Annotated in this window: 87 protein-coding genes, 2 tRNA genes and 2 pseudogenes (1 of these 91 cut by a window edge); 27 read left to right on the top strand and 64 right to left on the bottom strand. The window is 66.7% G+C overall.

All coding sequences use genetic code 11. From position 1 onward, the window contains the following. Nucleotides 1-87 precede the first annotated feature (87 nt). The 3 genes from ACLQ3J_RS20875 to ACLQ3J_RS20865 form a co-directional block, all read right to left on the bottom strand. Nucleotides 88-285 carry a hypothetical protein gene (locus tag ACLQ3J_RS20875; protein ID WP_425904291.1) on the bottom strand — a complete coding sequence of 66 codons (198 nt, stop codon included), beginning with the start codon at nt 283-285 and terminating at the stop codon, nt 88-90. 243 nt (nt 286-528) lie between these two features. Then, nucleotides 529-604: transfer RNA gene (locus tag ACLQ3J_RS20870), tRNA-Thr, on the bottom strand. A 62-nt stretch (nt 605-666) separates the two neighbouring features. After that, entirely contained in the window at nt 667-1,854 is a 1,188-nt protein-coding gene (locus tag ACLQ3J_RS20865; RefSeq protein ID WP_425904290.1) for a DNA polymerase III subunit delta', read from the bottom strand. Nucleotides 1,855-1,946: 92 nt separating this feature from the next. Between ACLQ3J_RS20865 and ACLQ3J_RS20860 the strand changes: the two genes are divergently transcribed. Continuing rightward, entirely contained in the window at nt 1,947-2,336 is a 390-nt protein-coding gene (locus ACLQ3J_RS20860) for a VOC family protein (RefSeq protein WP_425904289.1), read from the top strand. Here the strand turns inward: ACLQ3J_RS20860 and ACLQ3J_RS20855 are convergent, their stop codons facing one another. The 4 genes and pseudogenes from ACLQ3J_RS20855 to ACLQ3J_RS20840 all read right to left on the bottom strand — a co-directional run bounded on the left by ACLQ3J_RS20855 (nt 2,337) and on the right by ACLQ3J_RS20840 (nt 7,032). Beyond that, nucleotides 2,337-3,029: a helix-turn-helix domain-containing protein gene (locus tag ACLQ3J_RS20855; protein ID WP_425904288.1), complete on the bottom strand. Its 693-nt coding sequence runs from the start codon at nt 3,027-3,029 to the stop codon at nt 2,337-2,339. A gap of 28 nt (nt 3,030-3,057) precedes the next feature. After that, nucleotides 3,058-5,997, bottom strand: a complete 2,940-nt coding sequence (gene topA / locus ACLQ3J_RS20850; protein ID WP_425904287.1) for a type I DNA topoisomerase — start codon at nt 5,995-5,997, stop codon at nt 3,058-3,060. Between the two features lie 116 nt (nt 5,998-6,113). Continuing rightward, nucleotides 6,114-6,712: pseudogene (locus tag ACLQ3J_RS20845) on the bottom strand (hypothetical protein). A gap of 116 nt (nt 6,713-6,828) precedes the next feature. Next, nucleotides 6,829-7,032, bottom strand: coding sequence for a cold-shock protein (locus ACLQ3J_RS20840; RefSeq protein WP_054720028.1), 204 nt, complete (start codon nt 7,030-7,032; stop codon nt 6,829-6,831). Between the two features lie 353 nt (nt 7,033-7,385). Here ACLQ3J_RS20840 and ACLQ3J_RS20835 point away from each other — a divergent pair, with 353 nt between their 5' ends. After that, complete coding sequence (locus tag ACLQ3J_RS20835; protein WP_425904286.1) at nt 7,386-9,740, top strand: DEAD/DEAH box helicase; 2,355 nt, start codon at nt 7,386-7,388, stop codon at nt 9,738-9,740. A 16-nt stretch (nt 9,741-9,756) separates the two neighbouring features. Here ACLQ3J_RS20835 and ACLQ3J_RS20830 read toward each other — a convergent pair whose 3' ends face one another. The 11 genes from ACLQ3J_RS20830 to ssd all read right to left on the bottom strand — a co-directional run bounded on the left by ACLQ3J_RS20830 (nt 9,757) and on the right by ssd (nt 20,037). Next, nucleotides 9,757-11,469, bottom strand: a complete 1,713-nt coding sequence (locus tag ACLQ3J_RS20830; protein ID WP_422423149.1) for an ABC transporter ATP-binding protein — start codon at nt 11,467-11,469, stop codon at nt 9,757-9,759. 4 nt (nt 11,470-11,473) lie between these two features. Then, nucleotides 11,474-12,349 (bottom strand): ABC transporter permease, encoded by an 876-nt coding sequence (locus tag ACLQ3J_RS20825; RefSeq protein WP_169653049.1) that lies wholly within the window; start codon nt 12,347-12,349, stop codon nt 11,474-11,476. A 70-nt stretch (nt 12,350-12,419) separates the two neighbouring features. Beyond that, entirely contained in the window at nt 12,420-13,343 is a 924-nt protein-coding gene (locus ACLQ3J_RS20820; protein ID WP_169653034.1) for an ABC transporter permease subunit, read from the bottom strand. A gap of 80 nt (nt 13,344-13,423) precedes the next feature. Continuing rightward, nucleotides 13,424-15,040, bottom strand: a complete 1,617-nt coding sequence (locus ACLQ3J_RS20815; protein WP_206038894.1) for a peptide ABC transporter substrate-binding protein — start codon at nt 15,038-15,040, stop codon at nt 13,424-13,426. Nucleotides 15,041-15,438: 398 nt separating this feature from the next. After that, nucleotides 15,439-15,810 (bottom strand): Rv3654c family TadE-like protein, encoded by a 372-nt coding sequence (locus tag ACLQ3J_RS20810; RefSeq protein ID WP_296549843.1) that lies wholly within the window; start codon nt 15,808-15,810, stop codon nt 15,439-15,441. Next, nucleotides 15,810-16,157 (bottom strand): TadE family type IV pilus minor pilin, encoded by a 348-nt coding sequence (locus tag ACLQ3J_RS20805; protein ID WP_169623065.1) that lies wholly within the window; start codon nt 16,155-16,157, stop codon nt 15,810-15,812. The genes ACLQ3J_RS20810 and ACLQ3J_RS20805 overlap by 1 nt, the downstream gene beginning before the upstream one ends. A 35-nt stretch (nt 16,158-16,192) precedes the next feature. Then, complete coding sequence (locus ACLQ3J_RS20800) at nt 16,193-16,396, bottom strand: DUF4244 domain-containing protein (protein WP_296549842.1); 204 nt, start codon at nt 16,394-16,396, stop codon at nt 16,193-16,195. Between the two features lie 41 nt (nt 16,397-16,437). Continuing rightward, nucleotides 16,438-17,007, bottom strand: a complete 570-nt coding sequence (locus ACLQ3J_RS20795) for a type II secretion system F family protein (protein WP_169653033.1) — start codon at nt 17,005-17,007, stop codon at nt 16,438-16,440. Continuing rightward, the gene (locus ACLQ3J_RS20790; RefSeq protein ID WP_425904285.1) at nt 17,004-17,798 is read right to left on the bottom strand and encodes a type II secretion system F family protein; all 795 of its coding nucleotides are present in this window, start codon (nt 17,796-17,798) and stop codon (nt 17,004-17,006) included. The genes ACLQ3J_RS20795 and ACLQ3J_RS20790 overlap by 4 nt, the downstream gene beginning before the upstream one ends. Next, entirely contained in the window at nt 17,795-18,967 is a 1,173-nt protein-coding gene (locus tag ACLQ3J_RS20785) for a TadA family conjugal transfer-associated ATPase (protein ID WP_425904284.1), read from the bottom strand. Before ACLQ3J_RS20785 ends, ACLQ3J_RS20790 begins: the two co-directional genes overlap by 4 nt. Next, complete coding sequence (ssd, locus tag ACLQ3J_RS20780) at nt 18,964-20,037, bottom strand: septum site-determining protein Ssd (RefSeq protein WP_425904283.1); 1,074 nt, start codon at nt 20,035-20,037, stop codon at nt 18,964-18,966. The genes ACLQ3J_RS20785 and ssd overlap by 4 nt, the downstream gene beginning before the upstream one ends. 347 nt (nt 20,038-20,384) lie before the next feature. On the opposite strand from ssd, the gene ACLQ3J_RS20775 reads away from it, so the two are divergent. Continuing rightward, entirely contained in the window at nt 20,385-21,254 is an 870-nt protein-coding gene (locus tag ACLQ3J_RS20775; RefSeq protein ID WP_378528922.1) for an HAD family hydrolase, read from the top strand. A 526-nt stretch (nt 21,255-21,780) separates the two neighbouring features. Here the strand turns inward: ACLQ3J_RS20775 and ACLQ3J_RS20770 are convergent. Further along, nucleotides 21,781-22,530 (bottom strand): oxidoreductase, encoded by a 750-nt coding sequence (locus tag ACLQ3J_RS20770; RefSeq protein ID WP_169623046.1) that lies wholly within the window; start codon nt 22,528-22,530, stop codon nt 21,781-21,783. 221 nt (nt 22,531-22,751) lie between these two features. Between ACLQ3J_RS20770 and acs the strand changes: the two genes are divergently transcribed. The 4 genes from acs to ACLQ3J_RS20750 all read left to right on the top strand — a co-directional run bounded on the left by acs (nt 22,752) and on the right by ACLQ3J_RS20750 (nt 27,557). Continuing rightward, nucleotides 22,752-24,683 carry an acetate--CoA ligase gene (gene acs / locus ACLQ3J_RS20765; RefSeq protein ID WP_169623047.1) on the top strand — a complete coding sequence of 644 codons (1,932 nt, stop codon included), beginning with the start codon at nt 22,752-22,754 and terminating at the stop codon, nt 24,681-24,683. Nucleotides 24,684-24,887: 204 nt separating this feature from the next. Then, nucleotides 24,888-26,105 carry a Na+/H+ antiporter NhaA gene (gene nhaA, locus ACLQ3J_RS20760; protein ID WP_169653032.1) on the top strand — a complete coding sequence of 406 codons (1,218 nt, stop codon included), beginning with the start codon at nt 24,888-24,890 and terminating at the stop codon, nt 26,103-26,105. After that, the gene (locus ACLQ3J_RS20755) at nt 26,105-26,605 is read left to right on the top strand and encodes a phage holin family protein (RefSeq protein ID WP_169623049.1); all 501 of its coding nucleotides are present in this window, start codon (nt 26,105-26,107) and stop codon (nt 26,603-26,605) included. Before nhaA ends, ACLQ3J_RS20755 begins: the two co-directional genes overlap by 1 nt. Before the next feature lie 19 nt (nt 26,606-26,624). Beyond that, nucleotides 26,625-27,557 carry an alpha/beta fold hydrolase gene (locus ACLQ3J_RS20750; RefSeq protein WP_169623050.1) on the top strand — a complete coding sequence of 311 codons (933 nt, stop codon included), beginning with the start codon at nt 26,625-26,627 and terminating at the stop codon, nt 27,555-27,557. 35 nt (nt 27,558-27,592) lie between these two features. Here ACLQ3J_RS20750 and ACLQ3J_RS20745 read toward each other — a convergent pair whose 3' ends face one another. The 4 genes from ACLQ3J_RS20745 to nth are packed head-to-tail and all read right to left on the bottom strand — an operon-like array spanning nt 27,593 to nt 30,973. Continuing rightward, complete coding sequence (locus ACLQ3J_RS20745) at nt 27,593-28,783, bottom strand: MarP family serine protease (protein WP_169623051.1); 1,191 nt, start codon at nt 28,781-28,783, stop codon at nt 27,593-27,595. Continuing rightward, nucleotides 28,780-29,478: an NUDIX hydrolase gene (locus ACLQ3J_RS20740; RefSeq protein WP_169623052.1), complete on the bottom strand. Its 699-nt coding sequence runs from the start codon at nt 29,476-29,478 to the stop codon at nt 28,780-28,782. The genes ACLQ3J_RS20745 and ACLQ3J_RS20740 overlap by 4 nt, the downstream gene beginning before the upstream one ends. Then, the gene (locus ACLQ3J_RS20735; RefSeq protein ID WP_422423141.1) at nt 29,475-30,152 is read right to left on the bottom strand and encodes a TlpA family protein disulfide reductase; all 678 of its coding nucleotides are present in this window, start codon (nt 30,150-30,152) and stop codon (nt 29,475-29,477) included. Before ACLQ3J_RS20735 ends, ACLQ3J_RS20740 begins: the two co-directional genes overlap by 4 nt. Nucleotides 30,153-30,157: 5 nt before the next feature. Then, nucleotides 30,158-30,973 (bottom strand): endonuclease III, encoded by an 816-nt coding sequence (gene nth, locus ACLQ3J_RS20730; protein ID WP_206037440.1) that lies wholly within the window; start codon nt 30,971-30,973, stop codon nt 30,158-30,160. Nucleotides 30,974-31,024: 51 nt separating this feature from the next. Between nth and ACLQ3J_RS20725 the strand changes: the two genes are divergently transcribed. Both ACLQ3J_RS20725 and ACLQ3J_RS20720 read left to right on the top strand, forming a co-directional pair. Further along, nucleotides 31,025-31,297, top strand: a complete 273-nt coding sequence (locus ACLQ3J_RS20725) for a hypothetical protein (RefSeq protein WP_169623055.1) — start codon at nt 31,025-31,027, stop codon at nt 31,295-31,297. A 196-nt stretch (nt 31,298-31,493) separates the two neighbouring features. Continuing rightward, nucleotides 31,494-32,168 carry a Crp/Fnr family transcriptional regulator gene (locus ACLQ3J_RS20720; RefSeq protein WP_111731607.1) on the top strand — a complete coding sequence of 225 codons (675 nt, stop codon included), beginning with the start codon at nt 31,494-31,496 and terminating at the stop codon, nt 32,166-32,168. Between the two features lie 84 nt (nt 32,169-32,252). Here the strand turns inward: ACLQ3J_RS20720 and ACLQ3J_RS20715 are convergent, their stop codons facing one another. From ACLQ3J_RS20715 to ACLQ3J_RS20705, 3 genes are all read right to left on the bottom strand, one after another. Beyond that, complete coding sequence (locus tag ACLQ3J_RS20715) at nt 32,253-33,041, bottom strand: MBL fold metallo-hydrolase (protein WP_296549826.1); 789 nt, start codon at nt 33,039-33,041, stop codon at nt 32,253-32,255. A gap of 104 nt (nt 33,042-33,145) precedes the next feature. After that, the gene (locus ACLQ3J_RS20710) at nt 33,146-33,607 is read right to left on the bottom strand and encodes a RidA family protein (RefSeq protein ID WP_378528347.1); all 462 of its coding nucleotides are present in this window, start codon (nt 33,605-33,607) and stop codon (nt 33,146-33,148) included. 4 nt (nt 33,608-33,611) lie between these two features. Beyond that, nucleotides 33,612-33,776 (bottom strand): hypothetical protein, encoded by a 165-nt coding sequence (locus tag ACLQ3J_RS20705; protein ID WP_169623058.1) that lies wholly within the window; start codon nt 33,774-33,776, stop codon nt 33,612-33,614. A gap of 47 nt (nt 33,777-33,823) precedes the next feature. Between ACLQ3J_RS20705 and ACLQ3J_RS20700 the strand changes: the two genes are divergently transcribed. Then, nucleotides 33,824-34,843 carry an ArsA-related P-loop ATPase gene (locus tag ACLQ3J_RS20700; RefSeq protein ID WP_422423140.1) on the top strand — a complete coding sequence of 340 codons (1,020 nt, stop codon included), beginning with the start codon at nt 33,824-33,826 and terminating at the stop codon, nt 34,841-34,843. Beyond that, nucleotides 34,840-35,976, top strand: coding sequence for an ArsA family ATPase (locus tag ACLQ3J_RS20695; protein WP_169623060.1), 1,137 nt, complete (start codon nt 34,840-34,842; stop codon nt 35,974-35,976). The genes ACLQ3J_RS20700 and ACLQ3J_RS20695 overlap by 4 nt, the downstream gene beginning before the upstream one ends. A gap of 20 nt (nt 35,977-35,996) precedes the next feature. Here the strand turns inward: ACLQ3J_RS20695 and ACLQ3J_RS20690 are convergent, their stop codons facing one another. After that, nucleotides 35,997-36,314 (bottom strand): WhiB family transcriptional regulator, encoded by a 318-nt coding sequence (locus tag ACLQ3J_RS20690; RefSeq protein ID WP_425904282.1) that lies wholly within the window; start codon nt 36,312-36,314, stop codon nt 35,997-35,999. Between the two features lie 289 nt (nt 36,315-36,603). Between ACLQ3J_RS20690 and ACLQ3J_RS20685 the strand changes: the two genes are divergently transcribed. Beyond that, nucleotides 36,604-39,030: a transglycosylase domain-containing protein gene (locus ACLQ3J_RS20685; RefSeq protein ID WP_169622648.1), complete on the top strand. Its 2,427-nt coding sequence runs from the start codon at nt 36,604-36,606 to the stop codon at nt 39,028-39,030. 72 nt (nt 39,031-39,102) lie between these two features. Here ACLQ3J_RS20685 and ACLQ3J_RS20680 read toward each other — a convergent pair whose 3' ends face one another. Then, nucleotides 39,103-39,579, bottom strand: a complete 477-nt coding sequence (locus tag ACLQ3J_RS20680) for a GatB/YqeY domain-containing protein (protein ID WP_169622629.1) — start codon at nt 39,577-39,579, stop codon at nt 39,103-39,105. 67 nt (nt 39,580-39,646) lie between these two features. Between ACLQ3J_RS20680 and ACLQ3J_RS20675 the strand changes: the two genes are divergently transcribed. The 3 genes from ACLQ3J_RS20675 to ACLQ3J_RS20665 all read left to right on the top strand — a co-directional run bounded on the left by ACLQ3J_RS20675 (nt 39,647) and on the right by ACLQ3J_RS20665 (nt 42,940). Further along, nucleotides 39,647-40,600 carry a metallophosphoesterase gene (locus ACLQ3J_RS20675; RefSeq protein WP_296549819.1) on the top strand — a complete coding sequence of 318 codons (954 nt, stop codon included), beginning with the start codon at nt 39,647-39,649 and terminating at the stop codon, nt 40,598-40,600. A gap of 54 nt (nt 40,601-40,654) precedes the next feature. After that, nucleotides 40,655-40,728: transfer RNA gene (locus ACLQ3J_RS20670), tRNA-Pro, on the top strand. 187 nt (nt 40,729-40,915) lie between these two features. Then, entirely contained in the window at nt 40,916-42,940 is a 2,025-nt protein-coding gene (locus ACLQ3J_RS20665; RefSeq protein WP_422423138.1) for a TerD family protein, read from the top strand. 421 nt (nt 42,941-43,361) lie between these two features. Here ACLQ3J_RS20665 and ACLQ3J_RS20660 read toward each other — a convergent pair whose 3' ends face one another. The 13 genes and pseudogenes from ACLQ3J_RS20660 to ACLQ3J_RS20600 form a co-directional block, all read right to left on the bottom strand. After that, nucleotides 43,362-45,035, bottom strand: coding sequence for a cholesterol oxidase substrate-binding domain-containing protein (locus tag ACLQ3J_RS20660; RefSeq protein WP_425904296.1), 1,674 nt, complete (start codon nt 45,033-45,035; stop codon nt 43,362-43,364). Between the two features lie 225 nt (nt 45,036-45,260). After that, complete coding sequence (locus ACLQ3J_RS20655) at nt 45,261-46,070, bottom strand: metal-dependent hydrolase (protein ID WP_169653026.1); 810 nt, start codon at nt 46,068-46,070, stop codon at nt 45,261-45,263. 142 nt (nt 46,071-46,212) lie between these two features. Next, complete coding sequence (locus ACLQ3J_RS20650; protein WP_425904281.1) at nt 46,213-47,670, bottom strand: catalase; 1,458 nt, start codon at nt 47,668-47,670, stop codon at nt 46,213-46,215. A gap of 116 nt (nt 47,671-47,786) precedes the next feature. Then, nucleotides 47,787-48,206 (bottom strand): Fur family transcriptional regulator, encoded by a 420-nt coding sequence (locus tag ACLQ3J_RS20645; RefSeq protein WP_206037334.1) that lies wholly within the window; start codon nt 48,204-48,206, stop codon nt 47,787-47,789. A gap of 62 nt (nt 48,207-48,268) precedes the next feature. Next, nucleotides 48,269-48,886, bottom strand: coding sequence for a hypothetical protein (locus ACLQ3J_RS20640; protein WP_425904280.1), 618 nt, complete (start codon nt 48,884-48,886; stop codon nt 48,269-48,271). Then, nucleotides 48,879-50,594, bottom strand: coding sequence for a GMC oxidoreductase (locus tag ACLQ3J_RS20635; protein WP_425904279.1), 1,716 nt, complete (start codon nt 50,592-50,594; stop codon nt 48,879-48,881). Before ACLQ3J_RS20635 ends, ACLQ3J_RS20640 begins: the two co-directional genes overlap by 8 nt. Beyond that, complete coding sequence (locus ACLQ3J_RS20630; RefSeq protein WP_425904278.1) at nt 50,591-52,096, bottom strand: flavin-containing monooxygenase; 1,506 nt, start codon at nt 52,094-52,096, stop codon at nt 50,591-50,593. The genes ACLQ3J_RS20635 and ACLQ3J_RS20630 overlap by 4 nt, the downstream gene beginning before the upstream one ends. Next, a complete protein-coding gene (locus tag ACLQ3J_RS20625) occupies nt 52,093-52,671 on the bottom strand; it encodes a TetR/AcrR family transcriptional regulator (RefSeq protein WP_422423132.1) in 579 nt (192 codons plus the stop codon). Before ACLQ3J_RS20625 ends, ACLQ3J_RS20630 begins: the two co-directional genes overlap by 4 nt. A 65-nt stretch (nt 52,672-52,736) precedes the next feature. After that, a complete protein-coding gene (locus tag ACLQ3J_RS20620; protein ID WP_422423131.1) occupies nt 52,737-53,174 on the bottom strand; it encodes a GNAT family N-acetyltransferase in 438 nt (145 codons plus the stop codon). A 106-nt stretch (nt 53,175-53,280) separates the two neighbouring features. Continuing rightward, nucleotides 53,281-54,312, bottom strand: a complete 1,032-nt coding sequence (locus tag ACLQ3J_RS20615) for an aspartate-semialdehyde dehydrogenase (RefSeq protein ID WP_422423130.1) — start codon at nt 54,310-54,312, stop codon at nt 53,281-53,283. A gap of 2 nt (nt 54,313-54,314) precedes the next feature. Beyond that, nucleotides 54,315-55,580 carry an aspartate kinase gene (locus ACLQ3J_RS20610; RefSeq protein ID WP_422423129.1) on the bottom strand — a complete coding sequence of 422 codons (1,266 nt, stop codon included), beginning with the start codon at nt 55,578-55,580 and terminating at the stop codon, nt 54,315-54,317. A 121-nt stretch (nt 55,581-55,701) separates the two neighbouring features. Then, nucleotides 55,702-56,926 (bottom strand): annotated as a pseudogene (locus ACLQ3J_RS20605) (RNA polymerase sigma factor). A gap of 12 nt (nt 56,927-56,938) precedes the next feature. Next, the gene (locus ACLQ3J_RS20600; protein ID WP_422423128.1) at nt 56,939-57,595 is read right to left on the bottom strand and encodes a YciI family protein; all 657 of its coding nucleotides are present in this window, start codon (nt 57,593-57,595) and stop codon (nt 56,939-56,941) included. Between the two features lie 197 nt (nt 57,596-57,792). On the opposite strand from ACLQ3J_RS20600, the gene leuA reads away from it, so the two are divergent. The 4 genes from leuA to ACLQ3J_RS20580 all read left to right on the top strand — a co-directional run bounded on the left by leuA (nt 57,793) and on the right by ACLQ3J_RS20580 (nt 62,150). After that, complete coding sequence (gene leuA, locus ACLQ3J_RS20595; protein WP_422423127.1) at nt 57,793-59,601, top strand: 2-isopropylmalate synthase; 1,809 nt, start codon at nt 57,793-57,795, stop codon at nt 59,599-59,601. A 152-nt stretch (nt 59,602-59,753) separates the two neighbouring features. Further along, entirely contained in the window at nt 59,754-60,137 is a 384-nt protein-coding gene (locus ACLQ3J_RS20590) for an SHOCT domain-containing protein (protein WP_425904295.1), read from the top strand. 56 nt (nt 60,138-60,193) lie between these two features. Beyond that, on the top strand, nt 60,194-61,447 hold the full coding sequence (locus ACLQ3J_RS20585) for a MurT ligase domain-containing protein (protein WP_169622609.1): 1,254 nt from the start codon (nt 60,194-60,196) through the stop codon (nt 61,445-61,447). Further along, a complete protein-coding gene (locus tag ACLQ3J_RS20580) occupies nt 61,440-62,150 on the top strand; it encodes a type 1 glutamine amidotransferase (RefSeq protein ID WP_378528317.1) in 711 nt (236 codons plus the stop codon). The genes ACLQ3J_RS20585 and ACLQ3J_RS20580 overlap by 8 nt, the downstream gene beginning before the upstream one ends. A 75-nt stretch (nt 62,151-62,225) precedes the next feature. Here the strand turns inward: ACLQ3J_RS20580 and ACLQ3J_RS20575 are convergent, their stop codons facing one another. Then, nucleotides 62,226-63,071, bottom strand: a complete 846-nt coding sequence (locus ACLQ3J_RS20575; protein ID WP_378528316.1) for an alpha/beta fold hydrolase — start codon at nt 63,069-63,071, stop codon at nt 62,226-62,228. A 141-nt stretch (nt 63,072-63,212) separates the two neighbouring features. Beyond that, a complete protein-coding gene (locus tag ACLQ3J_RS20570) occupies nt 63,213-63,845 on the bottom strand; it encodes a TetR/AcrR family transcriptional regulator (RefSeq protein WP_378528315.1) in 633 nt (210 codons plus the stop codon). A 228-nt stretch (nt 63,846-64,073) separates the two neighbouring features. On the opposite strand from ACLQ3J_RS20570, the gene ACLQ3J_RS20565 reads away from it, so the two are divergent. Both ACLQ3J_RS20565 and ACLQ3J_RS20560 read left to right on the top strand, forming a co-directional pair. Continuing rightward, complete coding sequence (locus ACLQ3J_RS20565) at nt 64,074-65,012, top strand: metal-dependent hydrolase (protein ID WP_378528314.1); 939 nt, start codon at nt 64,074-64,076, stop codon at nt 65,010-65,012. Beyond that, nucleotides 65,012-66,178, top strand: a complete 1,167-nt coding sequence (locus ACLQ3J_RS20560; RefSeq protein ID WP_422423122.1) for a hypothetical protein — start codon at nt 65,012-65,014, stop codon at nt 66,176-66,178. The genes ACLQ3J_RS20565 and ACLQ3J_RS20560 overlap by 1 nt, the downstream gene beginning before the upstream one ends. Here the strand turns inward: ACLQ3J_RS20560 and ACLQ3J_RS20555 are convergent. The 14 genes from ACLQ3J_RS20555 to ACLQ3J_RS20490 all read right to left on the bottom strand — a co-directional run bounded on the left by ACLQ3J_RS20555 (nt 66,127) and on the right by ACLQ3J_RS20490 (nt 80,789). Next, nucleotides 66,127-67,026, bottom strand: coding sequence for an SDR family NAD(P)-dependent oxidoreductase (locus ACLQ3J_RS20555; RefSeq protein WP_425904277.1), 900 nt, complete (start codon nt 67,024-67,026; stop codon nt 66,127-66,129). The two genes, ACLQ3J_RS20560 and ACLQ3J_RS20555, sit on opposite strands and share 52 nt — an antisense overlap. A gap of 14 nt (nt 67,027-67,040) precedes the next feature. Then, on the bottom strand, nt 67,041-67,940 hold the full coding sequence (locus tag ACLQ3J_RS20550; RefSeq protein WP_169622644.1) for an LLM class F420-dependent oxidoreductase: 900 nt from the start codon (nt 67,938-67,940) through the stop codon (nt 67,041-67,043). A 152-nt stretch (nt 67,941-68,092) separates the two neighbouring features. After that, nucleotides 68,093-68,668 (bottom strand): hypothetical protein, encoded by a 576-nt coding sequence (locus tag ACLQ3J_RS20545; protein WP_425904276.1) that lies wholly within the window; start codon nt 68,666-68,668, stop codon nt 68,093-68,095. Between the two features lies 1 nt (nt 68,669). Next, nucleotides 68,670-69,881, bottom strand: coding sequence for an MCE family protein (locus ACLQ3J_RS20540; RefSeq protein WP_169653010.1), 1,212 nt, complete (start codon nt 69,879-69,881; stop codon nt 68,670-68,672). Then, nucleotides 69,878-70,933, bottom strand: a complete 1,056-nt coding sequence (locus ACLQ3J_RS20535) for an MCE family protein (RefSeq protein WP_425904275.1) — start codon at nt 70,931-70,933, stop codon at nt 69,878-69,880. The genes ACLQ3J_RS20540 and ACLQ3J_RS20535 overlap by 4 nt, the downstream gene beginning before the upstream one ends. Next, nucleotides 70,930-72,000 (bottom strand): MCE family protein, encoded by a 1,071-nt coding sequence (locus ACLQ3J_RS20530; RefSeq protein ID WP_425904274.1) that lies wholly within the window; start codon nt 71,998-72,000, stop codon nt 70,930-70,932. Before ACLQ3J_RS20530 ends, ACLQ3J_RS20535 begins: the two co-directional genes overlap by 4 nt. Before the next feature lie 41 nt (nt 72,001-72,041). Then, the gene (locus ACLQ3J_RS20525) at nt 72,042-73,079 is read right to left on the bottom strand and encodes an MCE family protein (RefSeq protein ID WP_425904273.1); all 1,038 of its coding nucleotides are present in this window, start codon (nt 73,077-73,079) and stop codon (nt 72,042-72,044) included. Continuing rightward, on the bottom strand, nt 73,076-74,098 hold the full coding sequence (locus tag ACLQ3J_RS20520; RefSeq protein ID WP_169653006.1) for an MCE family protein: 1,023 nt from the start codon (nt 74,096-74,098) through the stop codon (nt 73,076-73,078). Before ACLQ3J_RS20520 ends, ACLQ3J_RS20525 begins: the two co-directional genes overlap by 4 nt. Continuing rightward, on the bottom strand, nt 74,095-75,315 hold the full coding sequence (locus ACLQ3J_RS20515) for an MCE family protein (protein WP_425904272.1): 1,221 nt from the start codon (nt 75,313-75,315) through the stop codon (nt 74,095-74,097). The genes ACLQ3J_RS20520 and ACLQ3J_RS20515 overlap by 4 nt, the downstream gene beginning before the upstream one ends. 62 nt (nt 75,316-75,377) lie before the next feature. Continuing rightward, nucleotides 75,378-76,241, bottom strand: coding sequence for an MlaE family ABC transporter permease (locus tag ACLQ3J_RS20510; protein WP_169622596.1), 864 nt, complete (start codon nt 76,239-76,241; stop codon nt 75,378-75,380). Next, nucleotides 76,241-77,050, bottom strand: coding sequence for an MlaE family ABC transporter permease (locus tag ACLQ3J_RS20505; protein ID WP_169622595.1), 810 nt, complete (start codon nt 77,048-77,050; stop codon nt 76,241-76,243). Before ACLQ3J_RS20505 ends, ACLQ3J_RS20510 begins: the two co-directional genes overlap by 1 nt. Before the next feature lie 68 nt (nt 77,051-77,118). Further along, a complete protein-coding gene (fadD5, locus tag ACLQ3J_RS20500) occupies nt 77,119-78,672 on the bottom strand; it encodes a fatty-acid--CoA ligase FadD5 (RefSeq protein ID WP_425904294.1) in 1,554 nt (517 codons plus the stop codon). 348 nt (nt 78,673-79,020) lie between these two features. Beyond that, nucleotides 79,021-79,803, bottom strand: coding sequence for an enoyl-CoA hydratase (locus tag ACLQ3J_RS20495; RefSeq protein WP_425904271.1), 783 nt, complete (start codon nt 79,801-79,803; stop codon nt 79,021-79,023). Next, on the bottom strand, nt 79,800-80,789 hold the full coding sequence (locus ACLQ3J_RS20490; protein WP_425904270.1) for an NAD(P)H-dependent flavin oxidoreductase: 990 nt from the start codon (nt 80,787-80,789) through the stop codon (nt 79,800-79,802). Before ACLQ3J_RS20490 ends, ACLQ3J_RS20495 begins: the two co-directional genes overlap by 4 nt. 254 nt (nt 80,790-81,043) lie before the next feature. Here ACLQ3J_RS20490 and ACLQ3J_RS20485 point away from each other — a divergent pair, with 254 nt between their 5' ends. From ACLQ3J_RS20485 to ACLQ3J_RS20475, 3 genes are read left to right on the top strand one after another with little or no spacing between them, the layout of a single operon-like run. Next, nucleotides 81,044-82,306 carry a TetR/AcrR family transcriptional regulator gene (locus tag ACLQ3J_RS20485; protein WP_425904269.1) on the top strand — a complete coding sequence of 421 codons (1,263 nt, stop codon included), beginning with the start codon at nt 81,044-81,046 and terminating at the stop codon, nt 82,304-82,306. Next, nucleotides 82,303-83,415, top strand: coding sequence for an NAD(P)-dependent alcohol dehydrogenase (locus tag ACLQ3J_RS20480; protein ID WP_425904268.1), 1,113 nt, complete (start codon nt 82,303-82,305; stop codon nt 83,413-83,415). The genes ACLQ3J_RS20485 and ACLQ3J_RS20480 overlap by 4 nt, the downstream gene beginning before the upstream one ends. Nucleotides 83,416-83,425: 10 nt before the next feature. After that, on the top strand, nt 83,426-83,902 hold the full coding sequence (locus ACLQ3J_RS20475) for a DUF4334 domain-containing protein (protein ID WP_425904267.1): 477 nt from the start codon (nt 83,426-83,428) through the stop codon (nt 83,900-83,902). 8 nt (nt 83,903-83,910) lie between these two features. Here the strand turns inward: ACLQ3J_RS20475 and ACLQ3J_RS20470 are convergent, their stop codons facing one another. Both ACLQ3J_RS20470 and ACLQ3J_RS20465 read right to left on the bottom strand, forming a co-directional pair. Beyond that, on the bottom strand, nt 83,911-84,753 hold the full coding sequence (locus ACLQ3J_RS20470; protein WP_425904266.1) for an oxygenase MpaB family protein: 843 nt from the start codon (nt 84,751-84,753) through the stop codon (nt 83,911-83,913). 80 nt (nt 84,754-84,833) lie between these two features. Further along, nucleotides 84,834-85,583, bottom strand: coding sequence for a GntR family transcriptional regulator (locus ACLQ3J_RS20465; RefSeq protein ID WP_425904265.1), 750 nt, complete (start codon nt 85,581-85,583; stop codon nt 84,834-84,836). A gap of 129 nt (nt 85,584-85,712) precedes the next feature. Here ACLQ3J_RS20465 and ACLQ3J_RS20460 point away from each other — a divergent pair, with 129 nt between their 5' ends. Together ACLQ3J_RS20460 and ACLQ3J_RS20455 are read left to right on the top strand one after the other, a co-directional pair. Further along, complete coding sequence (locus tag ACLQ3J_RS20460; RefSeq protein ID WP_425904264.1) at nt 85,713-87,251, top strand: aldehyde dehydrogenase family protein; 1,539 nt, start codon at nt 85,713-85,715, stop codon at nt 87,249-87,251. 4 nt (nt 87,252-87,255) lie between these two features. Continuing rightward, the gene (locus ACLQ3J_RS20455; RefSeq protein WP_425904263.1) at nt 87,256-88,224 is read left to right on the top strand and encodes an oxygenase MpaB family protein; all 969 of its coding nucleotides are present in this window, start codon (nt 87,256-87,258) and stop codon (nt 88,222-88,224) included. 48 nt (nt 88,225-88,272) lie between these two features. On the opposite strand, the gene ACLQ3J_RS20450 is transcribed toward ACLQ3J_RS20455, so the two are convergent. From ACLQ3J_RS20450 to ACLQ3J_RS20430, 5 genes are all read right to left on the bottom strand, one after another. After that, complete coding sequence (locus tag ACLQ3J_RS20450) at nt 88,273-89,682, bottom strand: MFS transporter (RefSeq protein WP_378528582.1); 1,410 nt, start codon at nt 89,680-89,682, stop codon at nt 88,273-88,275. A 146-nt stretch (nt 89,683-89,828) separates the two neighbouring features. Next, complete coding sequence (locus ACLQ3J_RS20445; protein ID WP_422423154.1) at nt 89,829-90,404, bottom strand: TetR family transcriptional regulator; 576 nt, start codon at nt 90,402-90,404, stop codon at nt 89,829-89,831. Nucleotides 90,405-90,424: 20 nt separating this feature from the next. Beyond that, on the bottom strand, nt 90,425-91,033 hold the full coding sequence (gene recR, locus ACLQ3J_RS20440; RefSeq protein WP_425904262.1) for a recombination mediator RecR: 609 nt from the start codon (nt 91,031-91,033) through the stop codon (nt 90,425-90,427). A gap of 9 nt (nt 91,034-91,042) precedes the next feature. Further along, nucleotides 91,043-91,366 (bottom strand): YbaB/EbfC family nucleoid-associated protein, encoded by a 324-nt coding sequence (locus tag ACLQ3J_RS20435; protein ID WP_378528584.1) that lies wholly within the window; start codon nt 91,364-91,366, stop codon nt 91,043-91,045. A gap of 86 nt (nt 91,367-91,452) precedes the next feature. Continuing rightward, nucleotides 91,453-91,887 carry an SRPBCC family protein gene (locus tag ACLQ3J_RS20430; RefSeq protein ID WP_378528554.1) on the bottom strand — a complete coding sequence of 145 codons (435 nt, stop codon included), beginning with the start codon at nt 91,885-91,887 and terminating at the stop codon, nt 91,453-91,455. A 144-nt stretch (nt 91,888-92,031) separates the two neighbouring features. Between ACLQ3J_RS20430 and ACLQ3J_RS20425 the strand changes: the two genes are divergently transcribed. Next, nucleotides 92,032-93,151, top strand: partial view of an FAD-binding oxidoreductase gene (locus ACLQ3J_RS20425; RefSeq protein WP_425904293.1) — the 5' portion only. 323 nt of this gene lie beyond the right edge of the window; only the first 1,120 of its 1,443 coding nucleotides appear in the window; its start codon is at nt 92,032-92,034; its stop codon lies off the right edge, out of view.

Genomic DNA, 93,151 nt, shown 5'->3' with positions numbered 1-93,151 from the left:
GTGTCCGTGTCGCTCTGACCTGGATTAAGTTACGCGAGCACCCCCACAAACACCAAATCGCCAGGTCAACGCCGATTCCGGCCGCGGTCAGGGCACCCAGTACTTCGCAGCAAGGCTCTGGACGACCTCGTCGTCCTCGCCGGCCTGAGAGAGCAACGCGAGATCGCCGTCGATATCCGTCAGGCGGGGGTCGTCGGACTCCGCGGCGTCGATCGGCCGGCCCCCGTCCTCCGCACGCTGACGCATGATCTTGTCGCGGACCCGGTCCCTCAGAGAGTCACCCATATACCGAGCATGAGTGCGCCGGTTGCGGTTGTCGAGCGCCGCGGAGGGCGTGTCACCGGTCGTCGCGATCCCGGAACACGCGGATCGCCATGGGGATCACCACGACGAGCGCACCGATGATCAGGATCAGGGAGAAGATTTCCATCAACATGACTCCATGGTCCATGTCCGCGCGACATCGCGCGAGGACGACCGAGCCCTGGAACCAGAAGAGCCCCTCACCGGTGGGTGAGGGGCTCTTCGTGGAGCTGCCTGTCGGAATCGAACCGACGACCTTTTCATTACGAGTGAAATGCTCTACCGACTGAGCTAAGGCAGCATGCCGTTCGGCGTCCGAAGTCTAGCGGACTACCCCCACCGGGATGCAAACCGGCACTTCAGTCACCGGAATGCGGCGCTCAAGCGCGCCGCCATGGCTGCCAGCGCGAACTTGGGCTTGACGTTCTGCGCGAGAGCCTCGCGGCACTCGAGGATCGCTTCGATGCAGTCGAGCAGGGCCTCCGGCCTGGTACGGGAGGCGAGATCGGCTGCACGTTCGGTCATGTCCGGATGGTTGGGCGTCGCGGTGGAACCGAACGCGTGGGCAAGGGCATCCCGGTACAACCCCGCGAGGTCGATGAGTGCGCGGTCCATGATGTCGCGCTCGGTCCGGGTCTTGCGAGACTTCTGCGTGCGCTCGAGTTCCTTCAGTACGCCGGCCGAACCGCGCAGCGCGCCCGCGGCTCCCTTACCCGTACCGCCGGCGCCGAGCGCCGTCCTCAGCTCTTCTGTCTCACGTTCGTCGCGTTCGACACTGATCTCCTTGGCTTCCACCTCGGCGCGGCGTCCGAGTTCCTCGGCTGCGGAGTACGTCGTCGCAGGCCGGAGCACGGCTCCGGCAAGCTCGAGGGCGCGGTTGCGGTTTTCCCGGGCGATCGTGTCGGTGGCCAGACGGCGGGCCCTGCCGACGTGGCCCGCACTCACCGACGCGGCCCACCGCGCAGTCTTCTCGTCGATGCCGTCGCTGAGCTGCAGGACCTCCGCGATCGACGCGGCGCTGGGCGTGACGAGACCGACGTGCCGGCAGCGGGACCGAAGCGTCACCGAGATGTCCTCGGGATCGGTCGACGGGGCACACAGCAGGAACACGGTGCGTTGCGGCGGTTCTTCCACCACCTTCAGCAGCGCGTTGGCCGCGCCCTCGGTGAGACGGTCTGCATCCTCGATCACCACGACCTGCCACCGGCCGGTGCTGGGCCGGCGCGACGCGACCTGCACGATCGCGCGCATCGCCTTGACGCTGATGGTCAGGCCCTCGGGGATCACCCGCCGCACGTCGCCGTGGGTACCGGCCATCGTGGTGGTGCATGCGTGGCAGTACCCACATCCGGGGGTCTGTTCGGCGGTGCACTGCAGCGCGGCCGCGAAGCACAACGCTGCGATGGACCTGCCCGATCCGGGAGGACCGGTGAACAGCCACGAATGCGTCATCGCCGAGCCGGTATCGCCGTTGCGCGCAGCGACTGCAGCCGCGACGAGATCGGTCTCGACATCGTGCTGGCCGACGAGACGATCGAAGACACCGGACATGCCGACCAGCGTAACCACCGGCACCGACCTGTTCCGTCCGGCTGTCCGAAACGTTCAAGACCTACTTGCCCCGCCCGCTCTACCGTCGGGTCATGACCATTCGATTCTCTGCCATCGGCCTCGTTGTCGAGGACTTCGGGCGCTCCTTCGCGTGTTACCGCACACTCGGCCTCGACCTGCCCACCGAAGCGCCCGCCGGCCCGCACTTCGAGGTGACGGCGGCCGAGGGTGTCCGTCTGATGTGGGACACGATCGACTCCGTGAAGTCGTTCGATCCCGGTTTCGAACCGGGGACGGGCGGGCCGAGCCTCGCATTCGAGTGCGGTTCACCGGGCGAGGTCGACGAGATGTACGCGGCACTGGTTGTCGCCGGATGCACTTCGGCGATGAAGCCCTGGGATGCGGCGTGGGGGCAGCGTTACGCGAGCCTGCTCGATCCGGACGGCCACGGCATCGACCTGTTCGCTGCCCTTTCCGAATAGTTACGGCCCGGCGGGCGGACGGACGAGGTCACCGAGCGTCGATCCCGACAGGGCGCGCACCTCACGCGCGAGGTGCGACTGGTCGCTGTAACCGCACTCGACCGCAACCCTGGCCAGGTCTTCGCCCGCACGAGCGCGTTCCACCGCCCGCCGGAATCGCAGGACGCGGACCAGCGTCTTCGGCCCGTATCCGAACGCCTCGTGCGCGCGACGGCGGAGGGTTCGTTCACTCCAGCCGACCGCGGTCGCGGCATCGGCGACCGTCATACCGGATGCGAATGCATGCGCGAGCCCCGACAGAGGACTTCGAGGTGCCTCGTCCAGATCGCGGCGAGCGGCATGGACGAGCCCGGACACCGGGTCGTCTTCGACGGCCTCCACGATGTCGCGGACCCGACGCGGCGCCCAGATCTGGTCCAGGGAGACGCGCCGGTCGCGCAATTCGGAGGCGTCGACACCCAGGAACGCGGGCCCGAGGCCCGGTGCGAACCGCACCGCCACCAGTTTTCGCCGCGCCGCGAGGTCCGAGAACTGTGCTCGCGTGTCGGGACCCGCAACGAGAAGACCGTCTTCGTGCCAGATCAGATCCATGCATCCGTCGGGCAGAACGGTGTTTCCTGCCGATCCGGCGGGATCGGGCGTCGACGCCCAAGCGATGACCCCGGGTATCCCGGACGCCCATTCGCGGTACACACCGCAAGGGTAGGCGTCCGGGCCGGGATCAGTCTGCTGTCTTTTTCGCCGCGGCTTTCTTGGCCGGAGCCTTCTTCGCTGCGGTCTTCTTCGCTGCCTTCTTGGCGGGCGACTTCTTCGCCGCGGCCTTCTTGGTGGCCTTCTTCACCGGGCCGCGCGCACGCCGGTCGGCGAGCAACTCGGAAGCCCGCTCGTCGGTGATCGTCGGGACCTCGTCGCCCTTGCGCAGGCTCGCGTTGGTCTCGCCGTCGGTGACGTACGGACCGAACCGCCCGTCCTTGATCACCATGGGCTTTTCGCTCACCGGGTCCACTCCGAGTTCACGGAGAGGCGGAGTGGCCGCCGCCTGCCGGCCACGGCGCTTCGGCTCGGCGTAGATCTTCAGCGCCTCGTCGAGCGTGACGGTGAACATCTGCTCTTCGTCCGCCAGGGACCGCGAGTCGGTGCCCTTCTTCAGGTACGGACCGTAACGGCCGTTCTGCGCCGTGATCTCTTCACCCGACTCGGGATCGACACCCACGACGCGCGGGAGAGACAGCAGCCGGAGCGCGTCCTCCAACGTGACCGTCGAGAGATCCATCGTCTTGAGCAGCGACGCGGTGCGCGGCTTCGGACCGGTGGCCTTCTTGGCCGCCTTCTTCGCGGGTGCCTTCTTCGCCGCCTTCTTGGCGACAGCCTTCTTCGTCGCGGTCTTCGTGCCACCGCCGGCGGCCTCGACCTCCTCGACGGGGATCGGTGTCACGTCCGGTTCGGGTTCCGGCTCCGGGGTGGGCTCGGGCAGCAACTCGGTGACGTACGGACCGAAGCGGCCCTCCCGCGCGACGACCTCGTGACCGGTTGCGGGATCGACACCGAGCACGCGCCCCTCCTGGGGCGTGGAGAACAACTTCTCCGCGTACTCGAGCGTCAGCTCGTCCGGCGGCAGGTCGTCGGGGAGATTCGCGCGCTGGGAGATCGGGTCGCCGTCCGGGTCGTCCGGGTTGACCACCATCCGCTCGAGATACGGGCCGAACCGCCCGACCCGAACATGGACCTCGCGGCCCTCCGCGTCGTCGAACAGGCGGATCGAGTTGATCTCGCGGGCGTCGATGTCCTCGAGGTTCTCGCTGACGAGCTTCTTCAGGCCGCCCTGTCGTGCGACCGACTGCTCGCCGCCGTGCTCGCCGCCGAAGTAGAACCTCGTCAGCCAGTCGGTCCGGTGTTCGTGACCGGAGGCGATCTCGTCGAGGTCGTCTTCCATACCCGCGGTGAAGTCGTAGTTCACGAGCTGCGAGAAGTGGGATTCGAGCAGGCCGATCACGGCGAACGCCACCCAGGACGGGACGAGCGCACTGCCTCGCTTGTAGACGTATCCGCGATCGAGGATCGTCTTGATGATCGAGGCGTACGTCGAGGGCCGGCCGATGCCGAGTTCTTCGAGCGTCTTGATGAGGCTCGCCTCGGTGTACCGCGCCGGCGGGTTCGTGGAGTGGCCGTCGGGATCGAGCTTCGTCGCGGTGACCGCGGAGCCTTCGCTGAGGTTGGGCAGGCGCGACTCGGCGTCGTCGGACTGGCCGCCTGCCTCTTCGTCGACGCTCTCGACGTAGGCCTTGAGGAAGCCTGCGAACGTGATGGTGCGGCCCGACGACGAGAACGTGCACTCCTCCCCCGTGCCGGCGGTGCCGGTGATCCGGAGGGTGAGGGTGGTGCCGCGGACATCAGCCATCTGCGACGCGACGGTGCGCTGCCAGATCAGCTCGTAGAGGCGGAACTCGTCGCCGTCGAGACGCGCATGCAACTCACCCGGGGTGGCGAACACGTCGCCGGCGGGGCGGATCGCCTCGTGCGCTTCCTGCGCGTTCTTGACCTTACGGGTGTACTGGCGCGGCGTCGGGTGCACGAATTCGGCGCCGTACAGCTGGGTGGCCTGGGCGCGCGCTGCGCTGATCGCCGACTCGGACAGCGTCGTGGAGTCCGTACGCATGTACGTGATGTAGCCGTTCTCGTACAGCCGCTGCGCGATGCGCATGGTGCGTTCCGACGAGAACCTGAGCTTGCGCCCGGCTTCCTGCTGCAACGTCGAGGTCATGAACGGCGCATACGGCTTACGGGTGTACGGCTTGCTCTCGGCCGACGACACCGTCAGCGCGGTTCCGGCGAGCGCCTCGGCCAGACGACGCGCGTAGGTCTCGTCGAGAACCACGACGCCGGTGGACTTCAGCTTGCCGTCGGCACCGAAGTCACGGCCGGAAGCGACGCGGGAGCCGTCCACTCCGACCAGACGCGCACCGAACGAGCGGGGGCTCGCGGTTTCGCCCGCGTCCATGGTCGCCGCGATGTCCCAGTACTCGGCAGACCTGAATGCCATCCGCTCGCGTTCGCGCTGCACGATGATGCGGGTCGCGACGGACTGCACGCGCCCGGCCGACAAGCGCGGCATGACTTTCTTCCACAACACCGGGCTGACTTCGTAGCCGTACAGCCGGTCGAGGATGCGCCGGGTTTCCTGCGCGTCGACAAGGTCGGTGTCGAGTTCGCGGGTGTTCTCCGCGGCCGCCCGAATGGCGGATTCGGTGATCTCGTGGAACACCATGCGCCGGACCGGAACCTTGGGCTTGAGGGTCTCGAGCAGATGCCAGGCGATCGCCTCGCCCTCACGGTCGGGGTCGGTGGCGAGATAGAGCTCGTCGGCGTCCTTGAGGAGACTCTTCAGTTCGGAGACCTTGGACTTCTTCTCCGGGCTGACGACGTAGAGCGGCTCGAAATCGTGATCGACGTCGACACCGAGGCGGGCCCACGACTCACCCTTGAATTTGGCAGGGACATCCGCGGCGCCGCGCGGCAGATCCCTGATATGACCGACCGACGCCTCGACGACGTAATCGCGCCCCAGGTAGGGGGCGATTTTTTTCGCCTTGGTCGGGGATTCGACGATGACCAGCCGACGTGTACCCGAGGACCCGTCCGAAGTGCTCTTGTCTGCTGCCACCGTGCCGCCTGTGCCTTCCCTCTACCGACATGTCGCGCTTCTCGAAGACATGTATACCGACCACGTCCCCCCGACGTAGCCACACACAGGGTCGCACATCCTGGGCGGACGCCTCATCACGTGTGGTGGTCCCACGGCGCGGCACGAGGCCAGACCTCCCACGCCCCGGGGTCGTCGGGCGGTGCCCCGATGTTCTCGACGAGCCTGGTCAGGCGCTTGCGGCCGGACACTCGCAGGCCCGGCGACGACCCGCGTGTGCCGATGAGAGTGGGTGCGATACCGGCCCGCAGGAACGCCTCGGCGAGGGGCGCATGGGTGTCTGTGGATCGAGGCCGAGGACGTATCGCTCTCCGTCCACTTCTTTCGTACCCGCGGCAAGAAACCATGCGCGCTGAGCACGCGAACTCGGCACCCACTCGAACGGCACCGTCTTCACCGTGCCGCGCATCCACAGCAAAGCCAATGGCACCGTCTCTGCGGCGAACGCCGTGCACACTGTCGTGCGGCCGTCGTCGGTGGTGCCGATCTCCGGTTCCAGCCCCGCCTCGGACATCAGGTGTGCGATCCCGGTAGCGCGCCAGGGGACATCGACAACGGCGGAGATCCGGGCCCGGTCTCCGCGAATCGCGACCCGGCCCTGGGCTGCCAGCACCCCGCTCAGGTCTGCGACCGAAGGTGGCCCGAGCTCGGCGCCGAAGAACGACAGCTGGCTCACGATCCTCCTTCCGGTCGATCGATACCCGAAAATGCATCGTCCCCCATCACCGGAGGTGACGGGGGACGATTCAGATGAGGAGTCGAGCCTCACCTTGCGCTCATGGGAGCAATCTCTCAGACAGCGCGCACGCCGGTGGCCTGCGGGCCCTTGGTGCCCTGACCGACCTCGAACTCCACGCGCTGGTTCTCCTCGAGGGTCCGGAAACCGGCGCCCTGGATCTCGGAGTAGTGAACGAACACGTCTGCAGAACCGTCCTCGGGAGCGATGAAGCCGAAGCCCTTCTCCGCGTTGAACCACTTCACAGTGCCCTGTGCCATGCTTTTCCTTCTCTTTCTTACCACCGGATTCGACAGACCACCGGAAACGCGGCCCGCCCGGCCCCGGTTCCGACCGCTGTACTTCCGAACCCCCGTGGGAAGAGCAAAGCACCGCGCCCGCAACCATCGATCCTGCGAGCGTTCACTCTCTCAAGTCCACGAACACAGAAGCTGCGACCGCGTGCCAGTCAACCATGCCCGGAGCGGTCGCGACAGTAGTAATGGGCACAAACGTCCCAGAAAAATCGAAGGTCCCCGACCGTCGGTACGATTACCGATCGGTAGTGGTTTCCGCCCGCCGCAGACGGCAGAACCGCCGCCCCCGTTCGACCCCGCAACCCCCGGAGCGCTCCGTGCCCAGCTCACCCCCGTTCGATCCGGGTAACGGCACGGCTGCGACCTACGGACGTGAACTCCTCGACCGCCTCCTGGCCGGAACACCCGCCGGCGAGTCCCCGCTCACCCACGTCGCCGCGCTGCCCACCCGGCCGGCGCAGCACACCGATTGGCCTCGCTGGGCAGCCGAGCCGGTGGTCCGGGCGCTGCGCGAGCACGGGGTACCGCAGCTGTGGAGCCATCAGGCCGCCGCCGCCGATCTCGCCGCCGCCGGGGAGAACGTGGTCGTCGCCACCGGAACCGCGTCCGGCAAGTCGGTGGCGTATCAACTTCCCGTGCTCACTGCCCTGGCAGCCGACCCGCAGGCCACCGCGCTGTATCTCTCCCCCACCAAGGCACTGGGGGCCGATCAGCTTCGCGCCGTCACCGAACTGACCATGATGGAGCCCGAACTGTCGACGGTGGCGGCGTGCGCGTACGACGGCGACACCAGCACGGAGATGCGGCAGTGGGCGCGCCGGCACTCACGGTGGATTTTCACCAATCCCGACATGTTGCACGTGTCGCTACTGCCCGGGCACGCACGGTGGGCGCGGATGCTGCGTCGGCTGAAATACGTGGTGATCGACGAATGCCACTCGTACCGAGGAGTTTTCGGGTCGCACGTCGCACTGATCCTGCGCCGACTCCGGCGGCTGGCCCGACACTACGGCGCCGATCCCGTGTTCATCCTGGCCTCCGCGACCACCGGCGAACCGGCCGACGCGGCGTCCAGGCTCATCGGTGCACCGTGCCGTGCGGTGACCGAGGACGGGTCGCCACACGGACCCAGGACCGTCGCGATGTGGGAACCTCCGTTGCTGCGGGAGGTCACCGGAGAACACGGGGCTCCCGTGCGACGCGCGGCCGGAACCGAAGCGGCCCGGCTGCTCGCCGACCTCGTCGTCGAAGGTGCACGAACGCTGACGTTCGTGCGATCCCGGCACGGTGCGGAACTCACGGCCATGGGCGCGCGACGGTTGCTCGCCGCGGCAGCGCCCGACCTCGTCGATCGCGTTGCCGCCTACCGCGCCGGTTACCTCGCGGAAGATCGCCGCGACCTCGAGGCGGCGATCTCGGACGGACGTCTGCTCGGGGTGGCGAGTACGAACGCACTCGAACTCGGAGTCGACATCGCCGGGCTCGACGCGGTGGTCGTCGCGGGATTCCCCGGCACCGTGGCCTCGTTCTGGCAGCAGGGCGGCCGCGCCGGGCGGCGCGGGCAGGGATCGCTGGTGGTGCTGGTCGCCCGCGACGACCCCCTCGACACGTATCTCGTGCACCATCCTCAGGCGTTGCTGGGCAGGCCGGTCGAGTCGACCGTGACCGACCCGGCGAACCCGTACGTCCTGGGGCCGCAGTTGCTCTGCGCGGCGTCGGAAAAGCCGCTGAGCGACGACGAAGTCGAGGAATACGACGCGTGGGAAGTCCTCGCTCGCCTCGCGGAGGACGGCCTCGTCCGCAGACGTCCCCACGGCTGGTTCGTCACTCCCGGTACGCATCCGCACGCGGAGATCGACATCCGCGGCGGCATCGGCGGGCAGGTCGCGATCGTGGAAGCGGAGACCGGGCGGATGCTCGGCACCGTCGAAGGCAGTCGCGCGCCCGCGACGATGCATCCGGGTGCCGTACACCTGCATCGGGGGGAATCCTTCGTTGTCGACGAACTGCACCTTGACGACGGAATCGCACTCGTCCACGCCGAGGACCCCGAATGGTCCACCAGCGCACGGGAAGTCACGGAGATCTGCTGCACGTCGATCGACGAGCATCGGGACCACGGCCCCGTCACCGTCGCGGCGGTAGGTGTCGAGGTGACGCATCAGGTGGTCGGATATCTCCGGCGTCTGCCCTCCGGCGAGATCCTCGATCAGATCCCGCTGGAGATGCCCGAGCAGACCCTTGCGACCCGCGCTGTGATGTACACCGTCGATCCCGGACTGCTCTCGCAGATCGGCCTCACGGCCGAGCGGATCCCGGGTTCGCTCCACGCCGCCGAACACGCGGCGATCGGTTTGCTCCCCCTCGTCGCCACGTGCGATCGAGGGGATATCGGCGGCGTCTCCACCGACCTGCACCCGGACACCGGTCTTCCCACGGTCTTCGTCTACGACGGGCAGCCCGGCGGAGCCGGATTCGCCGAGCGCGGCTACCGCCGGATCTCGCAATGGCTCGAGGCAACCCGAGACGCCGTCGCAGCGTGCGAGTGCGTCTCGGGTTGCCCGTCCTGCGTGTATTCACCCAAGTGCGGCAACGGCAACGATCCGCTCGACAAGTCGGGCGCCGTGCTCGTCCTGACCGCCGTGCTCGACGCGATCGGCAGCCAGGACTGACACCGCATTACAACCGTCAGACCGCCGGCCTGTGCTCGTCCTCGGCACGTTCGGCGGCCAGCAGTGCCGCACGCTCTTTCCGCCGGAGCGCCTGCTGGGCCGGGTCCGGAACCGGGACAGCCGCCAGCAACCGCTTGGTGTACGGATCGGACGGCGACCGCAGAATACGATCGGTCCGGTCGAACTCCACGAGCTTGCCGGCCCGCATCACCGCGATACGACGTGCAAGCACCTCCACGACGGCAAGGTCGTGGCTGATGAACAGGCATGCGAAGCCGTATTCGCGCTGCAATTCCTGGAACAGCTCGAGCACCTTGGCCTGCACCGAGACGTCGAGCGCCGACGTCGGTTCGTCCGCCACCAGCAGTGTCGGTTCGAGAGCCAGCGCCCGGGCGATACCCACGCGCTGACGCTGACCACCGGAAAGCTGATGCGGGTAGCGGTTGCGCATGTCTCGCGGCAACTGAACCTGATCGAGCAGTTCCTCGACCTTCTTGTCGCGCTGGGTGCGGTCCATTTCGGTGTGCAGCAGCATCGGCTCGCCGATGGACTGTCCGATGGGCCAGCGCGGGTTCAGCGACGAACCCGGGTCCTGGAACACGATGCCGACCTTGCGGCGGACCGGGCGCAGATCGCGTGTCGACATCTTCGTGATGTCGGTGCCCGCAACGGACAGTGAGCCGGAGTGCAACTTGAGCAATCCCACTACGGCCTTGCCGATCGTCGACTTGCCCGAGCCGGACTCTCCGACGAGTCCCACGACCTCACCGGGCTCGATGTTGAGGCTCACGCCGTCGACCGCGCGGAAGCCGCTGTTGCGACGCGCCCCGGGGTACTCGATCACGCCGTCGACGATTTCGAGTGCGTACCGCACGTCCGGAGTGTCGTCGGTTCCGGCCTCGCCGACTCGCGAGCCGAGGTGGGGCACCGACGCCAGCAGTTCACGGGTGTAGGCATGCTCCGGCTTGTTGAAGACCTTGTCCGACGTCCCCTGCTCGACGATGGCACCGTTGCGCATGACGAGGATGCGGTCGGCCATGTCGGCGACGACACCCATGTCGTGCGTGATGAGCACGATCGCCGCGTCCACGCGTTCGCGCAGATCCCGCATCAGCTGCAGGATCTCGGCCTGCACCGTGACGTCGAGCGCTGTGGTGGGCTCGTCGGCGATGAGCACCGACGGTTCGGAGGCCAGCGCCTGGGCGATCATCGCTCGCTGGCGCTGCCCGCCGGAAAGCTGGTGCGGGTAGTACTTGACCCGCTTCTCCGGTTCGGGCATATCCACGAGACGGAGCAGCTCGATCACACGCTCCTTGGCCTGCGCTTTGGTCATGTCCGAGTGCGAGCGAATGGCCTCGGTGATCTGCCACCCGATCGTGTAGACGGGGTTCAGGGCAGTCATGGGCTCCTGGAAGATCACGGCAATGTCTTTGCCGCGCACCGAGTTCAGTTCACGTTCCGACAGACCGACGAGTTCACGACCGTCGAGAGTGATGCTGCCGCGGACACGGCTGTTGTCGGCGAGCAGACCCGGTACGGCCATGGCCGTCGTCGATTTACCCGATCCGGATTCGCCGACGATCGCCAGGATTTCGCCCCGCGCCACCTCGAACGAGACGTCACGTACGGCTGCTCTCCAGGTCTTGTCCACCTCGAAATCGATGGTCAGACCGGAGACTCCGAGGATTGCGCGGTCGGTCGTGGTCTCGTCGATCGTGTCGACACTCATTGCGTCAGCTCCGTTTCGGGTCGAGCGCATCTCGCAGCGCATCACCCATGAGAATGAAGGCCAGCACGGTCACCGACAGGAACGCGGCCGGGAACAGCACCAGGTGCGGCGACGTCGAGATGTAGTTCTGGCCCAGGTTGATCTGCAGGCCCCATGACATGGCGGGCATTTGCAGCCCGATACCGAGGTACGACAGTGCTGATTCCGCGGCAATGAACGTACCGACGGCGATGGTGGCGTAGACCAGAACAGGGGTCAGCGCGTTCGGCAGAATGTGCCGGACCAGGATGCGGAAGGTCGAGGCTCCCAGCACCTGGGCGGCCTGAACGTACTCGCTCTCCTTGATGGCGATGACCGACGAACGCACCAGGCGCATTGCTGTCATCCAGCCGAAAGTGATCAGTGCCAGCGACACGGTCCAGATGGTCCGCTCGGACGTCACCGTCAGCAGCACCAGCGCGCCGAGCAAGAGCGGGATGCCGAAGAAGATGTCTGTGAAACGGGCGAGCACGCTGTCGAGGGCGCCACCGAAATAGCCGGCGAGCGCACCGATCAGCACACCGATGATCAGGACACCGATGACTGCGAGGAGGCCGATGCTCAGGGAGACGCGGGCACCGTAGATCACGTTGGCGTAGTAGTCGCAGCCCTGCAGATCCGTTCCGAACCAGTGCTGTGCACTCGGTGGCCGGCGGCTGTCGGACAGGTTGCACGCCCGAGGGTCGATGCCGCGGGCGAACAGCTGCGGCATCAGCGCCATCATCACCAGGACGATGGTGATAATCCCGCCGAACCAGAAGAACACGCTGCGGCGCAACTTCTTCCACGCGTTGCCCCACAAGCTCGCCTGGCCCACCAGTTGGACGGCTTCGCCCGTCATGACATTGCCCGGCTCGCCCTCCTCCACGGCATGTGTACGGGCGGCCTCGGCATTTTTGGAATCCATACCACTACTCGTATCTGATCCGGGGGTCGAGGAATGCGTACAGCACGTCCACGACGAGGTTGAAGAAGATGTAGAAGAAGACCATCAGCGTGACGATGCCGACGACCACCGCACCTTCCTGGTTCTGTACAGCGTCGAAGATTGCGCGGCCCAGTCCGGGAATGTTGAACACCGATTCGGTGATGATCGCGCCGCCCAGCAGTGCGCCGATATCGGCGCCGATGAAGGTCACCACGGGTATCAAGCTGTTACGCAGCGCATGCCGGACCACGATGCGTCGATACCCGACGCCCTTGGCCCGCGCGGTGCGAATGTAATCGGCGGCCATCGACTCCGACACCGCGGTGCGAGTCAGCCGGGCAACGTATGCCATCGACAGCGACGCGAGCACCAGGCCCGGGAGCAGGAAGCTGTACCAGCCGTTGTTGATACCGGCGATCGGGAACAGTCCCAGCTTGTATCCGAGGACGTACTGCGAGACGAAGCCGAGGACGAACACCGGCACCGACACCAGCAGTGTCGACGAGACGAGCACCAGGTTGTCGAAGAACGAGTTGCGACGCAGGGCTGCGAGCACGCCGGCAGTGATACCGATGACGACCTCGAAGGCGACGGCTACCGCCGTCAACTGCATGGTGACCGGCATCCGTTGCGCGATGGTGTCCAGCACCGGCCTTCCGGAGAAGTCGGAACCGAAGTCGCCCTGCAGAAGTCCGCCGACGTACTTGATGTACTGGACGAAGAACGGATCGTCCAGGTTGTACTGGGCGCGAAGCTGCGCGATGACCGCGGGCGCGAGCGGACGATCACCCGCGAGGGCACGAATGGGGTCGCCCGGGAGGGCGTAGACCATCGCAAAGATCAGAAAAGAGGCGCCGATCAGGACCGGAATGGTCAGCAGCAATCGGCGCGTGATGAAGCGACCCACTGGGTTCTCCTATACGGAACAGAACGTCCTACACAGTGGTGGGGTGCCTCGCTTGTGCGAAACACCCCACCACTTGTCACTCAGTTGACCGTGACGTCTTCGACCACGATGTCGCCGAACGCGTCGATCTTCACGTTGTCGACCCGGTCGCTGTACACGGCCTGGTTGAGACCGTAGAACAGCGGCGCGGAAGGCATGTCGCGGAACAGGATGTCCTCGGCCTTCTGGTACTCCGTCGTGGCAGCCTCGAGCGAGTCGGCGTTGTTACCGGCCGACAGGGCCGCGTCGAACTCGGGGTTGCTGTAGAAGGTGTTGTTCGAGCCCGCGGGCGGCAATGCGCTGGTGCTGTAGATCGGTGCGAGGAAGTTGTACAGGGACGGGTAGTCCATGATCCAGGCGAAACGGAACGGGCCGGTCATGCCCTTCTCGTCCTGCAACGGCAGGTACTGCGCGAACTGCAGATCGCCGCGCAGCACGTACTCGATACCGAGGTTGCTGCGGATCTGGTTACCGACCGCGGTCATCCACGGGTCGTGCGCGGCTCCGGCGTTGAACCACAGATCAACGGGCTGGCTGCGATCGAAGCCGGCCTCGTCGAGAAGCTTGTTGGCCTGCTCGACGTTCAGCTCACACTTAGCGCCACAGGCGTCCTCACGGTAACCCTCGACGACCGGGGACCCGAAGGACTTGGCCGGCGTACGAGTGTTGGTGAAGATGGCCTCGGTGATGGCTCCACGATCGATGGCCATCGAGAAGGCTTCACGGACACGGGGATCCGAGAAACGCGGGTCGTAGGTGGGGAAGCTGAGCGAGGTGATGTCGGGGCGCGGGCGCTCGAGGTAGCGATCACCGAACTGATCGCGAGCGGTGGCCCACGCGTCCGGCGGCAGGTCCAGCATCACGTCGAGGCCGCCGGCCTGGACGTCCGTGTAACCGGTGGCCAGTTCGGTGTAGACCTTGAACTGCACGCCGTTCGACTGCGCGGCGTTCTCACCGGCGTAGTCCTCGTACTTGGTCACGGTGAAGCCCTGACCGTCGACGAAGTCCTCGTCGGCCTTGAACGGGCCGTTGCCGATCGGACGACGGCCGAAGCCCTCGGGATCGGAGAAGAAGGCTTCGGGCAGCGGCATGAACGCCGAGTACCCGAGCGTGATCGGGTAGATCGCGAAGGGCTCCTTCAGCTCGACCGAGATGGTCGAGTCGTCCACTGCCTTCAGACCGGACATGGTGGTCGCGGCCGGCTCGCCGCCCTCTGCGGCCTGCAGATCGTCGTAGCCCTTCACGTTCTCGAAGAAGTACGACGCGCCGTATGCGTTGGTGCTCAGCGCGGTGTAGTTCCAGGCGTCGACGTAGGACTTGGCATTGACGGGAGTCCCGTCGTGGAACGTCCAGTCCGGCTTCAGCTTGATGGTCCAGTTGACCTGGTCCTCGGACTCGACCGACTCTGCGACGCCGGTGTACTCGACCTCGCTGGTCTCGTCGTTGTAGTTCACCAAGGGCGCGAACAGCGCCTTGAGGACCTGGTTGCCCTCACTCTCGGTGGTGTTGCCGGGAACCAGGGGGTTCTCGGGTTGACCGATGTACAGGCTGTACGTGCCCTCACTACTGCCGGCAGCACTACTGCCGCCACATGCCGCAAGCATGCCGACGGCTACGAAGCCCACCGACACGACCGCGATCGTGCGCTTGATCCTCAAAATCAATCCTTCCTCAGCCCCAACGGGACAGCACCGCTGTCCACGAAGTCCGCGATGATCCACGGTGTCGGTGTGAGCCACAAGAACAAGACCGTGCGGCCCGGAACGTCGGTTGACTCTAGACACACGCCTAGCGACGGACGTGCACGCCCCGCCGGAAAGAAAGCCCGACGAACCCGACGAAATGCGTCCTTAACGCGACGAGCGGGGGTCGCACGGGCCGGGCGAGCCGAGCGAATCCGCGCTTCCATCCACCGGAAGCGTTATCGCAGCACTACACCGCGTCCCGAGGCCTCGTAAATCGGGCAAGTGGCCGACGGCGCCGGAGCCCCCAGTCATGTGTGACACCCGTCACATGTGATGGGTGTCACATTGGTCCCGCTCGCGCGGTCCGCTCCTCATTCGGTGCCTGTCACCGCGGCCGGACCCGCTCGCGCGACCGCCCTCGCTTCGTCCCCGCCGAAGAGCGACGACACCGGAGCGGTCACCTCGAGGAGCGCGTACCAGTTCTCGATCTCGCATCGTCTCACCCGCACGTGCATGCGAAGCGCGATGGGCTCGGCCGCCTCGCACGCCGCCACGACACCGCGATCGAGCGCCGACGCGACGGCCACCGCGGCGAGGTCGGCCGCGCCCTGCGCACGGTGCCGTGCGACGACGACCGATCCGACATGAAGCAGCGTCGCGGTGACGGCGATCAGGGCCGCCATCACGGCGCAGCCGATCACGCTCGCGCTCCCGCGGTCACCCGCCGGAAGCCGGTCCGACATCACCGCAACCCCTCCGGTTCCCGCACCGAGACGGCTTCGGCCGTCAAGGTCACCAGGGGAAACAGAGGACTCTCGGCCGTCACGACAGCCACGATCAGATCTCCCTCCTCTCGCAGCGTGATTCCGGCGTCGGGGGGCGCGACACGGGCGGCCACCTCGACCGCCCGTGTGCGATCACCTCGTGCGGCGAGTCGCGCGGCCTCTCGCGCCGCGTCGTGACACCGCACCTGATACGCGATGCTCAGCACCGCGCCGAGGCACAGGACCAGCACTGTCACCAGACTCGCGATCGCAAGCGCCGCTTCGACGGTGACGCCGCCGGCATCCCCGGCCCGGAATCCCCGGATCGCCTCGCACCGGCCGACGCTCGGCCCCCGGCGTCTCACACCGCTGTGTTGAGCGCGCGCTCGACGATGCCGGTCAACGCCGACACGATCGAGTCGCCCGTCACCACCGCGTACAGGACCGCACCGAACGCCGCTGCCGCGATGGTTCCGATCGCGTACTCCGCCGTACTCATTCCGTCGTCGTCCACAACGAGATCCGACACGCGACTCCGGAAACCCCGAATACCGATGGTGCGCATAATTTTCCCTCCTTGCGGCGCGGACGGTCCGCACCGACGTTTCACAACAGCCCTCCCCCGAGCACGTCCCTGGCCAGGCCGATCACTACCGGCACGATGCCCAGACACACGAACGCAGGCAGAAAACACAACCCGAGCGGGCCGCTGACGAGCACACCCGCGCGCTCGATATCGGCGGCCACCCGGTCCTCCGCCTCCGTCCGGTACCGGACGGCCAGTTCGGCCACGGTCTCCGACAGGGGTGAACCGGATTTCGCCGAACGCCGCGCAGCCCTCGCAAAGTCCTCGAGCAGGTCGTCACCCGGGCCGTCCCATGCCTCGGCCGGATCGGCACCGAGCGCGAGCCTGTCGGCGCCCCTGCGCAGCGCCGCGGCGAAATCCGGTGGAGCCGACTCCGCGACGACACGGGCCGCCGACGGCGCCGGCATTCCGGCGCGCAGACATGCGGCGAAGAGGTCGAACGCAGCCGGCACAGCATTCGGGTCGGGGCGTCCGGCCGATACCTGCAGGCCGGGAACACCTTTCGCATCTCTGAGGCGAGCGTTGCCGCCGGCGATCGGAAGGATCAGCAGGGCCGCGGCAGCGAGCGCGGCAGCGACGGCCGCCGTCATGCGCTCACCCTGTCGGCGATCCGGTCGGTCCACAACAACCCGGCGCATGCCAGCACCGTGCCCGCGACGAGAAGCATGCCGCCGAGTCCGTCGGAAAGCAGAATCCCCACCGGCGCCGCACCCATGAGTTGCCCGAGCCCGACTCCGAGCAACGGGAGGGCCGCGAGGACGGATGCGGTTGCGCGCGCCCCTGCCAGGCCCGCGTCCGTGCGAGAGCGAATCCGCATCCTGGCGGAGAGGTCCGTCCGGGCCGCAGCCAGAAGTTCGGTGAGCGCCAGACCGTGCCGATCCGACACGGCCCATGCGTCGGCTACCCGTGCCAGACTTCCCGCCAGTCCGTCGCGGTCGCCGGACGGAACCGAGGACCGCAATCCGTCCGACGCGGAACCTCCGAGGCGGGAGCGGGCAGACGCGACCCGGAACGCATCTGCGGCAGGTCCGGTGGTTTCGCGCGCTGCGGTATCGCAGGCGTCGGCAGGATGCGCACCCACTCGCAGATCCGCGATGACTGCCTCCAAGCCGGAGAGCAACATTCGCCGATGTGCCTCGATCTGCCCCGCGCGGCGTTTCCTGCGTATCCGCCACAGCGTCGTCGCCGCCACCGTGGCTGCGGCCACCGCAGGTGCGACGCCGACCAGCATGGTGAGTGCGACACCTGCAGCGGCGGCGAGCACTCCCGGGTGACCGACAACGGGAAAACGAAAGGGAACGTGGGGGCGGATTCGGTGTGCTCCCGACGAACGCGGGACGACGAGCAACGCGGCGGCAAGGCACAGTGCCGCCCCGATCACGGGACATCCCGTCGGCGAAGAGCACGTTCGAGCGACGCCATACCGTCGACCGCGCCGTGGTCGTACGTCCAGGCCGGCGACACGACGACTCCGGATACGGGATCGCGTTCGACGACGCCGATCTCGACGAGGCGGCGGGCACCACCGGGGCTGCGGTGAACATGAAGGACCACCTGGACTGCGGCAACGAGCTGACTGTGGAGGGCCGCTCGGTCGAGGCCGCCGAGCGCCGCGAGTGCCTCGAGCCGCGCCGGTACTTCGTCCGGTGAATTGGCGTGCACGGTGCCGGCGCCCCCGTCGTGGCCGGTGTTCAACGCCGTCAGGAGATCGACCACCTCCGCCCCGCGGACCTCCCCCACGACGATCCGGTCGGGTCTCATGCGCAACGCCTGGCGGACGAGGTCCCGCACGGTGACCTCCCCGACCCCCTCGACGTTGGGCGCACGCGCGACCAGCCGAACGACGTGGGGATGCGCGGGCACCAGTTCGGCAGCGTCTTCGACGCAGACGATCCGCTCCCGGTGGTCCACCGCTCCCAGCAGCGCCGCGAGCAGTGTGGTCTTTCCCGCACCGGTGCCCCCGACCACCAGGAACGCGAGTCGCGCACGGATGATGCGGTGCAGCAGACGGTAGGCGTCGTCGTGCACCGCACCGCGCTCCCGCAGGGCATCGAGTCCTTGGGTGGCGGGTCGCAGCACCCGCAACGACAGGCACGTTCCGCCCTGCGCAACCGGCGAGAGCACCGCGTGCAGCCGGACTCCGAACTCGCCGTGGCCGGGCAGCCTGCCGTCCACCCACATCTGCGCGTCGTCGAGTCTGCGTCCGGCGAACAACGCCAGACGCTGCGCGAGGCGGCGTACTGCGGTCTCGTCGGCAAAGGTCACGTCGGTCAGGTGCAGTCCGGAGCCTCGGTCGACCCACACCCGATCGGGTGCGGTGACGAGTACGTCTGTGACCGCGGGATCACCGAGCAGCACTTCGAGCGGTCCGGCTCCGGTGAGTTCGGTCTGGAGGTGCCGGAGGGCGGAGAGAAGGTCGGAGTCGCCGAGCACGCCCCCGGCTTCTGCGCGTAGCGCCGCAGCTACCCGCGCGGGGGTGAGATCCCCGGGTTCGTCCGCGAGGCGGTCGCGAACCCGGTCGAGCAGGTCGGCGGCGACAGTCCCGGTCACGCGATCCACCGCGTTCGCGGGCGAGCCGGATCGAGCCCGTCGAGCACGGCTTCCGCCGCACCGACGAGCGGTGACCGCGACCGCAACCGGATACCCCCGCGTTCGAGTGTCTCGGCAAGGCCCGGTTCGGGGCGCATCGACGCGAGCAGCGGTAGCCCGGTGACCTCCGCGACGTCGTCGGGTGTGAGCCCACCCGGGGCCGGTCCCCGGACGACGAGGCCGGCCGGCACACCGCGGTCGAGGAGTCGATCCGCGATCCGTGCCGACGACAGCGCTGCACCGACGCGGGCCGGCACGACGACCGCCGTGAGATCTGCGAGGGACAGGAGTGCGTCGGCGACGGGACCGAAGGCCCGCCCGATGTCGGCGATCACGGTCGTCCCGGACCGGTGCACCGCGTCCACGACCGCCGTCGCCGCGCCGGCGGTGAGTTGCGCGCCGGAATCCCGATCCGTGGACAGGACCCCGAGCCCCTGAGTCCACGAGGGGACGGCGTCGCGGAGCGCCCGGGCAGAGATGCGTCCGCTCTCGACAGTGAGCCCGGACCATCGCACGCCGGGCCGTTCCTCGAGTCCGGTGAGCACGTCGATACCGCACCCGTAGGGATCGGCGTCGACGAGCAGGACGTCGCGGCCGGCGTCTCGTCGCGCCGACGACCAGGCCAGGGCGGCGGCGAACGTCGACGCTCCTGCACCACCACAGCCTCCGACGACGGCGATCACCGTGCCGCCGGCCGCGTCGGGCTCGGCGGTCGCACCGATGACGGCGAGCAGTTCCACCTCGCTGTCGGGCAACCCGAGGACGTGTTCGGCTCCCACGACCGCAGCGGCCTGCCACTCCCGCAGGTCGGCGGCTCCCGGACACACGAGTACGACACCGGGGCGCCGTGGAAGATCGGCGGCACACGCCAGCGCCGACGCGTGGTCCACCACGACGACGGCGGCATCGGTCCAGGAACGGCGGGACGGCGGCGCGACGGCTTCGTGGAGTTCGCGATCGGCGGCCGCAGCGACGCGGCGCAACGCCGCGATCAGAGCGGTATCGTCGGTCAGCCCGAGAACGTGGGTCATGTGCTGAGCGTGCGGGGTGAACGCTCCGGCGGGACCGCAGAACTGCGTGCGACGCCGAATCTGGGGATCGTCGGAACGCCTGTGGACAAACCCCGTCACCTGCGGGCTTTCGGGGAGGGAACGCCGCCGCGAGGGCCGGCGGGAACCCCCGGAACGAGGACGACCCTCGCCAGGGGGGAGGAGGCGAGGGTCGTCTGTGTTCAGCCCCGGGGGGTCGGGCTGAACACAACCCGGACGGATCCGGGCAATCGTGATAGTACACCGAACGTGCACGCTGTTTGCAACTGAGCGGACCGGCGTGGCGAGGGCCACGCGCGACCCCCACAGTCCGCCTCCGGGCACCTATTGTGGTGCTCGTGACTGACGCGTCCGGGAACACGAGCACCGGCATCTCGACAGTGGATCATCCGGCAGGAAGTGGCCGCATCGCCGCCTTCTTCGACCTCGACAAGACCGTCATCGCGAAGTCGAGCGTTCTCGCCTTCACGCGCCCGTTCTTCAACGAAGGACTGCTCAGCCGCCGTGCCGTGCTCGAGAGCAGTTACGCCCAGTTGCTGTACGTGCTGTCCGCCGCGGATCAGGACCGCATCGAGCGGATGCGCGAGCACATCGCGCACATGTGTGAGGGCTGGGACGTCGAGCAGATCAAATCGATCGTCGACGAGACTCTGCAGGAAGTGGTCACTCCCCTCGTCTACGCCGAAGCGAAGGACCTCATCGCCGATCACCGGGCGCGTGGTCACGACGTGATCATCGTGTCGGCCTCGGGCGAGGAGGTCGTCACGCCGATCGCGCAGGCACTCGGTGCCTCCCACAGCGTCGGTAGCCGCATGCGGATCGTCGACGGACGGTACGCCGGTGAACTCGAGTTCTATTGCTTCGGGGAGGCCAAGGCCGTCGCGATCCGCGAACTGTCGGACCGGTACGGGTACGACCTGGCACAGAGCTTTGCCTACTCCGACTCCGCGACCGACCTGCCGATGCTCCTGGCGGTCGGCAATCCCCGTGTCGTCAACCCCGGTCGGGCGTTGCGACGTGTCGCGACCGAGAACCATTGGCCGATACTGCGATTCACACTTCCCGTGCCGTTGAAAAGACGTATTCCGACGTCGCCTCGCGCACTCTGGATGGCGGGTGGGATCGCCGGCGCACTCGCCCTGATCATCGGTGTTTCGAGCCGTCTCGCGCGCCGGTCGCACGCTTCGCTGCGGTACTGATTCCGGGCGACCCGCGGCGGATGGCGCACACCGCGTCCGCGGCCCTCCGTGCCACCCGAATATCGCACTGCACAACACGATTTCGCCGAACGGCACAGATGCGACGCGAAGCCGGCATGGGGCTTGCCTACGCCACCGCAAGGGGGGTAGAAAGGAACTACGGAACGACGGAAGGCCAAGAGCGAATCAGAAGAGAAGATTCGATCTCCCGACCGGAGTTCCCAGCACGGAAGCCGAGTACCCACGCGGAGCAGGTGCCACTATAAGGGCAGAAGCGTTGTGGGCTTGCGAGATGTGACTCTTCGAAGGTAAAGACCCCGCACCCGTTGCGAGGCCGAGCCGAGATAATCGCACCGTCGCCGAGGCCGTTGAGACACAACCCATTTCAGCACGCATGGTAACGCGGTTCACCGTGTCAGCGGGTGGTACGCCGATTCTATATCGACGCGTCACCCGCTTTTCCTGTGTCCAGCGCTTGTCGCTGCGGCCCGGTGGCCTCCGTCGAATCTCCCGAGTGCCGGGCCGATCAGCCCGCGAACGCCTCGGCGATCGAGGTGGCTTCGCGCGCTCCCGCCTCGAGCGACCCGCAGCAGAAGATCACCCACCCGCCGACGCCCTCGGCGGTACCACCGGCGAAACCGTCGATCCCGCTGCGATACGCGTCGAGCCGGCGCATCCAGTGGACCTCGGGCACTCCGAGGTTCCGGGTGTCGAGACCGGTCGCCACACACACCAGCCGCGACGCCGCCCGTGCGACCACGCCGTCCGCGACGCCGAACGGCTTCAATGCCTGCAGTTCGCCGTGCACGATCGCCGCGAGCACCGGCGCGGGTGCGTCCGACCCACCTGTCACGAGTTGCGCCAACGCGTCCAGACGTTCTCCGACCCCGCTCCCGGTACGTGGCCGCCCGAGCTGACCCGCGTCCTCGACGAGGTCCGCCGCCGCGAGCAGATGCAACCGGGCCAGGGCTTGCAGAGGCGCGCGGCGCCAGGTCGACACCATGTTGCCCAGCGCGTCACCGTCGAGCGTCTGCGCGACACGCAGCGCACCGGCGAGGATCGGGTCACCGGCTTCACCGGGCTGCGGCAGCTCCATCGACCCACCGTCGATCGCGGCAGAGGCTCGTGCCGCGCGCACCGACGCCTCGGCTGCGGTGTTCGCCCAGCCCCGCCGGTTCGTGCGATGGCGATGGACCTCCGCGAGCGCGTCGCGCGCACGGTCGGCGGCGTCGCGCACGCCGGGGAGGTCGAGGAGCGGTGCAAGCGGGTCGGTCACAGTCTCCGACGGTACCGCCGGTGTTCCCGGCGACCGCCGGTGGGACCGGGCGTACGCACCGCACCACACCACTCGTCCCCGCCGCAGACCACCCGTCGCTCGAAACCGACCGATGGGCGACTGTGGCGTGACCATATACAGGCGCAACGGTGCGATGCGCGTCACAGATGATTACGCTCTCAGGAGCCCGACGATAGACGACCCGAAAGGTGCCCCGCATCATGACGAGCGCAGCTCCGGACCACGAACAGCAGGCCTTTCCTCCGAGTGCCGAGTTCACAGCCACCGCCAACGCCGGTCCGGAGTTGCAGGCTGCTGCCGACGCCGATCGCCTCGGATTCTGGGCGACCCAGGCCGAACGACTCGAGTGGGCCTCCCCGTGGACCGAGGTGCTGGACTGGTCGGACGCACCGTTCGCGAAGTGGTTCGTCGGCGGGCAACTGAACGTCGCCTACAACTGCGTGGACCGGCACGTACTCGCCGGCAACGGTGACCGCGTCGCCATTCATTTCGAAGGTGAACCCGGCGACACGCGAGCACTGACGTACAACGACCTGCTGGCGGAGGTCTCCCGCGCCGCGAACACCTTCACGGAACTGGGCCTGGTGGCCGGCGATCGCGTTGCCATCTACATGCCGATGATTCCCGAGGCGATCGTCACGATGCTCGCCTGCGCTCGTCTGGGCCTGACGCACTCCGTGGTGTTCGCAGGTTTCTCCGCGACGGCGCTCCGCTCACGTATCGACGATGCCGAGGCGAAGCTTCTGGTCACCGTGGACGGTCAGTGGCGCCGCGGCGCCGCCGCGCCGCTCAAGGCGTCGGCCGACGAGGCGACCGCCGGTGCCGCGTCGATCGAGCACGTTCTCGTGGTTCGGCGCACCGGCATCGACGTCGAGTGGACCGAGGGCCGGGACCTGTGGTGGCACGACACCGTCGAGCAGGCATCGCCCGAGCACGAGGCGCAGCCGTTCGACGCCGAGCACCCGCTGTTCATCCTCTACACCTCCGGCACCACGGGTAAGCCGAAGGGAATCATCCACACGTCGGGTGGCTACCTCACGCAGGCGTCGTACACCCACCACAACGTGTTCGACCACAAAGCGGGCGAGGACGTGTACTGGTGCACCGCCGATATCGGCTGGGTCACCGGACACACCTACATCGTGTACGGACCGCTGTCGAACGGCGTGACGCAGGTCGTCTACGAAGGCACCCCGAACTCACCGACCCAGCACCGGCACTTCGAGATCATCGAGAAGTACGGGGTGAGCATCTACTACACCGCTCCCACGCTGATCCGCACCTTCATGAAGTGGGGACGGGCGATCCCCGACGCGCACGACCTCTCGTCCATCCGCGTGCTCGGCAGTGTCGGCGAGCCGATCAACCCCGAGGCGTGGCGCTGGTATCGCGACGTCATCGGCGGGGGCAAGGCTCCGATCGTCGACACGTGGTGGCAGACCGAGACGGGTGCGATCATGATTTCCCCGCTGCCCGGGATCACCGCGACCAAGCCGGGCTCGGCGATGGCGCCGCTGCCGGGCATCTCCGCGAAGATCGTCGACGACGAAGCCCGTCCGCTCGGTCCCGGCGGGAACGGCTACCTGGTACTCGACCAGCCGTGGCCGGCCATGTTGCGCGGCATCTGGGGTGATCCGCAGCGGTACCGCGAAACGTACTGGTCACGCTACGAAGACCAGGGTTGGTACTTCGCCGGCGACGGTGCGCGCTACGACGAGGACGGGGACCTCTGGGTACTCGGCCGTGTCGACGACGTCATGAACGTCTCCGGCCACCGCATCTCCACCTCCGAGGTGGAGTCGGCGCTGGTGAGCCACCAGACCGTCGCCGAAGCCGCCGTCGTGGGCGCGGCCGACGAGACCACCGGTCAGGGCATCGTCGCCTTCGTGATTCTGCGGGAGAACGTGGAGAACACCGGTGACGCGCTGATCAAGGAACTCCGCGAGCACGTGGCGGTGGAGATCTCCCCGATCGCGAAGCCGCGTCAGATCACGGTCGTACCGGAACTGCCGAAAACGCGTTCCGGCAAGATCATGCGACGGTTGCTGCGCGACGTGGCCGAAGGCCGCGAACTCGGTGACACCTCGACCCTCGTCGATCCCGCGGTGTTCGACGCAATCCGGGGCAAGTAGCTCCACAAAGGGTGCGGCCCCTTCCGGACTTCGTGTCCCGGGAGGGGCCGCACTCGTCTCCGGGCAGCGCGGGTTTGCGGTCGCGCCCGATCGGTCACTCAGGGGCGGGCGCTCCGGCAGGTCTACAATTTTCGACGGTGTGCCGGGAAGTCTGGTCGGCGAGCGCTCGACCCTACCGGAATCCGCCGAACCGAAAGCCGCCCGTTGTCCAACCCCGCCTGGAGCACCTCGCTCGCCCGTTTCCTCCGTACCGAAACCGTGGGCGGATCCCTTCTCCTTCTTGCCGCCGCGCTGGCCCTGATCTGGGTCAATTCCCCCCTCGGCGACTCCTACACCGCCCTGCGCGACTTCCAGATCGGTCCGGAGTCGCTGCACCTGCACCTGTCGCTGGGGACGTGGGCCAAAGACGGGCTTCTGGCGGTGTTCTTCTTCGTCGCCGGACTCGAACTCAAACGCGAACTCGTGGTCGGCGAACTCGCAGACCGCAAGAAAGCCCTGCTCCCGGTGATCGCGGCGTGCGGAGGCGTCGTCCTGCCCGCTGTCATTGCCGCGACCGTCGGCTGGGGCACGCCCGGAATGGATCGCGGCTGGGCGATTCCCGTCGCGACCGACATCGCCTTCGCACTGGGCGTCCTGGCTCTCACCGGTTCTCGCATACCGACCAGTGCACGAGTCTTCCTGCTCAGTCTCGCGGTGGTCGACGACCTGATCGGTATCGCGCTGATCGCGGTGCTGTTCACCTCGGGACTCGCGTTGATGTGGCTGGTGGCGACCGTGGTCCTCGCCGCGGCGTACTGGGTTGCCCAGCAGCGCCGCATCACCACGGCATGGCTGTACGTGCCGCTCGCGCTGCTCACCTGGTACGCCATGCACCAAGCCGGGATCCACGCGACGGTCGCCGGAGTCGTTCTGGGTCTGCTCACACGCGTCCGCACCGACCCCGGCGAGGACTACGCACCCTCCGAGCGTCTCGAGCACCGGATCCAACCCTGGTCGGCAGGATTCTGCGTGCCCGTCTTCGCGCTCTTCGCCTCCGGGGTGCCTCTCGGCGCGGAGATGATCGGCAACGTCTTCACCGACCCGGTCGGTCTTGCCATCGTCCTCGGTCTGCTCATCGGCAAAACGGTGGGAATCTTCAGCAGCGCCTGGCTCGCGATCCGGGTGGGTATCGCGACCCGCCCGACCGGTCTGATGTGGGGAGATCTGTTCGCGCTGGCGGTGCTCGGCGCGATCGGGTTCACCGTCAGCCTGCTCATCGCGGAACTTTCGCTCGGGGGTGTCGACGGTGGCGCCGCCGCCGAGATCGCCAAAGCTGCCGTCCTGGTTACCTCGTTGATCGCGTCGATACTCGGTTCGGCGCTACTGTTACGGCGTGGGCGAGCCCACCGCAAGCAGAACGAACCAACCAAAGGGGTCGACTAGTGAGCGTGACGAACGGGAACCGTCCCGGGGACGGTGTGCCGACGAGTATCTCGGGCATTCCGCTGACGAAGGTGGACGCTCCGACGCCGCGGGATGCCAGCGTCGGTGATCTTGTCCGTGACGTGGCCACTCAGGTGTCGACGCTCTTCCGCGCCGAAGTGCAGCTCGCGAAGGCGGAAGTGACCGGTGAGGTCAAGAAGGGCCTGCAGGGCAGCCTCTTCTTCGTCCTGGCGCTCGCCGTCCTCACCTTCAGCTCCTTCTTCTTTTTCTTCTTCCTCGCCGAACTCCTCGACGTCTGGGTTCCGCGCTGGCTCGCCTTCCTCATCGTCTTCCTGATCATGGTCGTGGTGACCGCGCTCCTCGCGTTGATCGGATATATGCGCGTGCGCAAGGTGCGCGCACCGAGCAAGACGATCGACTCGCTCAAGCAGACGAAGTCGGTCCTGCCGAACCACCAGGACGACCAGGCTCCCGCCGGTCGTCATCACGCAGCGCGCTGATGCGCCGAGCGATATAGAGGTGGCTCCACCCGACCCGTCCACGGCCCGCTATCCCGGGCCGTGGACGCATCGTGACATCCACGCGAACGGAATCCGGTTCCACGCGGTCGAAACCGGCCCGCACGATCCGGACACCCCGCTCGTACTCTTCGTGCACGGTTTCGCGGACCTGTGGTGGTCCTGGCGTCACCAGCTCACCGCCTTCGCCGAGTCGGGCTACCGAGCCGTGTCGGTGGACCTGCGCGGCTACGGCGATTCGGACAAGCCCCCGCGCGGATACGACGGCTGGACCCTGTCCAACGACATCGCGGGTCTCGTCCGCGCGCTCGGGCACAGCGAGGCGATCCTCGTCGGGCACGCCGACGGCGGGCTGGTCTGCTGGGCGACGGCGGTTCTGCATCCTCGGCTCGTGCGTGCCATCGCCGTCGTCGATTCACCCCACCCGATCTCTCTGCGCGACGGGGCACTGCGCGACAAGGCGCAGCGAAAAGCACTCCTGCCGACGTTCCTGTCGTATCAGGTGCCGTGGCGGCCCGAACGTCGGCTGGTTCGCGACGAGAGTCGCGAGATCGAACGGCTCGCGCGCCTGCGTTCGGGACCGGAGTGGCAGGCCACGCCGGAATTCTCCGACGTCGTCGAGCGTCTCCGCTCGGCAATCCGTATCCCGGGGGTCGCGCACTGCACGCTGGAATACCAGCGGTGGGCGTTCCGGAGCCAGTGGCGGCCCGACGGGCGACGTTTCATGAAGGCGATGGACGTCACCCTCTCGCTGCCCGTCCTCCAGTTGCACGGCGTGCTCGATCCGTACGTACTGGCCGCGACGCTGCGCCGGTGCAAGCGTCACGCGCCCGGACGCGTCCTGAAGTTCGTCGACGGCGCGGGTCATTACGCGCATCAGGAGAAGCCCGACGTCGTGACGTCGCAACTACTCGGCTTCGTGCGGGGTCTCTGACTCCGACGGACAACCGCACGGGCCGGGCGCCGGCGTCAGACGATGCAGACGCCGGTTTCCACGGGTTCGAACACCGACCCGGCCAGTGCGAGTTGACGGCTGATCTCCCCGGCCGTGAGCACGAATCCCGTATCGGAGTCGTCGATGGCCGCCCCGAACACCATGCCGAGGACGAGACCCTGCGCGTCGACGAGTGGTCCACCGGAGTTGCCCTGCTGGATCAGACCGCGCACGGTGTAGACCTCGCGTTCGACCGTTCCGCTGCGGTAGATGTCGGGTCCCTGCAGATCCAGCGTTTCGCGGACCCGTGCGGCGCTCGCCGTGTACGGCCCGCCACCCGGATAGCCGAGGACGATCGCGTTCTCACCCGAGTCCGCGGGCACGGGGGCGAATGCCAGCGGTGGGGCCGTGAGCCCGGGCACCGACAGGATCGCGACGTCCACGGCCGGGTCGAACAGCACCACGGAGGCGTCGAGTGCGCCCTGTTCGGTGTCGACGGTCACGGCGGCAGTGCCCGCCACGACGTGCGCGTTCGTCATGACCCGTTCCGGCGCCACGACGAAGCCGGACCCTTCGAGTGCCTTCTGGCAACTCGGCGCGAGTCCGTTGATGCGGAGCACGCTCGGATGGAGATCTGCCGCCACCGGGCTGTCGAGCAACGAAGCGTCGGGGATCGCGACCTCGGCGATCGGGGTCCTTCCGAACGGTCCGATCACCTCGGGTAGCCCGGACGTGTCGAGCAGAGCCGAGAATTCGTTGGGTATCGCCCGCATCCACTCGGGAGCGAATTCGTCGACGGTGCCGAGGACATGAGAACCCCGCACCGCTGCGGACACCACGGGCTGAGTGGTGGCCGTCAGCGGAATGGCGAGAAGCCAGGCGGCGACGAGCACGGCGACGGCCTGCAGACCCGCGCCCACGACGCTGTCGACCGCCCGGACGCCGGGGCTGTGGATGCCACTGCGGGCAGCCCGGCCGAGCACCATCCCGGCCACCTCGCCGATCACGACGAGCACCACGATCAACGCGATCCCCGCCAGGATCCGCATTCGCCCCTCTTCGACGTGCACGAGCACGTGCGGCGCGATGAGAATGCCGGCGATCGCACCGAGCAGTACACCCAGGAACGCGAGGGCCGACGCAACCGCGCCCTGCCTCAGTCCCGACGATGCCGCGATGACGACGATCAGCACGATGATCAGGTCGAGCCAGCCGGATCCGGTCACGGTTCGACCACCTCGGTCTCCATTTCGGCGAGTACGACATCGAGGTCACGAATGTCGTGGTGATCCCATTCGATTTCCCATCCGGAGACGGCGAACAGGCCTGCGAGCACTCCTGCGGTGAAACCCCACACGAGCATCCCTTCGACCCGGAAGGCCGGTCCGCGATAGCCGAGCGCGTGCCGTACCTGGAAGCGGTTCCGCGGGTCGAGCAAGTCGTGCAGCGACACGCGCACCACGCGGGAAGCCTCGGCGGGATTGACCACACCGACGGGGCTCGGACGCTCCCAGTACGCGATCACGGGTGTCACGTCGAAGCCCGAGGGCGGGATGAACAGTTCGGGGAGCACAGCGAGCGGACGTACCCCGGCGGGGTCCAGGCCCGTTTCCTCCTGCGCTTCGCGCAGAGCGGTGTGTTCGGGACCCTCGTCGTCGGGATCGGCGGCGCCACCGGGAAACGCGACCTGTCCGCTGTGCTGGCGCAGGGTCGCCGCACGCTGGGTGAGCAGCACATCCGCGTCGGCCGGCAGGCCGCCACGGGCGAGCGGGTCAGGCGTCGGCGAACCACCGAACAACACCAGGACCGCCGCTTGCCGGACCGGGAGCCCGGAGGGCGCGCGCCGGTTGATGATCGGATTGTCGTCGTGCGGGTCCTTCGGCTCGAGGGTCGTGACCTTCCGCAACCAGTACGGCGTCATACCGCCACCCCCAGGTATTCGTCGACCACGGCGGCGACCTCGTCGGCGGAGCGGAAGGGCTGAGGCAGCACTTTGGCCACCGAGCCGTCGGCTCGCAGCAGGATCGTCACCGGCAGCACCGCCGGGGCTCCGACCGCGGCCTGGACTCGTCCGGAGCCGTCCTGCACTCCGGGCAGATGCACGTCGTAGTCCGTCAGCTTGCTCAGCGCATTGGCCTCGTTGGGATCGGTGTGCACCGTCACCACGGTCACCGCATCTCCGGCTCGTTCGGCGAATTCCTCGAGCACGGGCAGTTCTTCGGCGCACGGGCCGCACCACCACGCCCACAGATTCACCACAGCCGGTTTGCCCGCGAGTGCGGCGGCCAGGTCCACCGTGGAACCGTCGCCGACGCATTCGAACGTCAACCCCGCGAGCGGGCTGTCCGCAGACGCTCCCGCTGCAGGCGTTCCCGCTGCCGGCGGGCAGGGATCCAGAGCGGCGGTTTCCCGGAGGGGCGCGAGAGCCTGCGGGTTGTCCTGCGCTCGCCGGTCGACGGGTGCGGCCGAGGTCGCAGCGCCGGTCGCCGAGGGAGCCGGTGCGTCATCGTTGCCGCGCGGCCAGATGGCGACGATCAAGGCGATCACGACGACCAGTGCTGCCAGGCTCCAACGGCCTGCTGAGGAAGGGTGCACCGGCGTCACCTACCGGCCAGCTCGAGCAGATGCTCGGTCTCCGGTCCCTTCACCAGCGCGGCGGCGGTCGGCGGGTCGGTGGGTCCGATCCCGTAGGACGGGCAATCCTTGGCGAGCACGCACACTCCGCAGGCGGGTTTGCGTGCGTGGCAGACCCGACGGCCGTGGAAGATCACCCGGTGGGACAGCAGCGTCCACTCCTTGCGTTCGATGAGCGTTCCGACGGCGTGCTCGATCTTCACGGGGTCGGTTTCCGTGGTCCACTTCCAGCGTCCGACGAGGCGCGCGAAGTGCGTATCGACGGTGATTCCCGGCACATCGAAAGCATTGCCGAGAATGACGTTCGCGGTCTTGCGCCCGATGCCGGGCAGCTTCACGAGGTCGTCGAGCCGAGCCGGCACCTCGCCGTCGTACTGCTCGAGCAGAGCCTGGCCCAGACCGATGAGTGCGTTCGCCTTGTTGCGGAAGAAGCCGGTGGATCGGATGAACTCTTCGAGCTCCGTCCGGTCCGCTTCGGCGTAGGCGCGGGCATCGGGGTACCGGGCGAACAACGCGGGAGTCACCTGGTTGACGCGCACGTCCGTGCACTGAGCGGACAGGATCGTCGCGACCGCCAGTTCGAGCGGCGTCGTGAAATCGAGTTCGCAGTACACATGGGGAAAAGCCTCGGCGAGCCGCCGATTCATCCGTCGCGCGCGGCGCACCAGCGCGAGCCGGGATTCGGAGCGGGGGGCCGCGCCCGAGTCACCACGGGGAGCCTGATCGGAGCTCTCGGACGGGGTCGCATGCACCTGGACCACTGTACGTAAACCCCTCCGCATCAATCCGCCCCCGTGTCTCATCTGAGACCTAACCCGTGTTTACTTCCCGGTATGCAAGCTCTCGCTGTGGTGCTTTTCCCAGTGCTGCTGACGCTGTTCGCACTCGCCATGGAGCGTGTCGAGTCCCGCCTGAGTCGTCTTTCCGTCCGCGAGGACGAGGTCGAGGAATTCCTCGACCAAGCCGACCAGGGCGATGTCGCCGCGCTCGCTCGCGAAGGTTTCCCCGGGGCTCTCGCCCGGTTCCACCGCCGTCGGCGCCGGGGGTCGACCGAGTCGGACGGCAGCACCTCACATCACGGTCTCGGGACGCGTCGCGCCAGCTGACCCACATACTCGCCGGTAGCCTGCGAGAAGGTTTTCGGAAGCAAAACACCCGATCCGTGGTGTCGGTCACTCACGCCTGACCTCGGCACAGTAGACTGGGGAGTCGTACGCCTGACAGGTGACCTCCGTCGGATGCCCGTAGACGTGCCGACACAGCAGCAAGACAACGTTTTTTCATTTCCCAAAAGGAGCGCACGTGGACGAGGTCCTGGCCAGAGCAGGCATCTTCCAAGGAGTCGAGCCCTCTGCGGTTGCGGCGCTGGTCAAAGAGCTTCAGCCGGTCGATTTTCCCCGTGGCCATGTCATCTTCAACGAAGGTGAGCCCGGCGACCGCCTGTACATCATCGTCTCCGGCAAGGTGAAGCTCGGTCGGCGTTCGCCCGACGGTCGCGAGAACCTGCTGACCATCATGGGCCCGTCCGACATGTTCGGCGAGTTGTCCATCTTCGACCCGGGCCCCCGTACGTCCACCGCGACGACCGTCACCGAGGTGCGTGCCGTGAGCATGGACCGCGAGGCACTCAAGGCGTGGATCGACCAGCGTCCCGAGATCGCCGAGCAGCTGCTCCGCGTGCTGGCCCGCCGGCTCCGCCGCACGAACAACAGCCTCGCCGACCTCATCTTCACCGATGTTCCCGGTCGCGTCGCCAAGGCTCTGCTGCAGCTCGCGCAGCGTTTCGGCACGCAGGAGGCGGGCGCTCTGCGCGTCACGCACGACCTGACGCAGGAAGAGATCGCCCAGCTCGTCGGTGCGTCGCGCGAGACCGTGAACAAGGCTCTCGCCGACTTCGCGCACCGCGGCTGGCTGCGCCTCGAAGGCAAGAGCGTCCTGATCTCCGACTCGGAGCGTCTGGCGCGTCGCGCCCGCTGACACGCGGCATCACGACACACGGGCGAGCCCGGGACGCGACACGCGTCCCGGGCTCGCTCGTTTACGGGTTATGAGGTATCGCGGTCAGGCGAAGCTCCTCAGGTATTCGAGTTGCACGTTCACCGACTTCTCCGCCGCGTCCCACAACGACCGGTCGACATCCGCATACACGTGCTCGACGACGAGGCGCGCTGTCGCGTCCTCACCGAGGGTGCGCACCGCGGCACGCACCTGTTCGAGGCGCTGCTCGCGATGGGCGAGGTAGTCCCGCGCGATCGTCTCCAGGTCGTCCAGTTCGGGGCCGTGCCCGGGCAACACCGTGTAACCCGGCCCCAAGCCGATCAGTGCACGCAGCGAGCGGAGATAGTCGCCGAGATCGCCGTCGGTGTCGTCGAGCACCGTGGTGCCGCGTCCGAGGATGGTGTCCGCGGTCAGGACACTGTTGTCGTCCTCCACGACGAAGGACAGCGAATCCGCGGTATGGCCCGGTGTCGCGAGTACGCGAATGCGAAGCCCGGCGGCTTCGACGACGTCACCGTCGGAAAGTTCGTTCCCGCCGCCGTGCCGGTGATCGGCCGACGACGCATGCACGGGGCAGTTGGCGAGTTCGGCGAACCGGCCCGCACCTTCGGTGTGGTCGAAGTGCCGGTGACTGATGAGTGTCGCGGCGACAGGAACCTGCGCGACGCGCGCGAGATGCGCTTCGTCGAGCGGGCCCGGATCCACCACGACGCACTCGTCTGCCCCGGGCGCACGGAGGATCCACGTGTTGGTGCCCTCCAAGGACATGACCGAGGGGTTCTCTGCCAGAACCACGGCAGCGTTCTCCGTGATCTGCCGCAGCCGGCCGTACGCGGGGTGGACCAGCGCCATGTTCTTGCCTTTCCTGACAGAAACGTCGTGGTCGATCCCACTCTACGAGGGCCGCGGATCGATGTCCCGGGCCACGACCCCCGTAGATCGGGTCACCGCCGAGGTCAGCGCACCTCGACGATGAGTTCGACCTCGACGGGAGCCCCGAGCGGCAGTTCCGCGACGCCCACGGCGGAGCGGGCGTGCGCACCGACGGCACCGAACACCTCACCGAGGAATTCCGACGCGCCGTTGATCACGCCGGGCTGGCCGGTGAAACCCTCGGCCGAGGCCACGAATCCCACCACCTTCACGATGCTGGCGATGTTGTCCAGGCCGACGAGTCCATCGATTGCCGCCAGCGCGTTGAGCGCGGCGGTACGTGCCGCCTGCTTCGCGTCCTCGGGCGAGACCTCGGCGCCGACCTTGCCGGTGTGGGTGAGGGTGCCGTCGACGAGCGGCAGCTGGCCCGAGGTGTAGACGATGTCACCGGAACGGACGGCGGGCACATACGCCGCCACCGGCTTGGCGATCGGCGGCAAGCTGAGCCCCAACTCGGCGAGGCGTGCGGACCACTGTTGTGCCACCGCGTCAGCCCTTCGGACGCTTGAGGTAGGCAACGTGCTGTTCGCCGGTGGGTCCCTGCAGGACGGTGACGAGTTCCCACCCGTCGGAACCCCAGGTATCGAGAATCTGCTTGGTCGCGTGTGTGAGCAGGGGCACGGTCGCGTACTCCCACGTAGTCGTTTCACTCATGTCATGACCCTATCCGCCGCCTTAACGAGCGCACGACTTATAGGCTCGTGGTCGTGGCAACACCGACATCTCATTCCGGCGAGTGGCCGGCCGGCGCCGCACAGGCGCGACTGCACTTCGTGTCCGGCAAGGGCGGTACCGGCAAATCGACGGTCGCGGGAGCGCTCGCGCTCGCGCTCGCCGCGGGCGGCCGCAAGGTCCTGCTCGTCGAGACGGAAGGCCGGCAGGGAATCGCGCAGTTGTTCGACGTTCCGCCGTTACCGCCGGTAGAGACGAAGATCGCCTCCGCCGAGGGCGGCGGAGTCGTCTCCGCGCTCGCCATCGACATCGAGGCGGCGTTCCTCGAATACCTCGACATGTTCTACAACCTGGGGTTCGCGGGCCGTGCGATGCGGCGGATCGGTGCCGTCGAGTTCGCGACCACCCTCGCACCGGGTCTGCGTGACGTGATTCTCACCGGCAAGATCAAGGAAACCGTGGTGCGCACCGACGCGTCGGGACGCCGCGTGTACGACGCGGTGGTGGTCGACGCGCCGCCCACGGGACGAATCAGCAGTTTCCTGGACGTCACCAAGGCCATGGCGGACCTCGCGAAGTCCGGCCCGATCCGGTCGCAGAGCGAAGGCGTGGTGCGACTGCTGCACTCCGACGAGACGGTCGTGCACCTTGTCACTCTGCTCGAGGCGCTACCCGTTCAGGAAACCGCGGACGCGGTCGAGGAATTGCAGGCAGCAGATCTGCGCCTGGGCACCGTGATCGTCAACCGCACCGCGCCCGAACATCTGCCCGAAAATCTCGTCGATGAATTTGCCGGCGGGCGGGTACCCGGAGAATCGATCCGCGCCGCGTTCGGCCGGGTCGGGGTGAAGCTCTCCGACGACGATTTTGCCGGGCTGCTCACCGAAGCCATCGAGCACGCTGCAACCTTGCAGGCACAGCAGGTCAGCGCCGCTCAACTCGACGACGTGAAGGTGGCGCGCATGTCCTTGCCCTCCATGGCCGACGGCATCGACCTCGGCGGCTTGTACGAGCTTGCCCAGGCACTGACCGAGCAGGGCGTCCGATGACCGGGAAGGCGCGCGTCGCCACTCCGCTCGATGTCGGCGGAATCCTGGCCGATCCGTCGTCGCGGGTGATCGTGTGCTGCGGATCCGGAGGCGTCGGGAAAACCACCACTGCTGCCGCGCTGGCGTTGCGCGCTGCCGAGAAGGGCCGCAGCGTGGTGGTCCTGACGATCGACCCGGCGCGTCGGCTCGCGCAGGCCCTCGGGGTGCAGAGTCTCGACAATTCGCCGCAGAAGGTGGAACTCCCGGCCGGATCCACCGGCGAATTGCACGCGATGATGCTCAACATGCGTCGCACGTTCGACGACATGGTCCTCGAGCATTCGACGCCCGACAAAGCCCAGCAGATTCTGGACAATCCCTTCTATCAGACCGTCGCGTCGTCGTTCTCCGGTACGCAGGAGTACATGGCGATGGAGAAGCTCGGACAGCTCGCGCAGAGCGACGAGTGGGATCTGATCGTCGTCGACACACCGCCGTCCCGGAATGCGCTCGACTTCCTCGACGCTCCGCAACGGCTCGGCGCGTTCCTCGACGGCCGGATGATCCGGATCTTCACCGCTCCCGGCCGGGGCATCGGGCGTCTGGTCACCGGAGCGATGGGCATCGCTCTCAAGGCCGTGTCGACGATCGTGGGCAGCCAGATGCTGTCGGACGCGTCCGCGTTCGTGCAGTCGCTCGATTCCATGTTCGGAGGGTTCCGCGAGCGCGCCAACCGGACCTATCAGCTGCTCCAGCAGCCCGGCACCCACTTCATGGTGGTGGCGTCCGCCGAACCGGACGCGCTCCGGGAGGCCTCCTACTTCGTCGAGCGGCTCGGTGAGGACCGGATGCCGCTCGCGGGCCTGGTGCTCAACCGAACGCATCCGACCCTGTCGAAGATGCCCCCGGACCATGCGCTGACCGCGGCCGACGCGCTTGCCGAGCAGGGCGGTGACGACGCGGAGGCTGCCGAAGCCGTCCTGCGTATCCACGCGCACCGCGCAGTCACAGCCAAGCGGGAACTACGTCTGCTGCGGAGTTTCACCGCCGCGAACCCGCGCGTGCCCGTGGTGGGCGTGCCCTCGTTGCCGTTCGAGGTGTCGGACCTCGAGGCGCTGAGGGCCGTGGCCGACCAGCTCACCCGCGAGGCCTGAACCTCTGCGGGTGGGCGGTGTCAGACCGCGTTCTGGTGGTGACGCTGCGCTGCGAAGAAGTCTGCCCAGGATTCGACCTCGGGGTGCTGCTTGAGAAGGGCTCGGCGCTGGCGCTCGGTCATGCCTCCCCAGACACCGAACTCCACTCGATTGTCGAGTGCGTCAACGCCGCACTGGAGCATCACAGGGCAATGTCGGCAGATGACCGCGGCTTTGCGCTGTGCAGCGCCTCGCACGAACAGTTCATCGGGATCGACTTCGCGGCACCGTGCCCGGGAAACCCAGGCAATGCGTGCTTCCGCTTGGTCGACGTCGAGCCGGGCCGTCGGGGTGGTCATGTGTGCATTCAGTTGCCCCTCTACTCTCCGAACACCGCTACGCGGTGTCCGATATTGCGTAGGAGTCGCGCCGTGGCGCTTCCCCTATAACGCAATCTCCCCTGTCAACGTGTTACCTGCATCACACTGATGTCTCAATCTAGGTAACCTGATGCCCGGGCGCAAGGCGAGGAAAACCTTTTCTGGTACGTACGTGCATAGCTGCACGTCGCGCGGCATGCCGCCGCCCTCAATACGACCGCGGAGGACGGCTGCCCGTACTGTGTACTTCGTGTCGATCCGAAGCACGGTGGCGAAGCTTGTTGGTTGTACCGCCCTCGGCGGCGTTCTCGTGGCAGGGATGCTGTTCCCGGCCGCAGGGGGATTCGGGTACGTCTCCAACCGCGCCGCCGACACCGTGGACAACAGTTCTGCCGAACTCGTGGAGGGTGTCGTCCCCGCGGTGACGACGATGGTGGACAACGCGGGCAACCCCATCGCCTGGCTGTACGAGCAGCGCAGGTTCGAGGTGCCCAGCGACCAGATCTCCAACGAGATGAAACTTGCGATCGTCTCGATCGAGGACAAGCGCTTCCCGGAGCACCGGGGTGTCGACTGGCAGGGCACGATGCGCGCGTTCCTCACCAACACCACGAGCGGTCAGGTCGAGCAGGGTGCATCGACGATCGACCAGCAGTACGTGAAGAACTACATGCTGCACGTCGTCGCCAAGACCGACGCCGAGCGCCGTGCCGCCATCGAAACCACTCCGGCTCGCAAGATCCGCGAGATCCGGATGGCGCTCACGCTCGACGAGAAGCTCACCAAGGACGAGATCCTCACCCGGTATCTCAACCTGGTGCCGTTCGGAAACGGTTCCTTCGGAATCCAGGACGCCGCGCAGACGTACTTCGGCATCGACGCCAAGGACCTGAACATCCCGCAGTCCGCGATGCTCGCCGGCATGGTGCAGTCCAGTTCCGCGCTGAACCCCTACACCAACTCCGAGGGCGTCCTCGAGCGTCGCAACATCGTTCTCGACACCATGATCGAGAACATCCCCGAGCGTGCCGCGGAGATCCGCGAAGCCAAGCAACTCCCCCTCGGTGTCCTCCCCGAACCCAACACGCTGCCTCGCGGTTGCATCTCCGCAGGTGATCGTGGCTTCTTCTGTGAATACGCGCTGCAGTACCTCGAGAACGCCGGGATCTCGCGCGAGCAGATCGACAAGGGCGGATACGTCATCCGCACCACGCTCGACCCCGAGGTCCAGTCGTCGGTGAAATCGTCGCTCGACAAGTTCACCAGCCCCACCGTCGACGACGTCGCCTCCGTGATGAATGTGATCGAACCCGGCCAGGACACGCACAAGGTCCTCGCGATGGGCTCGAGCCGCACGTACGGCCTCAACGGCGACAACAAGGAAACCGTCCAGCCGCAGCCGTACTCGCTCACCGGTCACGGTGCCGGGTCGATTTTCAAGGTCTTCACCGTCGCCGCGGCGATGGAGCGGGGCCTCGGCACGTCGGCAGTACTCGACGTCCCCAACCGGTACAACGCTCGCGGGCTCGGCGACGGTGGTGCCCGCGGTTGCCCGCCGAACTACTACTGCGTCGAGAACGCCGCCCCCTACCCGGCGAGCCTGTCGGTGAGCGACGCGCTCGCCCAGTCACCGAACACCGCGTTCGTGAAGCTGATCGAGGCCACCGGTGTCGAGTCCGTCGTCGACATCTCCGTGCGACTGGGCCTGCGCTCGTACCTGCAGCCCCGCACGTCCGGATTCGGCGACCAGTCGATGTCGGACATGCAGAAGGATCAGCACCTCGGGTCGTACACACTCGGGCCGACCTGGGTCAATCCACTCGAGCTGTCGAACGTGGCGGCAACTCTCGCGTCGCACGGCAAGTGGTGCCCCCCGTCGCCTATCGAGGGCGTCTTCGACCGCGAGGGCAAGCCTGTTCCGATCACCCAGGAGGCCTGCGAGCAGGTCGTCGAGCCCGGCCTGGCGGATACCCTCGCCAACGCACTGAGCAAGGACACCTCGGGCGGTGGCACGGCAGCGGGTGCTGCCGGTTCCGTGGGCTGGAACCTGCCCGTCTCGGCCAAGACAGGTACCACCGAGTCCCACATGTCGTCCGCATTCCTCGGCTTCACCAACCGGTACGCGGGCGTCGTCTACACCTACGGTGACTCCCCCACGCCCGGCCAGATCTGCTCCGGTCCCGTCCGGCCCTGCTACGACGGCAACCTCTTCGGCGGCACCGAGCCGGCGCGAACCTGGTTCTCCGCGATGCTGCCGGTGGCGACACGATTCGGCTCGATCGAACTTCCGCCGGTAGACCCGCGTTACGTGCGCGGTGCCGGCAACGCCCAGGTGCCCGACGTGGCGGGGCTCCCTCGTGAGCGCGCCACGCAGCAGCTTCAGGACGCCGGATTCTCGGTGACGGAGGCGACGGTGAAAGCCGAGCAGCGCGCCGGCACCGTGACGAGCAGTTCCCCCTCGGGTTCGGCCGTCCCGGGCAGCACGGTGACGATCTTCGTCAGTGACGGCTCGGTGCGCGCCGTGCCGTCGGCCAGTGCCACCCCTGCCCGGCCCGACGGCCGGGAGGTGCCCGACACCACCAGCCGTTCCACTCCGGCGCCTATTCCGGGCCGGGAACCGGAGCAATCCGAATCGTCGCCGCCGCCGGACGAAGATTCGTCGGCGACCACCACTCCGAGCAGACCCGACAACTGACCGGTCCCGATAGATCAGGGCGCGACCTCCACGAGGTCGCGCCCTGATTCTCTTCGGTGGAGTGGGCGAAAACTACAGCCGCGAACGGACCGCCGCCGAGAGCCGCTTGCCGTCTGCCTTCCCCGCGGCGATCGCCGTCGCAGCCTTCATGACCTGCCCCATGTTCTTGGGCCCGGGACGCTCACCGATCTCCTCGGCGACCTGCCCGATCGCGGTGTCGACGACGTCGACGAGTTCCGCGTCGGTCAACGGCGTCGGGAGGTATTCGTCGATGATCCGGCCCTCGGCATGCTCTTTGGCGGCGAGTTCACCGCGGCCGTTCTCCGTGTACACCTCGGCTGCTTCGCCGCGCTTTTTGGATTCGCGCGCCAGAACTTTGAGGATGTCCTCGTCGGAGAGTTCGCGAGCTTCCTTACCCGCCACCTCTTCGGTCTGGATCGCGGACAGCATCATGCGGATCGTCGCCGTGCGCAGCTTGTCCTTGTCCTTCATTGCCGCGGTGAGGTCCGCGCGCAGTGTGGATTTGAGCGAGGGAGTGGTGTCGGTCATGGAGGAAACGCTACGCCCGAGACCACGAACACGGCGCGCGGACCGATCGCGGCGGTACCCTGGACGAGTGCCTGATGTTTCTGCTCTTCGCCGCGTCGCAGTCGGCGCCGCCGGAGCTTCTGCCCTCGGCCTCGGCTACGCGACTCTGATCGAACGCAACGCCTTCACTTTGCGAGAGGTGACGGTCCCGGTGCTTGCACCGGGCGCATCGACCCTCCGCGTTCTCCAGATCAGCGACCTGCACATGATGCCCAACCAGCGTCTCAAGCAGAACTGGTTGCGCGAACTCGACTCGCTCGAGCCCGACCTGGTGGTCGACACCGGGGACAACCTGTCCCACCCGCGGTCGGTGCCGGCCGTGGTTCAGGCGCTCGGCGGTCTCCTCGCACGTCCCGGCCTGTTCGTGTTCGGGAGCAACGACTACTTCGGGCCGGTCCCGAAGAACCCGTTCGCCTACTTCGACAAGAACCACGACCGCGTCTACGGCGCGCCGCTGCCGTGGGGCGATCTGCGGGCCGCGTTCACCGAACGCGGCTGGCACGACATGACGCATGTGCGTCGCGACATCGAGGTGGGCGGCGTTCGTATCGCCGTCGCCGGAGTCGACGACCCGCACCTCGAGCGCGACCGGTACGAGACGATCGCCGGCCCGGCAGATCCGTCCGCCGACCTTCGCCTCGGTTTGACGCATTCCCCCGAGCCGCGCGTGCTGGATCGCTTCGCGGCCGACAACTACGACCTGGTGCTCGCCGGTCACACCCACGGCGGTCAGCTGTGCCTCCCGTTCGTCGGCGCGTTGGTCACCAACTGCGGTATCGACCGGTCGCGGGTGAAGGGCCCGTCCCGGTGGGGCTCGCACATGCAGCTGCACGTGTCCGCCGGCCTCGGCACGTCGCCGTTCGTCCCCGCACGGTTCTTCTGCCGTCCGGAGGCCACGCTGCTGACGCTCGTCCCGGCTCCGCGCGAGACCCGGCACCGGGATCTCGACAGCGCGGCCGAAAGCGCACGATCTCACCGCTGACCAGCAGATTTAACCTTCGCCCGAGTCGTGATGTAAGCTAGCCGAGGTTCATCACGGGGTGTGGCGCAGCTTGGTAGCGCGCTTCGTTCGGGACGAAGAGGTCGTGGGTTCGAATCCCGCCACCCCGACTCGTAGAAGGACTCATCAGGGCATCTTCTCTTCACGGAGAAGGTGCCCTGATTGCATTCCGCCGCACCTCTCCGGACGCAGTGGTGTCCCCCACGTGAGGGTGAAACACTTCGGGGCTCGTTTTCGATCTAAGCGCGAGTGAGCAAATCCGGGTGGTCCCACTCGGCGCGAGGAAAAGGACCGAAAGTGACATTCCCTGTTCTGTCCAAAGGACAAAACATCCCCCTGCCCGGAGACCTGTCTCAAATCGACGTGGTTATCGGGTGGACCGAATCGGAAATAGAGGTGGACGCATCAGCGCTCCTCCTTACCGCGGAGGGAAAGGTCCGGTCGGACGCGGATTTCGTCTTCTACAACCAGACGGAATCTTCGGACGGATCCGTCCGATTTCTGGGCACAAGTTCCACCGAAAGCGGCGCACAGGCCCGGATAGCGATCGACTTGACGACTGTACCCACCGACGTACAACGAATCGCGCTGGCCGGAAGCGTCCACACTGGCACGTTCGGCGACCTCGGCAAGCTGACCCTTCGGGTTGTCGACGGTGCGGGTCATGCGCTCGCGGAGTATGTCACCGCGGAGGCGAATACAGAATCGGCTTTTTTGTTCGGAGAGGTGTACCGCAGAAACAACGAATGGAAAGTACGGGCTGTAGGCCAAGGCTGGGACTCAGGACTCACCGGCCTCGCGCAGGACTTCGGTGTCGACGTCGACGAGGAGCCGGACACCGCTGACGCAGCCACACCCGACGCGAACGAGGAATCCCACCCCACCGAGACGTCCGCCGACTCGACCGCAGCCGTCGTCGTCGTCGAGGTCGCCACACTCGAAGAAGGCCGTGCCCGCAAAACTTCCGACTCGGGGGTGCGCACCTCCAAACGCGTCGCCAAGCGGACCAAACCGATCGAATTCACCCTCGCCGAGCAGGAGAGTTGGCAACCTGCACGGTTGTTCTCCGTGGCGGGTATCGGGGCAGGGGAAGAACAGGAACGTCGCGCAACATCTGCGCTCGTCGCCACCATGCAGGCGGTGCCTGTGTTTGCACGCGCTATCTGTTCTCGCGTAGGTGCGCCCGCCGGAGCGTTCGAGGGGTACCTCGAAGTTCCCTACGAGCGCGGCGAATCCCGAGTCATCCCCGACGCTGTACTCAAGGTGTCCCGAGGTTCTCGCCTGTGGACCGGGCTCCTGGAAGTCAAGACCGGGAGCGGCAAGCTCAAGCGAGAGCAACTCGAGAACTATCTCGATGTCGCTCGGCGAAAGAAGTACGACGTGGTGATCAGCCTGTCGAACGACATTCCCGCCAGCGCAGGAGAGCTGCCCGTCGAGGTCGATCGACGCAAACTCGCCAAGGTTGCGCTGCGACACCTGTCTTGGTCCGAGGTTGCTCACGAGGCTCGAATGCTTCTCTCCCACGGGAGTATCGAGAACCCGCTGCAGGACTGGATCTTGCGTGAATTCCTCCGTTACCTCGACCACCCCCGCAGCGGCGCCGCCGAGTTCGTAGATATGGGACGGCACTGGGTCGCCGTACGCGATGCCGTCGCCGCTGGAACCCTGCGGGCAGGTGACTCCAAAGCCCGAATAGTCTCCGGCACCTGGGTGGCGCTCGCGCGCCATCTCGCGCTCCGATTCACGGCCGAACTCGGAGTAACGGTCAAGCACATTCTGCCGCGACGTTTCAGCAACGATCCGGATGCGCGCAATTCCTACCTTGCCGACCGCCTCGCCACTGACGGAACTTTCGAGGCGGTCTTGCGGATACCGGAGACAGCGGGTGACCTCGTGGTACTGGCGGATATTCGGACCAACAAGATTCAATGCCGGATAAGTGTCGCCGCTCCGGATGAAGGAACTTCGACACGACGCGTGTCATGGCTGGTCAAACAGATCAAAGACGCGCCTGGGAACGTTCGGGTCGAAGCGGTTTTCGCTGAGCGAGGCAACGAAGCATGCGAGCATCTGGATACGATTCGGACGAATGCGAAGACTCTCATCGAGGGCCGCACCGGCGAAATTGTCTCCTTCACACTCGAGCAGTCGTTTCCGATGGGTAGCCGTCGGTCGGGAACAGCTGCAGGGTTCATCAACAGCGTCACCTCGTCTGCCGAGGCGTTCTATCGCGACGTGGTGCAGCCGCTCCGTGTGTGGGTGCCGGCCGCACCCCATCAAGCCGAACTGGTGACCCCCGACGAGGGAGCAGACGTGGAGTGATCCCCCGTCCAGCTGCTGCAAACGTCCCACGCTGACTGCACAGCGCAGGGAAGCAAACGAAGCTTCCTCCGGCCGCCCCACCCGGGAATAACAGTCTAGAAGTCTCTTTTAATGGCTGTTTTAGGACCAGAATCCTGTAATCTGGGTGGTGGCACGTTGGCGTGGCGCCGCTGGCAGACGGGCAGGAACGGAGTCGCCGAGTCTGGCGCGGATACGGTTCCCAGTTCGGGGAAAAGCGAGCAGCACCCTCGCCGTGTTGGTCGCCGCAGGAGTGCCCGTCTACGTCTCGCCGCAGGTCAAGATCATGGGCCTGCACCCGGAGCGCCGCGCGGACGCGGTTTTCGTGCCCGGCGGCGGCGCCTACGAGCGTTATCCCTATGTTCTCGAGCTCGCACTGCCGGATTTCGCACCCCGGGTGAGGTCAGGGCAGCAGACGGTCGAGGAAGTCGTTGCTGAACACGCGATGGGGGTCGTGGCGATCGAACGCTGCCAGGGCGGCGTCCCAGCCCTCGTCGGACGACAAGCCCTCGCGATACATCGCGGGGATGGTGCCGCCGAGGAAACCGGCGTCGCGGTACCCGCCCTCGTTGTCGAAGGCCCATCCCTTCGACCATTCGGATCGGAAGGTCGCGTAGTCGCCCGAGTAGCGGTCGGCCATCCACTGTTCCATCTCGCGGAAGAAGGCGGACAGTCCCGCGGTGCCCGGAATCGACACGACGTTCATCCAGATCGCGGTGTCCCAGTCCGGGCGGTCGGGCCGGGGACGTACCGGTGAAAGATTCGGAGCCCCTGCCGAATCGGTGAGGACCTCGGATTGGTCGTCGACACGGCACAACCGGACTTCGAACGGCATGTTGACCGGATACTGCCCCAGCGACGCGTAGTACGTCATCCGCTCGTGCAGCCACGTCGTGAATTCGTGGATGACCTGCGCGATGTTCTCGCGCCGGGTCACCACCACGCCTCCACCCGCGACGACCCGCAACGTGGTGGCCCGAAGGTAGAACATCAGGTCTTTCGACCATCCCCACAGATCGTGGGTGTCGGTGGCCACGAGTCCGGCTGCGACCGCGCCGAACTGAGAGGCACCGAACGCGGGAGTGATGGCCTGGTTGCCGCTCGCCACCTGAGCGAGCGCATCGGTCACCGGTTCGGGGATGGAGTCGGAGAACACGTAGGGATAGGGGCCGAAGACCTCACGCGACTCTGCCGGTTTCTCCGGACTGACCGACCAGGTCTTGAGCCAGGGCGTCTCCGTGAACGGAAACCAGATCGCTTCGACGCGTCCGTGTTGTTCGACGTAGCTTTCGAACGTGCGGCCCGGCGCACCGGGCGGGGCGAAGAGTTCGCGCCACGGCACGTCGGTGGAACTCTGGCAGCGCACCCGGTAGTTCGCGCCGGCCTGCAACGTGACCGAGGTGACGAAGGTTCGTCCGAGGTGCGCGAGCAGGGGCGTGATTTCGGCTTCGGAGCGACGGAACTCGCGCAGTTCGTAGGACCCTGCGGCGTCGTTCCATACGACAGCGGTGAGGGCAAGCACGAGGTTCGACAGCGACCCGAACGACTGGCCGGGAACGACCGCCTCACCGGCGGCCGGGTACGTGGAGCCGTGTGCTCCGATCGACAGGGCACCGGCAATCGAGATGTCCCCGATGGCCGGGGAATTCGCCCAGCCGAGCCCCTCCTGCTGGAGGGCGCTCAGGATGGCTTCGATGCTCGCGCCGGCGTCGGCGGTGACCGTCGCCGGATAGCCGGAGGGATCGACCGATACAGAATTCAGTTGTGACATGGTGTCCACCAGGACGACCTTCTCGACGTCCTGCCCGGCTTCGAGGGTGAGGGGGCTCCAGCTGTGCATGGAGCCGCGCGGCCGAATCCGGAAGCCGTGGGTCCGCGCCCAGTCGGCCAGCCGCACGATGTCCTGGGCGTCACGGGCCGTCGCGGTCCACACTGCGTCGAATTCGATCGTCTTCGCCCAGTTGACGAATCGCTGCTGCGCGAGCGGAATGTCCGCGGGGAAGTTCGGGGGCGCCGCGATGGTCGCGGCCGGATCGCCGAGTGGCACAGCACCCGCGCGGCTCCACCCTGTACCCATCACGAGCGCGGCGCCGGCCGCGGCACCGAGAAGACCACGGCGACTGAGGATGGGGCCAGAGGCGCGAATGCTCACGGTGGCGAGCTCCGTTCTGTCGGGACGAGCCGGGCTATGGCCTAAAAATAGAACAAGTTCTCTTTTTAGGCCATAGCCCGGCAGGCCGACAGTCCCCAGAGTTCGGACCCGCCCGGGTACGAGGCGGCGCTACCTCGTCAGGACGCGAGGCTAGAACGCGAGACCGGAAGCCTCGAGGGTCTCCATGATGTACTCGGGAGCACCGTCGATGGACCACACGGCAAAAGCCACGGTCGCGAGGGTCAGTGCGGGACCGAGGATCCCCATTTCGAACGGCCCTCCGGCCCTGATCGCGATCATCTTCGGGAGTTTGATCTCCCACCATCGGGAACCTCTCCACGGGACGAACGGTGCAAGGAAGGGAATCCCCTCCTTCGTGATGGCGTCGCCGATACAGTGCGTCACGCATCCCAGCGCCACCGCGACACCGAGCCCGGTCGACCCCACCTCCCCCGGGAACCATCGCCACGTGAGGATCGACAGCACCGCCGCGACAGCCGTGACGGTGAACCACCCGTTCTTCTTCGCCCAGTTACCGAACAACCCCCGCAATGCCAGGCCCAGGGTCACAAAGAGGACCGCGATGACTGCTGCCCGGTCGAATCGCGCGACGAGCAGGGACACCCCCGTACCGAGCAGAGCAGCGAACAGCGCGGTGTGGGTCATCGTGCGGTGGCCCCCACGACGCTTTCCGTCGCGCCGGCCCTTGGTGATCGAGTAGTACCCCAGCGACACCTTGTCGATCCCTCGCGCCGCGACCTGACTGATCGGGCCGAACGAACGCGACACGGTCGATTGCGCCGTGTCGAGGTCGGGTAACAGTGCTGCGCCGGAACAGACGGCCGCGAACGCGAAGGCCTCGGCCGTCGAGGTCGGCCCGCCCCATTCGCGGGGAAGCACATCGGCGACGATGAGGCCGACGAGCGCCCCTGACACTGCATGGGTTGGGCCCATCACCATCTCGCACAACACCTTTCGACGCACGGAATCGAGTCCGGCCCCGGTGGACGAGCCACCGGGGCCGGACTATCAACCTAGCAATCACACCCGACCCACCCGTCACACGGATGTTCGAATGCGCCGAAAGGCAGACGAGGAGCGCTTACGCTCCCGCGCGCACGCCTTCCTCGACCTTCTTGCCGAGTTCCGCGTCGACGTTGCGCCAGTATTCGAAGATGCGCTCGTAGAGTGCCTCCGAGGTCCCGCCCAGCACGTGGCCGATGATGTTGTTCGCCAGCCGGTCGCGCGCCGCGTCGTCCAGAACCTCGCGGACGAGGATGCCGGCCTGAACGAAGTCACCGTCTTCCGGGTGTTCGATGTATCCGGCGCGCACCGCTTCGGTACCGAACGTCCACAGCCCGTCGTCGCCGGCACGCTCGGGATCGGCGTGCGGCCCACCGAAACTGTTCGGCGCGTACACCGGCGTGTCCGGGTCGTTGAACCGGTACGTCATGGTGCCGTCCTGCGAGTAGGAGTCGACGGTGTTCTTCGGTGCATTCACCGGAAGCTGGGCGTGGTTGGCGCCGATCCGGTAGCGATGCGCATCGGCATAGGAGAACACGCGGCCGAGCAGCATCTTGTCGGGCGACAACCCGATTCCGGGAACGACGTTCGAGGGCGCGAACGCCGCCTGCTCGATTTCGGCAAAGAAATTGCGCGGGTTGCGGTTCAAGGTCCAGGTGCCGACCTTGACGAGCGGGTAGTCCTTCTGCGACCAGACCTTGGTGACATCGAACGGGTTGAAACGGTAGGTCTCCGCCTCGGCGACCGGCATGATCTGCACGTGCAGCGTCCAGCTGGGGAAGACGCCCCGCTCGATCGCGTTGTACAGGTCGGCCCGGTGGAAGTCCGGATCGGTGCCGGCAAGGGTGTCGGCTTCCGCCTGGGTCAGGAACTCGATGCCCTGATCGGTCTTGAAGTGGTACTTCACCCAGAACCGCTCACCGGCGGCGTTGATCCACTGGTACGTGTGCGAACCGAAACCGTCCATGTTCCGCCACGAGCGCGGGATGCCGCGGTCGCCCATGAGCCAGGTCACCTGATGTGCCGACTCCGGGCGCAGGGTCCAGAAGTCCCACTGCATCGTGTGGTCGCGGAGACCCGAGCCACGCAACCGCTTCTGGGAGTGGATGAAGTCCGGGAACTTGATCGGATCCTTGATGAAGAAGACCGGGGTGTTGTTACCGACGATGTCGTAGTTGCCGTCTTCGGTGTAGAACTTCACGGCGAAACCGCGGGGGTCACGCCAGGTGTCGGGACTGCCCTGCTCGCCCGCAACCGTGGAAAAGCGCACGAGCGACTCGGTTTTCGCACCCGGCTGGAAGAGTGCGGCCTTGGTGTACGCGGAAACGTCTTCCGTAACCACCAGTTCGCCGAATGCTCCGCCGCCCTTGGCGTGCACGACACGCTCCGGCACGCGCTCACGGTTGAAGTGTGCGAGCTTTTCGATCAGGTAGTGATCGTGCAGCAGAATCGGCCCTTGGGTTCCCGCAGTGAGCGATTCGTTGTCGCTGGCGACGGGAATACCGACGTCGTTGGTGGTGAACCGGGTGTTCGACATATCAGTGTCCTCCGAATTGCATGCCCGGATTTCGGGTGTGCGTGATCGGCACGGGCCGCGAGAAGCGAGTCCGTGCTGGTGAAGCGATGAAAGATGAGCGGGGATTCAGGGGCCGGCTAGCGGCAGTTCGCGCACAGCCCCCAGAAGGTGACCTCTGCTTCGTCGACGACGAAACCGTGGTCGTCGGATGGGGTCAGGCACGGCGCCGCGCCGACGACGCAGTCGATGTCGACCACCGAACCGCAGTTCCTGCAGACGAGGTGGTGGTGGTTGTCGCCGATGCGCGTCTCGTACCGGGCCGCCGATCCGGCAGGTTCGATTCGCCGGAGCAGTCCGGCACCCACGCACGCCTTGAGAACGTCGTATACAGCCTGGGTGGACACGGATCCGAGAGTCTCCCGCACTCGGGCAGCGATGTGGTCGGCATCCGAATGAGGATGCTCGGCAACCGTTCCCAGCACGGCAACTCGCGGAGCCGTCACCCGCAGGCCCGCGGAACGCAGTTGTTCCGTGGGGTCGAAGTGGTGCCCGTCCATTCGTTGCATGGGACCCAGTATGCCCCTTTTCTGGAATTAGTCAAGAAAAGGGGCATACTGGTCTACTTCGCAGGTCCGGTGCTCATCTGTCCGGAGGTGATGACGATGCCGTGGTGGGTTCCCGGACGCAGCCAGCGGCTCAGCGTCGGCCCTTCCGCCTCCACCCCGACACGTGCGTACCGGAACTTGCCCCGCAGTCGTGCGGTCGCGCGAGAGATCGAACCGTCGTCACCGGGCTGTGCGAAGGTGAGGCCACCGATGATCGGCAGTTCCGGGCCGCGCGGGCGAGCCGAGGTCGCGACCTTCCATCCGCCCCCGGCTGCGGAGAAGTCGCCGAGCACATCGCCCGAGAACGTCGCCAGCACCTTCGGCAGTCGCCAGTGCGCCCGGCCGCCGTGCACCGACGGTTCGGAATCGACCGCGATGAACGGCACCGCCATCGCCGGGATCAGTCCCCGTCGTAACACCGGGCTGGCCAGTATCTCGCGATAGGGCCCCACCGGGGAATCCAGGTAGTCGACCATCATCGCGAACGTGATCGGGAGAGTCGGGCCCTCGGGCCCGTATTCCGCGGCGACAGGCGTACTGCGGTGCCACCACAACGTCGCCCGCACCGCTGCCGGCCACGGCGGTGGCGGCGACGTCGGCCATTCGGTGCGCTCGTCTGCGCTCTCAGGCACTTTCCACAGCACGGTCTGCGTCCTTTCGTCGAATCGGATGGATCGGGAGCCGGAGCGCAGCAGGAGCGCCGGCAGGGACCGTCGGTTTCACGGGAGGAACCGCGGTCACCGGTTCGTAGGGTGCGCCGAGTGGAGGCCGGGTGTCGTTCGCGCCCTTGTTCGGCCACAACGCCATCGCCCGCTCGGCCTGCGCGGTGATCGTCAGCGACGGGTTGACCCCGAGGTTGGCACTGACGACAGATCCGTCGACGACGTGCAGACCGTCGTGCCCGTAGACACGCAGGTACGGGTCGACGACGCCGCGTTCGGGAGAATCACCGATCGCACAGCCGCCGAGGAAGTGCGCCGTCATCGGGATGTTGACCAGGTCGACGATCGAACCGCCCGGGTCGCCTCCGATCTTCTGCGCGATGCGGCGGATCGCGTCGTGCCCGACCGGAATCCACTCCGGAGGCCGCTCCCCCGGTCCCGGCTTGCTGGTCAGCCCGCGACCGAGCGGGGTGCGCCTGGTCTTCAGTTCGAGGGAGTTGTCGTCCGTCTGCATCACCAGCGCGATCACGGTACGTTCCGACCAGTTCCGCACGGACAGATTCCGCAGGAACGCACCCGGATTCCGGGCCGCGACACCGAAGAATTTCACCAGGCGGGGCACCCGGCCGCCACCGTCGACGAGCATCGCCTGGATCATCCCGATGAGATTGCTTCCCTTGCCGTACCGCACCGGTTCGATGTGGGTGTGATCGTCGGGATGGAACGACGACGTGATCGCCACACCGCCGGTGTAGTCCACGTCGCGATTCCGGGCGGTCGCCGCGAGTACCGCCTCGGAGTTGGTACGCACGACCGTTCCGAGGGTGCTCGACAGGTTGGGCAGATCCCCGGTCTCGCGGCTCGCGAGCAGCAGGCGTGCGGTTCCGTAGGTGCCGGCGGCGACGACCACGTGGTCGGCGGTGAACACGGTGCGGCGCTTACGAATGCCGTCGGTGCTCCGGGTGTGGACCTCGTAGCCACCACCGGGGCGGGGAACCACCCGGGTCACCGTGGTCAGTGCATGGATCACTGCGCCCGCGCGTTCCGCGAGGTACAGGTAGTTCTTCACCAGGGTGTTCTTTGCTCCGACCCGGCATCCGGTCATGCAGCTTCCGCATTCGGTGCAGCCGGTGCGCTCGGGTCCGGCACCTCCGAAGTAGGGATCCGCCACGGTCTTGCCGGGCTCGTCGAAGAACACGCCCACCGGCGTGGTCACGAAGGTCTCGCCGGCGCCCATCTCCTCGGCGACCTCGCGCATCACCTTGTCGGCGGGAGAGGTGGTGGGGTTCGGGCGCACGCCCAGCATCCGGGCGGCCTGATCGTAGTACGGGGAGAGCTCGGCCTCCCAGTCGTCGATGTGTCCCCACTGAGGGTCCCGGAAGAAGGGTGTGGGCGGCTTGTACAGCGTGTTCGCATAATTGAGCGAGCCGCCGCCGACGCCTGCCCCGGCCATCACCAGGACGTCGGGAAGCAGGTGCATGCGCTGCACTCCGTAACACCCCAGCGCCGGGGCCCACAGGTACTTGCGCAGCCGCCAGCTGGTCTTCGGCAGATCCTCGTCCGAGAAGCGACGGCCCGCTTCGAGAACGCCTACCTTGTAGCCTTTTTCGGTCAGGCGTAACGCGGCGACACTGCCCCCGAAACCGGAGCCGATCACGAGAACGTCGAAGTGGGTCATGCTGTTGCTCCTGCCGCGGCGGTCCGCTGCGTGTAGTTCTCGAGATCGAACTGCTTGGTGCGCGCACGGTAATGCCAGGTGAACGTCGGCCACATCACGGAGTTGCGGCCCTTCTCGTCGATGTACCAGCTGCTGCAACCTCCGGCGTTCCAGACCGTCCCCTCGAGGATCGGATCGAGTTCGTCGGTGTAGCGGCGCTGCGCGTCCCCGGTCACTTCGAGGGCGGTGATCCCGCGGGATCGCATGGTGCGCAATGCGTCGGCGATATATGCGGCCTGCGATTCGAGCATGTACACGATCGAGCTGTGTCCGAGGTTGGTGTTGGGTCCGTAGACGAGAAACAGGTTGGGGAACCCGTGTACCGAGATTCCCAGGTGGGCCGCGGGGCTTCCGTCCCACGTCTCGGCGAGTGTGCGACCGTCGGTTCCGCGGATGTGGTGGGCGACGGGAGGTTCGGTCGGCGTGAAGCCGGTACCGAAGATGATGGTGTCCACCGGGTACTCGTTGCCGTCCTTGTCGACGACGCCGTTCTCCGTCACCGCGGTGAGCCCGGACGACACCACGCTCACATCGGACCGCGTGATGGTGGGGAACCACTCGTTGGACAGCAGGATCCGCTTGCAGGTGATCGCGAAATCGGGCGTGAGCCGCTCGCGCAGCGTCGGGTCCTGCACCTGCTTGCGGAGTACCTGCCGGGCGCGGCGCTCGAACAACGGCAGGAGGTATTTGCGGGCGAACGGCTTCGTCATGCCCACGACATAGATTTCCTTCTGCCCGTATACGGCGCCCCGCATGAGCTTCTGGGTGAAGGGGAAGCGGCGGTACAACGACCGGACCGAGCGCGCGATGGCGTGGTCGTGCTTGGGCATGACCCACGACGCGGTGCGCTGGAACAGGGTGAGGTGGGCGACGCGGTCGACGATCGCGGGAACGAACTGGATGGCCGATGCCCCGGTGCCGATCACCGCGACGCGTTCACCGGTGAGATCGTGGTCGTGGTCCCATTCGGCGGAGTGGAAGGTCTTGCCCCGGAACATCTCGAGTCCGGGAACCTTCGGGTAGGTGGGGGTCGAGAGGGCGCCGGTTGCGGCGACGAGCACGTCTGCGGTGAGGTCACCGCGGGACGTCGACACCGACCACACTGCGCGGGCGGCGTCCCACTGTGCCTCCCGCAGTTCACATCCGAACATCGTGCGCTGGGTGACACCCTCGTCACGAGCAACGCGCCGGAGGTAGGCGTAGATCTCTTCCTGGGTGCCGTGGGCACGCGACCAATCGGGTTCGGGCGCGAAGGAGAACGAGTACAGCGCGCTCGGGACGTCGCATGCGGCGCCGGGGTAGGTGTTGACCCGCCACGTACCGCCTACGTCGTCTCCCCTTTCGAGGACGAGAACATCTGCGGTCGGATCCTGGCGCAGCAAGGTTGCGGCCATTCCGATTCCGCCGAAGCCGGCGCCCACGACAAGGGTGTGCACGTGGTCGGGGAGCATCGCGAGACTCATTTCGACACCAGGGCCTTCCAGACCGGGAGGAGACGCTCCCGGAACTCTCGATCGGATTCAGGGGTACGCATCAGGGCGGAGACGGCAACACCTCGCGCCAGCTCTATGGCGAGGTCGATGATGTCGGGACTCACCCGGTCGCCCATGATTTCGAGGCAACCGGTGCGCAGCGCGTCGGACACCTTACGTTCCAGCGGGATCATCGCCGCGTGGAGCGACGGATCCGTCCGGGCCGCGACCCACAGTTCGAGTGCCGCGTCGAACAAGGGTCCGGAGAACGCGTCGAACAATGCCTCGAATCCGTACTCCGGGTCGGGGTCGGATTCGAGGATCTCTTGCAGCCGCTTTTCCACCAGATGCTCGATCGCCGCCACGACCAGCGATTCCTTGGTGGGAAAGTGGTGTAACTGTGCGCCACGGGAGACACCGGCACGGGTGGCGATGCCCTGTGTACTGATGCCCGCATATCCCTGCTCGACGAGGGATTCCACGGTTGCGTCGAGCAATTTCGCGCGAGTGGCCGCTGTTCGTTGCGCCTGAGTTCGTGTGGCGCCGGGCACAGTGTCGTGGATCACGCTACGGATCGTAACGGTAAACCAACAAACAATCCAGACTGTATGTAAACCTGTTTACGGACGGTTCAGCGACCGGGCCGCCTCATGGGTAGGTGGTCGATACCCGCCTCGATGAAATTCGGGCCGGTGCGCTCGAAACCCAAGCGGCCGTACCAGTCCTCGAGATACGCCTGTGCCAGGATCTCGACGGGTTGCGGATGGTCGTCGATCACCGACTCGATCAAGCGGGCAGCGAGACCCCTGCCCCGGGCCTTCTTCGCGGTCGCGACCCGCCCGATGTGGATGACCGGTCCGTCGGCGTCGAGGACCCGGAGGGTCGCCACCACATCGTCGCCCTCCTCGATCCAGTAGTGCGTCGTGCCGGGCTCGAGATCGAGGCCGTCGAGTTCCGGCTCGGACACGATCCCCTGTTCGTACACGAACACTTCTGTGCGCAACCGCACGATGCGGTAGAGGGTCGCCGGTGCGATGCGGTCGAGGGTCGCGGAACGAATGGACGTCACACCGGCCATCCTAGGTGGGCGCTCGCAGCGAACCCTTGGACGAAAAGCAGCGAGTGGACCACCCCTGCGGGATGATCCACTCGCTCGAGTACCGAGGTGCCGGAGATCAGACGAGCAACTCCGCGATCTGAATGGTGTTGAGCGCAGCGCCCTTGCGCAGGTTGTCGCCCGAGACGAACAACGCGAGTCCACGACCCTCGGGCGCACCCGGGTCCTGGCGGATGCGGCCCACCAGCGAGACGTCGTCACCGGCTGCAGCGAGTGGGGTCGGCACGTCGACGAGCCGGACACCCGGAGCCGAGGCGAGGATCTCCTGCGCACGCTCGACCGACAGGGGCCGCTCGAACTCCGCATTGATCGACAGCGAATGGCCCGTCACGACCGGCACGCGCACGCACGTTCCGGACACGAGCAGATCCGGAAGACCCAGAATCTTGCGCGACTCGTTGCGCAGCTTCTGGTCTTCGTCGGTCTCGCCGGAACCGTCGTCGACGAGCGAGCCGGCGAGCGGCAGCACGTTGAACGCAATCGGTGCGACGTACTTGTCGGGTGCGGGGAAATCGACCGCGCCGCCGTCGTGCACCAGCTTCTCCGCGTCGTCGATGACCGCGCGGGCCTGGCCGAGCAGTTCCTCGACACCGGCGATACCGCTGCCGGAGACCGCCTGGTAGCTCGAGACGATCAGACGCTGAAGGCCCGCCTCGTCGTGCAGCGCCTTGAGGACCGGCATCGCGGCCATCGTGGTGCAGTTGGGGTTCGCGATGATGCCCTTCGGCGGATTCTTCGCCTGCTCGGGGTTGACCTCGCTCACGACCAGGGGAACGTCGGGATCCTTGCGCCATGCCGACGAGTTGTCGACAACGGTCGCGCCTGCGGCAGCGAAGCGCGGAGCCTGGGCCCGGGACAACGTCGCACCGGCGGAGAACAGGGCGATATCGATGCCCGCAAGGTCCTCGTCGGACGTCGCGGCGGCGTCCTCGACGACGATTTCCTCACCCCGGAAGGGAAGCTTCTTGCCGGCCGAGCGAGCCGAGGCGAAGAACCGGACCTTGTCGGCCGGGAAGTTCCGCTCCTCGAGGAGCGTGCGCATGACGATGCCGACCTGTCCGGTGGCACCCACAACAGCAATGGTGGTCATGTCTATCGCCCCGTCCCTGCGTGCACGACCGCTTCCTCGGCACCACCGAGATCGAACGCTGCGTGCAGGGCACGCACCGCCTCGTCGAGTTCGGTGTCGTCGACGAGGACCGAGATGCGGATCTCGGAGGTCGAGATGAGATCGATGTTGATGCCGGCGTCGGCGAGTGCCTCACAGAACTTGGCGGTGACGCCGGGATGGCTCCTCATACCTGCGCCGACGAGGGAGACCTTGCCGATGTGGTCGTCGAAGAGGACCTGCGTGAAGCCGATCTCTTCCTGCCGCTTGGTGAGTAGTTCGACCGCGCGCGGAGCGTCGGAGGTGGGCAGGGTGAAGGTGATGTCGGTCTTGCCGGTCTCGACCTTCGAGATGTTCTGCAGCACCATGTCGATGTTGATGTCGGCGTCGGCGACCGCACGGAACACCTTGGCGGCGTAGCCGGGGGTGTCCGGCAGACCGACCACGGTGATCTTCGCTTCGCCGCGATCGTGCGCAACGCCGGTGATCAGTGCCTCTTCCACAGGGATGTCCTCCATCGATCCGGACACGATGGTGCCGGGCTTGGTGGTGTACGACGAACGAACGTGCACAGGCACGTTGTAGCGGCGGGCGTATTCGACGCACCGCAGCATCAGGACTTTGGCGCCACTCGCGGCGAGCTCGAGCATCTCCTCGAAGGACACCTTCTCGAGCCGCTGCGCGTCCTTGACGATCCGCGGGTCCGCGGTGAACACACCGTCGACGTCGGTGTAGATCTCGCATACGTCCGCCTCCAGTGCGGCGGCGAGAGCGACGGCGGTCGTGTCGGAGCCACCACGACCGAGGGTCGTGATGTCCTTGCTGTCCTGGCTCACACCCTGGAACCCGGCGACCAGCACGATGCTGCCCTCGTCCAGGGCCGTGCGGACACGACCGGGTGTGACGTCGATGATCTTCGCGTTGCCGTGGCTGCCCGTGGTGATCACGCCGGCCTGCGAGCCGGTGAACGAGCGGGCCTCGGCACCGAGAGAATGGATAGCCATCGCGACCAGGGAGTTCGAGATTCGCTCGCCCGACGTGAGGAGCATGTCCATCTCTCGCGCCGGGGGCACGGGGCACACCTGATGAGCGAGGTCGAGCAGTTCGTCTGTGGTGTCACCCATTGCGGACACCACGACCACGACGTCGTTGCCCGCCTTTTTGGTCTCGACGATCCTTTCAGCGACGCGCCGGATCCGCTCGGCCGTCGCGACCGAGGATCCTCCGTACTTCTGGACGACGAGTGCCACGCTGTCGAACCTCCGGGTCTTGGGAACAAGTCCAGGGGCCAAGCTTACCGATGGCTGTGTGGGGGCCGGTCGGGCCCATCGGGAAAGTGTCGTGCGCAACAAAGGGCGGTCGCCGTCGGCGTCACGAACCGGCCGCCCGAACGTTCGACCGGTCTACCTCCTCGAGCCGTCGTCGCAGAAACCGGGCCGTTGCCTCGTTGCCCGTGGTCTTCAGCGCGGCGCGGTACGCGTCGGCGGCGTCGGCCCAACGCCCGGCGCGCCGCAACAGATCTGCGCGGGCAGGCTCGATCAGCCTGCGCAATCGCGGATCTTCGGGCAGTGCCTCGAGGGCTGCGAGCCCCGCGTGCCACCCATCCCGGAACCCGAGGGCCACCGCGCGGTTGACCGCCACCACGGGAGATCCCGACAACTCCAGCAGGTGGTCGTACGCGCCGACGATGGTGGCCCAGTCGGTCGAGTGCCAGGTCGGAGCGCAGGCGTGGACGGCGGCGATCACCGCCTGGGGCAGGTACGGCCCCGCGGAGCCACCCGCGCGCGTCGAGGCCGTCCCGGATGCGGTCCCGGTCCCACCGCCCGCGATCCTGCTCCTCGAGCGGTCGCACCGGTCCGTCGGCGCCGACTCGCTCGTGACGCCGACTGTCGTGCAGGAGCATCAACGCGAGGAGTGCCCACGCCTCCCGCTGCTCGGGCATCAGGTCACACAGCAGCCGCCCGAGCCGAATCGCCTCCGCGCACAGATCCTCTCGGACCGGTGCGTCACCGGAGGTCGCGGAATAACCTTCGGTGAAGACCAGGTAGATGCAGGTGGTGACTTGCGGAACACGTTCGGGCAGAAGGTGTTCCGGAGGTGACCGGAACGGTATCCCCGCATCGCGTATCTTCGCCTTCGCGCGGCTGAGGCGCCTAGTCACGGCCGGCTCCGCCTGCAAGAACGCCCGGGCGATTTCGACGGCCGTCAGCCCACACACCAGACGGAGCGTGGGAGCGACTTGGGCGTCGCGCGCGAGCGCCGGATGACAGCATGTGAACAGCAACCGCAGTTCGTCGTCACGCACCCACGGCACCTCCTCCTCGAACGCCCCCAGTACATCGCCGCACCGCACGGCCGCGACCTCCTTTCCGTCGCGGGCCGCCTCCCGGCGGATCCTGTCCAGGGCACGCCGACGCGCAACGGTGGTGATCCACGCGCCGGGATTCGCAGGTTCGCCCTGGTCCGGCCAGGCCCGCAATGCGTCGACGAAGGCGTCCTGAACCGCGTCCTCCGCAAGGGTGAGATCGCCGGTGAATCGCGTCACCGCTGCTACCGCGCGGCCGTGCTCCGCGCGAAACACCCGGGCGACGTCCATACGGCCAGTCCGCTACTCGTCGACCATGCGGCGTAGTTCGACGCATCCCCCGGGACCCATCGGAATCTGCAGCGCGAGTCGCACAGCGGTGGCGCGATCCGGCGCGGACAACACGTACAGTCCGTTGGCGATCTCGGTGGTTTCGGAGAACGGCCCGTCCGTCAGCATCACCTCGCCGCCCTTCGTGCGAACCGTGGTCGCCGAGGACGGGGGTCGGAGTGCTCCTCCCGCGCGCACCGCCGAGCCGGCCGCTTCCGTGAATCGGGCGTGCGCGGCCGCACCCTCGTCCCACGCCGGGGTACCCGGATCGTCCGCGCCGCCGGCGGGTTCGCGCAGCAGTGCAAGCCAGCATCCGGCGCTGTGCGGCGTGGAGAACCACTCCACCATCGGCCACAACTCGATGTAGCCGTTGTCCATGTCGGGGATCCGGCGCACGAGGTCGAGAGCGGCGTCGACATCGTCCGCCTCGAAGATGCAGAACCCGCCGACGACCTCGTTCGACTCGGCGAACGGACCGTCCGTCACCAGCGGGGTGCCACCGGTGTTCCTGACGGTCGCCGCTTCGGCCACCGGATACAGCGCACCGCCGCCGACGATCGCCGGACCGGCGTACGCGTCGAAGGCCGCTCGGAAAGAGGCGGGAAGCCCCTCTGCAAAGACGACGAACAATCGGAGCCCTTTCGGACAAAGCGGGGGCCGGCGGTGCAATGAAGTGTCGTGGCGTTACACTGCTTGGCATGCAGCGCGCGCTTCTCCTCGGCCGCCGCGGCGGGATCTGACCAGACCGGCTTCCCGTCGCGGGGTTTCTACGCGCCGGTCGATATCCTGATCTGGACCCACCGGTCCCACCTCTTTGGAGATACGTCATGTCACCCGCCGACGCTTTCACCTCCGGTTCGCGCACCATCACCCCGCCGAGCAAGCCCGCGCCCGCCGATCAGCCCGCGTGGAACACCCAGAAGAACTCGTCGATGCCGACGTACCGGTACCGGCCGTTCGCCGAGGAAGTCGAGCCGGTCTCGCTGCCCGACCGCACCTGGCCCGACAAGATCATCGACCGCGCGCCCGGCTGGTGCGCAGTCGACCTGCGTGACGGCAACCAGGCGCTCATCGATCCGATGAGCCCGGCCCGCAAGCGGCGGATGTTCGATCTGCTGGTGCGGATGGGCTACAAGGAGATCGAGGTCGGCTTCCCGTCCGCGAGCCAGACCGACTTCGACTTCGTCCGGGAAATCATCGAGGACAATGCAATTCCCGACGACGTCACCATCCAGGTGCTGACGCAGTCTCGTCCCGAGCTGATCCGGCGCACCTTCGAGGCATGTGTCGGTGCACAGAACGTGATCGTGCACTTCTACAACTCCACGTCGATCCTGCAGCGCCGCGTCGTGTTCCGCGCCGACAAGGACGCGGTCAAGAAGATCGCGACCGACGCCGCGGAACTGGTGATCGAGACCGCGAAGGACTACCCCGACACCAACTGGCGGTGGGAGTACTCCCCCGAGTCCTACACCGGCACCGAACTGTCGTACGCCAAGGAAGTGTGTGACGCGGTCGTCGAGACCCTGGGCGCCACCCCCGAGCACCCGGTGATCATCAACCTGCCGGCGACCGTCGAGATGGCCACCCCGAACGTGTACGCCGACTCGATCGAGTGGATGCACCGCAATCTGGCCCGACGCGACTCGATCATCCTGTCGCTGCACCCCCACAACGACCGCGGGACCGGCGTCGCAGCCGCCGAGCTGGGTTACCAGGCCGGCGCCGACCGCATCGAGGGTTGCCTGTTCGGGAACGGCGAACGCACCGGCAACGTATGCCTGGTGACGCTGGGCCTGAACATGTTCAGCCGCGGGGTCGACCCGCAGATCGACTTCTCGAACATCGACGAGATCCGCCGCACCGTCGAGTACTGCAACCAGCTGCCCGTCCCCGAGCGGCACCCGTACGGCGGCGACCTGGTCTACACGGCGTTCTCCGGTAGCCACCAGGACGCGATCAACAAGGGCATGGACGTCATGAAGGCCGACGCCGATGCGGCCGGCTCCGATGTCGACGACATCACGTGGGCCGTGCCGTACCTGCCGATCGACCCGAAGGACGTCGGCCGCAGCTACGAGGCCGTGATCCGCGTCAACTCGCAGTCCGGCAAGGGCGGCATCGCCTACATCATGAAGCACGACCACGGCCTGAATCTGCCGCGTCGCCTGCAGATCGAGTTCTCGCAGTCCGTGCAGGCCGTCACCGACGGGGAAGGCGGCGAAGTCAGCCCCAAGGAGATGTGGGACATCTTCCACGAGGAGTACCTGGCTCCCATCACCCCGCTCGAGCGGATCCGCCAGAAGGTCACGGCTGCGGAGACGGACGAGGGCGAAGACACCATCACCGCGATCCTCAAGGTCAACGGTGTCGAGAAGGAGATCACCGGTACGGGCAACGGCCCGCTGGCCGCCTTCGTCGACGGCCTCGAGTCGCTGGGCTACCGCGTCGCCGTACGCGGATACTCCGAGCACGCCATGTCCGCCGGCGACGACGCGAATGCCGCCGCCTACGTCGAGGCCGACGTGACCCGTCCCGACGGCACCACGACGCTGGTGTGGGGCGTAGGAATCGCCTCGTCCATCACCGTCGCGTCGCTGCGGGCGGTCGTCTCGGCGGTCAACCGCGCGAGCTGATCGCTCGGCCGATTCGGCCCATGTCCCTACCTGCGCGGCGGTACTCTGCGGGAAGTTCCCGGGGTACCGCCGCGTCGACGGTTCGGTACGCATCCCCGGACCACTGAGCTCGTCCTACGAGTAAGGGGATCGCCGTGGAGTTCTGGGACATCATGTGGTACATCATCGTGTGCTTCGCGTTCATCGCGTATCTGATCATGCTGTGGCTGATCATCAGCGATCTGTTCGCCAACCGCGACCAGTCCGGATGGGTGAAGGCGATCTGGATCGTATTCCTTTTCATCTTCCCGCTGCTCACCGGCCTGGTGTACCTGGTGGTCCACGGTCGCGGTATGGCCGAGCGGTCGGCGCGAGAGGCCGCGCAGATCAAATCCGCGCAGGACAACTACATCCGCGAGGTCGCGGGCAAGTCCCCGGCCGACCAGATCGCCGACGCGAAGGCGCTGCTGGACGCCGGAACCATCACCGAGGACGAGTTCCAGGCGCTCAAGTCGCACGCCTTGGCCGCGACGGCGGAGCCCACCCGTAGTTCCTGACACAGTTGGCAAGCCGCCGTCGGCGGCTTCGGGGTGGCTGTGGAACACTCGCCGACGTGGGAACTAGCACTGAAATCACCGCGCGCGGCCGGTTCGCCCTGCGCGCCGCGAAAGCTGCCGCCTGGGCGTCCCAGAAAGCCGGACGCGGCAAGGGGTCGATGATCGGCGGGCTCATCGCCCTGAAGATCGAGCCGACGCTGATGAAGCAGGTCGGTCACGGGCGCCGCACGGTGCTCGTCACCGGCACCAACGGCAAGTCGACCACGACGCGGATGACCGCCGCCGCCCTGGAGACGATCGACAAGACCGTCACGCAGGCGGACGGCGCGAATATGGACGCGGGCATCGTGGCGGCCCTCGCCTCCGATCTCGGCGCGCCTCTCGCCGCGATCGAGGTCGACGAGCTGCACACCCCGCACGTGGCCGACGCCCTCGCCCCCGAAGCGATAGTCCTGCTCAATCTCAGCCGCGATCAGCTCGACCGCGTGGGCGAGATCAACATGATCGAGCGCAAGCTACGCGCGGGTCTTCAGCGGCACCCCGAGGCCGTGATCATCGCCAACTGCGACGATGTGCTCGTCACGTCGGCCGCATACGACAACCCCAACGTCGTGTGGGTGGCCGCCGGCGCAGGATGGGCGAACGATTCGGTGAGCTGCCCCCGCACCGGGGAACCCATCGCCCGCGAGGGCGTCCACTGGTACAGCACGGGATCCGATTTCGCTCGGCCCCAACCTGATTGGTGGGTCGATGACGACAACCTGTACGGGCCCGACGGGCTTGTGCTGCCGTTGAAGCTGACACTGCCCGGCAAAGCCAACCGCGGAAACGCCGCCCAGGCGGTCGCGGCCGCGGTCGCGTTGGGCGCCGACCCTGCCGACGCGGTCGCCGCAGCAGCAGTTGTCGACGAGGTCGCGGGCCGGTACAAGACCGTCCAGGTCGGCCCGCATTCCGTCCACATGCTGCTCGCCAAGAACCCGGCGGGCTGGCAGGAAGCGCTGTCGATGATCGATCCGACCGTCGACGGACTCGTCATCGCCGTCAACGGTCAGGTGCCCGACGGCGAAGACCTGTCCTGGCTGTGGGATGTGCGCTTCGAACACTTCGAGGGAGTACAGGTGGTCGCGGCGGGCGAGCGCGGCACCGACCTTGCGGTGCGCCTCACCTACGCGGGCGTCGACCACACTCTCGTTCCGGACCCGCTGAAAGCCATCGCCTCCTGCCCGCCCGGGCGGGTGGAGGTGCTCGCCAACTACACCGCGTTCCGGGATCTCAACACCGAAATCTCCAGGAGGACGGCCAATGTCTGACTCGACCGTTCGGATCGGGCTGGTGCTGCCCGACGTCATGGGCACCTACGGCGACGGCGGAAACGCCCTCGTGCTGCGGCAGCGCCTGCGCATGCGCGGCTATGACGCCGAAGTCATCGAGATCGGTTTGAGCGACCCGGTGCCCGAGTCGCTCGACATGTACACACTCGGCGGAGCCGAAGATGCCGCGCAGCGACTCGCCACGCGGCATCTCCAGCGTTATCCGGGTCTGCAGCAGGCCGCCGGGCGCGGTGCACCCGTGCTCGCGATCTGCGCCGCCATCCAGGTGCTCGGCCACTGGTACGAGACCTCGTCGGGAGAACGCGTCGACGGTGTCGGCCTCCTCGACGTGACGACGTCGCCGCAAGAGGTCCGTTCGATCGGGGAGATCGTCACACAGCCCGTCGTCGACGGTCTCACCCAGCCGCTGACCGGCTTCGAGAACCACCGAGGCGGAACAACTCTCGGGTCGAGTGCGACAGGCCTGGGACGCGTGTCCCGCGGCGTCGGCAACGGTGTCGGCGACGGACTCGAAGGCGCAGTACAGGGTTCGGTGATCGGCACCTATCTGCACGGACCGGTGCTGGCGCGCAATCCCGAACTCGCCGACCACCTGATCGCGCAGGCACTGGGCGTGGATTCACTACCGCCGCTCGATCTTCCGGAAGTCGACCTGCTGCGGCGCGAGCGCCTGCGCGCCTAGGACTCCGTCGAGAGCCCGCCTCCGTCGAGAGCCCGCCTCCGTCGAGAGCCCGCCTCCGTCGAGAGCCCGCCTCCGTCAGCTGTGGGCGGAGGCGTGCTCGACGACGAAGCGGGCGAGTTCGTCGGGGACTTCGTCCGGGATCCAATGGCTGACGCCGGCGAGCGTCTCCGACCGGTACGGACCGGAGACATAGCGCGGCGTGGCCTCGACCCCGGCGGGCCCGACGGCGACGTCACCGTCGCTCCACACCATGAGCGTGGGCACCGTGACGGACTCGAGCGTCGCCTTGGGGTCGCTCCACAGCATCGCCCGGTACCAGTTCACCCCACCGCGCACCGCGGATCGATCGGCAAGACGCGCCGCGTCGCGCGTCACCGCAGCGTCGGGCTGGCCCGACCGGCTCAGAACGAAGCGTCCGACCGACTCGTTGCTCAGCAGCAGTTCCGGGACCCACGGCATCTGGAACGCGAGCATGTACCAGGACTTGAACAACTGGGTGCTCGTGGCGAACGCGCGAAGGAACGCCGCGGGATGGGGCACCGACACTGCGGTGAGGGACCGCACGAGGTCCGGGTGCTGGGCAGCCACTCCCCACGCGACTATCGCGCCCCAGTCGTGCCCGACGAGGTGGACAGGCGACCCGTCGCCGACCTGCTCGATGATCGCAATGGCGTCCCCGACGAGCAGGGGAATCCGGTAGTCGCGGCGACGCGGCGGACGCGCGCCCGGTGAATACCCGCGCTGGTCCGGCGCGAAGGTGCGGTATCCGGCCTCGTGCAGCCACGCGGCCACGCCGTCCCACGATCGTGAATCCTGCGGGAACCCGTGAAGCAGTACGACACGTTCGCCGTCGATCGGTCCGTCGTCCCGGATGTCGAACGTCAATCCGTTATGGACGACGGTCGTGATGCGTTCCCCCACCCTGATCCCTTTCGTCGCAGGCCCCCCGACAGGGGTTCGGCCCGGTTCCGCTCTCGCGTGTACCGGGCCGGATCTCTGCTTCACGAGCACTTCTCTGTCGTCCGCGGACGTCTCCGGCTCGATTCGCAAGATCGATGTTACCTAGGTCACATCGGCGGGTGCAACCCCAGGGGCTTCTTGCGCGAGGATCGCGGTACCCATCCACCGGCGCAGGTACCGGCGCAGTTCGTCCTCGCTGCGCGGAGGATCCCCCGGGGAGACGAAGAACGACTGCATCGTCCGCAGGACGAATTCGACCAGTTCGCCGAGCGACTCGTCGTCGTAGCCGTAGCTCTCCCAGTCGACGTCGAACCGCCGGATCATGGTCATGCCGAAGGCGCGCGCCTCACCCGACGCGATTACTTCCGGATGCGGGTCCGAATACGTACTCGACAGCAGGATGCCCAGGTGTGGGGTACGACGGACTTCCGCGAGCGTGAACACGACCCCGGCGACCATCGCCTCCGCGGGGTCACCGATACCGCTCACCTCGTCGGCCAGCCGATCCAGGAATCCTTCGACCGACGCGATCGCCGCCGCACGCATCAGCGCGTCTGCGCTGGCGAAGTACCGGTACACCGTCTGACGGATGACGCCGAGCGACTGAGCGACGTCGGCGATGCTGATTTCCGCTCCGGACTGCGCGATCAGCTCGACCGCTGCCGCGACTATCCGCTGCGTGGCCTCCTCGTCGTCGACGGGAGGACGCCCGCCCCATCCACGTCTCCGCGCCACGATCCGCTTCCTCGGGTACCACGACCTGCAACAAGAACCCGACGGTAACACGGCGCACGTCTGCACACCGGGCCCGTCTGCGCGTCGCGGGGCCTTCCGCATCGGCGCCGGGATTCCTATCATACAAATGAGCGCACTGATGTATGGTCACGCCGAACCGAGGCCTCGTCACCCGGGGCCCCACCCGTCCGGCCTCCCGGGGCCGGCATGAGACGAGGTAGCGCCACGATGACGAACCTGCAGGTCCGGAAGATGCGCTTCGCATTCGCGGACTACGACGTGCCGTTCCTGTGGAACGAGGAGAACCCGGCCTTCTCGAGCATGGCCAACGCGGTGTCGTTCCTCGCGATCGGTTTCGAGAAGATGATCGTGAACATGGTCCAGGAGGTCGTGCACCGGATCGAGGACCCGAAGGTGGTCGAGGAAGCCAATGCCTTCATGTACCAGGAAGGTCAGCACTCCACCGCCCACCGGCAACACGTCAAAGGGCTGATCAAGCGGTACCCGGGTCTGCAGGAAACGCTCGACGAGGTCGTCGCTGCGTTCGATCGGCTCACGGCGGAGAAATCCCTCGAGTACCGCCTCGCCTACACGGCGGATCTGGAAGCGACCTTCACTCCGGTGTTCAAGCTGATGCTCGACAACGACTCGCACTTGTTCCGGCCCGGCGACGACCGGGTCGCATCGCTGTTCATCTGGCATTTCGTGGAAGAGGTCGAGCACCGCAGTTCCGCGCTCATCATCTTCGATGCGGTCGTCGGTAGCGACCTCTACCGGATGCGCATGGCACCTTCCGTGTTCAAGCACGTGCTCGACGTCATCGCCATCGCGTGCGACGGCTTCAACAAGCATGTGCCGATCGAGGACCGGAAGATCGACGCCATGTCGATGTTCGCGTCGTACCGGCGTAAGCAGATCCTGCGCAAACGCCTGCCGTTCCTCGACGCCGAGGACCACGGGCCGATGCCGCGGGCGTTCGACGTTCTGCCGTTGCGTGAGCAACTCGTCGCACTTGCGGGTGTCGTGCGCAGCCAGTTGCCCAAGCACAATCCCGATCACGAGAAGCTTCCCGCGCTCGCCGACGTCTGGTTCGAACGGTTCGACGCCGGCTACGACGTCTCACACTGGTACACCGCCGAGACCGTATCCGCGCGGGAGGCCGACTGATGTCGGATCTCTGTTCCCCCACGTTCGAGGATCTCGCAACCCGGCTGGGGTTCTCGTGTGCCGAAGCCGGCGGACTCTTCGAACTGCGTAGCCCGTTCGCCCTGGAGAACTGGACCCTTCCGGTGCTCGAAGCGACGATCGTGATCGGTGCGCTCCTGGCGCTGATCTACGCGATCGTCCGGCTCCGCCGCACCGGTGATCCCACCAATCTGGTCGTGTGGCTCGGAACGCTTGCGTTCCTGTTCATCATCGAACCGCTGCTGTACTTCCCCGACGCCTTCGGGGTCGAGGAATACGTGGACACGATGTTCGCGCACAACGTGTTCACGGTCGAGTTCATGTGGGGGCGTCTGCCCCTGTACATCATCGCGATCTACCCGCTGATGGCGACGATCGCGTTCGAGATCGTCCGGATGCTCGGCGTGTTCCGGCAGTACGGCACCCTCGTCGGCGCCGCGTGCGTCGGTTTCGTCCACCACGCTTTCTACGAGATCTTCGATCATCTCGGCCCCCAGTTGCGGTGGTGGGAGTGGTCGCTCGACAATCCGGTCAACCAGCCGTTCTTCGAGTCGGTTCCGCTGCCGAGCGTGGTCGTCTTCGCCGCCTTGTGGCCGATGTCCCTGGCGTTCTGCGTCCAGTACTTCGTCGGCCGCCACGCCGACGCGGGCCGCACCTTCGGAGGTCTCGAACTGGTCTGGCGGACAGTGGTCGTCGGGCTTCTGGCCGCTCTGGGAACGGTGATCCTCCCGGCACCCGCGACCGTCATCGGGATGGGCAGCACGACGGTCCGCGCGACCATCTACGCCGCCGAACTCGTGCTCGTCTCCGCCGTGGCGATCTATGTGCTCGCACGCCAGTGGCGCCGGTTGCGCACCGTGCAGGGCACGACCGGTTCACCGGCGACGCCGGCGTATTCCAACGACTTCGTCAGGTATTTCAGCATCGTGTACCTGCTGGTGATGGCGGTGTTGTGGGCGAGTGCGCTGCCCGACTACTTCGCGGCCACCGACGGCGTGACCGCCAACGGCGATCCCGTCGGCAGCCTCTGGTACACGGCGGCATGCTTCGTGGCGGCGATACTCGTTGTGGCAGCGACCTTCACGATCCCGCGCAGCTACTCGTCGAGCGTCGACGACGCTCGCGCGAGGACACTCTCCGGCGCATAGTTGGCCCAGCCCGTTCCGGGCCAGTTGAACCACCCCGACGACGCGAGTGTGCCGCCGTCGGGGTGGAGCGTCGTTCCGGTGACGAACGACGACAGACCCGACGCGAGGAACACGACGCAGTTCGACACGTCGTGGACGTGACCGACCCGCCCCATCGGGATCGCGACAGCCGCGCTGCGTGGATCCGTCAGCGCGTGCTCGCCCACGGCGAGTTTGTCGAGGTTAGGCGTCGGAACGAAGTCCGGGGCCACGTTGTTCACCCGGATGCCGTCAGGCGCCACTTCGACGGCAAGGGTGCGGGCGAACTGCTCCACGGCGGCCTTCGCCGCGGAGTACACCGCGAAACCGGGTGCGGCGCGGTGCGCTTCGATGGTCGTGAGGTTGACGATGCTCCCCCCGCGGCCACCACGCTGCATGAGGGGCACCGCCAGGGAACACGCGTGGAACACATGCGAGAGGTTGGTGCGGACGAGCGCGTCCCAGCCCTTGGGGTTGGTGTCGACGAACGGTGACCGGAACGTGCCGCCGACGATGTTCACGAGCGTGTCGAGTCTCCCCCATCGCTCGTCGGCCGCCTCGAACAAGGCCTCGAGCGTCTGCGGATCCCGGACGTCGCCGTGCCGGACGACGGCGTCGACGCCCGCCTCCCGCAGCGACGAATCCAGTGCATCGACCGCGGCACGGTCGATGTCGAGGACGGCGGGACGCACGCCGTTGGCGGCGAGGTCCCGTACGATCGCCTCACCGAGACCGCCTGCCCCTCCGGTGATCACGGCGACGGTGCCGGCAAGTCGGGCCCGCTCCTCGAACCATCCTCCGGGCGAGGCGTTCGCGGTGGTGTTCTGCACGGCTGCGGGACCTTTCACGACAGGTACGTGGTGCCGAAGGATTCGAGGAAGTCGACGGTGGCCGACAGTCCCTCGATGGGGCAGGAGACGGTCACCCAGTCCACACCGGCCTTCTCGAGATCTGCGAAGACCTCGCGGTGCCGGTCGGGGTGGACGTCCGCCGAACCGATCTCACCGCTGTACGAATAGACGACGTCGATGTGGTCGGTGCGGCCCGCGGCGACCGCCGCCTCGCGCACGTCGGTGATCTGGCCCGCAAGCTGATCGAGCGGGCCGAGTTCCTGCGTGCGCGCGGTCGCACTGAGCTGGGCGCCACCGGACATCGGCATCCACCCCTGCGCTCGCTGCGCGACGCGACGGCGGGTCAGTGCCGAGTTGCCCCCGATCCAGATCGGGATCGGATTCTGCACCGGGCGTGGCCTCGCCACGATGTTGTGCGCACTGAAGTGACGGCCGTCGTAGCTGAAGGGTTCACCGCTCCAGTGCAGCGGAAGGACGTCGAGCGCCTCGTCGAACAGTGCGTTGCGTTCGTCGAAGTCGACGCCGAGCGCATGGAACTCGCTCTTCTGGTAGCCCGTGCCGATTCCGAGCATGAAGCGTCCCCCGGAGATCTTGTCGAGCGATGCCGCTGCCTTGGCGAGCAGGAACGGGTTCCGGTACGGCGCCACCGCGAGGTAGGTGAGCAGACGGAGACGCTCGGTCGCGCCGGCGACATAACCGAGAGCAACGAACGGGTCGAGAGTCTGATGCCCACCGGCGGAGAGCCAGCGCGCGCCCGGAGCGGGATGCTCGCTGAAGGAGAAGGCGTCGAATCCGGCACGCTCGGCAGCCACCGCGACCTCGCGGACGGGCCCGGGGTCGAGTACATCGCCCTCGGGGCCGTTGATCTCGGGGTAGTGGAAGATGAACCGCATTGTCACCTGTGCGCCTTTCCGGCGAGCCGTCTGCCGTTGCTCCACCCGCGCGTAAACGGGATTCTGGTTTGTGAGAACTTTCCTATCTTCAAAAGATAGTCAGATTGTCTCAGGATGCAACGGCGAGGCTTCGGAGCGGTGGAAGGATCCGGTTACGCGGCGTCGGCGCCGTCGAGCAGCCACCGATCGTCGACGCGCTCGACCGTGACGATGAACCGGGTCGCGTCGGTGCGGCCGTCTGGCACCACCGCATTCGTGACGTCCTGGTCGAGGAAGACGAGCACCGTGGCGGTCTCACCGTCGAAGCTCTCGAGTCCGGCGTGGTCGGCGCGGGCGACGGACGTGCCCTGCCCGTTCTCGACCAGTCCACGCAGATCGCCCGCCACACCTTCGTACTTCGCCGCGAACTCGGCGGTGGAATTCGCGGTGACCGCAGCCAGCGACTCGTCGAAGGTGCGGTAGTCGTACGTGCCCAGCATGACCGCGTACTCCCGCGCCTTCGTCACGGCTTCGGCGCGCAGCGCGGCAACTTCCTCCGCCTGCCACCACCGGAACCCGAGGAATGCCGCGGCGGCGAGAAGCGCAACGATCAACGCGACTACCGCCCATCGTGCGGGCCCGCCCCTCCGGGATGCGCCCCGCGCGTCCGGCGACAGCGCCGGGGTGTCGTTTCCCGTGTCGACGTCCGTCGCGGTCGTGCCTTCCGACGTTTCGGCAGGTTGCGTCATCTCAGTTGCCCAATCCTTCCAACAGCTGCTGCCAGTAGTTGAGTGCTTCCACCCCGGTCGGAATGAGGAGCGGGTCGTCGGCGATGTCCGGGCCGGTCACCGCACCCGGCGTGGTCTGGTTCTGCAGGCCGAGGTCGTTCGGTCTCGGGGCCACCCGCGCTCCGCGCTGAGCATGGCCTTCGCCCGGAGGGCAGTAGAGCGAAAGGTTCGGCTGCCGGGGGCCGTAGTCCGGGATGGTGCGGCGCGGGGTGTCGTAGTAACACACCGGCCCCTGCGTGGCCACGAGCGAGAAGTTGCCCCGGTCACCCACGACGACCCGGTCGAGATCCTTCAAAGCCGCCGGAATCGACACGAGTCCGGCCTCCAACGCCGGGGTCCGTGGTCCCAGCACCTCGCCGACCGTCACCAGGTTGGTGAGCAGGACACCGAAATTGTCCTCGGTCGCCGCGAACAGCGCTTCGACGCGGGACAGGGCCTCCGGCGAGCGATCGAGCAGATACACGAGCGAGTCCTTGCTGCCCACCAGTTGGTCGGATACGTCGCGCACCGCCCCGACCGTGCCGGGGAACGACTCGGAGTTGGCGGCCAGTGCGTCGACGAGACCGAGTCCCTCGTCGAGCAGCGTCGTGAGGGCCGGCGCCCGTTCTTCCACCATCCGCGACAACGCGTCGGCGTTCTCGAGCAACGCCTGCAGTTCGGGACCCGTCCCTTCGAGGGCGGTTCCCCAGGTCTCGCCGAGGGTGACCAGAGAGTCTGCGTCCAGACTCTCGATCAGCGACGTCATCCGGATCAGCATCTGGTCCAGCCGAAGACTCTGTTCCTCGACCGGTACGAGGATTTCGTCGCCGGCAACGAGGTACGGGCCCTCGTCCGTCTCGGGTTCGATGTCGAGAGTGAGAATGCCGATCGCTGTTGCGGTGACCACCCGCGCAGTACTGCCGACCGGAATCTGCGTCCCCGGGTCCAGAGAGAGCACCGCGTCTGACCCGCGTCCGCCCGGTGCAACCTCGATGGAGTCGATTTCCCCCACCGCGACACCTCGGTACGTCACGGATGTGCCCGGACCGATCCCCCGCGCGTCGGACAGGTGTGCCCGGATGTCGATCGCCCCGCCGAGACTCTGCGGTCCCAGCACGTACCGGACACCGAAGACCGTCGCGAGGAGGCCGACGATCACGAACAAGGTGACCTGCACCTTCACCGAGCGGTTCACCGGACACCGCCTCGGAGCAGGTCCTGCAATCCCGTCGCGATGTCCGCCTGCGGCAACGGCACCGCCGGCCCGCCGTCGAGCGGTACCCCTCCGGTCACGAGCAGGTCGATGGCTGCGGGAATGTCGAAGGCGCCGTCGAAGATCAAGTAGTCGCCGGGTGTCGCGCGGCGGAAACCGTCCATGAACCCCGTCATGTTGACGAGCGCCGCCTCCACAGTGTTGTTGAAATCCTTGATACCCGAAGTGATGTCGGCGAGGTCGGAGACCGCTCCCCCGATCGTGCCGGAGTCCTGCATCACCGCATCGACCGACGCGGACACCGCCGCGGTACTCGACACGAGCGTCGTCAGATCCTGCTGCTGCTCGGCGAGCAAGGTGACCATGCGCGAGCTGTCGTCGATACTGCGGTCGAGCAATTCCTGTTGCTGCGCAAGACGCCCGGACACCGACTCCACCGCGACGAGAGTGCGCTCGAAGTGCACGCTGTTCTCATCGGCCAGCGCCATCGTGGAGTCCAGGCGGATGAGCATGTCGCGGATCTTCTCCCCGCGGTTGCCGAACGCGGCATCGAGTTCCGTGGTGATGGTGCGGAGCTGGTCGAGCCCGCTGCCGTTGACCACCTGACCGAGCATCGCGAAGGTTGCCTCGATGTCCGGACCCACCTCCGTCCGCTCGATCGTGTCGCCGTCGGACAGCGGCTCGGGTGACGGGTCCTCCGGCATGTCGATCTGCACGAAAGGGCTGCCCAGCGCGGACGGAAGTCGCACGGACGCGCCGATATTCGACGGGAGCTCGGCAGACGCCGACATGCTGAGATCCAGGTACGCGCGTGTGCCGTCCGTCCGCAGCGTGTGGACACGGCCCACGACGGCCTGCCCGGCACGCACCTCCGCTCCCGGGTCGATCCGGTCGGCGCTCTCGAAGAGCGCCGTCACCGTGTACGTCTCGCCGGCTGCGGTCCGGCCGAGCGGGAGTTCGTGCAGGCTGAGACCGCACCCGGACAGCACCGTGATCGACGCCAGTGCCCCGGCCACGCGGAGACGCCCGATCATCGGGTGCCGCCTTCGTTCAGGGCACGGTCGAGTGCTTCGGGTACGAGATCTTCGTAGGGGTCGGAGAGATCGAACGGCACGGTGATGGGGTTGGTGAATCCCGCGCCGGTGCACAGCGGTAACGGTTCCTGCGCACAGAGTTCCTGTGCGCGCGGGAACTGGCCGATCTGCGTGGAGATGTTGAGCCGGATACGTGCCCGGCCGTCGGGTCCGATGGCGTTGTCGATGTTCTGCATGGTCAGAGGCAGTACGTCGAAGATCTCGGCGAGCCCGACCTCGTGGAGCGCAAATGTGTCGGTGAGCGTCTGCGCATTCGACATGATCTGTTCGATGTCGCCGCCGCGGTCGGCGAGCAGGACGTCGAGTCGGTCGAGCACGACGGTGAGTTGATCGACCGGGGCGGCGACGTCGAGATCTGCGCGCTGCAATTCCTCGCCCAGTTCGCCCATCCCCTCGACGAGGGTGGCGAGATCTCCCTCCTTCGAACGGACTGCCCCGAGCGCGACCGCGAGGTCGTCGATCACCCCGCCGATGTCTTCGGATTTGGCGCCGACGACCGAGGTGGCCTGGCTCAAGGCGACGATCGCGCGGTTCATGTCCTCGCCCGTTCCGGCGGTCGCGTCCGCCGCGACCTCGAGGGTCCGGCCGAGTTCGCCTCCCTCGGGGCCGAGCGCACCGGCGAGCATGTCGACGCTTTCGAGCAACTCGTCCCAGTTGATCGGGGCGTGACTGCGTTCGACTGGGATGACGTCGCCGTCCTGCAGGGTGGGGCCGTCCTGATACGCCGGCCCCAGTTCGATGAAGCGGTCGCTGATCACCGCCGGGTTCATGACGAAAGCCGACACGTCGGCAGGAAGAACGACGTCGGTCGGGACCGTCATCGTGACCTCGATGACGCGGCCCGCCGGCCGCACCTCTTCGACCGTGCCGAGGGGCAGGCCGAGAACGGCCACCTTGCTCCCCGGATAGATGCCGTTCACCGACGCGAACTGTGCGACCACGGTTCTGGTGCGGTCGGGTCCTACGACGTACCAGGCACCGGCCGCGCACAGACCCAGGACAGCCACGATCGCGATAACGCGTGTCAGCCACCTTCTTCCCGTCCCTTTCAATTGCACCCCTCCATCACGCCGACGGCGCACAACGCGTTGTCGGGAATCGGTCCGGCAGGGGCGTGCACGTCGACCCAGTTCCCGTTGCCGGACGCATCGGTCGCGGCGCGGAGGCCCGCGGGCAGCGTCGCGAGAATCCGGTCGATGTTCGCGGCGTTGGCCGCGAGCGTCGCGGTAACGGATTCCAGATTCACGAGCAGCGCGTCGACCTCGGACGAGTTGTCGGTGAGGAACGCTGCCGTGGTGGCGGCGAGGCCGCGCAGATCCTCGACGAGACGGACCAGGGCCTCCTTGCGCGCGGCGAGGATGTCCACCACCGTGGTGGCATTGCGGACCAGAACCGAGACGTCCTCGCTCTGCGTGGCGACCACCGAGGTGAGCGACTTCGCGGAACGCAGCAACGACGTGATCCGCGCATCGTTGCGCACGATCATCTGCGACGTCGCTTCGACGCCTGCCAGTGCGTCGGCGATGTGCCGGGAGTCGGAGGGCATGGCGTCGGTCAGCGTCTGCATCATCGTTTCGACTGACTCGATATCGAGTCCTTCGCTCACCGCCTGTGCGTCCGTGGTCAATTCGTCGAGGCTGTAGGGCACCGCGGTGCGGGACAACGGAACACGGCCGCCCGTGAGTTCGCCGGCACCCGCGGGTGTCACCGAGAGATAGCGCTTACCCAGGATGGTCTTGAGTTTGATCTCCGCCGTGGTGCGGTCGCCGAGGTCCTGCTTCCGGTCGATCCGGAAGTCGACCAGTACGTGGTCGCCTGCCATCTCCAGGCCCTCGACGCGGCCCGCCGGGACACCGGAGACGTAGACCGGGTCGTTGGGAGCGAGGCCCGCCGCGTTGGCGAATTCGGCGGTATACGACTGTGTCCTGACCAGATACGTCAACTGCGGAAGCGCCAGTGCACCGACCATCACGACCGCGACGACGACCATGCCGATCACACCGAGAAGGATCGGATTCGCATTCCGGTCGTGCCGTCCGGAGAAGATCGCCGCGATCGCGTCCCGCGTCTCGCGTGTCGCGCTCATCGGCACACCTCCGAGTAGGCGGTGCCGAGAAGGTTCGTCTCGAAGTCTCCCGACAGGACCGTGAAGTTGCACATGTAGAGGTTGAGCCAGCCGCCGTAGTCGCCGATCCGATTGAGGCTGCCGGCGAGCGCGGGCAGCCCCGCCATCGCCTCGTCGAAGTTGTCGGTCTGCGGAATCCACGCGTCGGTCATCACCCGCAGATCCGTCACCGCGGTATCGAGTGGGGTGACGGCGCCGGACATCAGTGCAGCAGTGGCCCGTACGGCCGAACTACCTCGATCGACGAGTGCCGCGAGTTGCGCCTCGTCGCCGGCGAGTGCCTGGCTCACGACCGCCATCCCGGAGATCAGGGACGAGACCTCCTCGTTGCGCCGGTCGACGACGGTGACGAGTTGCTCGAGATTGGCGATCACCTCGTTGAAGACCTGCTCCTGTTCGACGACGTCCGCGCTGACCGAGGCAATGTGCAGAAGCAGGGATTCGAGTGTTCCGCCTTGCCCCTGGAACGCCTCCACCACGGAAACCGCGAGGGAATTGATGCGGGCGGGATCGATCGCCTCGAACAGTGGCTTGAAGCCGTTGACCAGCGCGGTGAGATCGACCGGCGGGGCGGTCTGCTCGAGGGGGATGGTCGCGTTCTCCTCGAGCACCACGCCTGTCGTGTCGGCAGGCAGGCGCAACGCGACGTAACGTACGCCGATCATGTCGCCGTAATTGACTTTCGCGGTGACGTCGGTCGTCAGTTGCCGACCGGATTCGATGTCGAAGTGCACTCGCGCACGCGAGCTTCCGTCGTCCTGCGGTGCGAACTCCACACGCGCGACCTTGCCGACACGGACTCCGGCGAGTGTCACGTCGCTGCCGGGAGTGAGCCCCTCGACATCGGTGAACTCGGCGGAGTACTCGCGGGTGGATCCGACGACGGGCTGGTCGAGGGTGTTCCCCACGACGACAGCGGCGAGCACTCCTACGACGCAGAACGCGCCCAGGCGCAGCATCGGTCCGGTCAGGGCACTCACGGGATGCTCACCTCCGCTCCACGAACGAACGGCGCGAGCAGCATCGACGCGGCTGCCGACGGGTCGTCACCGAACTCCGCCGCGTCGGGCGCGATACCCGCGGCGATCTGCTCGAGGTAACGGAGCGGTGCGCGCTCGGCCGATGCGGACCGAATCGAGGAGGGGTTCGGCGCAGGCGTCCGGACCGGATCACCGCAGTTCGCGCCGTCCATGCCCGGGTACCTCGGGCAGTCCGCTGCTGTGTACGGCATCGGGTCGGCGAAATCCGGAACTGCGGTGATGTTGAACCGGCCGGTCGAGAACACCCGGGCGCCGGCACCACCGAAGACGGACAGGTAGCGAAGGGTCTCGTCGAGGCCTGTGGTGTTGCCTGCGAACGCGCCCATCACCGGTGCCCCGTTCCGGACCACCGCGATCATGTTGCCGGTGTTGGCGGACAGCACAGCCGCGCCTTCCTGCCCGAGTGACGCGCCCCCGGACAGCAGTCGGCGGATACCGTCCTCCCGGTCCAGCACGACCTGGGACAGTTCGGACGCGTTCTGCATGATGGCGACGACATCGTCGGTGGCTGCGGAGATCGCTTCGTTCACAGTTGCGAGCTGGGGGGCCGCGGCGATACCCGAATCGACGAGCGGGCCGAGATCGGTTGTCAGCGTGGCCATGCGGTCGATCGTCTCCCCCAGGGCTGTTCCCCGTCCCTGCAATGCCTGACTCATGACGTCGAGCGCGACCGAAAGCTGCTCGGGCCGAAGCTGTTCCATCAACTCGGCGGCCCGGTAGTACAGGTTCGCCAGTTGCACGGACTCCGAGGAGGTATCGACGCTCAGTTCCGCCCCCGGCTCGAGTCGCGGTCCGCGCTCGGGTTCCTCCGGCGGCACCAACTCGAGGAACACGTCGCCGAAGAGCGTGCGCGGCACGACGCGTACCCGTACCGATGCCGGAATCTCGGACATCTGCGCCGCGTCGATCTGCATCGTCAGACGGGAACTGGTGACGCCGGCGTCGATTCCGGTGAGGCTTCCCACGTGCACACCCTGGTACTGCACCCCCGCGGAACCGAAGATCAGTCCGGCGTCGGCGGGAAGTGTGGCGGTGATGCGCGGATCCCGTGACAAGGACCCGGCACCGGAAGCGACGAGCAACACCCCGGTGACGACGAGGATCGCGGTCGAGACCACACCGATCAGAGCGAGGACCGGGCGGGTCGGACCCGACATCTTGTTTATCCGGCGAGGGGCGGCGGCAGCGGGCAATGGCCGCGGGACGAGGCGTGCGGACGTCACGAGACTCCCACCCCCGGGATGGTGGGCACGAGACCCCACAGGGCGAAGGTGAGCACGACGTCGGTGATCCCGATGGCCAGGATGCTCGTACGCAACGCCCGCCCTGCGGCACGGCCCACGCCCTCCGGTCCACCCGAGGCGTAGAAGCCGTACGCACAGTGCACGATTGCCACGATCATCGCGAACACGACTGCCTTGATCAGCGAATACCAGAGGTCGGCCGGGGAGAGCGCGAGGTGGAAGTAGTAGTCGTAGGTGCCGGCCGAATTGCCCTGGAAGTTGACGACGACCAGCCGGGTGGCGACGAACGAGGCGAGCAACCCCACCATGTAGATCGGTACGACGCATACCGCCGCGGCGACGAGACGGGTGCTGGCGAGAAACGGGATCGACCGGACGGCCATCGCGTCGAGCGCGTCGATCTCGTCGGAGATACGCATCGCGCCCAGTTGTGCGGTGAAGCCCGTTCCCACTTTGGCAGCGAGCGCGATGGAGGCGACGACGGGGGCGAGTTCCCGGGTGTTGGCGATCGCGGACAGCATGCCCGACAGGGACGTCATGCCGATCAGCTCGAGTCCTCGCTGCGTTTCGACACCCACCATCATCGCGGCCACCGCGGACATCGCGAACACGATTCCGATCGTGCCGCCCCCGGCGAGCAGCGACGCGTATCCGAAACTGACATCGCCGATGTGGTAGAGCACGTGACGGAAGTACCGCCGCAGCGCAATGGGGATTCCGGCGACCGCTTTCCCGGCGAACACAACCTGCCGGCCCATCGATGCGAACCCGTCGACGGTCGCGGCGACCGGGCGATGCGTCATCGAGCGCGCACGGGTGAAGGTGGTGTACGAGATCATCAGTAGGTGCCCACCGCGGGAACGAGCACGGTGTACATCTGGGACAGAACGGTATTGACGACGAACACCATGACGAACGCCAGCACCACACCTTCGTTGACGGCGTCGGCGACACCGCTCGGTCCGCCCTTGGCGTGGAGGCCCTTGAAGGAAGCGATCAGCGCGGACGTGACGCCGAAGCACGCGGACTTGAACATGGCCGTCGCGAAATCCGACAGTCGACCGTATTCGCCGAGGGTTCTCAAGAACGCCCCGCCGGACCCGTCGTTGAGATAGATCTCGTACAGGTAGCACGCGGTGACACCGACCAGCGTGACGAGGGAACAGAGCATGAGCGAGACGAGTACCGAGGCGAGCAGTCGAGGCACCACCAGTCGTTCGACCACGTTGAGTCCCATCACCTCCATCGCCTCGATCTCTTCCCGGATCGTGCGCGACCCCAGGTCTGCACAGATCGCGGAACCGCCGACACCGGCGAGCATGAGAGCGCACACCAGCGCGGCGGCCTGTCCGACCACGACGAACGAGACGATTGCGCCGGAGTAGGCGCCGGCGCCGAGTTGTCCCGCGAGCGAACCGACCGACACCGCGATCAGTACACCGACCGGGAGCATCAGCAGTAGTGCGGGACCGCTGCAGACCTTCGCGATGAACAGCGCCTGGGTAACGGTCTCGCCGAGCGAGAGACGACGGCGGAACAGGACGCGGGCCGTGGCAACCAGGGTTTCGAGAGAGAAGCCGACGAGCGCACCGACCTGGATCGCCAGATCGTGTGCCGGTCCCTTCGGTTTGGGCAGTTCGAACGTCATGTGCCCCCTCTCCTTTCACTGATCCACGGCCCGGTCCCGAACGCGACCGGGTGGCCGGTGCGGGAGAGTCAGCCTTGAATCACGGCGGACAATCCGCCGCGGAGTTGGCCCTTGACGACCTTGCCGCTGGCGTTGCGGGGCAACGCCTCGACGAGCACGACTTCCTTGGGGTGCTTGTACCGCGCCAAGTGGTCGTCGAGGTAGGGCTGGAGTTCCTCGATGGTGAGGTCGTCGGTGCCGGGTCCGAGCGCGAGCACCGCCACGGGGACCTCGCCCCACTTCGAATCCGGACGGCCGACGACAGCGGCTTCGAGAACCTTCGGGTGCCCGAAGAGGACGTTCTCTACCTCGGCGCAGTAGATGTTCTCGCCGCCCGAGATGATCATGTCCTTCTTGCGGTCGACGACGTAGACGAAACCTTCGTCGTCGACGCGAACGAGATCTCCGGAATGGAACCATCCGCCGTAGAACGCGTCCGCCGTGGAGGACGGGTTGTTCCAGTATTCGCGCATCATGGTCGGCCCGCGATAGACGATCTCCCCGACCTGACCCGGTTCGACGTCGTTCATCTCGTCGTCGACGACACGCGCCTGAATCGTGGGTATGACCCGGCCGACGGATCCGAGCTTGCGAATCGCGTCGTTTCCGTCGAGGACGCACGTGATCGGCGACATCTCCGTCTGCCCGAACACCGCGACATTGAAAGCATCCGGGAAGGATTCGGCCATTGCGCGGAGGATGGTATCCGAACTCGGCGCTGCGCCCCAGGAGATGTTGCGCAGCTTCAGCTTTCGCGGGTTCGACTGCTGGGCTGCGCACACGGCCTGCCACTGCACGGGAACCAGGAACAGACTGGTCACCTGCTCCGCTTCGAGTACGTCGAGGAGCACCTCGGGGTCGAACGCGCCGACGGGGTGGATCACCGTCGTCGTGCCGAGCATCAGGCTCGGTGCGATCGAACCGAGCGCCGCGATGTGGAACATCGGCGACGCACAGAACCCGATGCCGGATTCGTCGAAGAGGCGGAACGCCCGGATGCACGTGAGCGACTGGGCTTCCATGTTCGAATGTGTGAGCACAGCGCCCTTCGGGCGGCCGGTGGTTCCGGAGGTGTACATGATGAGCGCCGGCGTGTCGTTCGGGATCTCCACCGGCGTGCGGGCATCGCCGTCCTCGGCGACGAGGTCGTCGTAACTCACGGCGTCGCCCTCGGGTTCGGCACCGAGGGTGACGAAGAGTTCGATGCCTTCCGACTGTGCTCGCGCAGCGGCGGCGAGCGGGACGAGTGGCCCTTCGGCGACAATGGCTTTCGCACCGGAATCGGCGACGAGGAATGCCACCTCGGGCGCGGTCAAGCGGAAGTTCACGGGGACCGCTATGGCACCGAGCGCATTGGCGGCCAGTACCGTCTCGAGGTATTCGGGGCGGTTGAGCATCAGCACGATCACCCGGTCGCCGAAGCCGATGCCCCGCCGCGACAGCGCATCTGCCAGCTTGTCGATCCGTGCGTCCAGCTGAGACCAGGAGATGGATTCGCCCAGGAATCGGAGTGCGGTGCGGTCGGGAATCATCAACGCGTGCCGGGAGACCTGGTTGTTCCAGTTGTTGCTACGAAAACGCATCGACTCGGTGACAGTCGATCGGGTGCCGGTCGATCCGGGAGTGCCTGCGGGGGGCGCCATCGATGGGTCCTCTCGTGACGGGACAGGAAGGCGAACCGGTGGGAAGCCGAGCCTTCGATGTGTGAGGCACATTACAGGGGCGACGGTGGTAAGACCAGAGTTTTGTTAACGTAGATTCTCCACGGTCGAACACTGACAGAGCGCGATATCCCGAAAGGGAGCAGACCCGAACGACGCGTGTGTTATCCGCTTTCAGCAGCGGCTTTTCCGAATGGCACCGTGCAGCGTGGTGATGTCGCGGTCCGCGACTCACCGTCGGAAAGTGCACGACCTGTTGGAGTATTCCGGCTACGTGAAACGGGCGGGGCGCTTCTCCAGCATCGCCATGGCGCCCTCGGCGAAATCCGCCGAAGTGAGCAGTTCCACCTGACCTTCTTTCTCCCGCGCAAGCGCGCTGTCGAGCAGTGGGAGGGTCGCGGCGTTGAGTGCTTTCTTGGTGAGGGCCTGTGCGCGTCGGGGTCCCCGCGCGGTGCGCGCGGCCACCGCGTCCACGTGTGCCGCGAGTTCGTCGTCCGGCAGTGTCCGCGCCACCAGTCCGAAACGGTCGGCGTCCGCGCCACCGATGCGTTCGCCGAGCAGCGCCATCTCGGCCGCGCGAGCGCGGCCGATCGCGGCCGGAACGAGCAGACTCGCCCCACCGTCGGGCATCAACCCGATGTTCACGAAGGACAGCAGGAAGTATGCGCTCTCGGCAGCGTAGGTAAGGTCGGCGACGAGGGCTATCGACACTCCGACACCGGCGGCAGGACCGTTCACTGCCGCGATGACGGGAACGGAAACGTCGGTTATCGCGCGGATCAAACCGGTAGTGGCATCCATCGCCACGGTCGGGTCCTGCGGATTCGCTGCTCCCGCAGCGAGATCCGCTCCGGTACAGAATGCCTTGCCCTCACCGGTGATAACGATCGTGCGCACCCGGGTGTCGGTATCGGCCGCCGTCACCGCGTCGCGCAGCGCCGACAACGTCGCCAGATCGATCGCGTTCATTCGCTTGGGCCGGGAAACGGTGAGCCTGAGGATCCCGTCGGCGAGTTCGGAGCGGAGTCCCTCGACGGTGGACGTTGCGGTCATGCCCCCACCTCCGAGCCGGCGGCCACGAAACCCTGGAGCCGGCTGGTGATGATGTCCTCGGCTTCGGCGACCATGCGTGTGACGAGGTCCGACACCGTCGGTATGTCGTCGATCAGCCCCTGACTCTGACCCGCGCTCCAGATTCCTGCGTCGAGGTCTCCGTACTCGAACACCTTCCGGCCGCGGGCGCCCGAGACGAGGTGCTGGATATCTCCGAACTCCGCTCCGCCCGACTCGATGTCGACAACCTCGCGACTGACGGCATTGGAGGCGACGCGGGCCGTGTTCCGGAGCGTCCGGAAAATGAGCTTGGTGTCGAGTTCGGTATTCCGGACGATCTGCTCCTTGACCTCCTGCGCTACCGGCGACTCGACCGTGCACATGAACCGGGTGCCCATGTTCACCCCTTCGGCACCGAGCGCGAGCGCGGCTACGAGACCGCGGGCGTCGGCGATTCCACCGGATGCGATCACCGGGATCGTGAGCTTGCGGGTAGCGGCCGGGATGAGAATCAGGCCCGGCACATCGTCTTCACCGGGGTGCCCGGCACATTCGAAGCCGTCGATACTCACCGCGTCCACGCCGATCCGTTCCGCTTTGACCGCGTGACGAACGCTGGTGCATTTGTGGATCACCTTGATACCGGCGTCCTTGAAAAAGGGAAGGTGGTCCGCGGGGTTGAATCCCGCTGTTTCGACGATCTCGATACCCGAGTCGACGATGGCCTGCCGGTATTCGGCGTACGGAGGCGGGTTGATCGAGGGAAGAATGGTGAGGTTGACACCGAACGGCTTGTCGGTGAGTTCGCGGGTCCGCTCGATCTCACGCACGAGATCCTCGGGGGTCGGCTGCGTCAGAGCCGTGATGAAGCCGAGCGCGCCGGCATCGGCGACAGCGGCGACCAGTTCGGCGCGGCCGACCCACATCATGCCGCCCTGAACGATGGGATGTTCCACCCCGAACATCTCGGTGAATCGAGTCCTCACGGGTCCCCCTCGGATCCTGGATGTGCTTGTGTCCAGCACGATTCCCTACCTCAATTCCATGAATTGCATTGAGAATCGGTGTTAACTTTGGTGGCTCCTCCGGGGTTTGTCAATACGTTCTGTACTGCGGTTTTCCGCCGCTCGCGAGGAAGATGCGCGTTCCTTTCCGCGGGGTGCGGCTGTTACCTTTGAAACCGACCATCCCCCTACGGCCCCGGTCGTGGGCCGCGCTCCACCCCATCCGAGGAGGCCCGGTGCCCGAACACGCGCAGGTCGAGGCGCGCAACCGCGCGGAGGCCGGCTCCGCCACTCCCGCACCGCGCCGCCGGCCCAAGAACCGGAAGGCGCAGATCGCCACCGTTGCCGCCGAGGCCTTCAGCGAACGCGGCTACCACGGAGTGAGCATCGACGAGATCGCGTCCGCAGTCGGCATTTCCGGTCCCGCGCTGTACCGGCACTTCCCGAACAAGTACGCGCTCTTCCACCACGCCGTCGCCACGCTCGCCGACGCGCTCGAAGGCGCATTGAACGAGCTCGATCCGGGGGACGACCAGGATCCGGCCGACGTGCTCGACCGGCAGCTCACCTCGCTCATCCGGACCACCGTCGACAACCGGCGCACCGGGGGTCTGTATCGCTGGGAGCGGCGGTACCTCACCAGCGACGACCGCAGCGTGATCCGCTCGAAGATGGTGGCGATCAACAGGCGGCTCGCGCATACCCTCTCCCGTCTGCGACCCGATCTTTCCGACTCCGAGCACGTGCTGCTCAGCACGGCCGTGCTCAGTGTCATCGGCTCGATCACCACCCACCGCGCACCGTTGTCCACCCGTCGCATCCAGCAGTTGCTGCTCGATGCCTGCCGCGCACTCGCCGCGGTCCCCCTCGTACCGGATCTCCCGGAAGCCGACCCGGCGCCCGCACCCCAGGGCCTCACCATGGCGAACAAACGCGAAGTGCTGCTCCACGAGGCCGTGTTGCTGTTCGATGCCCGTGGTTACCACGAGGTGAGCATCGAGGAGATCGGGACGGCGGCGGGCATCAACGCCTCCGGGGTCTACCGGCACTTTCCCAGCAAAGCCGAACTTCTCGCAGCCGCCTTCAGGCGCGCCGCCGATCGGGTGGCGGTGGCCGTGGGCGCGGCCCTGACCGAGTCGACGACACCGGCCCAGGCGCTCGAGACCCTCAGCGACTTCTTCATCCGGCTGTCGTTCGAGCACAGCGCACTGATGTCGGTGTATTTCGCGGAGATCGGGAACCTTCCGGCCCATCACCGCAGCGACCTGCGGAACATCCAGCGACTCAACATCGAAGACTGGGCGCGGCTCATCGGGGAACTGCGCAGCGACCTGTCGCCGGTGGAATGCCGCTTCCTCGTGCACGCGGCCCTCAACGTCGTGCTCGACACCGGCAACCTCCTGCGATTCCGGTCCACCGCATCCACGCGGCGCCGAGTGCAGCAGTTGATGCTCGCGATACTGCTCGGCACACCCCGGCCGGAAGCACAGCACGGATGAGCCGCACGGCGACAGCAGCAGTTCTCCGGACGTACGGGGCCCCGTTACAACTCGAGCACGTCAGCGTCCCCGATCTTCGTCCCGACGAAGTCCTCGTGCGCATTCGCGGCGTCGGAATCTGCCACACCGACCTCACCGCGGCGGCAGGGGGCGTCCCCATTCCGGTGCCCGCGGTCCTCGGACACGAGGGCGCCGGCATCGTCACCGAAGTCGGCACGGCGGTGACGCGACTCGCGGTCGGAGACGCGGTGGTTCTGGGTTTCGATTCGTGTCGGCAGTGCCGCAATTGCACACGCGGCCGACCCTCGTATTGCGCCCGCTTCGCCGGGCTCAACTACGGCGGTACCCGGAGCGACGGCACGACGGTTCTTCAGGACGCGAACGGCGATGCCCTGCACGGTAACTGGTTCGGGCAATCGTCCTTCTCGTCGCTGGCGGTGGTCACCGAGCGCAATGCGGTGCGGCTGCCCTCCGACGTACCGGTCGCTCTCGCGGGACCTCTCGGATGCGGGCTCGCCACCGGCGCGGGCACGGTCCTCCGGGTTCTTCGGCCGGAACCCGACTCGTCGATCGTGGTGTTCGGCCTCGGTGCGGTCGGGATGGCCGCGATCATGGCCGCCCGCATCGCGGAGTGCACCACCATCGTCGGTATCGACCCCAACCGTCGCCGGCACGACCTCGCGCGCGAACTCGGGGCCACCGAGGTGGTATCACCCGACGAGCACGACGACCTCGGCCGTCATGTCCGTCGTCTCACGGGCGGCGGAGCCGATTTCGCGGTCGAAGCCGTAGGAACCGAATCGGTTGTTCGGCAGGCGTTGTCGTCGTTGGGCAGTCCCGGCGTGTGCGCGACACTCGGCCTGCAGGCAGGCCGCAATCCCATCACGGTCGATCAGACACATCTGCTCGGCGGGCGCACGCTGACCGGAGTGATCGAAGGTGACGCGGATCCTCATCGGTTCCTGCCCGAACTCGCGGACCTGTGGCGTGACGGCCGTTTCCCCGTCGAGAAACTGGTCCGTACGTTCGACTTCACAAAACTCGACGACGCCCTCGATGCCGTGCGCTCGGGCGAGGTCGTCAAGGCAGTTCTGACCTTCGACAACTAGAGGAGACGACATGGACGTAGTTCGGCACGTCGCGGACCTTCGCGCCCGCACCGAGACAATCGATCCGCGCGAACTCGACGCGTTGTGGCCACGTCTCACGCCGGCACGGATAGACGATCTCGTCGGATTCCGCTGGAAAGGGTTCAGCTTCGATACCGGCCATCGCACACACGGGCTTCTCGGCGCGTCCCGGTGGTACGGGAAGACGTTCGCCTCACCGACCGAGGTGCAACCCCTGGTGTGCCGCGGTGAGGACGGGGAACTGTTCTCCGACAAGGAAACCGGTCGCGGAGAGGCGAGCCTGTGGGAAATCGTGTTCCGGGGCGAGGTGACCGCGACGATGGTGTACGACGGCATGCCCGTCTTCGACCACTTCAAGAAGGTCGACGACGACACACTGATCGGTGTGATGAACGGGAAGGGAAAACTCGTCTTCGACGGCGGAGAGCACTACTGGTTCGGACTCGAGCGCGACGTGGCTCTCTGAGTTCTCCGTCAGATGAGATGCTGCTGCGCTGCCATGCGGCGGCGCATGTCGCGCAGGTAGTACGTCGCCGACAACTGCCGGATCGGCCTCGGGACGAGGCGATAGAGCGGGGGAAAGACCTTCCAGAAGAGGTCGAATCGGCGCTGGTCGCGCCGACTCCACGGAAGAGCGAACTCCTCGCGCAACCGTTGCGGCAGAAGTCCGATCGTCATGAACCGCTGCAGGGGCATCAGCGCGCGGACTGCGAGCGGGGCTTCGCCACCGGAAAGCAGGTGGCGCGTGAAGGCACGAACCTTCGCGTCCACCTCGAACGACGCGATCTTCTCGTCCCAGTACGCCTCGAAGTCGGCTCGCGTGGCCGGCCACATGTGTTCCTTGACCTGAAGCGCGGTTCCGTACACCGCCGATTGGCGATACAGGTGCTCGAGGTCGTTGTCGCCGAGTTCGCCGAACATGCGCGAGTACATCTCCGCACCGTTGCGGTACAGCGTCGCCGCCACCCACAGTTGGAGTTCAGGATCGAACGCGTTGTACGTCTCCGAATGCACCGGCACATGGGCCTTGTTGACCATCCGCACGATCTGCTGCTTCTCCTCGGGGGAACCGAGCGTGACCGCGTAGACGTAGGTCATGGTGGTCCGCAGCCGGTCGAGCGGCCGTTGCAACGTGGTGCTGTGCTCGGCAACGCCGTGCCCGACTCCTCGCTCCGCGAGTTGCAGGAGAACAGTGGCCCCTGCTCCGAGGAGCAACATGGACTCACCCACGAAATCGGCGAGGTCGACGGAGCCGGGCGGAATCGGACGGGACTCGGTGGCGACGCGGGGTGCGCCCTCTCCGGTGCGGGTCACCATGGGCTCTCCTGACGGGAATACGGATGCAGCACGGTCATTCGAATTGTGCACACCCGTGTTCAGATAGGCAAGCGCCGGTCCTACACCCCCGGCCGGTCCGTCACCACCCGCCGGCGATGCTCGACCAACCTCTCCGCCGCGTCGTCGAACTGCACCAGGGTCTGCGTGATCACCTCGTTGTGATCGCGGACCCGCATCGCCTCGATGAGCCTGGCGTGCGCCGTGACCGCCTTCGTCCCCCACCCGGTGTCGCGTGCGTAGAGGCGGTACGGGATGACTCGTGCCGCATTGTTGAGGAACCAGGCGAGTTTGGGACTGCCCGCGATGCGGTTGACCTCCCGATGGAAGTCGAACTCCGCGTCGGCGATCCGCTCCACATCCGGCACCGCGCCGCCGGGAAGAGCGACGAGCGAGCGCAACCGCTCGTTGAGTTCCGCGAGCCGCACGAGATCCTCGGCAGTGACCCGATCCACGGCGCGCAGCGCCAGTTCCACCGCGATCTGCCCCTGCAACCAGAAGATGTCGTCGATGTCGGACCTGTTCAGGGGCGAGACCCGGTATCCACGATTCGGCGCCGACTCGACCATTCCTTCGCCCCGCAGCGTGAGGAGCGCTTCGCGCACCGGCGTGACGCTGACCCCGAGTTCGGCGGCCGTCTCGTCGAGGCGGATGAAATCTCCGGGCCGGAGCGCGCCCGACATGATCGAGCCGCGCAGGTGCCCCGCGACCTCGTCGGACAACTGCGGTCGCCGCCGCATCGGCAACCCCGCCCGCGGCCGGATCCCGCCCCGCTCACTGGCCTTGTCGGTGCTCGGTGTGGGTGCCGACATATCGTCTCCTGAGGTAGTCCGGACAACTGCACACAGGGGTTGTCCAATCACCGCGACAGCGCCTAATGTGATGTCCACTACAGCTATCACATCAAATATATTTGATGCGGTCCACAGGAAGTGTCGGTCATGACCCAGAATCTCAGTCCCTCGGAGACCTCGGAAGCGGGTACCGCGAAGGCGGTTGCCGCCTCGGAAAACTCCGACACGTTCGCCAGCCTCGACCCCCGCACCGGCGAGGTGATCGCCGAGTACCCGATCGCCGATGCTGCCGAGGTTGCCGCCGCCGTCGACCGCGCACGGATCGCCTCACGCTGGTGGGAGGCGCAGGGATTCCGCGGACGCCGGGAGTGGCTGCTCGAGTTCAAGAAAGCCATCGCGTCCGACGCCACCTCGCTCGCCACCGTCGTGTCGAGGGAGACCGGAAAGCCGTACGGGGACGCGTTCCTCGAAGTCCTGCTCGCGGTCGAACACCTCGACTGGGCCGCGCGCAACGCGAAGAAGGTGCTCCGCCCGCGCAGGGTCCCGTCGGGCATCGCAAGCTTCAACCAGGCGGCCACCCTCGAGTACAAGCCGCTCGGCGTCGTCGGTGCGATCGGGCCGTGGAACTACCCGGTCTACACGCCCATGGGTTCCATTGCCTACTCGCTGGCGGCAGGAAACGCAGTCGTCTTCAAGCCGAGCGAACTCACGCCGGGCGTCGGAAAGTGGCTCGAGGACAAGTGGAACTCGATTTCCCCGTCCCAGCCTGTGTTCCAGGTGATCACGGGTCTCGGGGAAACGGGTTCGGCGTTGGTCCGATCGGGTGTCGACAAGGTCGCGTTCACCGGATCCGGTCCCACCGCACGCAAAGTCATGGCCGCGTGTGCCGATACGCTGACCCCGCTCGTCGCCGAGTGCGGCGGTAAGGACGCAATGATCGTCGCGGCCGACGCCGACATCGACAAGGCGGTGGAATTCGCCGCCTTCGGTGCGTTCGGCAACGCCGGCCAGACATGCGCGGGCGTCGAACGGATCTACGTCGTCGAGCCTGTCTACCGCGAGTTCCTCGACAAGCTCACCGCGACCGTCTCCCGCGCACATCCGGGCGGGGACACCGATTCGACCTACGGCCCGATGACTCTGCCGCGCCAGGTGGACGTCGTGCGCGGCCATATCGAAGATGCGCTCGCGAGCGGGGGCAAAGCGGTACTCGGCGGCCTCGACTCGATCCAGGGTCTCGTCATCGGACCAGTCATCCTCACCGACGTCCCCGAGACGTCCACGGCCGTGTGCGAAGAAACCTTCGGTCCCACGGTGGTGGTCAACCAGGTTCGCGACCTGGACGAGGCGGTCGATCGCGCCAACGGCACCGAATACGGTCTCGGGGCGTCGATCTTCATCGGCAACAAGTCCAAGGGACGCGAGCTCGCCGAGCGCCTGCGCAACGGCATGGTGTCGATCAACTCGGTGCTCGGTTTCGCCGCCATCGCGTCGCTGCCGTTCGGTGGCGTCGGCGAGTCGGGCTTCGGACGCATCCACGGCGCCGACGGTCTTCGCGAGTTCAGCCGCCCCAAGTCGGTCACGGTCGAGAGGTTCAGTTCCCCACTGAAACTGATGAGCCTCGAGCGGCCGGCGCGTGACCTGAGGATTTCCGAACTCATGCTCAAGTACATGCACGGAAGGTGACCGGATGACGACCACTCCCCCGCGCACCCGCAGCCGCAAGGCGGCCGTGGTGGCGAGTCCCGCGGCTCGTATCGAGAAGGCAGGAACGTTCACGCCCCCGGACCGGGAGCCTCGCCCGCGGCGGGGTCGCATGGGGTGGGTCAAGGTCATCGAAGAACTCGACCCGGTGACGCAGCACCAGGACATCCACCGGATCACGGCCGGGTACGAATTTCCTTGGGACTACCAGCGTTCCCTCGAGTTCGCGTTGTTCCGTACCTACTGCGTTCCCACCATTTCCGCGCTCCTCGCCCGCACCGGTGAATTCGAGAAGCGCCCGCAGAAGCGTTACGACGACACAGCGCTGCTGATGGCCGAACTCGTCGAGCACGGATACGACGCCGAACGCGGCCGCGAATCGCTGCGGAACATCAACCGGATGCACGGCAAGTACTCGATCGACAACGACGACATGCTGTACGTGCTGTCGACCTTCGCGTTCGACCCGCTCGACTGGATCGACAGGTACGGGTGGCGTCGCCTCCACCCGAACGAACGTCTCGCGTCGTTCCACTTCTACCGGCAGGTCGGTATCCGCATGGGTATCAAGGACATTCCGGAGACGTTCCAGGAGTACTACCGGTTCAAGCAGGAGTACGAGCGGACGAGGTTCGTCTACAGCGACGACAACCACGCCATCGGGACCTACACGCTGCGGCTGTTCCAGTCCTGGTATCCGAAGCCGCTGCGCGGCGGAGTCGAGAAGATCGTGTACTCCCTGATCGACGACCGGATGGCCGCGGCGTTCGGGTTCCCGAAGGGCTCGGCTCGGATGCGGGCGGTGTCCGAGGGTGCGCTGCGCGCACGGTCCGCACTGGTCCGCCGCTTCCCGAAACGACGGGCGTCGCTCTCCGCAAGCAATCCGAGCAACCGGACCTACCCGGGTTACCCGCTCGGATACCGCCCGCGCGACCTCGGCGTAGAGCAGCACTGACGTCGCAGCGCCCAGGCCCCGCCCGTCGCCGTCAGACCCCCGCCGCCGTCAGACTGTCGTCGAGCGGGGCCGACGCGTCTGTCGTGACGGCAGCGCGAACGCCGACGCGAAGACCACGATCGCGCATGCGGCACACACCAGATAGGCGATGACGAACCCGGCGGTGCTCACACCGCCCGCGAAGGCGTGAGCGGCGAGCACCGATGCGACCACTGCGCTGCACACCGTGCTGCCCACCGTGCGCAGCAGAACGTTGACGCCGTTGGCTGCTGCGTTCTGCTCCAGGGGGACCGCTCCGAGAATCAGCACCGGCAACGTGCAGTATACGAGCGACGTGCCGACTGCCGCGACGAAGATCGCGGCCACGACCAGCCAGAGCGGTTTGTCCGGCACCGCGTGGATGCCGTAGCCGGCGAGCAGGAACAGCGCACCGATCATGATCGTCACCTTCGGACCGAATCGCTCGGTGATCCGCGACGCCACGATCGCAAAGATCATCATGGCGACGCTCGCGGCGAGCTGGCACGCCGCCGCCTGAAGGATCGTCAGACCGTATCCCGCGCCCTCGCCCCGCGGTGCCTGCAGCAACTGGGTGGTGATGAGTGTATTTCCGTAGAACGCGAACCCGACGAGCAACGCCGACAGGTGCGGGGTGAGCACGGAACGCCGAGCGGCGACGCGAAGGTCGACGAGCGGATTGCGGTTGCGCAGTTGCTGGAAGCCCCAGATGCCGAAGACGACCACGGCGGATGCGGCCATGGACAGCACTGCCGGGCTCGTCCAGCCCCACGAACTGCCCTGGGTGATGGGCACCAGCAAACAGATCAGTGCTGCCGACAGTCCGGCCGCACCCACCACGTCGAAGCGCCCGCCCGCGCGGCTGTCCGATTCCGGCACGACGAACCACGCCGCAAGCGTCACGCCCGCACCGATGGCCGCGGTGACCCAGAACAGCAGGTGCCAGTCGGCGAATTGCACGATGGCTGCGGCGAAGGGGATTCCGATCGCGGTGCCGATGCCGAGGGTCGAGCTGAGCATCGCAACCGAGCGGTCCACGCGATCGCGCGGCAGCACCTCGCGCAGGATCGCCATGCCGATCGGAAGCACTGCGGCGCCCGCTCCCTGCAGGCCGCGCGCAAAGATGAGCAGCCCGATGTTCGAGGTCATGGCGCAGATCAGCGATCCGATGGTCATCACCGTGAATGCGATCAGGAGCATCTTCTTCTTGCCGATCATGTCGGCGAGGCGGCCGAAGATCGGTGTCATCACCGCGCCGACCAGCAGCGTCGCCGTCACCAACCACGACACCGCGGTCGGTCCGGCACCGGTGAAGCCCGGCATGCTGGGCAGTAGCGGCACCATGACCGTCTGCATGATCGCCTGGAAGACGGCTCCGACGGCGAGCACCGCGAAGACGAACCGGCGAAGGTCCGGACGACGGGCAGCGGAAGCGTCGATGCGGGTTCGTTCCGCGGGACGGAACCGGCGGGGCACGGACAGCCGCAGAGGGACCGAAACTGTCAAGGACCCTCCTCGGCATAGGTGAATGGGTGTTCACCAGATTAGGTGAACACCCATTTACCTCACAACACGAGTGAGACGATTCACTCCCGAATGCCGTCGAGAAGCGCCTGCACCACCGGTGCGTAGAGGGCCACGACCTCGTCCAGCGTCCCCGTGGCGTGCTCCCGCATCATGCGACGACGCATGATCGCGAGACCCATCACCGCCGACATCGCGAGTTCGGCGCGCAACCTCGCATCGACGCCCGGCAGCCTCGCGGCAAGGGCATCGATCATCTGCGTCGAATAGTTCTCACGCAGCAGCCGATTGCTCTCGTCGCTCGCCCCGCTCATGAACAGAATGTTCATGGACAACGGCTTGTACGGTTCGAGCGGACGGGCGAACATCGCAACCATCCGCTCCCCCAGCGTCTCCAGCGGGCCGTCGAACAGCACCTGCGCGCCGGCTTGGAAGTCCACCAGCGCTTCGTACAACTGCTCCTTCGAGCCGAAGTACTTGATGATCAGCGGAGCACTCACCCCCGCGTCCACCGCGATGTCCTTGAGGGTGATGTCGCGGTACGGCCGGGTCGCGAACGCCTTGCCCGCCGCATCGAGGATCAGCTTGCGCGTCTCGTCCGAACTCCGTCGGCGCTTCTCGGGTTCGTCCGGAGCGATGTCGTCCGCGGCTCCGCCGGTCACATCGCTCGCCGGCCCGACAGCGCACGTCCGAGGGTGAGCTCGTCCGCGAACTCGAGGTCACCGCCCATCGGCAGGCCGGACGCGAGGCGCGTCACGGTCAGCCCGGGGAAGTCGCGCAACATCCGGACCAGATACGTCGCGGTGGCCTCGCCCTCCGTGTTGGGATCGGTCGCGATGATCACCTCGGAGACGTCGACGCCGTGCTCCTGGTTGCCGATCCGGGTGAGCAGTTCCCGGATGTGCAACTGATCGGGCCCGATGCCGTTGAGCGGATCGAGCGCACCACCGAGCACGTGGTAGCGGCCGCGGAACTCGCGGGTGCGCTCGATCGCCTGCACGTCCTTGGGTTCCTCGACCACACAGATCTGTGTGCGGTCGCGCCGGAGGTCCGAACAGATCCTGCACCGCTCCCGATCCGACACGGTGCCGCACACCTCACAGAACTGAACCCCGTCGCGCACCTTCTGCAACGCCGCCTGGAGTCGGTCGATCTCGGGAGGTTCCACCGACAACAGATGGAACGCGATGCGCTGCGCACTCTTCGGCCCGACGCCGGGAAGCTTGCCCAGTTCGTCGATGAGGTCCTGTACCGGTCCTTCGTACAACGCGAACCTCTAGAGACCGGGCAAGCCGGGAATGCCGCCGCCGAGACCGCCGGCGAGCGGGCCGAGCTTCTCGGCGGCACTCTCCTGCGCCTTCGCGGATGCGTCGGCGATCGCACCGACCACCAGGTCCTGCAGGGTTTCGACATCGTCGGGATCGACGACCTTCGGATCGATGTGCACGGCGACGACCTCACCCGTGCCCTTCACCGTCGCGGTCACCAGGCCTCCACCGGCCTGACCGGTGACCTCCTCCTGTGACATTTCGTTCTGAGCGGCCATCAGTTGCTGCTGCATCTGCTGGGCCTGAGCGAGGAGTTGCTGCATGTCGGGCATTCCACCGGGTTGCACGGACACGTCCTTTCTGCACGTTTGTCTGTCCAGGGTAGTCGTCCACCGTCTGCGGTGATACGACGGAGAGTTCAGTCCACTTCGTTCTTCAGGTTCTGAAGGACCTGCTGCTGGATCTTGCGCAGACCGATCGGCGCGAAGGTCTTCTCGAAGAATCCACCGATACCACCCGCTCCGTTCCAGCCGGTGAGGACGACCACCGTCGAACCCGTGCCGTGGGGCACGACGCTCCAGGTGGTCACGAGCGACGAGTTCGTGTCCGTCTCCGTGATGGTGCTGCCGGAAACAGAGACGGTGGCCTGCACATCGCGCTGCCGCTTCTCGGTGGCCTGGAGAATCCAATGCACGACGGTGCCCTCACCCCGGCCACCCGAGATCACCCGGTAGTCGCGGTAATGATCCGACAGGATGCGGGGGCGCACCGTCTCGTAATCGGCGAGGGCAGCAAGCACCTTGTCGGGCGCTGCCTCCAGTTGTATCGAACTGCTCGCACTGACCTGCGCCATGTCGATTTCCTCCGTAGTTGGTCGGATACTGCTTGTGGACGAGTTCTCCGTCCATCCTGCCTTCTCATCAGTACCGGGACGGGCACGAGCCACGGGTTTATTGTGGGTGTGCCATCAAGCAGCGCCGCAGGGGAGTCGATGCTCATGCTGGGATCGTCACGCGCCACGAGTCCGTACGGACTGCAGGTTCACCGCGAAGGTGTGGAACGACTGTTGCGCTCGTACCGCAACATTCCCGAGCGTGCGCCGGTACGGCTCGCGAAAAAGACGTCGAATCTCTTCCGTGCCCGCGCGAAAGTGGATGCGCCCGGGCTCGACGTCTCCGGCCTCGGCGGTGTCGTGTCGGTCGACCCGCGTACCCGCACCGCGGACGTCGCCGGGATGTGCACCTACGAAGACCTCGTCGACGCGACATTGCCCTACGGGCTCGCTCCCCTCGTGGTTCCGCAGCTGAAGACCATCACCCTGGGCGGCGCCGTCACCGGTCTCGGAATCGAGTCGACCTCGTTCCGGAACGGTCTGCCCCACGAATCGGTGCTCGAGATGGACATCCTCACCGGCGCAGGTGAGATCGTCACGGCGCGGCCCGACGGCGAACACTCGGACCTGTTCCGCGGATTCCCCAATTCGTACGGGTCCCTCGGATACGCGACCCGCCTGAGGATCGAACTCGAACCGGTGAAACGGTTCGTGGCCCTGCGCCATCTGCGGTTCGATTCACTCGCCGAGATGCAGGCCGCGCTCGACCGGATCACCGCCGACCGCGTGTATGCCGGTGTCGCCGTGGACTACATCGACGGCGTCGTCTTCTCGGCCGACCAAAGCTACCTCACGCTCGGCGCCGGGACGGACGAGCCGGGTCCGGTATCCGACTACACCGGACGCGACATCTACTACCGGTCCATCCAGCACGCGTCGGTCAACCATCCCAAAACCGATCGGCTCACGATCCGCGACTACCTGTGGCGCTGGGACACCGACTGGTTCTGGTGTTCGAGGGCGTTCGGGGCACAAGACCCCCGAATCCGCCGGTTCTGGCCGAAGCGACTGCTGCGCAGCAGTTTCTACTGGAAGCTCATCGCGCTGGACCACAAATACGCGGTCGCCGATCGAATCGAGGCACGCAAGGGCAATCCCCCTCGTGAGCGTGTCGTGCAGGACATCGAGGTACCGATCGAACGCACCGAGGAGTTCGTGCGGTGGTTCCTCGAGGAAATCCCCATCGAGCCGATATGGCTGTGCCCGTTGCGATTGCGCGATCGTC

The sequence above is a fragment of the Rhodococcus sp. DT1 genome (assembly GCF_049844875.1).
Classification (GTDB): domain Bacteria; phylum Actinomycetota; class Actinomycetes; order Mycobacteriales; family Mycobacteriaceae; genus Rhodococcus.
This window is presented reverse-complemented; position numbering and strand designations above follow the sequence as displayed.

What these genes read in the sequence shown, in the direction of transcription:
- ACLQ3J_RS20590 (WP_425904295.1), top strand. Translation starts at nt 59,754, where the DNA reads ATGTGGTACATCATCGTGTGCTTCGCGTTCATCGCGTATCTGATCATG.
- fadD5 (WP_425904294.1), bottom strand. Translation starts at nt 78,672, where the DNA reads ATGCGTTTTCGTAGCAACAACTGGAACAACCAGGTCTCCCGGCACGCG.
- leuA (WP_422423127.1), top strand. Translation starts at nt 57,793, where the DNA reads ATGTCACCCGCCGACGCTTTCACCTCCGGTTCGCGCACCATCACCCCG.
- ACLQ3J_RS20840 (WP_054720028.1), bottom strand. Translation starts at nt 7,032, where the DNA reads ATGGCACAGGGCACTGTGAAGTGGTTCAACGCGGAGAAGGGCTTCGGC.
- ACLQ3J_RS20510 (WP_169622596.1), bottom strand. Translation starts at nt 76,241, where the DNA reads ATGATCTCGTACACCACCTTCACCCGTGCGCGCTCGATGACGCATCGC.
- ACLQ3J_RS20615 (WP_422423130.1), bottom strand. Translation starts at nt 54,312, where the DNA reads ATGACCACCATTGCTGTTGTGGGTGCCACCGGACAGGTCGGCATCGTC.
- ACLQ3J_RS20455 (WP_425904263.1), top strand. Translation starts at nt 87,256, where the DNA reads ATGACGACCACTCCCCCGCGCACCCGCAGCCGCAAGGCGGCCGTGGTG.
- ACLQ3J_RS20825 (WP_169653049.1), bottom strand. Translation starts at nt 12,349, where the DNA reads ATGACGGGCGAAGCCGTCCAACTGGTGGGCCAGGCGAGCTTGTGGGGC.
- nth (WP_206037440.1), bottom strand. Translation starts at nt 30,973, where the DNA reads ATGCGGAGGGGTTTACGTACAGTGGTCCAGGTGCATGCGACCCCGTCC.
- ACLQ3J_RS20865 (WP_425904290.1), bottom strand. Translation starts at nt 1,854, where the DNA reads ATGTCCGGTGTCTTCGATCGTCTCGTCGGCCAGCACGATGTCGAGACC.
- ACLQ3J_RS20580 (WP_378528317.1), top strand. Translation starts at nt 61,440, where the DNA reads ATGTCTGACTCGACCGTTCGGATCGGGCTGGTGCTGCCCGACGTCATG.
- ACLQ3J_RS20515 (WP_425904272.1), bottom strand. Translation starts at nt 75,315, where the DNA reads ATGTCGGGTCCGACCCGCCCGGTCCTCGCTCTGATCGGTGTGGTCTCG.
- ACLQ3J_RS20800 (WP_296549842.1), bottom strand. Translation starts at nt 16,396, where the DNA reads ATGCGCACCATCGGTATTCGGGGTTTCCGGAGTCGCGTGTCGGATCTC.
- ACLQ3J_RS20430 (WP_378528554.1), bottom strand. Translation starts at nt 91,887, where the DNA reads ATGGCGCAGGTCAGTGCGAGCAGTTCGATACAACTGGAGGCAGCGCCC.
- acs (WP_169623047.1), top strand. Translation starts at nt 22,752, where the DNA reads ATGACGAGCGCAGCTCCGGACCACGAACAGCAGGCCTTTCCTCCGAGT.
- ssd (WP_425904283.1), bottom strand. Translation starts at nt 20,037, where the DNA reads ATGACCCACGTTCTCGGGCTGACCGACGATACCGCTCTGATCGCGGCG.
- ACLQ3J_RS20475 (WP_425904267.1), top strand. Translation starts at nt 83,426, where the DNA reads ATGGACGTAGTTCGGCACGTCGCGGACCTTCGCGCCCGCACCGAGACA.
- ACLQ3J_RS20550 (WP_169622644.1), bottom strand. Translation starts at nt 67,940, where the DNA reads ATGCGGTTCATCTTCCACTACCCCGAGATCAACGGCCCCGAGGGCGAT.
- ACLQ3J_RS20650 (WP_425904281.1), bottom strand. Translation starts at nt 47,670, where the DNA reads ATGTCGAACACCCGGTTCACCACCAACGACGTCGGTATTCCCGTCGCC.
- ACLQ3J_RS20715 (WP_296549826.1), bottom strand. Translation starts at nt 33,041, where the DNA reads ATGGCGCTGGTCCACCCCGCGTACGGCCGGCTGCGGCAGATCACGGAG.
- ACLQ3J_RS20810 (WP_296549843.1), bottom strand. Translation starts at nt 15,810, where the DNA reads ATGTCGGACCGGCTTCCGGCGGGTGACCGCGGGAGCGCGAGCGTGATC.
- ACLQ3J_RS20545 (WP_425904276.1), bottom strand. Translation starts at nt 68,668, where the DNA reads ATGACGCAACCTGCCGAAACGTCGGAAGGCACGACCGCGACGGACGTC.
- ACLQ3J_RS20695 (WP_169623060.1), top strand. Translation starts at nt 34,840, where the DNA reads ATGACCGGGAAGGCGCGCGTCGCCACTCCGCTCGATGTCGGCGGAATC.
- ACLQ3J_RS20705 (WP_169623058.1), bottom strand. Translation starts at nt 33,776, where the DNA reads ATGAGTGAAACGACTACGTGGGAGTACGCGACCGTGCCCCTGCTCACA.
- ACLQ3J_RS20535 (WP_425904275.1), bottom strand. Translation starts at nt 70,933, where the DNA reads ATGATCGGGCGTCTCCGCGTGGCCGGGGCACTGGCGTCGATCACGGTG.
- ACLQ3J_RS20645 (WP_206037334.1), bottom strand. Translation starts at nt 48,206, where the DNA reads ATGGACGGGCACCACTTCGACCCCACGGAACAACTGCGTTCCGCGGGC.
- ACLQ3J_RS20495 (WP_425904271.1), bottom strand. Translation starts at nt 79,803, where the DNA reads ATGACCGCAACGTCCACCGTCGAGGGACTCCGCTCCGAACTCGCCGAC.
- ACLQ3J_RS20460 (WP_425904264.1), top strand. Translation starts at nt 85,713, where the DNA reads ATGACCCAGAATCTCAGTCCCTCGGAGACCTCGGAAGCGGGTACCGCG.
- ACLQ3J_RS20480 (WP_425904268.1), top strand. Translation starts at nt 82,303, where the DNA reads ATGAGCCGCACGGCGACAGCAGCAGTTCTCCGGACGTACGGGGCCCCG.
- ACLQ3J_RS20470 (WP_425904266.1), bottom strand. Translation starts at nt 84,753, where the DNA reads ATGGTGACCCGCACCGGAGAGGGCGCACCCCGCGTCGCCACCGAGTCC.
- ACLQ3J_RS20680 (WP_169622629.1), bottom strand. Translation starts at nt 39,579, where the DNA reads ATGACCGACACCACTCCCTCGCTCAAATCCACACTGCGCGCGGACCTC.
- ACLQ3J_RS20795 (WP_169653033.1), bottom strand. Translation starts at nt 17,007, where the DNA reads ATGACGGCGGCCGTCGCTGCCGCGCTCGCTGCCGCGGCCCTGCTGATC.
- ACLQ3J_RS20875 (WP_425904291.1), bottom strand. Translation starts at nt 285, where the DNA reads ATGGGTGACTCTCTGAGGGACCGGGTCCGCGACAAGATCATGCGTCAG.
- ACLQ3J_RS20465 (WP_425904265.1), bottom strand. Translation starts at nt 85,583, where the DNA reads ATGTCGGCACCCACACCGAGCACCGACAAGGCCAGTGAGCGGGGCGGG.
- ACLQ3J_RS20860 (WP_425904289.1), top strand. Translation starts at nt 1,947, where the DNA reads ATGACCATTCGATTCTCTGCCATCGGCCTCGTTGTCGAGGACTTCGGG.
- ACLQ3J_RS20560 (WP_422423122.1), top strand. Translation starts at nt 65,012, where the DNA reads ATGTCGGATCTCTGTTCCCCCACGTTCGAGGATCTCGCAACCCGGCTG.
- ACLQ3J_RS20630 (WP_425904278.1), bottom strand. Translation starts at nt 52,096, where the DNA reads ATGAGTCTCGCGATGCTCCCCGACCACGTGCACACCCTTGTCGTGGGC.
- ACLQ3J_RS20830 (WP_422423149.1), bottom strand. Translation starts at nt 11,469, where the DNA reads ATGAGTGTCGACACGATCGACGAGACCACGACCGACCGCGCAATCCTC.
- ACLQ3J_RS20690 (WP_425904282.1), bottom strand. Translation starts at nt 36,314, where the DNA reads ATGACCACCCCGACGGCCCGGCTCGACGTCGACCAAGCGGAAGCACGC.
- ACLQ3J_RS20565 (WP_378528314.1), top strand. Translation starts at nt 64,074, where the DNA reads ATGACGAACCTGCAGGTCCGGAAGATGCGCTTCGCATTCGCGGACTAC.
- ACLQ3J_RS20525 (WP_425904273.1), bottom strand. Translation starts at nt 73,079, where the DNA reads ATGAGCGCGACACGCGAGACGCGGGACGCGATCGCGGCGATCTTCTCC.
- ACLQ3J_RS20635 (WP_425904279.1), bottom strand. Translation starts at nt 50,594, where the DNA reads ATGACCCACTTCGACGTTCTCGTGATCGGCTCCGGTTTCGGGGGCAGT.
- ACLQ3J_RS20435 (WP_378528584.1), bottom strand. Translation starts at nt 91,366, where the DNA reads ATGCCCGACATGCAGCAACTCCTCGCTCAGGCCCAGCAGATGCAGCAG.
- ACLQ3J_RS20725 (WP_169623055.1), top strand. Translation starts at nt 31,025, where the DNA reads ATGCAAGCTCTCGCTGTGGTGCTTTTCCCAGTGCTGCTGACGCTGTTC.
- ACLQ3J_RS20660 (WP_425904296.1), bottom strand. Translation starts at nt 45,035, where the DNA reads ATGGGTACAGGGTGGAGCCGCGCGGGTGCTGTGCCACTCGGCGATCCG.
- ACLQ3J_RS20655 (WP_169653026.1), bottom strand. Translation starts at nt 46,070, where the DNA reads ATGGTGATGGGCCCAACCCATGCAGTGTCAGGGGCGCTCGTCGGCCTC.
- ACLQ3J_RS20740 (WP_169623052.1), bottom strand. Translation starts at nt 29,478, where the DNA reads ATGACGCCGTACTGGTTGCGGAAGGTCACGACCCTCGAGCCGAAGGAC.
- ACLQ3J_RS20505 (WP_169622595.1), bottom strand. Translation starts at nt 77,050, where the DNA reads ATGACGTTCGAACTGCCCAAACCGAAGGGACCGGCACACGATCTGGCG.